The sequence below is a fragment of the Pseudomonas sp. RGM 3321 genome, from assembly GCF_022836805.1.
GTDB lineage: Bacteria > Pseudomonadota > Gammaproteobacteria > Pseudomonadales > Pseudomonadaceae > Aquipseudomonas.
Genome location: NZ_JALHBH010000115.1, coordinates 115343 through 201318 on the forward strand (window position 1 = coordinate 115343; position 85976 = coordinate 201318).

Annotated in this window: 76 protein-coding genes and 2 pseudogenes (1 of these 78 cut by a window edge); 44 read left to right on the forward strand and 34 right to left on the reverse strand. The window is 59.2% G+C overall.

Features of this window, described 5'->3' with window-relative positions:
• The 6 genes from phnG to RGM3321_RS18690 form a co-directional block, all read right to left on the reverse strand.
• Positions 1-368, reverse strand: the 5' portion of a protein-coding gene (gene phnG / locus RGM3321_RS18665; RefSeq protein ID WP_004658080.1) for a phosphonate C-P lyase system protein PhnG. The gene continues 97 nt to the left of window position 1, outside the view; 368 of the gene's 465 nt are visible here — the first part of the coding sequence; the start codon lies at positions 366-368; its stop codon lies beyond the left edge, outside the window.
• Between the two features lie 14 nt (positions 369-382).
• Positions 383-1117 (reverse strand): phosphonate metabolism transcriptional regulator PhnF, encoded by a 735-nt coding sequence (gene phnF, locus RGM3321_RS18670; RefSeq protein WP_244394326.1) that lies wholly within the window; start codon positions 1115-1117, stop codon positions 383-385.
• 36 nt (positions 1118-1153) lie between these two features.
• Positions 1154-1942 carry a phosphonate ABC transporter, permease protein PhnE gene (gene phnE, locus RGM3321_RS18675; protein WP_244394327.1) on the reverse strand — a complete coding sequence of 263 codons (789 nt, stop codon included), beginning with the start codon at positions 1940-1942 and terminating at the stop codon, positions 1154-1156.
• 28 nt (positions 1943-1970) lie between these two features.
• Positions 1971-2981: a phosphonate ABC transporter substrate-binding protein gene (phnD, locus tag RGM3321_RS18680; RefSeq protein WP_244394328.1), complete on the reverse strand. Its 1011-nt coding sequence runs from the start codon at positions 2979-2981 to the stop codon at positions 1971-1973.
• Positions 2982-3025: 44 nt separating this feature from the next.
• Positions 3026-3859, reverse strand: a complete 834-nt coding sequence (phnC, locus tag RGM3321_RS18685; protein ID WP_244394329.1) for a phosphonate ABC transporter ATP-binding protein — start codon at positions 3857-3859, stop codon at positions 3026-3028.
• Between the two features lie 265 nt (positions 3860-4124).
• Positions 4125-6014, reverse strand: a complete 1890-nt coding sequence (locus tag RGM3321_RS18690; RefSeq protein ID WP_244394330.1) for a methyl-accepting chemotaxis protein — start codon at positions 6012-6014, stop codon at positions 4125-4127.
• Positions 6015-6348: 334 nt separating this feature from the next.
• Here RGM3321_RS18690 and RGM3321_RS18695 point away from each other — a divergent pair, with 334 nt between their 5' ends.
• The 3 genes from RGM3321_RS18695 (at position 6349) to RGM3321_RS18705 (ending at position 9786) form a co-directional block, all read left to right on the forward strand.
• Complete coding sequence (locus RGM3321_RS18695) at positions 6349-7176, forward strand: HDOD domain-containing protein (protein ID WP_058400260.1); 828 nt, start codon at positions 6349-6351, stop codon at positions 7174-7176.
• Between the two features lie 160 nt (positions 7177-7336).
• Positions 7337-9310, forward strand: coding sequence for a DNA topoisomerase III (locus RGM3321_RS18700; protein ID WP_244394331.1), 1974 nt, complete (start codon positions 7337-7339; stop codon positions 9308-9310).
• Between the two features lie 77 nt (positions 9311-9387).
• Positions 9388-9786, forward strand: a complete 399-nt coding sequence (locus RGM3321_RS18705; protein ID WP_244394332.1) for a RidA family protein — start codon at positions 9388-9390, stop codon at positions 9784-9786.
• A gap of 8 nt (positions 9787-9794) precedes the next feature.
• Here the strand turns inward: RGM3321_RS18705 and RGM3321_RS18710 are convergent, their stop codons facing one another.
• The 3 genes from RGM3321_RS18710 to RGM3321_RS18720 all read right to left on the reverse strand — a co-directional run bounded on the left by RGM3321_RS18710 (position 9795) and on the right by RGM3321_RS18720 (position 13789).
• Entirely contained in the window at positions 9795-10106 is a 312-nt protein-coding gene (locus tag RGM3321_RS18710) for a DUF6482 family protein (RefSeq protein ID WP_244394333.1), read from the reverse strand.
• A 107-nt stretch (positions 10107-10213) separates the two neighbouring features.
• Complete coding sequence (locus RGM3321_RS18715) at positions 10214-12010, reverse strand: methyl-accepting chemotaxis protein (protein WP_244394334.1); 1797 nt, start codon at positions 12008-12010, stop codon at positions 10214-10216.
• Positions 12011-12175: 165 nt separating this feature from the next.
• Positions 12176-13789, reverse strand: a complete 1614-nt coding sequence (locus RGM3321_RS18720; protein WP_244394335.1) for a methyl-accepting chemotaxis protein — start codon at positions 13787-13789, stop codon at positions 12176-12178.
• A 210-nt stretch (positions 13790-13999) separates the two neighbouring features.
• On the opposite strand from RGM3321_RS18720, the gene RGM3321_RS18725 reads away from it, so the two are divergent.
• Positions 14000-14944: a DNA/RNA non-specific endonuclease gene (locus tag RGM3321_RS18725; protein WP_244394336.1), complete on the forward strand. Its 945-nt coding sequence runs from the start codon at positions 14000-14002 to the stop codon at positions 14942-14944.
• A gap of 144 nt (positions 14945-15088) precedes the next feature.
• On the opposite strand, the gene RGM3321_RS18730 is transcribed toward RGM3321_RS18725, so the two are convergent.
• The 4 genes from RGM3321_RS18730 to RGM3321_RS18745 form a co-directional block, all read right to left on the reverse strand.
• A complete protein-coding gene (locus RGM3321_RS18730) occupies positions 15089-16009 on the reverse strand; it encodes a substrate-binding domain-containing protein (RefSeq protein WP_244394337.1) in 921 nt (306 codons plus the stop codon).
• Between the two features lie 17 nt (positions 16010-16026).
• Positions 16027-18012 carry a methyl-accepting chemotaxis protein gene (locus tag RGM3321_RS18735; RefSeq protein ID WP_244394338.1) on the reverse strand — a complete coding sequence of 662 codons (1986 nt, stop codon included), beginning with the start codon at positions 18010-18012 and terminating at the stop codon, positions 16027-16029.
• Positions 18013-18211: 199 nt separating this feature from the next.
• On the reverse strand, positions 18212-19048 hold the full coding sequence (locus RGM3321_RS18740) for a DUF1206 domain-containing protein (protein ID WP_122281711.1): 837 nt from the start codon (positions 19046-19048) through the stop codon (positions 18212-18214).
• Positions 19049-19158: 110 nt separating this feature from the next.
• On the reverse strand, positions 19159-20250 hold the full coding sequence (locus RGM3321_RS18745; RefSeq protein ID WP_244394339.1) for an SMP-30/gluconolactonase/LRE family protein: 1092 nt from the start codon (positions 20248-20250) through the stop codon (positions 19159-19161).
• Positions 20251-20449: 199 nt separating this feature from the next.
• On the opposite strand from RGM3321_RS18745, the gene RGM3321_RS18750 reads away from it, so the two are divergent.
• From RGM3321_RS18750 to RGM3321_RS18760, 3 genes are all read left to right on the forward strand, one after another.
• Positions 20450-20821: a hypothetical protein gene (locus RGM3321_RS18750; RefSeq protein WP_011267529.1), complete on the forward strand. Its 372-nt coding sequence runs from the start codon at positions 20450-20452 to the stop codon at positions 20819-20821.
• 2 nt (positions 20822-20823) lie between these two features.
• Positions 20824-21006 (forward strand): DUF1289 domain-containing protein, encoded by a 183-nt coding sequence (locus RGM3321_RS18755; RefSeq protein ID WP_003315517.1) that lies wholly within the window; start codon positions 20824-20826, stop codon positions 21004-21006.
• A gap of 105 nt (positions 21007-21111) precedes the next feature.
• Positions 21112-22365 (forward strand): MFS transporter, encoded by a 1254-nt coding sequence (locus RGM3321_RS18760; protein WP_032653840.1) that lies wholly within the window; start codon positions 21112-21114, stop codon positions 22363-22365.
• Between the two features lie 6 nt (positions 22366-22371).
• On the opposite strand, the gene RGM3321_RS18765 is transcribed toward RGM3321_RS18760, so the two are convergent.
• A complete protein-coding gene (locus RGM3321_RS18765; RefSeq protein WP_244394340.1) occupies positions 22372-23121 on the reverse strand; it encodes a carbon-nitrogen hydrolase family protein in 750 nt (249 codons plus the stop codon).
• 160 nt (positions 23122-23281) lie between these two features.
• Here RGM3321_RS18765 and RGM3321_RS18770 point away from each other — a divergent pair.
• Positions 23282-24583 (forward strand): annotated as a pseudogene (locus tag RGM3321_RS18770) (Nramp family divalent metal transporter).
• A 473-nt stretch (positions 24584-25056) separates the two neighbouring features.
• The gene (locus RGM3321_RS18775) at positions 25057-25446 is read left to right on the forward strand and encodes a hypothetical protein (protein ID WP_244394341.1); all 390 of its coding nucleotides are present in this window, start codon (positions 25057-25059) and stop codon (positions 25444-25446) included.
• A 329-nt stretch (positions 25447-25775) separates the two neighbouring features.
• On the opposite strand, the pseudogene RGM3321_RS18780 reads toward RGM3321_RS18775, so the two are convergent.
• Positions 25776-26273 (reverse strand): annotated as a pseudogene (locus RGM3321_RS18780) (transposase).
• A gap of 223 nt (positions 26274-26496) precedes the next feature.
• On the opposite strand from RGM3321_RS18780, the gene RGM3321_RS18785 reads away from it, so the two are divergent.
• Both RGM3321_RS18785 and RGM3321_RS18790 read left to right on the forward strand, forming a co-directional pair.
• Positions 26497-28608, forward strand: coding sequence for a TonB-dependent siderophore receptor (locus tag RGM3321_RS18785; RefSeq protein WP_244394342.1), 2112 nt, complete (start codon positions 26497-26499; stop codon positions 28606-28608).
• A 38-nt stretch (positions 28609-28646) separates the two neighbouring features.
• Entirely contained in the window at positions 28647-29375 is a 729-nt protein-coding gene (locus tag RGM3321_RS18790; protein WP_244394343.1) for a DUF4198 domain-containing protein, read from the forward strand.
• Positions 29376-29402: 27 nt separating this feature from the next.
• Here RGM3321_RS18790 and RGM3321_RS18795 read toward each other — a convergent pair whose 3' ends face one another.
• A complete protein-coding gene (locus RGM3321_RS18795) occupies positions 29403-29822 on the reverse strand; it encodes a helix-turn-helix domain-containing protein (protein WP_244394344.1) in 420 nt (139 codons plus the stop codon).
• 340 nt (positions 29823-30162) lie between these two features.
• Here RGM3321_RS18795 and RGM3321_RS18800 point away from each other — a divergent pair, with 340 nt between their 5' ends.
• From RGM3321_RS18800 to RGM3321_RS18835, 8 genes are all read left to right on the forward strand, one after another.
• Positions 30163-30585 (forward strand): hypothetical protein, encoded by a 423-nt coding sequence (locus RGM3321_RS18800; protein ID WP_244394345.1) that lies wholly within the window; start codon positions 30163-30165, stop codon positions 30583-30585.
• Positions 30586-30890: 305 nt separating this feature from the next.
• Positions 30891-31757, forward strand: coding sequence for a formyltetrahydrofolate deformylase (purU, locus tag RGM3321_RS18805; RefSeq protein ID WP_004658059.1), 867 nt, complete (start codon positions 30891-30893; stop codon positions 31755-31757).
• Positions 31754-32656, forward strand: a complete 903-nt coding sequence (folD, locus tag RGM3321_RS18810; RefSeq protein WP_244394346.1) for a bifunctional methylenetetrahydrofolate dehydrogenase/methenyltetrahydrofolate cyclohydrolase FolD — start codon at positions 31754-31756, stop codon at positions 32654-32656. Before purU ends, folD begins: the two co-directional genes overlap by 4 nt.
• Complete coding sequence (locus RGM3321_RS18815) at positions 32638-33879, forward strand: FAD-dependent oxidoreductase (RefSeq protein ID WP_244394347.1); 1242 nt, start codon at positions 32638-32640, stop codon at positions 33877-33879. The genes folD and RGM3321_RS18815 overlap by 19 nt, the downstream gene beginning before the upstream one ends.
• Before the next feature lie 13 nt (positions 33880-33892).
• A complete protein-coding gene (locus tag RGM3321_RS18820) occupies positions 33893-34198 on the forward strand; it encodes a sarcosine oxidase subunit delta (protein WP_058400239.1) in 306 nt (101 codons plus the stop codon).
• On the forward strand, positions 34195-37101 hold the full coding sequence (locus tag RGM3321_RS18825; RefSeq protein ID WP_244394348.1) for a 2Fe-2S iron-sulfur cluster-binding protein: 2907 nt from the start codon (positions 34195-34197) through the stop codon (positions 37099-37101). The genes RGM3321_RS18820 and RGM3321_RS18825 overlap by 4 nt, the downstream gene beginning before the upstream one ends.
• 3 nt (positions 37102-37104) lie before the next feature.
• Entirely contained in the window at positions 37105-37677 is a 573-nt protein-coding gene (locus RGM3321_RS18830) for a sarcosine oxidase (RefSeq protein ID WP_244394349.1), read from the forward strand.
• 215 nt (positions 37678-37892) lie between these two features.
• Positions 37893-39833: a methyl-accepting chemotaxis protein gene (locus tag RGM3321_RS18835; protein ID WP_244394350.1), complete on the forward strand. Its 1941-nt coding sequence runs from the start codon at positions 37893-37895 to the stop codon at positions 39831-39833.
• Between the two features lie 98 nt (positions 39834-39931).
• Here the strand turns inward: RGM3321_RS18835 and RGM3321_RS18840 are convergent, their stop codons facing one another.
• Positions 39932-40822: a LysR family transcriptional regulator gene (locus RGM3321_RS18840; RefSeq protein ID WP_244394351.1), complete on the reverse strand. Its 891-nt coding sequence runs from the start codon at positions 40820-40822 to the stop codon at positions 39932-39934.
• 107 nt (positions 40823-40929) lie between these two features.
• Here RGM3321_RS18840 and RGM3321_RS18845 point away from each other — a divergent pair, with 107 nt between their 5' ends.
• Positions 40930-41805 (forward strand): MBL fold metallo-hydrolase, encoded by an 876-nt coding sequence (locus tag RGM3321_RS18845; RefSeq protein ID WP_244394352.1) that lies wholly within the window; start codon positions 40930-40932, stop codon positions 41803-41805.
• 123 nt (positions 41806-41928) lie between these two features.
• Complete coding sequence (locus tag RGM3321_RS18850) at positions 41929-42327, forward strand: hypothetical protein (protein ID WP_244394353.1); 399 nt, start codon at positions 41929-41931, stop codon at positions 42325-42327.
• Positions 42328-42414: 87 nt separating this feature from the next.
• Here RGM3321_RS18850 and RGM3321_RS28405 read toward each other — a convergent pair whose 3' ends face one another.
• The 3 genes from RGM3321_RS28405 to RGM3321_RS18860 are packed head-to-tail and all read right to left on the reverse strand — an operon-like array spanning position 42415 to position 46212.
• On the reverse strand, positions 42415-42540 hold the full coding sequence (locus RGM3321_RS28405) for a hypothetical protein (protein WP_003315538.1): 126 nt from the start codon (positions 42538-42540) through the stop codon (positions 42415-42417).
• A gap of 55 nt (positions 42541-42595) precedes the next feature.
• The gene (locus RGM3321_RS18855; protein WP_244394354.1) at positions 42596-44083 is read right to left on the reverse strand and encodes a chemotaxis protein CheW; all 1488 of its coding nucleotides are present in this window, start codon (positions 44081-44083) and stop codon (positions 42596-42598) included.
• On the reverse strand, positions 44080-46212 hold the full coding sequence (locus RGM3321_RS18860; protein ID WP_244394355.1) for a PAS domain S-box protein: 2133 nt from the start codon (positions 46210-46212) through the stop codon (positions 44080-44082). The genes RGM3321_RS18855 and RGM3321_RS18860 overlap by 4 nt, the downstream gene beginning before the upstream one ends.
• Before the next feature lie 624 nt (positions 46213-46836).
• Between RGM3321_RS18860 and RGM3321_RS18865 the strand changes: the two genes are divergently transcribed.
• The 5 genes from RGM3321_RS18865 to RGM3321_RS18885 all read left to right on the forward strand — a co-directional run bounded on the left by RGM3321_RS18865 (position 46837) and on the right by RGM3321_RS18885 (position 52269).
• A complete protein-coding gene (locus RGM3321_RS18865; protein WP_244394356.1) occupies positions 46837-47766 on the forward strand; it encodes a helix-turn-helix domain-containing protein in 930 nt (309 codons plus the stop codon).
• A gap of 109 nt (positions 47767-47875) precedes the next feature.
• Positions 47876-48778, forward strand: a complete 903-nt coding sequence (locus tag RGM3321_RS18870) for an arginase family protein (RefSeq protein WP_244394357.1) — start codon at positions 47876-47878, stop codon at positions 48776-48778.
• 180 nt (positions 48779-48958) lie between these two features.
• A complete protein-coding gene (locus RGM3321_RS18875; protein ID WP_244394358.1) occupies positions 48959-50305 on the forward strand; it encodes an LLM class flavin-dependent oxidoreductase in 1347 nt (448 codons plus the stop codon).
• Entirely contained in the window at positions 50302-51261 is a 960-nt protein-coding gene (locus RGM3321_RS18880) for a D-isomer specific 2-hydroxyacid dehydrogenase family protein (RefSeq protein WP_244394359.1), read from the forward strand. Before RGM3321_RS18875 ends, RGM3321_RS18880 begins: the two co-directional genes overlap by 4 nt.
• 33 nt (positions 51262-51294) lie before the next feature.
• A complete protein-coding gene (locus RGM3321_RS18885) occupies positions 51295-52269 on the forward strand; it encodes an aliphatic sulfonate ABC transporter substrate-binding protein (protein WP_244394360.1) in 975 nt (324 codons plus the stop codon).
• 58 nt (positions 52270-52327) lie between these two features.
• Here the strand turns inward: RGM3321_RS18885 and RGM3321_RS18890 are convergent, their stop codons facing one another.
• The 3 genes from RGM3321_RS18890 to RGM3321_RS18900 all read right to left on the reverse strand — a co-directional run bounded on the left by RGM3321_RS18890 (position 52328) and on the right by RGM3321_RS18900 (position 55864).
• A complete protein-coding gene (locus RGM3321_RS18890) occupies positions 52328-53998 on the reverse strand; it encodes an amidase (RefSeq protein ID WP_244394361.1) in 1671 nt (556 codons plus the stop codon).
• Between the two features lie 88 nt (positions 53999-54086).
• A complete protein-coding gene (locus tag RGM3321_RS18895) occupies positions 54087-54719 on the reverse strand; it encodes an ANTAR domain-containing protein (protein WP_122281693.1) in 633 nt (210 codons plus the stop codon).
• Positions 54716-55864 (reverse strand): transporter substrate-binding domain-containing protein, encoded by a 1149-nt coding sequence (locus RGM3321_RS18900; RefSeq protein WP_244394362.1) that lies wholly within the window; start codon positions 55862-55864, stop codon positions 54716-54718. The genes RGM3321_RS18895 and RGM3321_RS18900 overlap by 4 nt, the downstream gene beginning before the upstream one ends.
• 730 nt (positions 55865-56594) lie before the next feature.
• Between RGM3321_RS18900 and urtA the strand changes: the two genes are divergently transcribed.
• The 11 genes from urtA (at position 56595) to RGM3321_RS18955 (ending at position 66488) form a co-directional block, all read left to right on the forward strand.
• A complete protein-coding gene (urtA, locus tag RGM3321_RS18905; RefSeq protein ID WP_244394363.1) occupies positions 56595-57776 on the forward strand; it encodes an urea ABC transporter substrate-binding protein in 1182 nt (393 codons plus the stop codon).
• 66 nt (positions 57777-57842) lie between these two features.
• Positions 57843-58745, forward strand: coding sequence for an urea ABC transporter permease subunit UrtB (gene urtB, locus RGM3321_RS18910; protein ID WP_031595402.1), 903 nt, complete (start codon positions 57843-57845; stop codon positions 58743-58745).
• 1 nt (position 58746) lies between these two features.
• Positions 58747-59889 (forward strand): urea ABC transporter permease subunit UrtC, encoded by a 1143-nt coding sequence (gene urtC / locus RGM3321_RS18915; RefSeq protein WP_244394364.1) that lies wholly within the window; start codon positions 58747-58749, stop codon positions 59887-59889.
• Positions 59886-60623 (forward strand): urea ABC transporter ATP-binding protein UrtD, encoded by a 738-nt coding sequence (gene urtD / locus RGM3321_RS18920; protein WP_244394365.1) that lies wholly within the window; start codon positions 59886-59888, stop codon positions 60621-60623. Before urtC ends, urtD begins: the two co-directional genes overlap by 4 nt.
• Positions 60624-60625: 2 nt before the next feature.
• Positions 60626-61315 carry an urea ABC transporter ATP-binding subunit UrtE gene (gene urtE, locus RGM3321_RS18925; RefSeq protein WP_005746864.1) on the forward strand — a complete coding sequence of 230 codons (690 nt, stop codon included), beginning with the start codon at positions 60626-60628 and terminating at the stop codon, positions 61313-61315.
• Between the two features lie 22 nt (positions 61316-61337).
• Positions 61338-61778, forward strand: a complete 441-nt coding sequence (gene ureE, locus RGM3321_RS18930) for an urease accessory protein UreE (RefSeq protein WP_244394366.1) — start codon at positions 61338-61340, stop codon at positions 61776-61778.
• Complete coding sequence (locus RGM3321_RS18935) at positions 61775-62506, forward strand: urease accessory UreF family protein (protein ID WP_244394367.1); 732 nt, start codon at positions 61775-61777, stop codon at positions 62504-62506. The genes ureE and RGM3321_RS18935 overlap by 4 nt, the downstream gene beginning before the upstream one ends.
• Positions 62507-62533: 27 nt before the next feature.
• Entirely contained in the window at positions 62534-63229 is a 696-nt protein-coding gene (locus RGM3321_RS18940; protein ID WP_244394368.1) for an urease subunit beta, read from the forward strand.
• A 3-nt stretch (positions 63230-63232) separates the two neighbouring features.
• Positions 63233-64945, forward strand: a complete 1713-nt coding sequence (gene ureC / locus RGM3321_RS18945) for an urease subunit alpha (protein WP_244394369.1) — start codon at positions 63233-63235, stop codon at positions 64943-64945.
• A 26-nt stretch (positions 64946-64971) separates the two neighbouring features.
• Complete coding sequence (gene ureG, locus RGM3321_RS18950; protein WP_244394370.1) at positions 64972-65634, forward strand: urease accessory protein UreG; 663 nt, start codon at positions 64972-64974, stop codon at positions 65632-65634.
• Positions 65631-66488 carry an urease accessory protein UreD gene (locus RGM3321_RS18955; protein ID WP_244394371.1) on the forward strand — a complete coding sequence of 286 codons (858 nt, stop codon included), beginning with the start codon at positions 65631-65633 and terminating at the stop codon, positions 66486-66488. Before ureG ends, RGM3321_RS18955 begins: the two co-directional genes overlap by 4 nt.
• Positions 66489-66556: 68 nt before the next feature.
• Here the strand turns inward: RGM3321_RS18955 and RGM3321_RS18960 are convergent, their stop codons facing one another.
• On the reverse strand, positions 66557-67648 hold the full coding sequence (locus tag RGM3321_RS18960) for an NADH:flavin oxidoreductase/NADH oxidase (RefSeq protein ID WP_244394372.1): 1092 nt from the start codon (positions 67646-67648) through the stop codon (positions 66557-66559).
• Between the two features lie 59 nt (positions 67649-67707).
• Between RGM3321_RS18960 and RGM3321_RS18965 the strand changes: the two genes are divergently transcribed.
• Positions 67708-68043 (forward strand): helix-turn-helix domain-containing protein, encoded by a 336-nt coding sequence (locus tag RGM3321_RS18965; protein WP_005779766.1) that lies wholly within the window; start codon positions 67708-67710, stop codon positions 68041-68043.
• A gap of 134 nt (positions 68044-68177) precedes the next feature.
• Here RGM3321_RS18965 and RGM3321_RS18970 read toward each other — a convergent pair whose 3' ends face one another.
• From RGM3321_RS18970 to RGM3321_RS18985, 4 genes are all read right to left on the reverse strand, one after another.
• Positions 68178-69800, reverse strand: coding sequence for a methyl-accepting chemotaxis protein (locus tag RGM3321_RS18970; protein WP_244394373.1), 1623 nt, complete (start codon positions 69798-69800; stop codon positions 68178-68180).
• A gap of 393 nt (positions 69801-70193) precedes the next feature.
• Positions 70194-71669, reverse strand: a complete 1476-nt coding sequence (locus tag RGM3321_RS18975) for an FGGY-family carbohydrate kinase (RefSeq protein ID WP_244394388.1) — start codon at positions 71667-71669, stop codon at positions 70194-70196.
• A gap of 30 nt (positions 71670-71699) precedes the next feature.
• Positions 71700-72632, reverse strand: coding sequence for a transketolase C-terminal domain-containing protein (locus RGM3321_RS18980; protein WP_244394374.1), 933 nt, complete (start codon positions 72630-72632; stop codon positions 71700-71702).
• Complete coding sequence (locus RGM3321_RS18985; RefSeq protein WP_244394375.1) at positions 72622-73458, reverse strand: transketolase; 837 nt, start codon at positions 73456-73458, stop codon at positions 72622-72624. The genes RGM3321_RS18980 and RGM3321_RS18985 overlap by 11 nt, the downstream gene beginning before the upstream one ends.
• 364 nt (positions 73459-73822) lie before the next feature.
• Between RGM3321_RS18985 and RGM3321_RS18990 the strand changes: the two genes are divergently transcribed.
• The 6 genes from RGM3321_RS18990 (at position 73823) to RGM3321_RS19015 (ending at position 80030) form a co-directional block, all read left to right on the forward strand.
• Positions 73823-74827 (forward strand): ABC transporter permease, encoded by a 1005-nt coding sequence (locus RGM3321_RS18990; RefSeq protein WP_054070966.1) that lies wholly within the window; start codon positions 73823-73825, stop codon positions 74825-74827.
• Positions 74828-74890: 63 nt separating this feature from the next.
• Positions 74891-75823: a sugar ABC transporter substrate-binding protein gene (locus RGM3321_RS18995; protein WP_244394376.1), complete on the forward strand. Its 933-nt coding sequence runs from the start codon at positions 74891-74893 to the stop codon at positions 75821-75823.
• Between the two features lie 15 nt (positions 75824-75838).
• Positions 75839-77368 carry a sugar ABC transporter ATP-binding protein gene (locus RGM3321_RS19000; RefSeq protein WP_058407601.1) on the forward strand — a complete coding sequence of 510 codons (1530 nt, stop codon included), beginning with the start codon at positions 75839-75841 and terminating at the stop codon, positions 77366-77368.
• A gap of 31 nt (positions 77369-77399) precedes the next feature.
• Positions 77400-78164, forward strand: a complete 765-nt coding sequence (locus RGM3321_RS19005; RefSeq protein ID WP_244394377.1) for an SDR family oxidoreductase — start codon at positions 77400-77402, stop codon at positions 78162-78164.
• A 30-nt stretch (positions 78165-78194) separates the two neighbouring features.
• Positions 78195-78995: an SDR family oxidoreductase gene (locus tag RGM3321_RS19010; protein WP_244394378.1), complete on the forward strand. Its 801-nt coding sequence runs from the start codon at positions 78195-78197 to the stop codon at positions 78993-78995.
• A gap of 81 nt (positions 78996-79076) precedes the next feature.
• Positions 79077-80030, forward strand: a complete 954-nt coding sequence (locus RGM3321_RS19015; RefSeq protein ID WP_244394379.1) for a sugar-binding transcriptional regulator — start codon at positions 79077-79079, stop codon at positions 80028-80030.
• A 37-nt stretch (positions 80031-80067) separates the two neighbouring features.
• Here the strand turns inward: RGM3321_RS19015 and RGM3321_RS19020 are convergent, their stop codons facing one another.
• The 6 genes from RGM3321_RS19020 to RGM3321_RS19045 all read right to left on the reverse strand — a co-directional run bounded on the left by RGM3321_RS19020 (position 80068) and on the right by RGM3321_RS19045 (position 85824).
• Positions 80068-80712: a hypothetical protein gene (locus RGM3321_RS19020; protein WP_244394380.1), complete on the reverse strand. Its 645-nt coding sequence runs from the start codon at positions 80710-80712 to the stop codon at positions 80068-80070.
• Between the two features lie 257 nt (positions 80713-80969).
• Complete coding sequence (locus tag RGM3321_RS19025; RefSeq protein ID WP_244394381.1) at positions 80970-82292, reverse strand: MFS transporter; 1323 nt, start codon at positions 82290-82292, stop codon at positions 80970-80972.
• Between the two features lie 82 nt (positions 82293-82374).
• Positions 82375-83253: an SMP-30/gluconolactonase/LRE family protein gene (locus tag RGM3321_RS19030; RefSeq protein WP_244394382.1), complete on the reverse strand. Its 879-nt coding sequence runs from the start codon at positions 83251-83253 to the stop codon at positions 82375-82377.
• Positions 83254-83299: 46 nt separating this feature from the next.
• Positions 83300-84232, reverse strand: coding sequence for a 3-keto-5-aminohexanoate cleavage protein (locus tag RGM3321_RS19035; RefSeq protein WP_219171327.1), 933 nt, complete (start codon positions 84230-84232; stop codon positions 83300-83302).
• Positions 84233-84316: 84 nt separating this feature from the next.
• The gene (locus RGM3321_RS19040) at positions 84317-85105 is read right to left on the reverse strand and encodes an SDR family oxidoreductase (protein WP_244394383.1); all 789 of its coding nucleotides are present in this window, start codon (positions 85103-85105) and stop codon (positions 84317-84319) included.
• Positions 85102-85824, reverse strand: a complete 723-nt coding sequence (locus RGM3321_RS19045) for a GntR family transcriptional regulator (protein ID WP_244394384.1) — start codon at positions 85822-85824, stop codon at positions 85102-85104. Before RGM3321_RS19045 ends, RGM3321_RS19040 begins: the two co-directional genes overlap by 4 nt.
• Positions 85825-85976: the final 152 nt, after the last annotated feature.

Here is an 85976-nt window from a genome sequence, read left to right on the forward strand (position 1 = left end):
GGCTCGATCAGCTCGGACAGCCACCAGGCCTGTTGCGCGCCTTGCAAATGGGCGTCGGCCAGCGCTGCCAGTTCGGCATGGCGCTTGTCGCGTCCGGCCAGGTAGCTGTAACCCGTGCGGCCATCGGCCAGACGGACCACGCAGCGGGTAACGCTCATCTCACCAAGATTGAACGCCGAACCGGTGCCGCCCATGCGACCACGCACCAGGGTCATGCCGATTTCCGGGGCACGGATCATCTGGTAATCGGTGTCACGCAACGCCGCTTCGTGACGCTGTAATTGTTCGCGGCTCGGCTCATCGACAAGGGCGCGCGCCAGTACGCCCATCCAGTGCTGCCGTGCGGCCGTTTCAGGGGTTGCTTGCATGGAACACCTCGATGTCAGTCAGTCGTTGGGGTGACGGCGATCTGGTTGAACGCCACCTGATACTGGAAGCGGTCGCAGCGGCTGACCGAGCGGGAAAGCTCCACCGGCTGCCCCGACCGGTCACACGAAACCGTCAACACCGTCAGCGCCGGCATGTGCCGGGGCATCAGCAGCAGCCCGGCCTCTTCACGGGACGGCAGGCGGGCTCCGATCAGGCTCTGCGCGCGGCTCAGCGGCAACTCGCGCTCAGCCAGGTACTGGCGAACCGAGCCACCCTGATAGTCAGCCAGCACATCGCTGTAGCGGGCGCTGTAGCGGTGGCAGATCAGGCTCACAGGCTGGCCATCCAGCTTGCGCAGCGTCTGCATTTCGATCAGCGGCGCATGCTCGGCCAGCCCCAGATGCAGCGCATCTTCGTGACTGGCGAGGCATTCGCGGCGCAACAGCAGAATCGCCTCCACGCCGATGCCTTGTGCCGACAGTGACTGGCTGTAGGCGCTGTCGGCCTGCATCGGATAGATCAACGGACGTTCCAGCACTTGCGTGCCCTTGCCCTGGCGCCGCAGCACACTGCCCTCACGGACCAGTTCATCGACCGCTCGGCGGATCGTGTGGCGGTTGACACAGAAGCGTTCGGCTAACTGAAACTCGGCAGGCAGATAATCGCCGGGCCGATATGAGACCAGCTCATCGCGTAGGGTTTCAGCCAGTTCCAGGTACATCGGCTCAGCTTGTCTAGACAACTGCATGGTTAAAAAAAGTGTTCATTGAACACCCCTCTTCTGTCAGATGAATTGCTTGCGCAGGCGCTGCGACATGATGTCGATGACGCTTACCACAACGATGATCACCAGCAGCACGGCGCTGGTCTGGACGAACGCAAAGGCCCGGATATTCTCCCAGAGAATGACCCCGATGCCGCCAGCTCCGACCATGCCCACCACGGTCGCCGAGCGCACATTGGATTCGAACCGGTATAAAGCATAGGAGATCCACAGCGGCATGACCTGAGGAATTACACCGTAGATGACCTCCTGTAAAGCACTGGCGCCGGTCGCACGTACCCCTTCGACAGGACCGGGCTCTATGGCCTCGACGGCTTCGGCGAACAGCTTGGCGAGCACACCGGTGGTACTGATCCAGAGGGCCAGCACCCCGGCAAACGGCCCCAGCCCGACCGCGACCACAAACAACATCGCAAAAACCATCTCATTGATGGAGCGAAAGGCGTCCATGCAGCGTCGTAATGGCAGGTGAATCCACCAAGGCGTAATGTTCTCGGCACAAAGAATGCCCAGCGGTATCGAACAGACAATCGCCAGCGCCGTACCCCATAGGGCAATCTGGATGGTCACCAGCATTTCCTTGAGGTAGCTGCGCCACTCACGGAAGTCCGGCGGGAAGAAATCGGCGGCGAAGGTCGCCATGTTCGACGAGTCCCGAACCAGCGTCATCGGGTTCATTTCCGCGCCCTGCCAGGCCCAGGCCAGTGCCGCAAGCAACAGCCCCCAGCCCAGGTAACGGGACCAATTGGGCTTGCCCGCAACCTGGGCATAGGCAACTTGAGTGGTCATGGCGAACTCCTGATAGTGATCGGTTGGTTCAACCTGCGGAGCTGTCTGCAGTTTTCTGGTTCAACTCGCTGATGCGCTCCTGCAACTTGTTCAGGCTGGCGTCGATGTCCTTGAGGCGGGTCGCTTTCTCCTGAGCATCCAGCGTGGTGCTGGCAGCCACCTCAGTACGCTGTTTGAACAGTTCAAGCTGGCGAATGGGCAACAACTGGTCATCGCTGGACTTGAGGAACTTGCCCATCTGCATGTTCTTCAGGACGGTTTTTTCTTCATCGGTATTGCCATAATCGGCGAAGAACTCACGAATCTTCGCCTTGTTTTCGTCCGACAGCGCCTTGCTCCAGACAATCGGGTCGGCTGGAATCAGCGGCGACTTCCAGATCACTTTCAGTTGCTCGACCTTGTCCGGTTGAGTGACGGCCAGGCGGTCCCAGCTTTCGGTATTGAAAGTCGCGACATCCAGCTGACCCTTGGCAACACTCAGGGCATTGACCTCATGGCTGGAGTTCAAGGTGCGCTTGAAGGCGGTGGAGGCATCCACGTGGTTTTTGGCAAACACGTAATAGCCAGGCACCAGATAACCCGACGTGGAGTTCGGGTCACCGTTGCCGAAGGTCAGACTCTTGGCGTTCTTGAGCATGTCTTCGACAGAGTCGATCGGGCTGTCCTTGCGCACGATCAACAGGCTCCAGTAGCCCGCATCGCCGTTGGCGGCAGACGTCTGGGCAAAGATCTCGCCATTGGAGCGGTCTACCGCTTCCATCGCGGCCTTGTTGCCCAGCCAGGCCACATCGACCTTGTTGAAGCGCATGCCCTGAATCAGACCGGCGTAGTCCGAGGCAAAGGTGGCATTGACCTTCAGACCGGTTTTGCGGCTCATGTCATCGAGAAACGGCTGCCAGATACTTTTCAGGTTCTGCGATGACTCGGTGGACATGATGCCGAAATTGATGGCTTTTTCTTCTGCTGCCTGAACCGTGCCCAACGCGCAGGCGGTCAGCAAGGCGGCAGAGGCGAGAAGACGACCGATACGCTTGAACATGCAGGCTCTCCTGATAAATATAAATAGGGTGATGTTGAAAAGCTTCAGACTTTGGCCAGTTCCAGACTTGGTTTCTGCCGAACGCGACGGCTTCGTTCGGTGATCATCAGGCTCGCGTCCGCGTCTGCACCGTAGAGGTCATTGAGGAACTGTTTGCTGAGATCCTGCGCCAGGCCATCAAAATGTATCCGCCCGCCCTTGAGGGCCACGGCACGCGGGCAATAGCGCACCGCGTAATCCACCTGATGCAGGGTGACGACGACGGTCTTGCCGTCACTGCGATTGATGTCGGCAAGAATTTCCATGACCCTGCGGGCCGATTCGGGGTCCAGCGAGGCAATCGGTTCGTCGGCAAGGATCACTTCGGCGCGCTGGGTCAAGGCACGAGCAATCGCCACTCGTTGCTGCTGGCCGCCGGACAGGGTCGAAGCCCGCTGGGCGGCAAGATCTGCCAGCCCTACCCTGTCCAGCGCGGCCATCGCACGCTGTTTTTCCTCGCGATTGAACAGCGCCAGACTGCCGCGCCAGCGCGGCATGCGGCCCAGGCAACCAAGCAGAACGTTGTCCAGCACACTGAGGCGATTGACCAGATTGAATTGCTGGAAGATGTAGCCGATATCGGCACGCAGACGTCGCACCTGACTGTTGAGACGACCGGACGACTGAACCTCGCGACCCAGCACCTGGACCTGACCGCCATTGCTGCGATCACAACACGCAAGGCCGGCAAGATGGCGCAGCAAGGTTGACTTGCCAGAGCCGGAAGCGCCAATCAGCGCAACCATTTCACCGGGTTGTATAGACAACGCAAGGTCAACCAACGCACTCTTGTGCGAGAAGGTCTTGTTCAGGCCCTGTACATGAATGGCATCGTTCATGAGGCTTCTCGGTCTGCGCACGACCCGGGACAGGTCGTATTCGGTTGTCAACCAAACTGAACCTGTGTTGTTGCAGCCTCATGAACCGTGAGTGACGAGCTGATAACAGTTTGTCGCAGAAGGTGTTGCAGCGCAGATCCGTGAAGCAAAGCGCCAAGACGTACGGCTTGCCTCCGCGCTCACCGTTATACACGCACCCATGAGATGACTATCGTGCCAATGCTCCGCGTGGTAACGATCATAATCATAGTGGACAGCTGCCGGATCAGATCCGGAAGCTGCCGACCAGTTGCTGCAAGCGGGCCGCCTGCTCTTCCAGCGAGTTGCAGGCGTCGAGGGTCTGGCGCAGGTTGTCGACGCCCAGCTGGTTGAGGGTGTTGATATGGGTGATGTCGACATTGATCGACTCCACCACCGAGGTCTGCTCTTCCGTTGCAGCGGCCACCGACTGGTTCATGCCGTTGATCTCTTCGATGCGTCGGGTCACGCTGCTCAGGCGTTCGCCGGCGAGGTTGGCGATGCCTACGCTGTCCTCGCTCTGACGCTGGCTTTCAGTCATGTTGACCACTGCCTCACGAGCGCCGACCTGCAGCTCTTCAATCATCTTCTGCACTTGTTGCGCCGAATCCTGAGTGCGGTGCGCAAGGTTGCGCACCTCGTCAGCCACCACGGCAAACCCGCGCCCTGCTTCACCGGCACGCGCCGCTTCGATGGCTGCGTTGAGCGCCAGCAGGTTGGTCTGCTGGGAAATGCTGGTGATTACCTCGAGAATCTGTCCGATGTTGGCGGTCTTGCCATTCAGGCTTTCGATGTTCACGCACGACTCGCTGATCTTGCCGGACAGCTCGTTCATGGCCTTGATGGTCTGCTGCACGACGTTCTGGCCGTCGCTGGCCAGGCCGCTCGCATCGCTCGACTGCTGCGAGGTACGCGCGGCATTCTGGGCGATTTCCTGGGCGGCGGCACCTAATTCGTTGATTGCCGCTGCCACGCTTTCAGTTCGGTTGGCCTGCTGGTCGGAGTTACCCATGGAGGCGTTGGAGACCTTGACCACCTGTGTGGCAACCTCGCCCAATTGCGCGGCAGTCGAGGCCACTTCGCGGATCGAGGTATGGATACGTTCGACAAAATGGTTGAACGACTCGGCCAGTGCGCCGAATTCGTCCTGCGAAGTGATGGCCAGACGCTTGGTCAGATCGCCCTCGCCATCGGCAATATCACGCATCGCGCGGCCCATCTGATGCAAGGGTTGCATCAACACCCGGATCAACAGGCCCAACAGCAGGATGATCACCATCACCACAACCACCATCGCGGTGATCGCCGAAGCACGGAACTCGGCAAGCATCGAATAGGCCGAGTCCTGTTCCAGTACCAGCGCAACGTACCAGTTAGCAGTCGACACGCCTTGCACCGGCGTGAAGGAAATGATCTCGGGTTTTTTGCCAGAATCGATTTCCGTTACACCAGTGGCAATTTTCGGCGTATTGACCGGGTACGCTTCATTGATGTTCTTGAGCACCAGCTTGCTGTCCGGGTGGACCAGAATCTTGCCCTCGGCGCTGACCAGAAACGCATAGCCATGCCCGTCAAAGTTCAGCGAGTTGATGATTTTGCTGACGCTGTCCAGCGAGATATCAGCACCGGCGACACCGGCAAACTGGTTCTGGATTTTGACCGGCGTGGCGATGGTCATGACCAGCTTGCCGGACGAGGCGGCAATATAAGGTTCGGTAACAATTGTGCCCGGCGCATTCTGTGCGGCCTTGTACCAGCCGCGTGCACGTGGGTCGTAATCAGCCGGGCGATTGCCGGCCGGAACCGAAAACATCAAGCCTTCAGTGCTGCCGAAATAGCTGAGTTGAAAGTTTTCGCTGTACGTCGGCAGGCCAATGGCGCGCTGCAGTTGCGGCAGCTCCTTACCATCCACAGCGACTTGCTGAGACATCGATTGCAGCAGTTGAATGCGGCTTTCCAGCCAGGTCTGAATATTCTGCGTGGTCAATGTACCCAACTGCAGCAGCTCGGACCTGACGCTGGATTTGAGCGACTGACGTTGTCGATAGTCGTTTATGACAATAAACACACTGAACGCGACAACCACAATCAATGCGGCGGCAAGAAGAATTTTTTTGCTGAAACCCAGACTTTTCATAACGGTTACTTCCACGGCAAAAAACCAATAAGGACGATCTCTGAATCGCCAATCAAACTTCCAAATGTGCCGTCCTTTTCACGTTACAACCTACAGGCCGTTCAGCAACCGGAGTCGATACACACCTGCCTGCGGTGTCGATCAGCAGGCAGGTCCGGGTACCGAAACATTACAGAGACGCTTGTATCGCCATATCGGCCGAGATGGACGAGTCCTTGATTATTTTTTTCGAAGCGTGCTGAGACCTGTCTCCCACAATCGACGGTGAAACGTGCAGAGCCGGAAAAACTGGCTATGGTGAACTCATCCCCGCCGTGCAGAGGATGGTCTTGCCATGCTGAGTATCGAAAAACTTTTTGACGATTTGCACAGTCTCCCGAGCATTCCCAAAGTGGCTCAGGACCTGATGCTGCAATTTGACAACCCTTCCTCAAACCTGGAAAGCATTGCCCGAAACATCGAGAAAGACCCGGTGATTGCTGCCAAGGTACTGCGCCTTGCCAACTCGGCGCGGTTTCGCGGCTCGCGAGAATCCTCGAGTATCGAAGACGCGGCCATGCGTCTGGGTTTCAACACCCTGCGCACCCTGGTAATGGCCTCGGCAGTGACCGGCGCGTTCAAAGCCGGGCCGAGTTTTGACCTCAAAGGGTTCTGGCTCAAAAGCTTTCAGGTGGCAGGGATCTGCCGAATGCTGGCGAAACAGACGGGCGTCGACCCAGAAATCGCCTTTACCTGCGGGGTCATGCATAACATTGGCGAACTGCTGATCCAGACCGGCGCGCCCGACGTTGCAGAGCGCCTGAACAACGCAGCCAAGGCCGGTACGCCGGGGCGTGCAGCCAACGAAACCCTGCAACTGGGTTTCAGCTACCCGGAAGTAGGCGCAGAACTGGCCAGTCGCTGGCATTTGCCAGAGCTGATCAAACAGGCTATCGCCTATCAGGCAACGCCGCTGAAGGCTCCTGCGGACGCACCGTTGCCAAAGATTGTCGCTCAGGCCATTACCATCTCCGATGCACTGGAAGCCCACGGCGGCGCGACCCCGCAAGCGCAGCAGGCTTGCGGCGGGCCATTGATGGAAGGAGTCGATCTGGACGCACTGTTTGCCGGGCTGCCAGCGGTGCTTGAAGCCGATAAGGCGTTCTCCGACCTGCTGAGCTGAGCCGATACACTCTTCGCGGGCTGCAAAAGCGGTCATGGGGTGAGCACTTCACTCCATGACCTGCTCCATTTATCTGTATATCCATACAGATAAAACTTGCCCGCAGCGTATTCAACGTTCATCCTTGCAGCCCTTGCACCGGTAATCGACGACGGTAGTCATGCGGCTGTTTCTTTGCGAAAAACCCTCCCAGGCCAAAGACATTGCGGCTGCGCTCGGCGCGACCCGGCGTGGCGACGGCTGCTGGGTGGGTGCCAATGCCACCGTGACATGGTGCATCGGCCACTTGCTGGAAACCGCCCCTCCCGACGCTTACGATGCGCGTTACAAACGCTGGGTGCTGGAAGACCTGCCCATCATTCCGGAAAAGTGGAAGATGCTCGTCAAGCCGAGAACTGCCAGCCAGTTCAAGGCAGTCAAGCGATTGCTGGGCGAAGCTCAAGAGCTGGTGATTGCCACCGACGCCGACCGCGAAGGCGAGATGATCGCCCGCGAGCTGGTCGAACACTGTCGCTATCGCGGGCCGATTCAGCGTTTGTGGCTGTCGGCACTCGATGACGCCTCCATCCGCAAGGCGCTGGCAGCGCTCAAACCCGGTGCCGATACGTTCAGCCTGTATCACTCGGCACTGGGTCGATCCCGTGCCGACTGGCTGATCGGAATGAACATGAGCCGTCTGTTCACCCTGCTGGGTCGCCAGTCTGGTTATCAGGGCGTATTGCCAGTCGGGCGGGTACAAACCCCGACCCTGCGGCTGGTCGTGGACCGTGATCGCAGCATCGCCAACTTCGTACCGGCACCCTACTGGGCCATCGACGTCAAGCTGTTGCACGACAATCAGGCTTTCATCGCCCAATGGCGCGCACCATCAGACGCCTGCGACGATCAGGACCGCTGCCTGAATCAACCGCTGGCGCAACAGGCTGCCCAAGCGATGCGCAATGCGGCCAGCGCACGGCTGGTCAAGCTGCGCACCGAGCGGATTCGCGAAGTTGCCCCACTGCCTTTCGATCTGGGCACCCTGCAGGAAATCTGCTCGAAAAAGCTCGGGCTCGGGGCGCAGGAAACCCTTGATATAGCTCAGTCGCTGTATGAAACCCACAAGGTCATCACGTACCCGCGCAGCGATTGCGGTTACCTGCCGAACAGTCAGCATGGCGAAGCCCCGGGTATCATCGCAGCGCTGTGCAAGGTAGACCCGACGCTGGCCAGCCTATTACCGCACCTTGACCCGCAACGCCGGTCGCGGGCCTGGAATGACGGCAAAGTAACGGCCCACCACGGCATCATTCCCACTGCTGCCGTGCGCGGCGTCGAGCGTCTGACCGGCAAGCCGCGAGCGGTGTACACCCTGATCAGGGCGCGCTATCTGGCGCAGTTCCTGCCCAACCACGAATGCGACCGTACCCAGGCCGACTTCGACTGCGCAGGCCATGCGCTGCGGGCGGTCGGCAAACAAATTGTCGAGCCAGGCTGGAAACGTGCCATGCCCGAGGCACTGGCACCGGTCAGGGGTCGCGAAGCGCCTGCCCCGCAGCCGTTGCCGGCATTGTTTCAGGGCTGCGAATGCGCCGTCGCTGAGGTCCTCCTCAAGGACCTCTGGACCCAACCGCCCAAACCTTTCACCGAAGGCGACCTGATCAAGGCGATGAAAAACGTCGCCAAACTGGTGGAAGACCCACTGCTCAAGCAAAAGCTCAAGGACACGACCGGCATAGGTACCGAAGCCACCCGCGCCGGGATCATTCAAGGCCTGCTGGACCGTGGCTATCTGACCAAACAGGGCAAGGCACTCTGCGCAGCGCCCGCTGCGTTCAGCCTGATCGACGCCGTCCCCCGCGCCATCGCCGACCCGGGCACTACAGCGATCTGGGAACAGGCACTGGACATGGTACAAAGCGGCGAAATGAGTCTTGAAGAGTTCGTCGCCAAACAGGCAGCGTGGATGAGCAAACAGGTCAGCCGTTGCGTCGGCATGCGCATGAGCATCAGCGGCCCGGCCAGCCCGGCAGGCGTTGCGCCGCCCTGGAAGAAAAAACGCAAGACCGCGAAGCGCAGCGCTGCTACGCACTCTGCTACAACGGGCACTGCGACGAAAAAACCGCGACGTACAGCCAAACCGGCGGCCAGATGACTGGCCCATATACAATCCGATAAGCAATTGCATCGTCGGGTGTTACACACTCAAGCGTTACAAACAGGTGTTACAACATGTCAGACCGAGAGATCATCGTTCCGCCCACCATGCAGTCGATTATGGACCGCGCAGGGTATGCACCCGCAGTCAGAGTCGGCGACACCCTTTACTGCGCCGGGCAGGTGGGGCGCACACGGGAAATGGAAGTCATCCTCAACCCCGAAGCGCAGTTCATCGCTTGCTGGGAAAACCTGCGCACGGTGCTGGCCGAGGGCGGCTGTACGTTCGACGATATAGTAGACATGACGACTTATCACGTAGCCATGAGCGAACATATGGCAGTGTTTCGTGACGTGAAAAACCGTATCTTCCCGCGCGGCCAATGTGCATGGACCTGCATCGGTGTTGCCGAGCTGGCGCGTCCCGGGCTGCTGCTGGAAATCAAGTGCATCGCGATCAGGCGCAGCGCCTGACACCGTGATCAGTGGCTTGAGCGCAACGGGATCTCCTGGCGCGATGACTCTGCCTGGGCACTGCCCAGACCAACCATTTCGTCATGAGCCACAGCCTGGGTCAGGAACAGCTTTACATCAGATACCGAGGAAAGCACCTTGCGCGCCTCTTCCACCGATGCAACGTGCAAGGTTTTGCCAGTCGAGTCTTCCACCGGTACAGACTTGCCGTCCAGTTGCGCATGGAGCACATAGGAACCGCCCTCGATGGAGATCAGATCGAGTTCACGAACCTTTTTATCCGTCGCATGTTTTGTCAGATCTTGAATGTTCAAAGTCACACCTCCCGTGGCGTTCTGAAAATCAGCGCCTTGTAGAAGTGGAGCTTTTACCGGCGCGAACGTTCAGTTGTGTTGCAGGCCTTATCGGCGCGACAATAACGCTGACTTCATTTGCCCAGCAACAGCGCCGCGTCGAATCCCATCCGCAAGTTGCCCCAATGGCGCCCTTCAAAAAAGAACGGCACATCGATTTCGGTCATGATCTCGCCGGTATCACGCAGGTAGGTCTGCAACAGAAAACGTTGCTGGTTGCCCGCTGCACGCAAGCCTATCGGGTCGGAGAACATGCGTTTGTTGCGGCACACCGGCAAGTCGACGGCACGGTCGCCGGTCGGTTTCAGTGACACCCAGCTGTTGTTGACCGGGCAGTAACCTTTGTTATCCACGATAAAGGTGACCTTGCCACCCCGGGTGCCCTTGGTCAGCTTGTCGCACTCTTCCTGGCAGACTTGTGCGAAACGTTCTGTGTAACCGGTCATGTATTGTTTGGGGTCGGTGCCGGGAATCAGCTTGTAGCTCTGATCGAACAGATTGACGCCTTGTTTGTGCAGCTCGGCCAGCCGCACCTGCAGGATGTCCCGGCACTGACTCGCGCGGGTAATGGCAGCGTCCAGTTCGCCGCGCCCCAGCACGAAACGCCCCAGCAAGGTCTGAACCTGCTCGGCCACACCGGACAGGTCACGGGTGGCGGTGGCAGAGTGCTGCATACGCTGGTCGATAGCCTGGCTGTCGGAGTAAATTCGCGTCACCCGTTCGTTGATGCCAGTGTTGGTGGTTGCGAACTGCTGGATATGCGTAGCGATGTCGGCCAGCTTGTCATTGGTGGACTCGAAATCACCGATCATGCTCTCGAAATGGCCGGATGCGCGCTCTACGACCAGCTGGGTTTCGCGGGCGCTGTGGCTGATCTGAATGGTCTGTTCGTGGGTGGAGCTGACCTCCTGAAGCATCGCGTCGATGTTCCGGGAGATATCGTCAGTGGCTTTACTGACGTTCTGCGCCAGGGTGCGCACTTCATCCGCCACCACAGCAAACCCTCGACCGCTTTCCCCAGCCCGCGCCGCTTCGATGGCGGCATTGAGCGCGAGCAGGTTGGTCTGCGAGGATATCTGCTGGATGAGCCCGACAATCGACTTGATGCTCGAAGAACGCTCATTCAAGCCGGATACCAGCCCACCGAATTCATTGAGACTGCTGGATATCTGGCTGATGTTTCCAGTCACCTCCAGCAGTTCGGCATAAGAGTCGCGCGCCATGCTCAGGTTCTGCGCGGTGGTAGTGGAAATGCCCTGCGTCTGCTGCGAGACGTCCTCAATGCTGCCCACCGCCATGTTGCTCTGGTCCATCACCTCTCTGGCGAAACGCGCCTGATCGGTCGCGCTGTCACTGGAATCACTGATGTTTTTCAGCGAGCGTGCCGATTCGACTGCGATCTGCACCGTCAGCGCCTGAATGCTGCTGATGACCTCGCGCTGCTTGGCCAGAAAACGATTGCAGGTACTGGCCAGCACTCGAATTTCGTCATGGGTCAACAATGGCAAGTCACGGGACAGGTCGCCCTCGCCGTTGGCGATTTCTTCGAGTGCGTGTGTCATGAACACCACTGGACGCACAATCAAATGGCGGAAGTACCCGACCATGAAGCTGACCATGACCAGCGTAAACAGAGTACTCAGCAGGATCGCGTTGCTCAGGACATCCAGCTGGCCCTGGATCTTGCCCAGTTCGGCCTCGCTCAGTTGCGTGCCATGTAATTGCAGCATGATGTCAGAGCGAATGTTCAGAGCCACCCAGTACAACAGCGCGCTGACCAGGACCAGCAGAAAAAGGCTTGAGAGCTTTTTGGTCAGTGTGTCGAAAAACTGCTTTTCGACTGACTCGTATAAGGCCTTTAACGTCTGCATGTCGCTGCTCCTGGGGTGCAAAGTGATTCATCCACGAAAATTAACGCTTGTCGGTACCGAAGATTCAAGGGCTGAACCGGCCAATACAGGCCTGTGATGAGCCCTGCGCGACTCGACCGAGGGTCGAATGCGCCGGAGAGTACTGCAGGCTGAGGCTATTTGATATCAAAGACGGAAACGATCCACCGATTGTGAAAGCTGTCCGGCCATTGCCGAGAGTTCATCGGTGGTGCTGGCGGTCTGCCCGATGACCCGGCTGTTGCCCTCGGACATGCTGGCAATCATCTCCACCTGGTGAGCGATTTCGTTACTGGCCAGGCTCTGTTCACCAATGGTGCGAGTGATGTCGTTGACCAGTTGTGTGGTGCTCAACGTGGCCTCCAGTATCTCGCTGATCGAGCGTTGCACCTCGGTGGTAACGGCCATGCCCTTGTCGACCTGAGCAACGCCTGCTTCCATGCTGGTGACCGCCTCGCGGGTACTTTGCTGAATACGAGCGACCATCGCGGTTATTTCCTGAGTCGAGGTGCTGGTGCGCCCCGCCAGATTGCGAACCTCATCGGCAACCACTGCAAAACCCCGACCCTGCTCGCCAGCGCGTGCAGCTTCAATGGCTGCGTTAAGCGCCAGCAGGTTGGTCTGATCGGCAATGCCCTTGATCACCTGAATGATATTGAAAATTCCTTCCGAGTCCTTGTCCAGCGTACGGATCACCTGCGCCGACAGCTGCGCCGAGCGGGCAATGCTGTCCATGTCACTGACCACCTGATGAATCACCCGGCCACCATTTTTTGCCAGTGTCTCAGCCTGATTTGCCATCTCCAGTGCGTGCCCGGCATGCCGGGTGATTTCTTCGATGCTTGCCGTCATCTCGCTGGTCGCTGCCGACATGGTGCCCGCTGCCGAGCTCTGCTGCCGACTGCTGTCGGCCACTTCATGGCAGCCACTGCTGAGCTGGCGGCTCATACCGCTGACGCCATGCGCGTTGCTGCGTACCACTTCGATCATCCCGCGCAGGTCGCGCTGCATGACCGCCAGACTGCGAATCAGCATGCTGGCCTCGTCGCGGCCACGGGGCTCGGTGATAGGTTCACTGAGATTGCCGTGAGCAATGCTGTCGGCAATGCGGCTGGCAGAAGCAAGAGGAATCATGATGCTGCGGGTTACCCAGCGGCCCTGAACCAGAAGCAGCAGGATACTGGCCACCAGCACCACAACCAGAGCAATGTTGGCGCTGCGGATTGCCTGGCGGGCACCTTCGCCGCTTGCCTTGAAATTCCCCTCGATCAGGTCGCTGAGACCGGACATCTGCTCTTCCAGTTGTGTGAAGGCGCTGGTGAACGTGCCCAGTTCCTGTTGCGCTCGTTCCGGATTATCCAGAGCCAGACCGACAATACGCTCGCCACTGGCAATATAGGTATCGAGGCTCGGCTTGATCCTGTTCAGCTCCGCCTTGATCGCTTCGCTGATGGGAAGCTTGAGGTTATCGTTCAGCACAGCGCGAAAATGTGCAGCATGCTCATCAAGGGACTTCTGCACCTCTTCACGCGTGCTGTTGCTTTTGCCCAGGCCGACCAGCATCGCCGACAGCACATCGGCACGCAGCGCATCGTGCATCATGTCGGCTTCCAGATGATTGCTGAGCGCGGTCATGCTGACCTCGCTGTCGATCATCGCCGTCTCCGTGCGGGTATTGCCCACATAGTTGACCAGGCTGATGATCAGAACCGTCAGCACGCTGGTGCCAATCAACAACAATAGACGTAGCTTTATCGACATCCTGATGTCCCCTGCGATCAGTGAAATAACGTGAACTGCGGAGTGTTCTTATTCAGAGCTTATCGACGCGTGTTACCCGTTACTTGAACCCGTTTACAGTTTTTTACTGTGTGAATGCCTGCGGACAATCGATTACCCGGCCTGACGTCGACCTGTAACGCGGCTATGGTGAACTGTAATGAACTCACGCCCACCGCAGGAGCCAACCAAGTGCCTGACAAAAAGCCCGCTATCGATCTCACCTACCGACCACGCCTCGCTGACCTCAAGCCACTGCTCCCTTCGACCGAATTGCTTGCACCGCAACCTATTACATCGCCACGCACCACACCGGCGAGCGAATTGCAGAAACGTAAGGGGTATGTCGAGAATTTTCTCGGTGACTTCGTCGTGCCATGGCCTTCGACCGACGCGGAGCTGGCACCGGATGTCTATCCGCTGGACAACGCCGGCAATCGCCTCGATTACACCCACTTTTCAATCACCATGTCACGCAGTCGACGTCTGGCCCTGTATGTCGGTGTCAATATCGACGGTGCCAGCAGTGTCGAGGTCAAGCGTGGCAAGGATTCGTGGTCCTTTGATGGCAGGCTGCCTGCCGAGGCGCAGATCGGTGAAAGCCTGTACGCCGACAATCTGCTGGATCGCGGTCATCTGGTCAGGCGTCAGGACCCTAATTGGGGCAAGGAAGCCGAAACGGCCAACAGCGATACTTTTCACTTCACCAACTGCTCACCGCAGATGGCCGCCTTCAATCAGAAGACCTGGCTGGAACTTGAGGACTACATCCTTGAGAACACGCGTCGCTGGAAATCCCGGGTAACCGTTTTCAGCGGGCCTGTGCTGCGCGATGACGACCGCAGCTACCGCAACGTCAAGATCCCTTCGGCATTCTGGAAGGTCGTGGCGTTTCTTGGTGACGACGGCAAACCTTCGGCCAGCGCCTACATTATCGACCAGAGCCGCGAGCTGGGTAAGCTGGAGATCGTATTCGGTCCACTCAGAACCTGGCAGCGCAGCGTCCTGCAGATCGAACAGCTCACCGGCATCAGCTTCGGCGACCTGGCCAGCTACGACGGTTTCTCCAACGAAGAGCGCCTGACCGGCACGCGCATCGAAGCACAGATTCGCGGGCCGCAGGATATTCGGGTCTAGCGCGTTATAGACAAGCCCTAAGATACCCTAAACTGGGCTCGTGCCCGGAAGGCGTGACAGCTTCCGGGCTGATTGGAACATGTGTCCAACGCTGAGCGCTCCGCGTGCGGATCATTGGAACGACAGTCAGTCCACACCGCGGCCTTACTCGAACTGCTGGCGATTCTCCGGGGTGATGAGTTTGAACGGCACCCAGATGACCGGAGATGCCAGCGTTTCACCACGCGCCATGCTCAACGCTGCATCTACTGCACCGTTGGCCTGGCCGACCGCGTCCTGAAACACGCTGACGGCCATCTTGCCCTCGGCCATCAGCTTCAAACCGTCCGGGGTGCCGTCGATGCCGCCCACCAGATAATCCCTGGCATTCTTCCCGGCCTTTTCCAGCCCCATGATCGCACCGATCGCCATTTCGTCGTTGTTGGCCGCGACGATAGAGAAGTCCACACCCTGCTTGACCCAGTCAATCACGATTGTCGCTGCCTGGCTGCGCTCCCAGTTGCCGATTTTCTTCTGCACGACCTTCATGTTCGGGTACTTGGCGACCACCTTTTCCACGTCCTCGGTGCGCATGACCGACGACTTGTTACTCGGATCACCCACCAGAATCACCACGTTACCCTTGTAACCGGCACGACGGGCCAGCTCTTCCATTTGCAAAGTGCCGGACTCCAGCTCGTCAGAGCCGACAAATGCTGTCAACGCAGGCCATGTGGCAGGTTCCGGATTGCGGTTGACGAACACCAGCGGAACCTTGGCCTCATTGGCCAGGCGCATCATTTCCGCTGCGCTTTTGCCGTTCACCATCGCGACAACGATGGCGTCGACTTTCGAATTGACCAGATTGCGGAATTGACGCATCTGCAACTCCACGTCGTCCTGGCCGTTCTCCATGAAGATGTCGGCATCCAGCAGCGCCACCTGCTTTTCCACCCCGTGGCGCAGAATGGTCTGAAAATTGTCGTTGTACTTGGCCATGCCCACACCGATCAATGGCGTGGCAGCCTGTGCCAGGCCGGCGACCAGCAGGCTCGCACTCAGGGAAATCGATAACCACTGTTTCATGTTCTGACTCCCGGGCATCAAACGCTGAAATGATGGAGCAGCTCGCGCTGATCCCTGGCCATTTTCGACAGGTCCTGACTGCTGCTCGCAGACTGTTCGGCACCGTCGGCGGCCTGCTGGGCAGAGTAGTTGATGTGCGTGACCATGCGACTGGTTTCCTGCACCGTTGCGCTTTGCTGCTCGGTGGCAGCTGCGATCTGGATATTCATGTCGCGAATCGTGTCCACCGCCTCGCCCATTTCCACCAGTAACTGGTCGGCACCGAAAGCCAGCGTCACGCAGTGATTGGACTGGATCTGGCTTTCGTTCATCACCTGCACAGCCGAGTGGATCTTGCTCTGCATCTGGCCGATCATTTCCTGAATCTCGCTGGTCGAGGTCTGGGTGCGGCTGGCCAGCGAACGTACTTCATCGGCAACCACCGCAAAGCCCCTGCCCTGTTCGCCCGCGCGTGCAGCTTCGATGGCCGCGTTGAGCGCCAGCAGGTTGGTCTGCTCGGCAATGGTACGAATGGCATCGACAATACCGTCAATGTTTTGCCCGTACTTCTGCAGCTCGTCGGTGACCGCAGACGCCTTGTTGACCTGTTCAGCCTGCTGACGAATGTTGACGATGGTTTCAGCCACGCGCTTCTGCACCTTGTTGGTCAGTTCGCTGGTGCTGTCCACCGCGCCACGCGTGTCCTGAGCACGACGGGCCACTTCTTCCACGGTGCTTTCCATTTCATTCATGGCCGACGCGGCAGAATTGAGACGGTCTTTCTGCTCGTCGACCACGCGGGTGGTCTGCTCACTGATCTGCGCGTTCTGACTGGCAGTCAACGCCAGGGTGTCGGCAGAGCCGATCAACTGACGAAACGTCTGTTGCAACGACTGGGTGAATTCATTGAGGTAACCGCCCAGCTCGCCGAACTCGTCGCGACGGCTGACATCGAAACGCACCCGCATATCGCCGCTGGTGAGGGTCTTGAGCACCTCGCGAAACGCCGCCAATGGACGCCGAAGGCTGAAGGCGACCCAGGTGCCGATGACTGCCGCTGCGGTTACCGCCAGCAGACAAGCGATCAGCAGCAGGCTGAGGCCGGTGGCGATGGTCGAATCTGCACCCGCCTTGGCCTCATTGGCCACCGCCAGTGACTGATTGCCGAACTCGCCGATCTTGTCCAGTGTTGCCTGAAGACGGGTTTCCGCTGCCTGGCGCTGTTTGCCGACCTGCTCGGCGAGCGCCGCTTCCTGCCTGTAGGCCTGATAAACGCCGTCACTGCCGGTGAGGTCGTTAAGCAGGCGGTTGACCATCACACCAGCGATACGACCGCCGCGTGGATCTACTGCCGTCAGTTCGCGCGCCCGAGTGCTGATTACCTCATCCTGCAGGTTGAGCACGCGCTGCAAGGTCTGGATATCCGGCGTCGCCGCATGAGCAGCCAGACCTTCGTAGGATTTGCCAACTTCCAGCAGTAGCTTTTCACCTGCTGCCACATTATCCGCAGCCCCTGCACTGCGCGCGCGGGCAATGTAATCACGAAGATAACCGGTCAGCTGTGCGCCCTGACTGCTGCTGTAGCCCTGCAATACCCGGCTCTGGAGTGACTGCAAAACGTGCTGTCGATGACTGGCAATCAGGGTCTGCGCCTGTTCGGCATAAGCAGCGCTCAACTGCCGCTGCTGATTCAGGTTGTCGCGCAGTTCAGCGCGGTCGCCGATGTAGGCAGGCGTGCTGTCCAGCAACTGATTGAACCGGGCCATGCTGTCGTTGAAGGGCTGCTTGCCATCGTCAATCTGCTTGGGGTCATTGCTGACCAGAATCCCGAGCAGTGCCTGGTTGGCGCGCAGCACATGCACGTAAAGCTCGCTCGCCGCCCTGCTCAAGGGTGCCGACTGCCCGGTAATGATGCTGATCCGGTCGCTTATGGAATGGGTGCTTTGGTAGCTGATACCTGCCATGGCGAGCAGCAGCACAACCAGCACGGCAAACCCACCGATCACTCGCTGAAGAATGGTCATGGCTATCCTCTTTTATTTTTATTGCGCCGAATCTGATCCGGGCCTGCGCAGAGAACGTCAGTCCGGAAAATGATCGGAGCTCGAGAAATAATGTCGGCCGGGCAGAAGGCGACTTGAGGCATGGTTCACATTATCTTTATCGAAAAAAGGGCCGCCTGACCTGAACGGTCATGCAGCCCTCTGACTACCCGAATGGATATCAGCGGAAATGACGTGCTACCGCCTCCGGTGCATCAGGCACATCCATGTTGATCCTGCGCCACGCGGCCTGGGCGAAGCTGTACACCGAAAACGCAATCAGCCCCAGCGCCACGATCAGTAGCACCAGACCACCGGCAGGCAGATCCTGCAAACCATTGAGCGCATCCTTCATGCCCGGCGGGTGCATGGCCTGATAGCTGGAACCGCTTACGGCCAGTAACACTGCAATTTCGATAAACGCCACGCCGCGGGCGATCAGCCCGAAGCGCGACACCGGACGCACATATTTCATGACGTCTTCATCAGCCTCGAAATACTTCTCGAAAGACGCCTTGTAGCCCTTGATGATATGCACGATGCCCAGCGCCAATGGCACCAGTGCCACTACGTAGACCAGCAGGTTGGAATGATCCCAGGACAGAAGCGTTGCCAGCAGATCCTTGGCCTGGCCACCACCCGATGAGCCACCGGAGCTCTTGAGCCCGCTGACCAGCAGCCCCAGCGCGAAAAACGCCAATGCCCCGTAAGTAAAGCCGCCCACCAGAAGACCACCACGAATCACCAGCCCCTTGAGTTCGCGGCCATGATGATCCACGTCACGCGTAGCCTGCAGCACACGCCATGCAGCGAACGCCAGCAGGCCGACAATCACCAGCCCGACTAGCACACTGCCGAACGGCTGGCTCAACAAGGCTTCAAGACTGCTGTGGCTATCGGCAGGCTGTGAAGATCCCTGTGCCGCCAATACCGCGAACAGACCGATAATCAGATAAACCACACCACGGGCGGCATAACCGCCTCGTGCAAGTAGAACAAGGCCGCGTTGCGCCGACATAAATAACTATCCCTGAAAGTAATTACAGGAACAGACCCGGCGTGTTCACAGGGGTTCGACCCGATTGACGGCGTGCGCACATTGCACGCCGTCAGTGGGCTCATAACCCTTCAGGCAAACGTGGCACCTCGCGTATTCACGAACACCGAATAAAGCGAATGGCTGCTGGCCATGAACAGCCGATTGCCCTCTCGCCCGCCGAAGCAGACATTGGCGCAGCGCTCCGGCAAGCTGATATGGCCGATGGCCTTGCCTTGAGGGTTGAACACTCGCACGCCGTCGAGTTTCTCCATATCGGCCCTGGGATCACCGTTACCTCCCCAGCCGCACCACAAATTGCCGCTTTCGTCGCACTTGATGCCGTCGATGGCCGCGTAGTCCAGACCTTCGATGTGTTTGCGCCGCTCGCCCAGCGTGCCGTCTTCGTTGACCGCTATCGCCCAGATGAGGCCGTGGGGTTTGGCGCGCCCTTCGACCACATACAAGGTTTTCTCGTCCGGCGAGAAGCACAAACCATTCGGACCTGCCAGATCATCGATAATCCTGGAAACCTTGCCGCTCGACGGGTCTATGCGATAGACGCCGAAGGGTTGCTCCTGCTTGACCTTTTGACCTTCGTAGTTGCTTTCGGCCTGGAAGGTAGGATCGGTGAACCAGATAGACCCATCGCGTTTGCAGGCGATGTCGTTGGGCGAATTGAAAGGCTTGCCCTCGAAGCTGTCGGCCAGCACGGTGATACGCCCGTTGTACTCGGTACGCGTCACCCGCCTTCCCTCGGTAGTGGTGCTCGCCCCCTCACACACCAGCAGCCTGCCCTGGCGATCGCGGCACATGCCATTGGAAAAGTTCGAATGCTCGCGGTACACCGACAGCTGACCCGTTACCTCGTCCCAACGCATGATCCGATTGTTGGCGATATCGCTGACCAGCAAGTAGCGACCGTCACCCACCCACACCGGCCCTTCGGCCCAGCGCATGCCGCTGGCCAGTTTCTCGACGCTGGCATTGAATATTCGTATGTGGGTAAAGCTGTCGTCCAGCACACTGACCAAAGGGTCGGGATAGCGCTGGGTCAGCGGCTGAGCGCTGGAAAGACGCGGCAATGCGCCAATGGCGGCAACGGTTGCGGAAACGGCCAGCGACTGCTTGAGAAAGCCCCTGCGGCTTTGATCGGGTGTGCTGCCTGATGATGAGAATTCCATGATGAGCATCCATTATCTTTATTGTCGGAAAGGCGCGCGTCTTGCGGCCGCACGTCATCCTACAAGATACCGCTGGGCGGCTTGAATAATGGCCGTGTGCAATCAGACTTCGCCTGCAGATATACCGCCTCCCATGCTTCGACACACACTCGCGATAAGGTATCTTGCGCCACTCCTTTTCAACGACCCAAGGTCCACCATGCCCTCCAGCAAACGCGAACAGGCCCAGACAGATCGGCGTCTGGTGAGCGCATTGACGCACGCCTGCGAGACCGCCAAGGCCGAGATGCCCGGTTTCTGCTGGCTGACTCATGAAGTCGATTACGCGGCGTTCCCGGCCAGCCTGCAGGTGGTGTGGGTGTTCGATACGCTGGCCGACAAGAACGCTGCGCTGCAGCGCGGGTTGGACGAGCGGATGATCGGTCTCACGGTAGAGGCACTTGACGATGCCCAGGTCAGCCTGTCGAATGCAGCGGCGCATGTGCATGTCGACTGCGAAGAGCAGTGCCTGCGCGAGAACGCGGGCAACTGGCAGCAGCGCATCAAACGCAAATACGCCAGCCGAGGTTAAGCATGGCCAAGGACATCGAAAACCCGTGCATTTCCGTGTGCCAGCTCAGCGGCGATCTGTGCGTGAGCTGCGGGCGTACCAAGGACGATATTCGCAAGTGGAAGCGCATGAAACGGCCTGAAAAGATGGCTGCGGTGCAACGCGCGACCCAGAGGCTGAAAAGCCTGCAGAAAAAGAGCATTTGAAGCCTAAATTTCATCTTGGGTGCGGAAACTTCTTTAAAACGGCCCGAGTCAGTATTACCCGTGACTCGGTTGCCTGGGGTCGGACGAATTACAGGAATCTCACTCTTGGTCAGTCATGCAGATCGCCGCAACACCCTTTCACTGGATAGCCTGAATTTCTTCCTTGCCGATGTCCGCGATGGCCTGGGCCCGTATCTGGCGATCTATCTGCTGGCGGTGCACAAATGGGACCCGGCCAGCATCGGCGTGGTGATGACCATTGCCGGCATTGCCGGGCTGCTGACCCAGACACCTGCCGGGGCGCTGATCGACCGTACGCCCTACAAGCGCGCCATGATCGGTGTGGCGGCCTTGTTGGTGACGCTGAGTTGCCTGATTCTGCCCTTCACCTCGTCTTTTTCCGTTGTTGCCCTGACCCAGGCGTTGAGCAGCATTGCGGCCTCGGTATTTGCACCGGCTATCGCGGCCATTTCCCTGGGCATCACCGGGCCCAAAGCGTTTACCCGCCGTACCGGGCGCAACGAAACGTTCAACCACGCCGGTAATGCCTGCGCAGCCCTGCTGGCTGGTGGCTTCGCCTACCTCTTCGGACCTATTGCGGTGTTCTACCTGATGGCCGCCATGGCGCTGGCGAGTATTGTCGCAGTCAGCTTCGTTTCCGCAGACGCCATCGATCACGATGTGGCGCGGGGTTTCGATGCCAGCCACGACGTCAGTGGTCATCAACCGTCGGGCCTTTCTGCGCTGTTGAGCAACAAGCCGCTGCTGATGTTCGGTATTTGCTGCGCGCTGTTCCATCTGGCCAACGCGGCGATGCTGCCGCTGGTGAGTCAAAAGCTCTCACAGATCAACATGCAGATGGCCACACCGCTGACCTCGGCGTGCATCGTCGCGGCCCAGCTGGTGATGGTGCCGGCCGCGCTGCTGGTAGGCATGAAAGCGGATGTCTGGGGGCGCAAGCCGCTGTTGCTGGCCGGTTTTCTGTTCTTGCCGATTCGCGGTGTGCTCTACACCTTTTCCGATGATCCTTATTGGCTGGTCGCGGTGCAGATGCTCGACGGTATCGGCGCGGGCCTGTTCGGTGCCCTGTTCCCCTTGATGGTCAAGGACCTCACCCAAGGCAGCGGGCGTTTCAACGTGAGTCTGGGTGCGCTGTCCACGCTGTTCGGGCTGGGTGCAGCGCTGAGCAACAGCCTGGCGGGTTTTGTCGTGCATGCAGCAGGTTACAGCGCGGCATTTCTGACCCTCGCCGGCGTGGCAGCGGTCGCGTTCTGCCTGTTGTGGCTGGCCGTGCCGGAGACCCTTTCGCGCTCGCATAATGAGCCCGAGCTCAAAGCGGACAATGCCGTGGGCGCGTGACCACCCTTAGTCCACCGTAACCGCCCTCACCCGCCAGCCCTCGCGCTGGCGGGTTGCGATTACCAGACCACCTCCTTCACCTTGCATCCCGCCAACCCAGCGCCCTGCCTCGTCCCACAGACCACTGCGCCCCGCCGACTGCCAGCCGCCGGTCGGCCCGCCATGATTGGCTATCAACACCGGCAGCGAGTGACGGCGGGCATGCCCCGAAAGCAGTCCGGCATCGTATTCATAGCCTCCCGGCGAGATCAGCACACTGGCTGCGTACACCCAGGCTGCGCCTTGCGCCATGCGCTGCGCGTGTTCGGCGTGGGCGAAGTCGGCACACACGCACAGACCGATTCGCTGCTGATCAACTGGCAGATAGCAGTCCTCGTTGCCGGCGCTGAACACGACGTCTTCGCCGGGATGCAGATATTGCTTGGCGTAGGCGATGACATCGCCCCGAGCGGTGAAGGTCAGTGCGCCAATCAGCACGCTGTCGTCCGGCCCCCTGAGCGGCACGCCAAGGGTGGTCGTCAGTCGCAATTTTTTAGCCAGTGCCACGAGCGGCGCCAGACGCGCATCGCCTGGAAGCAAAGCCAACTCGCGAGCCAGATCCGGCTCGTAGCCTGTGAGTGACAACTCGGGAAACAGCAGATAACGGGCGCCCAGTTCAGTTGCCCGCTGCATGAACGCCAGATGCCCGGAGAGATTGCTTTCGATATCTCCCCGTGCAGAACAGAATTGAGCAGCGGCGAGTATTGGAAACGTCATGGGCTCTCCAGATAAACGGGGTTGGCAGACGCGAGCTTAGCCTGCATCACAGCCGGTTCACACATAGTTACATTTTTACCAACGACCCATGTTATACGACGTCTTATCTTGTCTGGCAGTGACTGACATCTCATTACAATAAAAAACGGAGATTCACCGCATGCCGCTTACCCCGTCTCTCAAAGAAACGGCCACGCCAGTAGCCGAACCTCGTCTCAAGAAATTTGCAAAATTATTGGGGCCCGGCATCATCGCCGTGCTGTCCTGGCTGGGCGCGGGCGATCTGATCACCTCATCGGTGGCAGGCGCCAGTTATGGTTACGCCATGATGTGGGTACTGGCGATTTCGCTGCTGCTCAGGTTTCTGATCGTCAACATCATCGCCCGCTTCCAGCTCTGCAATAACCAGGGCATGACCATCCTCCAGGGTTACGCGCAACTGCACCCGCTGTTCGCCTGGTTCATGCTTGGCTACGCATTGCTCATGGGGCATTTGATCAACGCCTACATGATCAAGGGCGCCGGCGAGGCGCTTGCCATGCTGCTGCACATCGACTAGCCACTGCTCTGCTCCGTCGCAGTGGTGATTGCCGTGTGGCTGTTGGTGGGCCGCAATATCTACGCAATGATCGAAGGCGTGATGAAGGTGCTGCTGGCGATCATGACCCTGGCGTTTCTGACCCTGGCGATCATGTCCGGGCCCGACGTCACCGGCATCATCAAGGGCACCATCGGCTTCAGCATTCCGCCTGATGAGGGCGTGCACGGCGCACTGCTGGTGGCGGTCTCGGTGATCGGTGCCGTAGCCGGGTCGATCGCTAACTTCGTCCACCCTTACGTGATGCGTGAAAAAGGCTGGACCGGCCCGGAGCACAAGCGCATCCAGCGCAACGATTTGCTGTTCGCGGTGATCGTCGGCATCGTCATCAACCTGGCCATCTGGGTGGTGGGCGTCGAAATCCTGCGGCCCAACGGTATTCAGGTCAACACCCTGGCGGACCTGGGCAAGGCCCTGGAAATCTTTTTCGGCCCATTGGGTTGGTACATCTTCTTCATCGGCGTGTTCGCCACCCTGTTTGCCAGTATTTCCGGCAAGACCACAGCCTTTCCGATGCTGATCACCGATGCTTTCCAGCACATCCAGCCCAAGCGCCGCGAACGCTACGGCAAAGTGTTCCACAACGACCCGATGCACCGGTGGTTCATGCTGTTCATTCTGGTCACCCCGCTGATCTGGTCGCTGCCCGGCATGCCGGACTTCGTGACCCTGACCCTGGGCGTCAACGCGCTGAATATCATCGGGTTGCCCGTCATCTCGCTAGGGCTGCTGATCATGTCCAATCAGAAGTCACTGTTGAGCAAGGAATACCGCAACAACTGGTTCGAAAACATCGCGCTGACCTTCGCCACCGGACTGGCGTTGTGGGTGGCGTTTCAGTTAGGGACGGAGTTGCTGGCCTGACAACGCAATCGTTTCGCTTCAAAAAATCACAGCCCCCCCGCAGCATAGGGGGGTTGATCGACATCAGACGTGGCTTAAAACTCACCACGGCAGGTATTCAGCCCTTAGGCTGTTCACGAAAAGTGGCTGCGCATCGGTGATGCTTCGTTAAAAACAGGCTCGGAATGCTCATTTACAACACGTAGACTCCGCTTCCTCGCCTGTTTTTGCCTCGCCTGACCTTCGCTCGCCGACTTTTCGTACAGAGCCTAGTGACTCAACTGAACCTGTGGTGTATCCCTGCCAACGCAATAAACATATCAAAAAAGGAATAACCTGAGCGCGTCTCATCATAAAAAAGCATCCTGATTTTTTTTGCATCCACCCCTATTACGAATGAATAAAAGTTATAAAAACTCTTTTTTCTACCGCTTCACACGGTCTACTCTCTAACAAGAGTCACCTTTACTCAACTTGAACGGAGATTTACAAGCATGGACGCAGACGACAGGACTACCGAATACAAACCAGCTCCCAGCATCGACATCAAAGGCAGGAGCGGTATCAGGACATTGAGAGCAAAACTATCATGCAAAAAAAAGGACGGATCTGGCTCCAGAGCAGGCGACAACTTTATTACTATTAGCGAACTGAAACAATATGCCGCTGTGTATCTCTCGGCAAACAGTGATGGCCCCGAGGGCCGTTTCACAATTAGAAAAGATCAGTCTGGCACTGATTGGAATTATTGGACGGACTTTCCTTTGAGCCATACTTCCTGGAACGGATTTTATACAGATGATTTAAGATACGACCAGCTTAAAGGACTTTTCCCCGCAGGCGTCTCTGACGAACTCTACTACGATGTTGGGGTTCCTGAATAGCAAAGACACTAATTAAATAACGCGATTGATATCAGGACTATCCCTTGGCTTCAAGGTTGCATGCTTTATGCATTTAGCGATCTGATCACGGCGCTGTGATTAGATCGCTTTTATATACAGGCCTTTATTGTTTACCTTTCAGGAAAGATCTGAAGCAGGCATTGATTTTTGATGCTTTCTTAGATTAATGTCCAAAAAACTTGTTCGATCAGATCATCAGACTTTTCCGTCGTTAGCTCATCGATTTCCCCTCAAACAGCACCTTTTCAAGGCGTTTTTCCGCATTACAGGCGCCTCTCTCCCATAGCCAGCAACCGCTTTCGCATCATTCAAAGGTTCGACAAGGCAAATAACGTTGCCTGTTGCGCGCTATTTTTAGCCCGCTCGCGAAACCGGACTTTCGTATAAGGCCAGCATCACCGATGACATAGGCTCCTCACCATGCAGCAACTGATCGACGATGACCTGCAAAATACCGCCGGCCAACTCATGCTCTTCCAGCAAAAGACGAAAGTTGAGGATCGTGGTTTCGTCAGGAATTCGATCCAGGTGCAGTCCTGCAAATTGCCGCAGGATCGTGGTCTAGTAGAGTGATTCTTCCATGGCTGGATCGCTGTAGCCGAACCATTTTTGCATCTGATGAATCCGCAACATTGCCATCAGCGGACAGGCCGGATGCCCACCTTGGCCCTTCGGGTAATGCGGCTCAGTCAGGCGATCAGACCTTTCCATGGTACCACCTGATCCATTTCAATCAGGAAGCGCTGTCGACGGGGCTGCTTACGTTTCCCGGAGTATTCGGCATCGGCGAAGGACAGCTTTGTCATAGGGGGGACCGTTGTGTTCATGTCAGGCAGGTATTTCAACAGAAACTCGGGGCTTTTTCAGAGTTTCCTCAGGTCTCCCGAGTACCGGAAGTTTGAATCCCTGCCATCCCTTCAACATTTTCCAGCGCTCAAAGCGCTCGAAGCGCGACTGAATGAGCTCACAATCGCAAACAATTCTCAACGGAGATGTTATATTGTATCCATTACTATTAGGAAGTCTCACATGTCGTCTCGTAGAATCGCGTCTCTGGCAGGCTTGGCAATCGGGGTATTGGGCAGCAACAGCTATGGGCAGGAACAGCCGCAGACCATTGAACTGGAAAGCGTCAACGTCACTTCCGACTATCAGTACGAGACGGCGACCAGCCCGGTCCAGGGCTATCGCGCCACCCGCTCGGCCACGGCCACCAAGACCGACACCGCCATCGCGGATATCCCGCAGTCGATCAGCGTGGTACCTGCCTCAGTGCTCAAGGACCTTGGCAGCAACAATGTCGAGCGCGCGCTGGATTTTGCCGGCGGCGTATCCAAGCAGAATAACTTCGGCGGTCTGACGCTTTACGAGTACAGCATCCGCGGCTTCACCACGTCCGAGTTCTACAAGGACGGCTTCAGCGCCAACCGCGGCTACCCTGCCACGCCGGATGCCGCAAATATCGAGCGTATCGAAGTGCTCAAAGGCCCCGCCGCCAGCCTGTACGGGCGTGGCGATCCGGGCGGCACGGTCAATATCGTTACCAAGAAACCGCAGCGTGAAGCCTTTACCACCTTGCAGACCAGCGCAGGCAGTTGGGATCGCTATCGCACCGCGCTGGACGTCAACACGCCGCTGGATGAAGAAGGCAGCCTGCTGTCGCGGGTCAATCTGGCCGTCGAAGACAACAACAGCTTTCGTGACCATGTAGAGAGCAAACGGGTGTTTGTCGCCCCATCCTTCAGTTGGCAATTGAACCCTGACACACATCTGCTGGTGGAAACCGAGTTCGTGCGCCACACATCGACGTTCGACCGAGGCGTGATCGCCCCCAACAACAAGTGGAGCGGCGTGTCGCGCTCGACCTTCCTCGGTGAGCCGGACGATGACATCGATAATGACAACAACATGGTGCAGTTCGCCCTGGACCACCAGCTCAACGATGTGTGGTCGCTGCGTCTGGCCAGCCACTACAAGCAAGGCGAAATGTCAGGTTTTGCCAGCGAGGCACGCCCCCTGAATGCCGACGGCCGCACCGTAAACCGCCGTTACCGCGAGCGCGACAACAACTGGCATGACAGCATCACCCAGCTGGAATTGCGCGGTCATTTCGACGCGATCGGTCTGGAGCACGAAGTGCTGATCGGCACCGAATACGAGAATTACCGCAAGAACGAGCGGGTGACCACCATTGCAGGCAGTCCATACGCCATCGACATCTACAACCCGGTGTATGGCCAGCCGAAACCCAATGGCGCGCGTTCCGGCACTGATTTCTACGAGCACATTGAAAGCCGTGCGCTGAACCTGCAGGACCAGATTGTCTTTACCGACAAGCTGCGCGGCATGATCGGGGCACGCTACGAGCACTTCGATCAGCAGGTCGATGACTTCACCACCAATGCCACCTCCGGGCAGCGTCACGACGCGTTCACCCAGCGCGCCGGGCTACTTTATCAGCTCACACCGCAGGTTGGCCTGTTCGCCAACGCGTCCACCTCGTTCAAGCCGAACAATGGCCTGGACGCCAGCGGCAAAACCTTCGACCCGGAAGAAGGCATCGGTTATGAGACCGGGATCAAGAGCGAACTGTTCGACGACCGCCTTAGTACCACCCTCGCCGCCTTCCACATAGAAAAGGAAAACGTTCTGGCACTGGACCCGGGCACCGACACCAATCGCGCCGTGGGAAAGGCCCGCAGCCAGGGTTTCGACCTGCAATTCACCGGACAAATCACTGACGCGGTGCGGATTATCGGAGCATTCGCCTACATTGATGCTGAAGTCACCAAGGGCGACCGGACCATCCCGGCAGGCAGTCGCATCCTTGGGGTCGCCAAACACAGTGGCAGCCTGTTGAGCGTCTATGAATTTCAGGAAGGCGTATTGCGCGGTTCGGATATTGGCGCGGCGTATACCTACGTCGGCGATCGCTCCGGCCAGTCCGGCACCGACTTCGAGCTGCCGGCTTACCAGACTGTAGACCTGCTGGCGCACTATAAAGCCAGCGAGAACGTGACAGTGGGCCTGAACCTCAACAATATTTTCGATGAAAAATACTACGAGCGCTCCTACAGCAATTACTGGGTCGCGCCAGGCGAACCGCGTAACTTTACGGTCAGCCTGACACTCGGCCTCTGACTCCTGTAACCCTCGCTTAACAACAATAAGGATGCACCATGCTGTCAACAAAACCTTTCATGGCCCTGGGCCTGCTCGGCGCATTGTTCGCCAGTCAAGTGAACGCACACGGCCTGTGGACCGAACAGCGGCGCGGCAATATCGAGGTGGTCTACGGTCATGGCGCGGAAGACAACGCGTTCAAAGCGCAAAAAGTCAGCGGCGCATGGGCTTATGACCAGCAGGGCAAAATGATCCCGGTGACGGTACAACGCCTCGAGGATCACGCGCGTCTGGTGCCGCTCAAGCCGCCTGCGGTCATGAGCGTTGCGCTGGATAACGGCATGTGGACGCGCGACGCCGAAAAGAAATGGATCAATGAGGGACGCAGCAAAGTACCCAATGGCACCGACTCCATCCACACCTTCAAATACAGCGTGGCCATTTACGCCGAAGGCGCGCACCTGCCAGCGTTCAACAAACTGAATTTCGTGATCGTGCCGCAGACCGATCCCTTGAAAGTCGGCGCAGGCAAACCACTGCCGGTGCGCGTACTGATCGACGGCAAACCCGCCGCCGGTATCAAACTGATCGGCGATTACCGCAGCGCACCGGACGTCGTCAGCGCTGAAACCGATGCACAGGGTCTGGCCAGCGTCATCGTGCGTAACGAGGGGCTGAACATCATCGCCGCCGAAGTCACGCTGCCCGTCAAGGACAACGCCGACATCGCCGAACGCGGCTTGTTTACCTCACTGACGTTTGTCGGTGAGGCGCATCACGACTGATGACGCGCAGTAGCAAATTGCTTCTATTCAGGTACGCAAAGTATCTTCGGCCGACGTTGCCGGAGAACTTTGCTGATCGAACCTTGCGCGTGCCTGCTCGATTGCCTGTCTGTTATTGCTTGCCCATGCGGACAGCATTTCCAGCTGCGGCTTCAGTGAGTGGCCGAGTTCGGTCAAGTCATAGTCAACACGGGGCGGTACGGTTGCAAATACTGTGCGAGATACCAGGCCGTCGCGCTCAAGGCCTCTCAGCGCCAGTGTCAGCATTCGGTGCGAGACACCGGCGGCGGTTCGTTGCAGTGCGTTAAAGCGCATAGGTCGGCACGATAAAATCCCGACGACCATGACCGTCCATTTGTCTCCTATTCGGTCAAGTATCTCGCCCAGAGCCCTGCAACTCTCTTCATCGTGGGGGCTGTCAGAAAATTCAGTATCCGATAAAGACATGTACCCGCCTCCTGCTGCATTACGAACACTCATGTTCCTAGCAAACAAATCTGTGCGTTCTTGTAAACCCGTATGCATTCAAACAGATTACGCAAACAAGGTCGACGCCTTGGTCAGGCAGTCGGGTTCAACCAAAGAACCCGTCCCGTAGAGGTGTACAGACCCTTTTCCAGGAGCCTGACCATGGGATGCGTGCGCGAATATACAATTTTGTACAAAATAGATACATCAAGCTAAAGACCCCGCTGTTGCGGGCCGATAGGTGTATTAAACAAGACTCCACAAATGCTCCGGGACCGGAACCTCAATGAAAATCACACCTTTCGACACCACTCCGATCATGAATATTCAGGTCGTGACCTCAACGCCAGCTTCGGTGACAGAAAGCACCGCAGTATCCAGTGTCACACCTGCCGCTGCGAAGGTTCAGATCTCGAAAGAAGGTCAGGAAAAACTCCAAAGTGAAAAGAACGCAGACATCGATCAGTCCGGCCTGCCTGAGGACGTCAAGGAAGTCTTGAAAAACATCCGCAAGCTTCAGGATCAGATCGCTGAAAAGAACCAGGAATTGATGGAACTGCTGAACGACAAGACCTTGCCGGAAGATGAGAAGAAACGGCAGAGAGAGCTTTTGACGTCCACCATCAGAAGCATGCAATCAGCGTTGTCCCAAGCCACGAGCGCGCTGAATAACGCGATGTCGTCCAATAATATGGACTCCGACAGCCGTAGCCAGGCCAAGGGCCTGATCGGGATGAAATAGGCGTCACGCATCGACCGGGCCCTGAATATTTCCAGCGGGCGCAATGCTCCGCCGGAATAGCAGCTTGCCAGTACAGTAAAATCTGACAACCCCGCGCGCGCCCCCCCCCCCCCACAAACCCGCAATATTCTCTTTAGTAAACAAAGTTTCCAGAAACCTCTGGACGCTGCTTTTCCTTTCGCCTATAAAACAGCCTTCAAGAATATTAAATTCCTGTAGAGAATTTTATTCGCCACTCAGAAAACCTCTATATCTGACTTTTTGCCCCCTTTGCCGAGCTGCCGCCCTATTCCAGAGGACAAGCCATGCAACACGAGAAGAACCATTTCATCCTGAAGATCAGCTGCCCGGCGACCTCCGGCATTGTCGCGGCAGTGGCTTCCTGCCTGGCTGGCAACGGCTGCTACATCGGTGAAATGGCCCAGTTCGACGACGAGTACAGCGGTACCTTTTTCATGCGTGCAGTGTTTCGTTTCAACGATGGTCACGACGGCGACATCCAGCAGTTGAAAACCGGTTTCGATGTGGTGGCCAAAGACTTCGCCATGCAGTGGGAACTGCATGACACGCGTCGCCCGATGCGGGTTTTGTTGATGGTCAGCAAGTTCGATCACTGCCTGACGGACCTGCTGTACCGCTACCACAAGGGGGAGATGGACATGACCATCACCGCCATTGTGTCCAACCATCTGGACTTGCGGCCGATGGCCGAGCGGGAAGGCATTCGTTTCATTTACCTGCCTGTGAGTAAAGAAACCAAGGCGGCGCAGGAAGCTGCGCTGATGAAGGTGGTCGACGAAACCGGCACCGAACTGGTGGTGCTGGCGCGCTACATGCAGATTCTCTCCGACGACCTGTGCAAGCAACTGGCGGGGCGGGCCATCAACATTCATCACTCCTTTCTGCCGGGTTTCAAGGGTGCAAAGCCGTATCACCAGGCTTATGAGCGCGGCGTGAAACTGATCGGCGCCACTGCGCATTACGTCACCAGCGACCTGGACGAAGGACCGATCATCGAGCAGGAAGTGCAGCGTGTCGATCACGTCTACCTGCCTGAAGACCTGGTCGCAGCAGGCCGTAACAACGAAACCATCGCGCTGTCTCGGGCAGTCAAGTACCACCTTGAGCATCGGGTGTTTCTCAACACTGACCGAACGGTGATCTTCCGATGAGCGCGCGCATCATCGATGGTAAGGCAGCTGCCGCTCGTGTTCTGGAACAGGTCAGAACCGACGTAAAAACCTTGAAAGCCGACGGCATCGAACCGGCACTGGCGGTCATTCTGGTCGGTAACGACCCGGCCAGTGAGGTGTATGTGCGCAACAAGATCCTGCGCGCAGAGGAAGCAGGCATTCGTTCGTTGGAGCACCGCCTGCCTGCCAAGAGTAGCCAGCAACAGGTGCTGGCGCTGATTACCGAACTGAACGCCGACGACTCGGTAAACGGCATCCTGCTGCAACTGCCACTGCCGCCGCACATTGAAGAAGCCCGAGCCTTGCAGGCCATTGCCCCAGACAAGGACGTCGATGGCTTCCACAGTGAAAACGTGGGCGGCCTCAGCCAGGGACGCAGCGTACTGACGCCCTGCACGCCCAGCGGCTGCCTGCACTTGCTTGAAGAGACCTGCGGCGATCTGGGCGGCAAGCATGCAGTGGTTATCGGTCGCTCCAATATCGTCGGCAAACCGATGGCCGCCCTGCTGTTGCAAGCGCATTGCTCGGTGACAGTGGTGCATTCGCGCAGTATCGATGCCAAGGCCTTGTGCCAGCTGGCAGACATCGTCGTCGCAGCGGTGGGTCGCCCGCGCATGATCGACGCCAGTTGGCTCAAGCCCGGCGCAGTGGTGATCGACGTCGGCATCAACCGCATCGAGGACCACGGCCGCAGTCGCCTGGTAGGCGATGTGGATTTCGCCAGCGCCATCGAAGTCGCCTCTGCCATCACTCCCGTTCCCGGCGGAGTCGGCCCGATGACTATCGCCTTTCTGATGAAAAACACAGTGACTGCTGCCAGGCAGCAAGCCCTCGCACAACGCAGCCAATCGGAGGCCGTATGCCTTTCAACCTATTGAAATACGGGCTCAGCCCGGAGTACCCGGTCGAGGTGGATCTGCCTGCGCCCAAGGAACTGAAGTCCTCCTACGACGTGGTGATCATCGGCGGCGGCGGGCATGGCCTGGCCACCGCCTACTACCTGTCGAAATACCACGGCATCACCAATATCGCCGTACTGGAAAAAGGCTATCTGGGCGGCGGCAATACCGCGCGCAACACGGCGGTTATCCGCTCCAACTACCTGACCAGTGAAGGCGTGAAGTTCTATGCCGAGTCGGTAAAAATGTTTCAGGGCCTGTCCAACGAGTTCGACTTCAACATCATGTATTCGGAGCGCGGCCAGCTGACCCTTGCGCATACCGACGCCACCGTCCGCTCGTTCCGTCAGCGCGCCGAGGTCAACAAGCATTTCGGCGGCCGCACCGAAATGATCGACCGCCAGCAGATCCGCGAACTGGTGCCGAGCCTTAATCTGGACCCCGGCCATCTGCCGGTGCTCGCGGGCCTGTGGCATATCGACGGTGGCACCGCACGCCACGACGCGGTCGCCTGGGGCTATGCCAAACAGGCGGCCAAGCGCGGCGTCGAGATTCATCAACTGACCGAGGTGCAGGAACTGGTGATCGAGAATGGCGCCATCACCGCAGTGAAAACCAATCGCGGCACCATCCAGTGCGGTTGCGCCGTGCAGGCAGTCGCGGGCATGAGTTCGCAGATGATGAAAAAGGCCGGAATTCGCTCACCGATCCAGACTTTCCCGCTGCAAGCGATGGTCACTCAACCTTTCAAGCCGTTCCTCGACCCGTTGGTGAGTTCGTCCGCCCTGCACTGTTATGTCCAGCAGACCAGCCGTGGCGAGGTGGTGTTTGGCGGCGGCTCGGACCCGTATCCACTGTTCAATACTCGCTCGACGCTGGACCTCAAGGAAAGCCTGCTGGCCCACGCCATCGAGATGTTTCCGTTTCTGGCCAACGCCAAATTGATGCGCCAGTGGGCCGGAATCACCGACATGACACCCGACTACAGCCCGATCATGGGCCTCTCGCCGGTCAGGAATTATTACCTGGACGCAGGCTGGGGCACCTGGGGCTTCAAGGCAACGCCAATCTGCGGCAAGACCATGGCCGAACTGGTGGCCAGTGGCGGCAAGGTGCCCGAGTTGATCAGGCCATTCGCGCTGGAACGCTTCTCGACCTTCCAGCAAGTCAACGAAATGGGCGCGACAGCGGCCAGCCACTGACGGAGAGCGACACATGAAAATCATGACCTGCCCGCTCAACGGACCGCGCAACATCAGCGAATTCACCTACGGCGGCGAATTCAAGCACATGCCTGACCCGCAGACCTGCAGCGATGCCGAATGGGCCGACTACGTGTTCAACAGCGAGGACACCCTGGGCGTGGTGCGCGAGTGGTGGATGCACAACCCGTCCAGCTACTGGTTTCTGGCCGAGCGCCATACCGGCAGCGACGAGATCATTCGCACCTTCGACCCGAGGGAAATATTTACCGCACGTATCGACTTCGCTCCCCTCCCATCCAAGGAGATCGCAGGATGACCACCCCAGCCCGCCTGCCCGCGCCCATGGGCCTGCTGATCAACCGCAACCAGCCGCTCACGTTCAGCTTCGATGGCAAAACCTATCAGGGCCTGCAAGGCGACAGCATTGCCAGCGCACTGCTGGCCAATGGTCGCTTTCTGCTCTCGCGCTCGTTCAAATACCATCGCCCGCGCGGACCGTTGAGCATGGCCGGACAGGACGCCAACAGCCTGATCCAGTTGCCACACGAGCCTAACGTGCTGGCCGACACCTTTGTCTTGCAGGATGGGTTGCAGGCAACCGGACAGAATTTTAGCGGCTCGCTGGACCACGACAGGGATGCCTGGCTGGGCAAGTTCTCGAAGTTCATGCCGGTGGGTTTCTACTACCGCTCGTTCTACAAGCCCAAGGGCATGTGGAAAATCTGGGAGCCAGTCATTCGCAAGAAAGCCGGCCTCGGCGTGCTGGATCTGGACTTTCAGCCTGAATACTACGACAAGGCCTACCTGTTCACTGATCTGGCGGTGATCGGCGCAGGACCTGCCGGTTTGCAGGCGGCGCTGACTGCAGCTAACGCTGGCGTCAGGGTGCTGTTGATCGAACAGCAGCCGATACTCGGTGGTTCGCTGACCTACGCGCGCTTCGATATTGACGGTCAGCGTGCCGGGCGACTGCGGCGCGAACTGGTCGAAGCCGTGCAGGCGCACGCCAATATTCAGGTCCTCACACAGGCCACTTGCAATGCCTGGTTCACCGACAACTACCTGCCAGTGATTCAGGGCAAGCGTCTGTACAAGGTACGCGCTACGCAATGCCTGGTGTGCAGCGGCTCGTTCGACCAGCCGGTTATTTTTCGCAACAATGATTTGCCCGGTGTGATGCTGACCAGCGCCGCGCAACGTCTGATCAGGCTGTACGCAGTCAAGCCCGGCAAGCGCGCGGTGGTGCTGACCGGCAATGATGACGGTTACCTCGCTGCACTGGATTTGCACGATCAGGGTGTCGAAGTGGTCGCGGTCGCCGACATGCGCGCCAATCCGTCGGATCGGGCATTGCAGGTTGCGCTGGAGCAACGCGGCATCGTCTGCCACATGAGCACCACCGTGTATGAAGCGCTGCACGAGAAAGGCATGCGTCACGTGAGCGGGGCCGAGCTGCGCAAGATCACCGGCCAGGGGCAGGTGGCGAACAGCGGTTCGCGTGTCGACTGCGACCTGCTGTGCATGTCCGGCGGCTACATGCCGGTCTACCAGTTGCTGTGCCAGGCGGGCGGCAAGCTGGCCTATGACGATCAGCAGGCCGAGTTCGCGATCAGCAGCCTGCCGCAGAACCTGGGCATCGCCGGTTCGGTCAACGGTTATCACGCGCTGGATAACGTGCTGGCCGATGCGGAGAATGCCGCAGCCGGGGTGCTCTCGGCGCTAGGCCTGGAATCGGCAGTCAACCCGGTCACGCTGCGCAGCGAAGCGCAGGTCAACTTCCCCTGGCCGATCTTTCCGCATCCCGAGGGCAAGGATTTTGTCGATTTCGACGAAGACTTGCAGGTACGCGATATCGTCAATGCCACCCGCATCGGCTATCGCGAAATCCAGTTGGTAAAGCGTTATTCCACCGTCGGGATGGGGCCGTCGCAAGGTCGTCACTCGGCGTTGCCAACCGCACGGCTGGTGGCTGCGTCGACCCAGCGCAGCATCAGCGAAACCGGTGTGACCACTGCCCGGCCGCCCTTCGAGGCAGAGAAACTGGCACACGTGGCGGGCCGGGCCTTCGACCCCTACCGCCAGACGCCCATGCATCAACGGCATGTGCAGGCAGGCGCGAAGATGATGCCGGCCGGGATCTGGCAGCGCCCAGCGTTCTATGGCAAGCCATCGCAACGCGATGCCTGCATGCAGCAAGAAGCTCTGCATGTGCGCAATAAGGTCGGGATTATCGATGTGTCGACACTCGGCGGGCTGGACGTACGCGGGCCCGATGCCGCCGAGCTGCTCAACCGCATGTACACCTTTGCGTTCCTCAAGCAGCCGGTCGGGCGGTCACGCTACGCGCTGATGACCAACGAGCAAGGCGTGGTCATCGACGACGGCGTTTGTGCACGCTTTGCCGACCAGCACTTCTACGTCACCGCCACCACCAGCGGTGTGGATCGCATCTACCAACAGATGCTCAAGTGGAATGCCCAGTGGCGTCTGAATGTGGACATCACCAACGTTACAGCGGCCATTGCTGCGGTCAACGTGGCGGGCCCGGATTCGCGCAAGGTGCTGGAGCAAGTGTGTACCGACCTTGATCTGTCCGCCGCAGGCTTCCCCTATCTGGGCGTGCGCCTGGGCACCGTTGCCGGTATCAAGGCGCGGCTGTTGCGGGTCGGCTTCGTCGGCGAACTGGGCTACGAGATCCACGTTCCGGCCAGGCATGCCCTGACACTGTGGGACGCGCTGACCGAGGCTGGCAAGGCCTTCGACATGCGTCCGTTCGGCGTCGAGACGCAACGTCTGTTACGTCTGGAAAAAGGCCACGTCATCATCAGCCAGGACACCGATGGCATGACCCATCCGGCCGAAATCGACATGGGCTGGGCGGTCAGCCGAAGCAAGCCGTTCTTCGTCGGCCGCCGCTCGGTGGATATCCTCGAAGCCCGGCCGCAGAAACGCAAGCTGGTGGGCTTCACCCTGCCCAAGGCCAGTCCGCTGCCGCTTGAAGGTCATCTGGTGCTCAAAGGCCCGCACATCAGTGGCAACGTGACCTCCTGCGAATACTCTTCAAGCCTGGGCATGATTATCGGCATGGCTTATGCCGCGTTCGACCAAAGCACACCCGGCCAGCAGATTCCGATTCGCGTCGAAGACGGCGTGGTGGTTCAGGCGACTGTCGTGAAACTGCCCTTCTTTGATCCTGAAAACCAGCGCCAGGAGCTCTGAACCATGAATAGCCTTATCCAGGACCGCCCGGTCAGAGCCGACGCGCCCTCACTGTGCACACTGCAAGACCTGACCGACCTGCCGCGCGTGGGGTTTCGCGGTACACAAAGCGCCGAATACCTGACAGCACGTGGTTTCAGTCTGCCCGACACGCCGAACCGCGCGGTTACTCAGGCCGACGGCAGCCATGTTGCACGTCTTTCGCAGACCGAATACCTGCTGCTCGGCAGCCCGTTTGATAAAGGCCAGCGCATAGCCGATGAAGAAGCCCGCTGGGAACTGGACCATAACGCCAATTACCTGCTGCCTCGTGAAGACAGCCATGCGTGGCTGCAACTGAGCGGCCCGTGCATCCCCGAGGTGATGGCCAAATTGTGCGGCGTGGACCTGAGTCCGGCAGCATTCGCAGTCGGCTCGGTGGCGCAGACCTCGGCAGCGCGAATCAATGTGATCGTGATCAATATTGGCGCACAGAGCGAACCCTGTTTTCAGATTCTCTGTGACCGGGCTTCACTGGCTTATTTCAAGGACGCAATGCTGGATGCCATGACAGAGTTCGGTGGGCGCGTCTTGTAAGGGTCGAGGCTGGCCTGTCGTCGAAAGTGACTGGGTCATCTGGCCCAGAAACGACACGCATGCCCATTACCGCCACACCTCCTAAAGAACGCTGACGGCGAGCCGACCTGCTCTTGGTAGACCATAAGACATAGCTTCGGGTCATCACCCGGTGCAACAGACTGCAGGTATGCAGCGCCAACATTTGCGGTAGTAATGGACACTCCGGAGCTCAAATGAATATCAAACAGAAACTGACCTGGGCGTTCGCAGTCATTGCGTGCTTGCCCATACTTGTCGTGGCCGCCATCGTGATCGTGAATCTGCGTGACAAGGCCACCAGTGATTTCGTGGACAGCAGCGGACGTGAAATTCGTCAGGTCGACAATGCCATGCAGCTGTTTTTCGACGGCATCACGCAGAACGTCAATTACATCGCGGCGCACCCGCTGATCGCCGGGGCGGGCGACGATTTCCGCAACTACATGGGCGCAGCCGCCACCGCACAGTCGGAAAACGACAAACAGGCGACCGAGCTGTTCGCCAGTATCGCCAAGGCCCACCCGGCCTACTCCTACGTCTCTTACGGGCTGATCAACGGCAGCTACATCATGACGCCGGAAGACCCGAAAATGAGCAACTACGACCCGCGTGTTCGCCCGTGGTACAAGACCGCAATGGCCAATGCTGGCAAAACCGTGCGCAGCGACGCCTATTACTGGGCCAACGATGACGCAGTACTGGTCAGCACCATTCGGGCGATCCCCAATAAACTGGGCAACCCTGGCGGCGTGGTCAACATCGACGTATCACTCAAGCAACTGACCAACATCGTCAAGCAGATCAAGCTGGGTGACAGCGGCTACCTGATGCTGATGGAAAAGAGCGGCACCGTGCTGGTCGATCCCAAACAGCCGGAGCACAACTTCAAAAAACTGGGTGAGCTGGGCGACGGCTTCAGCGAGCTGGCCAAAACCCCCAGTGGTCTGGTCGAGGTGACACTCAACGGTGAGCGCTACATGGCCAACGTGTACCCGTCCGAGCAACTGGGCTGGAACTTCATCGGCCTGATCAAACAGGACGAAGTGATGGCCTCCGCCACCCGCCTGACCTGGCTGATCGGTATTATCGCTGCGGTATTGGCGGTGGTCTTTGCGATTGTCGGTGCCAGTTTTGCCAGCGTCATCGTGCGTCCGATTCACAGCGTGTCCAGCGGCCTGGAAGGCATTGCGGGCGGCGAAGGCGACCTGACCCAGAACCTCGCTGTACGCGGCAAGGATGAAACTGCGCAACTGGCAGGCTGGTTCAATAAATTCCTCACCGCGATTCGCAACCTGATCCAGCACATCGGCCAGGCTGCCGGGAAGATTCTTGAAGCCTCACACAGCTCCACCCGTGTCTCCAACGACATGGCCGAAGCCGCTGGACGTCAGCGCGAGGCGGTGGACATGGTCTCCACGGCCTTCCATGAAATGGTCGCCACCTCCAACGAAGTCGCCCGCTCCTGCAGCCAGGCCGCCGATTCGGCCGACAGCGGTCAGCAGCAGGCGCGTGAAGGTCAGCGGCAGATCGATGATGCAGTGCGCAGCGTGGACCGGCTCAGCGAAGAACTCACCCGCTCGGCCAAGGACATGACGCAACTGGAAAAGGACAGCGCAGGCATTCAGTCGATCCTCAACACCATCCGTTCGATTGCCGAGCAGACCAACCTGCTGGCCCTCAACGCTGCCATCGAAGCAGCCCGCGCAGGCGAACAAGGTCGCGGCTTTGCCGTAGTAGCCGACGAAGTCCGCGCGCTGGCCAAACGTACTTCGGACTCGACCGCCGAAATCGACAACCTGCTGGGCAATCTGGCCAAACGCACCGCCTCTGTGGCGCAACAGATGCACGCCAGCCTCGACGTGTCGCAGCAATCGGTGACCAAGATCGGACAGGCACGCAGCAGCTTCGGGCAGATCCGTGAGTCGGTGGATGTGATTCGCGACATGAATACCCAGATCGCAACCGCCGCCGAAGAGCAGCATCAGGTGGCCGAGGACATCAACCGTCACATCAGCCAGATCCATGGCGACGCCCAGTTGATCGCCGACCTTTCGGACTCCGCCCGTGCGGATTCCAGAAGTCTGGAACTACTGTCCAGCGAACTCGACGGCCTGATGCGCAAGTTCAAGACCTGATCCTGCACAGTCGGAGCGTGAGAAACGATAGGTGTCTGTGTGGCCCCTATCGTGCCTATGCTCCGCGTTGGCATGCCGTTCTGGACGCAGCAGGTGATCTAATCTCCGTCCCTCTCAAACCATTCAGTCAGAAAATCCAGAAAAGTGCGCAGCGTTGCCGACTGGTGGTGCCGCGAAGTGTAGATCGCGTGTATCCCCAGTGCCCGTGGCTGGTACTCCGGCATCAGGGCGATCAGCTTGCCGCTCGCAATCAGCGGCGTTGCCGAATGCACAGGCTGCAGACTGATACCGGCGCCCGCGACTGCGGCCTCCAGCAGCACCACTGAATCGTTGGCACTCAGGTTGCCGCCGACCGGCACACTGAGCGGCATCTGCTGGCGGGTAAATTCCCAGAGGCTCTTGCCGAAGTACGTATAGGTCAGGCAGTTATGGGCAGTCAGTTCCTGCGGCCTGGACGGCGTGCCGTGCACGGCAAGATAGGCTGGAGCAGCGCACACCACCGAAGCGCATTGCCCCAGCGGACGGGCAATTACATTGGGGTCCAATTGATTAGTGATGCGGATCGCCAGATCGATTCGCTCGCTGACCAGATCCACGGCCTCGTTACCGATAAGCAGGTCTGCCGAGGTGCCGGGATAGCGTTGCAGGTAAGCCGTCACCGCGGGTGCCAGAACGGCCAGGGCCAGTGACTGCGAACAGGCGATGCGCAGCATGCCGCGCGGCTCGTCGACTTGCGTATCGGCCGCCAGCGGCACCGCGTCGGCAAGCTCGACCAGTTGCTGACACCGCAACAACGTCACCTGTCCGGGGGCGGTCAAGCCGAGCTTGCGCGTGGTCCGGTGCAGCAATCGTGCTCCGGCCCAGCGCTCCATCTGCGCCAGATACCGCGTGACCATTGCCCGAGACATGTCCAACGCCTCGGCGGCGGCAATGAGGCTGCCCCTGTCGTTGATGGCGATGAATACCCGCGCCGCTATGATCCGATCCACGATTCGTCCGATATAAGCAATCAATAGTTGCCAATACTGAGGCTTTTGTTTCACCTGAGGCAACCTAAGATGACCACCTCAGTCCTGCCCGAACCAAGGTCGTACCCATGTTGCGCAAATCCCTGCTTGCCCTGTCCTTCGCTGCTCTGTTCCCTCTCGCAGCCCAGGCCGCCGCCCCCTTGGCCATCGAGGTGTACAACCCGGCTGAAAAAGCCGTCTTCCCGGTGTCATCCGAACTGATCACCGGCAAGCATGACGCGGTTCTCATCGATGCGCAGTTCCAGCGCAACGACGCCGAGGCCCTGGTGCAGAAGATCAAGGCCAGCGGCAAGCAACTCACCACGGTCTACATCAGCCACAGTGACCCGGACTACTACTTCGGTCTGGACGTCATCAAAGCCGCGTTCCCCAAAGCAAAGATCGTCGCCAGCGCGCCTACCGTGAAGGCGATCAAGGCGTCGATGCAGGGCAAACTCGCCTACTGGGGCCCGATTCTCAAGGACAATGCGCCAGCCAGCCTGGTCCTGCCAGAGGTGCTCAAGGGCGATCATCTGACCCTTGAAGGCCAACCGTTGCAGATCAAAGGCCTTGACGGTCCGGCACCCGAGCGCAGCTACGTATGGATTCCATCGCTCAAGGCGGTGGTCGGCGGCGTTGTGGTGTCCAGCGGCATTCATGTCTGGATTGCTGACACCCAAAGCCCGAAATCGCGTCAGGACTGGCTCGCGACCCTCAAGGGCATTGAGGCGCTGAAGCCGGTCACGGTTATTCCGGGCCATTATCTGGGCGAGGTTCCAGCGGGCACCCAGGCTGTGACGTTCACCGCCGACTACCTGAAGTCCTTCGAAGAACAGGCCGCCAAGGCCAAGGATTCCGCCGCCCTGATCGACGCCATGCAGAAAGCCTGGCCGCAACTGGCCGAGCCGGCTTCGCTGGAGATGAGCGCAAAAGTCATCAAGGGCGAGATGAAGTGGCCGAATTGATCCGGCACCTGTAAGGCCCCGGCGGAGCGCTGCGAATATCGGCAGGGTCCAGGCTTTTTAACTGCGCGGCGCACATGCACTCAGCTATGGTCAGACGCCCATATCAGTCGCTATGCTGCGCCCATGAACGCCCCTTTGAAAATCCGTACCCCCTGCCCGCCCGGCGCTTGCGACTGCAAGCGCGAGCTGCTGGACGCGGAAGATGCAGACCTGCGGATTCTGCTGCTGTCCCGCGACGCAGAGAAAAGCCTGCTGGATCGCCTGGAGCGTATCGACAGTCTGGAAGACCTGGAGCACATGCAGCGCAAGATTTTCCAGCAACTGGGCGTGCGTGTCGACGTCGCGCCGGGCTTCAATGAAGTGCGCACCATGCGCGGCATCAGCATTGTCGTCGAGGAAAAGGTCGGGCTGTGCCGCAAGACGCGCCAATCGATACCCGCCGCCATCCGCCGCGCCCTGGAAGCACGTCCACAGATCGCCTATCAGTTGCTCAACGCCAACGACCTGCTGCGCGACGCGTGAGTCTAGACAAAGCCCAGTCAGGCTTTCAGAAACGACAACGCCCGGCCTGAACAGACCGGGCGTCACGTGAACACTATCGCAGGCTGATCAGCAAACCCCAGGCGGGATGCCGTCCTTGTTGAAGTCTTTCAGGCGTTCCTTTTCTTCGGGCGTCGAATGCGCGGGCACATCGCTTTGCGGTTCCGGTTTTTTCTCGTCTTTCTTGTCAGTCATGGTCGTTGACTCCGCTGGTGGACACTCAAATAAGGCCACGCGCGGCGCATTCGGTTCAGACTGATTGCACCGCGCGGCGCTGATTGACGTTGCATTCCAGTTGTCTGGCCAGGCCCTGCAGATCGAGCAGGGTCGCGCGCCAGCTGCGCTCCTGACTGCCGACGCTGACCAGCGAACGGACCCGGTCATTGACCGAAATGCCCTTGCCGGTACTGGCTTGCCAGCCTTGTTCCAGCATGGCCGGATCGAACTGATTGAAGGCGTCGATCGCATCGACGCGGTTCACGGCAAAACCGAAGCACAGCCGCTCGCCACGCACGATCAATACACGCGACGCGTCGCCCTGGACCTGGGCCCCTTCGCCCAACAGGCTGCTCAGGCAAATCAGCGGCACCTGTTCGCCGCGCAGATTGAACTGCCCCAGCAAATGCGTTTCCGGCTGCGACAGGCCGATCAGTTGCTGCGGCATGCTCATGATTTCCACGATCTGGCTCAACGGTGCGACGAAGCGGGTCGGCGCATCGAACAGCAGGCAGGCGTGGCGCAGCATGGCCTTGGTCACATCGTGCGAGGCCTGGGCAGGTTTGACGTCGTGTTGGTAAACCTGGGTGTAGCTTTTGACTTCCGGACGCTGCAACAGCATCGGATGATCAAGCAACAAGGCTTGCTGCCCCTCCTCCAGGTTCATTACCCCGGCCAGCAGCTCTGGATGCGGCAGGCCATAGCCCGGCGCCGCCAACAGACTGTCCGGATTCTGACGCTGAATGGCGACCATGCGGTCGTAGCCGAACCCGCAGACCCGCCCGTCCGGGGCAGTCAACAGCAGCAACTGCGGCTTGGACGTCTGACGCTGGTGGTCCAGGCCAAGCACTTCGGACAGGTTGAGCGCCGGGACCTTGGTGCCACGCACCGAGGTGACGCCAAAGCAGCAGTCACTGGCAAAATCCGACGCCGTGATCTCGGGTTCGTCCACCAACTCGGTCACAACGCTGGCATCGATACAGAAGTTACGGCCGTCGCACTCGAACACCAGGTAATGCAGCAAACGGTTCTTGGCGGCCAGCGCCTCGTCCTTGAGCACTTGCGCGTTGGGATCGGCAGCGAACAGTACGCCTGGCAAACCACTCATGAAGGCAAGATCAAGCTTGTAGATCATCCGCGACTCTTCAGCGCCGAGCAGCAGAGAGGGCAGCAGCCCGACACCACTGCCCGCAGGTCCCAGCGGACTGAACTGAGAATCACGGGCCTTGAGAATGTCGCACACCGCATCGATCGCCAGCCCGAGGTAACCACCGCCGTACTTGAGAATCGCGACCAGCGGCGTCGGCGAAGACATATCGCCGCCCTCCGCCAGTTGAGCACGCAGGTCGACCAATGGCACCGGTTTGCCACGCAAGGTAAACACCCCGCGCAGCGCTCCCCGGGTCAACGGATGGGGATTCAGATCAGCGGGCCAGTGCACGGCCTCCATCAACGCATCGGCAACCACCGCCAGATACACGCCATTGATCTGCACCACGCCATAGGCATTCAGGCTGCTCATGCAGGTTGTCCGATGGATGCCTTGTTCAGCGTTTCGGTATAGCCAGTCAGGTTGGCTTTATGCAGCTCGACAATCAGGGTCTCGACTTCCTGCGCCGACAGGCGTTGCTTCTCGGTGGCAGTATTGATCCCGTCGATCGCCTGGGTGGTCTGCATCACGCCTTCCACGATGTGTTCGAAGGCTTCGCCGGCACAGCGCGAAATCTCGTTGCCCGACTCGATCCGGCTGACCGTTTCCAGAATCAGCTTGTTGATTTCCTTGGTCGCACGCGAGGACTTCTCGGCCAGCTTACGCACCTCGTCGGCGACTACCGAAAAGCCCAGGCCATGCTCACCGGCCCTGGCCGCTTCGATGGCCGCGTTGAAGGCCAGCATGTTGGTCTGACTGGCGATCTCGCTGATCACCTGAATGATGTCCTGAATGCCCTCGGCGGACTTGGCAATCATGCCCATCGCGTCGGACGCCTTGACCAGCGTCTGCGAACCGGAACTGGCCTGCTCACGCGTCATTCTGGCCAGATCGGTGGCTGTCTCGGTGCTTTGTGCGACGTAGGAAATGGCATTCATCAGTGCTTTCACCGACTCGCCCATGGCGCGGGTCTTGGCCTCTATCGCCTGCTCCATCTCGACTTGACGGGTAATGTCAGTGGCGAATTTCACCACTTTGAACGGCAAGCCGTCGTGGTCGAAAATCGGGCTGTACGTCGCCTGAATCCAGATTTTCTGCCCGTATTTGCTGACACGCATGAAGCGCCCGGAGTAGAACTCGCCCTGCCCCAGCCCGTGCCAGAACTCACGGTACTCGGTGCCGCGCACATACTCTTCCTCACAGAAGATACGGTGATGCTTGCCTTTGATTTCCAGCAGGCCATAACCCAGCGCTTTGAGGAAGTTGGCATTGGCGGTGATGATGTTGCCGGCCATGTCGAATTCGATGACGGCCTGGGCGCGGTCGATGGCATTCACCTTGCCCTGGTCCTCGACGCTGGTTTCCTTGGCCACAGTCACGTCGAGCGCGAACTTGACGATCTTGTAGGGTTTGCCCTGTGCATCGAAAATCGGGTTGTAGGTGGCCTGAATCCAGATCTCCTTACCGTCCTTGCGCTTGCGCTTGTATTCGTTGGCGTCGTACTCGCCGCGCCCCAGCTTCTCCCAGAGCTCACGATACTGCAGGCTGCTGACGAATTCCTCGGAGCAGAACATACGGTGGTGTTCACCGACGATTTCATCGAGCTCGTAGCCGAATACCGCCAGAAAATTGCGGTTGGCGTGCAGCACCTTGCCTGTCAGATCGAATTCGATCACCGCCTGAGAACGTTCGATGGCCGTCACCTTGCCTGCGGACTCAGCCTGACGAATGCGGCTCTCGGTCACATCGTTGGCGAACTTCACGACCTTGTAAGGACGACCATCCGGGTCGAATATCGGGTTGTAAGTGGCGCTGATCCACAGCTCGCGACCATTCTTGCCGATGCGCTTGTATTCCCCGGAGTCATACTCGCCACGTTCGAGCTTGGCCCAGAAGGCACGGTAGGCCGGGCTGTTAAGGTAGTCGTCTTCGCAAAACATGCGATGGTGCTGGCCTTGAATCTCATCCAGACGATAGCCCAGGACCTTGAGAAAGTTTTCGTTGGCGTTGAGCACGCGACCGTTCAGGTCGAACTCGATGATGCCCTGCGAGCGATCGATGGCCGCGACCTTGCCTTCGTACTCGGCATTGGACTTGCGTTGCGCAGTGACGTCTGTGGCGAACTTCACCACCTTGAACGGGTTGCCCTGCTCGTCGAACACCGGGTTATAAGTCGCCTGCAACCAGATCTCGCGCCCGTTCTTGCCCAGGCGCTTGTACTGCCCTTCGTCGAAAGCGCCCTTGCCGAGTTTTTCCCAAAACGTCGCATATTCGACGCTGGATGCATGTTCCGGCGTGCAGAACATGCGGTGATGCCGACCCTGGACCTCATCCAGCCGATAACCGACGCAATCCAGAAAATTGGTATTGGCCCGCAGGATATTGCCCTCAAGATCGAACTCGATCATCGCCTGGGAGCGGTCAATGGCCGTCATCAGCGAGTGAAGATCAAGTTCCAGCCCGGCCTTGTCCCTGTGGGTGGTTTCAATTGTGGTCGACATGTGGAAATACTCTGCGAGTAAGCATCTATGGAAGTATTGTTATAAAGCGCCGGTTTCCGCGAGCCCTGTCAGACACACCGATGTGTGGACTATGGAGGCTGCCGATCAAGCCGGTTAATCGTCTTTCTCAATGCCGTCCATAGCGCAAACTGCAGTTCATCAGCGTCGGATGGAATGACCGACTCCACTTGGCAGGTAGCTGTAGCATTAACATCGGCATCAAACGGAACAGCTTTAGGGCAACTGGTTCGCCACCACACACACAGACACCCCTTGGCCTGGCCGGTAGTCGGCTAAGCGCGCCTGGTACACCGTTCCTTTACCTGCTTTGAACAACTCGCCGTCATCAGTAATAGAACCAGATGACAAGAATGACTGCGCCAGTCCAGCCCAGGGTCAGCAAGAAGGAAAGTCCAGCAAGACGCGGATCCATGGAACTCCTGTTCTGGAAGGCTTGGGTAAGCAGAGCGCTGCATACGTAGGGATATAACGGCTGGATCACAGATATATAAACTATTTTCATCACCTTGAAACACTGCCAGCACAGGGGTCTTGCTCTGGATCAACGTCTGATAACCTTGCCGCCGATCACTTGGTAAAAAGACGCTCGTCGCAGAGGCAGACATGGCCATGATTTTCCCAGCCGAACCACTACGACCCGAGGATCGTTTCGACGCCTGGCAGGAGGTTGTGAGCTCGACGTATGGCCTGGTCACCAGCCAGCCTCTGAACAAAGCGCCGTTTGACGGCAGGCTGAATGTCAGGGATCAGAGTAGCATTACCTTCACCCGTATCCAGTCTTCCCCCCTCCATTACCGGCGGTTGCCGCAAGACAGGGAGAGCGATCACTTCCTCCTCACGCTCTCTTTGTGTTCCGACGCGATCGTCGTGCAGAACGACAGGGAGTCCCGGCAAGGCGCTGGCGATATCGTCCTTTACGATAGCGCACAGCCTTACGCGTGCAGTTACCCCGAAGGTGACGATCAGATTGTGTTGGCGGTGCCCCGCAGGCTGTTGCTGCAACACATCCCCAGTGCCGAACGACTGGTGTGCCGCACGCTCGATGGCCGTTCGACGCTGGGCCGTGTTGCCGCAACCTTGTTGAATGAAGCCTGGAACACAGAAGGCTTATCGGACCCGCTGAGCGAGCGACTCAATGCATCACTGCTGGACGTACTGTCTACAGCCTTGGACTCGGTGTTCGGCGACACCGATATCCGGCAGCATTCTCGTCAAATGCAACAACTGCAGCGCATCAAGCGATTCCTGCTGAATAATCTGCCCGACACAGGGCTGACGGCCGAAAGCATTGCTTTGGCGACTCATGTTTCGCCACGCACGCTCAATCGCCTGTTCGCACAGGAAGGCACCACGGCCATTCGCTGGCTCTGGCAGCAAAGGCTCTCGGCGTGCCACGACGCATTGCGCAAAGGCCACGTTCGCCGGGTCAGTGACGCTGCGCTGAATTTCGGCTTCAGCAACCTCTCGCATTTCAGTCGAGCCTTCAAAAACGTTTATGGCATCTCTCCTCAGCAGTTGCTTGGGCCACGATAAGACGATTGGCATCTTCGGCACAGCGATTGACCGTTCAGGCAAAGCACGCCGCATCCGGGTCGAGCAGTATCACCGCCATGCCAATGAACGGTGACGAAGGAAAACCTCGATGACTACCCACCCCGATAAAACCCTGCGCCTGATCTTTCCCCAGTGGCAAGGTGGCAACAACGCGCCTTATCATTTTGGTGCACAGCTGCTGGCGTGGCTGGCACCGGACGCGTCAGGGGCCGTCGAGCACGTGGCCGTAACCGATCCGGATGACCAACCACTTGAACTGGAAAAAGGCATCATCGCCCGCCATGCGCTGCTGGCGCAGCTTGGCCTTGCACGGCAGTTGATCGACCGGCATCAGCCGGATCGTCTGGTGGTTCTGGGTGGCGACTGCCTGGTCGACCTCGCGCCATTCGCCTACCTGAACGAACGTTACGACGGTGACCTTGCGGTGCTGTGGGTCGACGCTCATCCGGACGTCATGACACCCAGAGACTTCCAGCATGCACACGCGATGGTCATGGGCAATCTGCTGGGCGAAGGTGACAAGGATTTCGTCGATGCCGTGAAACGCCCGATCAAGCCGGCCAATGTGATGTACGCGGGCCTGCAGGAAACCCTTGAGGCCGAAAGCGCATTCATCAAGCGTCTCGGGCTGCGCAGCGCCGATGTACAGGCGCTGGCAGACTCCAGCGAGCCGGTGCTGCAGTGGCTTGAGGAAACCGGTGCAAGACACTTGGCGGTCCATCTGGACCTGGACGTGCTGGACCCGGCACTGTTTCGTTCTGTGCTGTTTGCCCAACCCGGTGTCCCTGCCAGTAAATTTGAAGGCGTTGCTCAGGGCAAGATGACTATCGAGCAGGTCGTCCGCTTGCTGACAGACGTTGCCAGCGCCGTGGACGTGGTCGGGCTTGGCATTGCCGAGCACCTGCCGTGGGATGCTCTGGCGCTGAAGAACATGCTGACGAAACTGCCGCTGCTTGGCGACCGGCTGCCAAGCCACGGGAATGAATTCTGAACCAGCGAGTAAAATTCAATTTATGCATATTTAAATACTAGTTAATTATTTAATTTAATAATTAACATATAACAAAATAGAATTTCACTGTGGGTTTTTATAGGCATATCGTCATCCTATACCGACCCCTTTCTCCAGGCGGAGGTGCATCCACCTTTCTGAACCGTCCGGAGCAAAACCATGAGCAGACAACGACACCTTAAACTTGGCGCGATGGTCCACGGGGTCGGCCATGGCTGGGGCGAATGGCGCCACCCGCAGGCGCTGGCCAACGCCAGTGTGAATTTCGGCTTTTATCAGCAGCAGACCCAGTTGGCCGAAGCGGCGCGCTTCGATTTTGTGTTCATCGCCGACAGCCTGCACATTCATGAGAAATCCAGCCCGCACTACCTGAATCGTTTCGAACCGCTGACCATCCTGTCCGCACTGGCGGCAACCACCCGGCATATCGGTCTGGTGGCAACGGTGACTGTCAGCTACACCGAACCCTTTCAGGTAGCTCGCCAGTTTGCTTCGCTGGACCACATCAGCGGCGGTCGGGCTGGCTGGAATGTGGTGACTTCCTGGCTCAGTGGCACCGCCGACAACTTCAGCAAGGGAGAACACCCACCGCACGCCGTACGCTACCGCATCGCCAAAGAGCATATCGAGGTGGTCAAGGGCCTGTGGGATTCGTGGGAAGACGACGCCTTCGCCTACGACAAGCAGAAAGGCGAGTTTTTCACGCCCGGCAAACTGCACCCGTTGAACCACAAGGGCGAATTCTTCTCGGTGAAAGGCCCGCTCAACATCGCCCGGTCGAATCAGGGTCAGCCGGTGATTTTTCAGGCAGGCACCTCCGAGGCCGGGCGTAACTTCGCCGCTCAGAACTCTGACGCGATCTTTGTCCACGCCGAGAGTTTCGATGAAGCGCGCGCCTATTATCAGGACCTGAAACAAAGGGCTGGCAGCTTTGGTCGCGCCCCTCACGCGCTGTCGATTCTGCCAGGCATTCGCCCGATTGTCGGGCGCGATGAGGCTGAGGTGGAAAGCCGCTATCGCCAGGCCGTGGATCTGGTGACGATCGAAGACGCCATTGTCGCCCTTGGCCGACCGTTCAATGACCATGACTTCAGCCAGTACCCACTGGACGAACCCTTCCCGGAACTGGGCGATCTGGGCTCCAACAGCCAGAAAGGCGGTTCGGACCGGATCAAGCAACAGGCCAGAGACGAAGGCCTGAGCCTGCGTGAAGTCGCCCTGCGCTTCTCCCTGCCCCGCCGTGACTTTGTCGGCACGCCGCAACAGGTCGCCGACGCGATACAAACATGGTTCGAAGCAGGCGCAGCCGATGGCTTCATCATCAACAGCGTTCTGCCGGACGGCCTGCAGTTTTTCACCGAATGGGTGGTGCCGGTACTGCAACAACGGGGACTGTTTCGCACCGAATACAGCGGCAATACGCTGCGTGAAAACCTCGGCCTTGAGGTGCCGGTCAATCGTCATGCGAAGGCTGTCGCCCATCAATCTGACGAGGCGGTGGCATGACCCGACTCGTGATTGCCAGCCAGCTGGATGATGATTTCAATCAGGTGATCCGCGAGCGGCTTGCAGTGACCCACCCGGAAGCCAAGGTCATCAGCGTACCTGCCGGAGTGCCGAGCGACTTGCCCGGCGAGGTCAGCATTCTGCTGGCGCGCCCTATCAATGTGCGTGGTTATGAAGCCCCGGCCTCGCCGCCGCCCGGCTGGCCCTATGGCCTGAAATGGATTCAGGTGGTGTCTTCGGGTATCGACTTCTATCCGGGCTGGCTGTTCGACGGGCCGCCGGTAAGTACCTCGCGGGGCAGCGCGGCTGAAAACATTGCCGAGTTCTCGCTAGCCGCCATTTTTGCTGCTGCCAAGCACCTGCCGGATATCTGGGTGCATGACTCGCAATGGAATTTCACCGCACTGACGCCGCTCAAGGGCACCACGCTCGGGATTCTCGGCTTTGGTGCCATCGGTCGCAGCCTGGCCAGCAAGGCCCAGGCGCTGGGTATCAACGTGATCGCATTGCGGCAAAGTTTGGCTCCTTTCGAGGTTGACGGTGTCGAGGCTGCACGCGACATTCATGACCTGTTCGCGCGCGCAGACCATCTGGTACTGGCCGCGCCGTTGACACCGGCTACCCGGCATATCGTCAACGCCGACGTGCTGAACAGTGCCAAACCCGGCCTGCACTTGATCAACATCGCCCGTGGGGGTTTGCTTGATCATGAGGCGCTGCTCACGGCACTGGATCAAGGCGGCATCGGCCTCGCCTCGCTGGACGTCACCGAACCCGAACCGCTGCCGGATGGGCATCCACTGTACTCAAACCCTCGCGTACGCCTGTCACCTCACACCTCGGCGATCTCCAGCAACAGCCGTCACGAGATAGCCGACAGTTTTCTGGCCAACCTTGAGCGTTTTCTCAATGGGCAGGCCTTGCAGAATCAGGCTGATCGCCAGCGCGGCTACTGACACTCAGCGTCACCTTTAAATACCGAGCGTGCCATGCCCAACCCGATAAAACACACACAACCTGGCTACCGCCGTCCGCTGCTGGCAGTCCTGCTCGCGGCGTTGGCGTTATGCATCGCCCTGCCCGTCGAAGCACAGCAAACGTTGCGGATCGGTTACCAGAAGTCTTCCACGCTGATCACCCTGCTGAAAACACGCGGCACGCTGGAAAAAGCCCTTGCGCCACAGGACGTCACCGTCACCTGGCATGAGTTTCCGAATGGCCTGCCGCTGCTGGAGGCGCTGAACGTCGGCAACGTCGATATCAGCGCGGATGTGGCGGACACCGTACCGATCTTCGCCCAGGCAGCGGAGGCCAGGCTGACCTACTTCGCCCAGGAAGCGGCATCGCCCTCAGCCCAGGCAATCATCGTGCACAAAGGCTCGCCCTTGCAGCAGTTGTCAGACCTGAAAGGCAAAAAGGTCGCCGTTACCAAGGCGGCGGGTTCCCACTACCTGCTGATTGCTGCGTTGAAAAAGGCCGGTCTGGCATTTTCGGATATTCAGGCCGCCTACCTGTCGCCCGCCGACGGCCGAGCGGCCTTCGAAAACAACAAGGTGGACGCCTGGGTCACCTGGGAACCCTTCCTGACCAGCGCCCAACGGCAATTGCCGACCCGCACCCTGGCTGACGGCAAGGGGCTGTCGAGCTACAAACGCTATTACCTGACCGGCACCAACTACGCCAAGGACCATCCGCAAGTACTCAGCGTGGTTTACGAGCTGCTGCACAGCGCCGGTATCTGGCTAAAGGCCAACCCGCGAGAAGCCGCGCAGGTACTGAGCCCTTTATGGGGCAATCTGGATATCGAAACGGTCGAAATCGCCAACAGCCACCGCACCTATCAGATACAGCCGGTCACGCATGAGCAACTGGACGAGCAGCAGCATATCGCCGATGCCTTCTTGGCAGCGGGCCTGCTGCCCAAGGCGGTGGATGCTCAGGATGTGGAGGTATGGAAGCCTTGAGAGAGGGGGCGATGTGCTCTTACATCAAGCACGCACGCCCCTCGGTCAGCGTGCGGATTCAAGCACGCGGCGGCTTGGGAAACGCTCCGCGGGCGGTTTCATAAGCCTGCGCGACACGCAACGCCAAGGCATCCTTGAAGCGCGGCGCGACAATCATCATAGCAACCGGCAGGCCCTCGGCCAGGCCTGCCGGGATTGACGTGGCCGGGTGGCCGGTCAGGTCGAACGGCGCGGTATTGGCGAGCATGTTCAGGGCGCTGTGCACGTACTCCTCAATCGGCGCATCGGCGGCGGTCAGCATGGTGGCCACAAACGGCATGGTCGGCATCACCAGCACGTCAAAATCCTTGAATGCTTCATCGTATTGACGGGTGAGTTCCGGCACCAGCATCCGCGCCTTGGCGTAGTAGGCACCGTGCAGGTTTTTCAGGCTGTAATGCCCGGTAAGTGCCACGGCACGCACGCTGCTGGACAATGCGTTGGCATGCTCACGACGCCTGGAACCGAAGTAGCTCATGATGTCGGGGTCGTAATAGCCGTCGACATTCATGCCATAGCCGTTGCCTTGCAACATCTGGTACGCCGCACCATCGGTGGCGATGACATTCCACATGTCCAGCGCCACACCGCGGTGCCACGGAGCGCTTGCCTCTCCGACCGTCGCACCAAGGCTTTCCAGCTGTGCCACTGCGGCGCGAACCAGCGCGTCGACCTGCGGTTCGGACATGCCGGGAATCGCAAAACCTTCGCGCAGCAGGCCGATTTTCAAGCCGGCAACGCCCTGATCGAGGGTCGCGACACAACTGACCGTCGGCGGTTTTTTCTGCCTTGAATCAAGCCCGTCGGCCCCGGCGATTACGTCGAGCATGACCGCGCAGTCGCGCACGTTATTGGCCATCGGACCGACATGGTCGATGGTCCGCTCGATCGGAAAAGCCCCGGTATAAGGCACAAGACTGTAGGTCGGCTTGTGCCCAACGATGCCGCTCCAGGCCGACGGCATGCGGATCGACCCGCCTTGGTCGCCGCCGATGGCCATGTCCACTTCCTGCAAGGCGACCAGCACGGCGCTGCCGCTGGAGGAGCCGCCTGCGTTGCGGGTCAGGTCCCACGGGTTTTTTACCGCACCGGTGGCCGAGGTAAAACTGGCTCCGGAGAAACACAGGTCTTCACAGACTGATTTGCCAACCACCGTCGCGCCTGCGGCCAACAGGCGTTTGACCACCGTGGCATCTTCGCAAGGCACGTAACCATCAAGGCTCAGCGAACCGTTGGCCATCGGTACGCCGGCCACTGAGACGTTGTCCTTGATGACCACCGTTCTGCCCGCCAACGGGCCGCTCGCCGCACCGGCAATGTGCGTCTTCACGTACCAGGCGCCATGCAGGTTTTCGGCCTCTGTCGGTTTGCTGTGTTCGCGCAGCGGCGTGGGCTGCGCAACGTGAGCGGCGTACAACGCATCAATGGCTTCGTAGGAGCCCAGGGTTTCGTCAGCAAGACTCAGGAACGATGCCATCTGGCTGTCTGACAGGTCGTACCCGTGATCCTGGGCGGCAATCAGAAAGTCGGCTTTGTCGGGGCGTTTTACGGACATGGTGTTCTCCAGATAACGGTAAGAGCCGCCCGGGATCGGGCAGGCACTGACTGGAGCCGCCTGCACAGGATGCGCAGGTATGGGCTCGATCCGGAGGACGCCGTTGTCCATGCCGGTCGCCACGCGGTGTTCCATACCTGCCGGTTCAGGGCGTATGGCAAGCGTCCGCGCAGAAGAGGATCAGACCGATGAGGCCCGACGCTCGAAGCGAGTCTGCAGCCTGTCAGGAACAGGCTTGTTGGAACAGTTCGTGGGCCTTTACCAGCGCCTCGGCGATTTTCTCCACGGGCTCACGCTTGGCCATCGCCTGATCCCGCAGCGCGTTGTAAGCGTCTATTTCAGACATGCCCTTGGTTTCCATCAGAATGATTTTTGCCTGCTGCACGGTACGCATCACCGCCATGCGCCCTTCCAGGCGCTTGACGTGTTTTTCCCGTTCCCGTGTTTTGCGTGCCTGGCTGAGGGTGATGGCCAGCGCCGTCAGCAAGCCGAAAGACCTGACCGGCGAGGGAATCACCGAGCAGGCATTGAGCTGCACCAGCGCCTCGACAATGATCGGGTTTTCATAGGCGATCACCGGAATGATCGGCGGCGTCGAGTTGTGCAGCAGCCAGGGCGTGTTGGTCGACAGGCTTTCCGGCGACACCGCCAGCACGATCACGTCAGCCTCACTCTGCAACCGCTCGGGAATCGGCCACTGCACGCGTACCTGGCAACCAATACGCTGCAACTGAGCGATCAGGTTGCGACCGTCTTCATCATCGGGGTGCATCACCAGCACGCTGATGTCGCGCAGGTCCTTGATGCCGCCTGCGCTGTCGTTGCGCAAACGTTTCTTGGCGGCACGCAGGGTCATGGACGCCTCCCGGTCAGGCTGGACCAGCCGTTGAAGTCAGGCGCAACGGCATAAGGATCGGGCTTCAGCGCTTTCTGACTTTCGTAAAGGATGTCGAACTGCCCGTCGCCATTGGCACGGCCGATCCGCGAGTACAGGTAGGTATGGTGATTGTGCTCATCGATGCGCACCCGTCCCTGAGGCGCGTCGTATTCCAGACCGCGCATGGTTTGCAAAACGTCCTCTACCTCCGTGCTGCCTGCGCGGGCTATCGCCTTGGCCAGCAGATGGACCTGAAAATAAGCGGCTTCCCAGCAGCGGTCGGTCACCTGATGCTGGCCGAACATCTCCCGATATTGCGCAATGCACTGTCGATTGAGCGGCGTGTCGATCGACTGGAAGTAAGTGGCTGCCGAAATGTGCCCGGTGCCCAGATGAACGCCCATCTGCTGAATGTCGGTTTCGCTGGTGGTGACACTGGCAATCGGCATGACCGCCGGGTCGAAACCGGCGTCGGCGTAGGCCTGGTACAGGTGCGCCATGGTGTCACCGACCACCGTGGAAAAGATGAACGACGGTTTCAGCTCCCGGGCTTTGACCATGAGCCTGGCGAAGTCTTCTGGCCTGGCGTTTTTCAATGGCAAGTAGTACTCGCCCAGCTTGCTGCCACCGCGCTCGTAGAGCAGGTCGCTCATCAGCCGATTGGTTTCATACGGGTAGACGTACTCGGAGCCGATCATCAGCACGCGACTGCCAAAGTGGTCGAACATGTAATTGCCCAATGGCACGGCGTTATGGTTCGGCGTGGCACCGGTGTAAATGATGTTGCGCGAATACTCGAAGCCCTCGTAGTAAACCGGATAGAGCAGCACCGCGTTGTAGCGTTCGACGACGGGCAATACCGCCTTGCGCGCCGCCGAGGTGTAGCAACCGAAGAAAAACCGCAGGTTCTCTTCACGAATCAGCGATTCAACGTGCATGGCAAACAACGCAGGCGTTGAATCCGGGTTACGGGTAATCAGTTCCAGAGGACGGCCATTCACGCCTCCTGCCGCGTTGATCTGATGGATTGCAAACTGTGCGCCGCGCATTGTTGAACACTCACCGGCAGCGGTAACGCCGGTATTGGAAAACAGACCTCCTATGCGGATCGACGGGTCAACCATGTCTATAAACCTTGTTCAACGTGAGGTGAGACGCCCGAACCTGGCCGGGAGCCTGAAAGAAGACTGAGCGAATAACCGCGGATTCAACGGTGGCTCTCAGGCGGTTGTGCCTGGGGCTGGCGTGACGGCAGTGTCAGGACCAGTCGTGCGAGGGACCTTCCACACCTGCCGAGAGTGGGCGTGTGGCAAGAGACCCTGCGAGGGTGTCGGGCAGGCTCATGCAGGGAGCGGGCCATGCGTGACGAGGCGCGTCAGGGAGAAGCGAATTCGTTGGCGAAGAAGGCCGTGCATTCGTGAGGTTTAGGTCGCCTCGAACATAGCCTTCGCGAACAAGTTCGCTCCTGCAAAAGCACAATATCTCAGTCTATGCATGAGTACATATCGCGAGAAAAAAGGGTCTTCTGCATCACGCTTTTGGTGCGTAGGAGCCCTGTTCGCGCCAAAGCGGCGCATGTCGATTTGTGCGTGCAATTAATGCAGGGGGGCTCTGCCTGAGGGTTTCGAAACGCGCGCCAAGAGCCGTTTCGCCAGTTGGCATTGCCCTTGCTAAGTTCACCCTGAGACATCGCGCCAGCTGTCTGCCCTACGCCCCATTGGCAAGTAGGGAGACACCTAGCGTACGACTGGATCGGACACAGTTTGTCCCGCCAGATTCGGCACAGAAGCCTGACATCCCGCCCATTGATTTGGCCGGGATGTCGGGCTTTTTTTATTCCTGGGAGAAAAGTGAATGCACAACGACAAACGCCGTTTGATCAAGCATGCTCTGTTGCTGGGTGCGATCAGCCTGCTGCCGTTTTCCCTGATCGGTCAGGCGCAAGCGGACGAGACTGTGAAAGTCGGCATCATCCACTCGCTGACCGGCACCATGGCCATCAGTGAGGCCTCGGTGGTCGACGCCGAAAAGCTCGCCATCGAAGAGATCAACGCCAGTGGCGGCGTGATGGGCAAAACCATCGAACCGATCGTTGAAGATGGTGCCAGCGACTGGCCAACCTTTGCCGAGAAAGCCCGCAAGCTGCTGGAAAACGACCACGTCGCGGTCACCTTTGGCGCGTTCACCTCGGCGTCGCGCAAAGCGGTGCTGCCGGTCTTCGAGCGCAATAAGGGCCTGCTCTACTACCCGACCTTCTATGAAGGGCTGGAAAAATCCCCGGCCATTATCTACACTGGCGCCGAGGCCTCGCAGCAGACCCTGGCAGCCGTCACCTGGCTGATGGCCAACAAGGGCAAAAGCGTCTATCTGGTCGGCTCCGACTACATCTGGCCACGTACTACCAACAAGCTGGCGCGGGCATCGGTCACCAAACAGGGCGGCTCCATCGTCGGCGAAGACTACCTGCCGCTAGGCGCTATCGAATTTTCCTCGGTGATCAACAAGATCAAGGTGGCCAAGCCGGACATCGTGCTGTCGACCATCGTCGGCGGCTCAAACGTGGCGTTCTACAAACAGCTCAAGGCTGCCGGTATCGACAGTACCAACCAGACGCTGATGGGCCTTGCGATCACTGAAGAGGAAGTCACCGGCATCGGTGCGGAAAATCTCGTCGGTTTTCTGACCTGCATGAGCTACTTCCAAAGCCTGAAAAACCCGGTCAACGAGAAGTTCGTCCAGGCGTTCAAAACACGCTATGGGCAGCAGCGCGTCGTCGGTGACCCGATGGCAGCGGCGTACACCGCGGTATACCTGTGGAAAAAGGCCGTCGAGAAAGCAGGCAGTTTCGAGGTGCCGAAAGTGATCGCCGCATCCTCGGAAATGACCCTCGATGCGCCTGAAGGCGAGATTAAGGTGCACAAGGACAACCACCACCTGTGGAAACGTGCACGCATCGGCACGCTCAATGCGCAGGGCCAGGTCGATGTGATCTACGAGTCGGCACCGATCGAGCCCAACCCGTTTCCGAAACTCTGATACCGGGCCGGGCGCGATCCGCTTCGCGCGCCCTTTCGTCAATGTGCAGCAACAGGTAGCGACGGCATGACTCTCGATACGCTGGTAATGCAAGTCTTCAGCGGGTTCTCGCTGTTTTCCGTGCTGGTGCTGATGGCACTCGGGCTGACCATCGTGTTCGGCCTGATGGGCGTGATCAACATGGCCCACGGTGAACTGATGGCGATGGGCTCATACATGACCTACGTCACCTCCGTGGTGTTTCAGCGCTACTTCCCCGAGCTCATGGGCTGGTATTTCATCATCGGCATCGGGATGGCCTTTGTGGTGACCTTCGCCTTCGGTCTGCTGCTGGAACGCTGCTTCATCCGCTTCATGTACAACCGGCCACTGGACACATTGCTGGCAACGTGGGGGCTGTCGCTGGTACTGCAGCAACTGTTCCGCCAGGTATTCGGCCCCAAGGAAGTCAGCGTGCCTACCGTGCAATGGCTGCAGGGTGCGTGGAAAATCAGCGAAGGGCTGGAGCTGCCCCTCAACCGGATATTCATCATCGGTCTGACCTTCGTGATTGCCGCTGCGGTGTTCCTGTTTCTCTACCGCAGTCGCTGGGGCCTGCGCATTCGTGCAGTGACCCAGAACCGCGCAATGGCCGGAGCGGCCGGGATCAACACTGCGCGGGTCGATTCGGTGACGTTTGCGCTGGGCTGCGGCCTGGCGGGTATTGCCGGCAGTTCATTCACCATGCTCGCCTCCACCGGCCCGGTGAGTGGCCAGCAGTATCTGGTGGATACCTTCATTGTGGTGGTGTTCGGCGGCGTCGAAAGCCTGCTCGGCACCTTTCTCTCGGCGTTCGCCATCGGCCAGACGCAGATCTCGCTGGAATACCTCACCACCGGCTCCATGGCCAAGGCGATCACCCTGCTGGTGGTCATCGTGCTGCTGTTTTTCCGCCCCAACGGCCTGTTCGCCACGAAAGTGAGACGTTGAGATGAACAACATGACTGAAAAGCCACTGGCCGGGACGCCGGTCAAAGCAGCCCGACCAGACTGGCTGAGTGGTGGTTGGTTGTCGCTGATCGAGCGTTACAGCCTGATCTGGCTATCGCTGCTGTTGTTGGTGGTATTGCCGCTACTGCTGGGCGATTTTCGTCTGGGGCTGGCGGGTAAATACCTGAGTCTGGCGTTCTGCGCCGTGGGCATGGTGATGATCTGGGGCTACGGCGGCATTCTCAGCCTCGGCCAAGGGATCTTCTTCGGCCTGGGCAGTTACATGATGGCGATGTACCTGAAACTGGAAGCCACTGCCACGGACGAAGCCGCCAGCGCCCTCGCCGCTTTCTACGGCTCGGCGCTGCCGGACTTCATGATCTGGAACAGCGTCGAAGCCCTGCCCTGGTGGTGGAAACCGTTCGAATCGGCCACCTTCACCCTCGCAGCGATCCTGATCCTGCCTGCGCTGCTGGCGTTTCTATTCAGCTATGCCTATTTCAAGAAGCGCGTCGGTGGCGTGTACTTCTCGATCATTACCCTGTCACTGGCCTCGATCATGTCGATCATGATCATCGGCCAGCAGGGCTACACCGGCGGAGTAAACGGTCTGACCGACTTCAAGACCGCCTTCGGCCTGAGCTTGCAGGCGCCCCAGACACCCTGGATTCTCTACCTGATCACCACACTGTTACTGCTGGCCAGCGTCGCGATGTGCGGTTTCATTCTGCGCAGCCGCCTGGGCAAGGTCGTCGTGGCGATCCGTGACCGCGAAGACCGGGTGCGTTTTTCCGGCTACAACACTGCGTTGTTCAAGGCCTTCATCTTTGCCGTGGCGGCCCTTATTTCAGCGCTGGGCGGCGTGATGTTCACCCTGCAGGTTGGTCTGGCGTCGCCATCGCTGGTGGGCATCATTCCGTCCACGGAAATAGTGATCTATGCCGCGCTGGGCGGTCGCCTTTCACTGGTCGGCGCGGTATACGGCACGCTGCTGATCGGTGCAGCCAAGACTTACCTGTCGGAGAACTTCGTCAGCTTCTGGCAATACTTCATCGGCTTTCTGTTCATGGCGGTGGTGCTGTTCCTGCCGACCGGCCTGGCCGGGCTGTTGCAACGCCTGAGCAACAAGGAGGCGCAGTCATGAGCGCAATGTTACTGAGTGTCGAAGACCTGACCGTGTCATTCGATGGCTTCAAGGCGGTCGATAACCTCAACTTCTATGTCGAGGAAAATCAGGTGCATGTGGTGATCGGCCCCAACGGCGCGGGCAAGACCACCCTGCTCGACATGATCTGCGGCAAAACCCGCCCGAGCGCGGGCAGCATCCGCTTCAAGGACCTGCAGCTGGCGAACATGATCGAGTACCAGATCACTCGCGCAGGCGTGGGCCGCAAGTTTCAGAACCCGTCGGTGTACGAAGACCTCACCGTGCGCGAAAACCTCGACATTTCCTCACCGGACAAGCGCGGCATCTTCAACTGCCTGTTCGCCGGGAAGAACGCAGCACTGAGCGACGAAATCGAACAGACCGCCGAGATGATCTTTCTCAAGGACCAACTGGGGCGCAAGGCCGGGCTGTTGTCTCACGGCCAGAAGCAGTGGCTGGAGATCGGCATGTTGTTGATGCAGCGTCCGGAACTGCTCCTGCTCGATGAGCCCGTGGCCGGCATGAGCGCTGGCGAGCGGGAGAAAACCGCTGGCCTGCTCAAGCTCATCGCCAAGGGCCGGGCAATGGTCATCATCGAGCACGACATGGAGTTCGTGAAATCGGTGGCCGACAAGGTCACCGTCCTGCATCAGGGCAAGACCCTGGCCTACGGCTCGATGGATCAGGTGCAGAACGATCCTCGCGTCATCGACGTCTACCTGGGGCACTGAACATGCTGAATGTCTCTCACCTCAATGTGTATTACGGCGACAGCCATGTGCTGCGCGACCTTAGCCTGGAGCTTGCACCGAGCGAGTCGCTGGCGATCATGGGCCGTAACGGCATGGGCAAGACCACGCTGCTGAGAAGCCTGGTGGGCATGCTGCCGACCCGCAGCGGCAGCATCACACTGGCCGGGCAGGAACTGACTGGCAGCAAGAGCTATGAGCGTGTTGCAGCCGGGGTCGGTTTCGTACCGCAGGGGCGGATGATCTTCCCCTACCTGAGCGTCGAGGAAAATATCCTCACCGGCATGCAGGGCGCACCCGCTGCGCCGATTCCCGACTACGTCTACGAATACTTTCCGGTGCTGTTCGAAATGCGTCGGCGCAAGGGCGGCAACCTCTCCGGCGGCCAGCAGCAACAACTGGCCATCGCGCGGGCGCTGGTCTCCAACCCCAAGGTGTTGATCCTCGATGAACCCACCGAAGGCATCCAGCCCTCGATCATCAAGGACATCGCCAAGGCCCTCAATCTGCTGAAAAAGGAGCGCGGATTTTCGCTGATTGTTTCCGAGCAGGTGCTGTCGTTCGCGATGGCCGTGGCTGACCGCTATCTGATCATCGAGAAAGGCGAATTCGTCCATAGCGAAGTCCGCGAAACCGTCGACCGTGAGCGCATCCTGCGCTACCTGACCATCTGAACAGAGCACAGGAGCCATCGCCATGCTGATACTCGACCGCATTCTGGGCCAGGCCAGCGACCCTGCCCTCGCCGACCGCCTGCATGACCTGAGCCACGCCGGTCAGGTCGAAACCCTGAGTCTGTCCGGCAGTGACATTCAGCGCCATCGCCTGCGCCTGGCCAGCGACCGGGGCACCGACTGCGCCATTCGCCTTGAGCGTCACCAGCAGTTGCGCAACGGCTCGGTGCTGATGCTCGACAGTCAACGCGCCATCGTCGTACAGATGCAGGATCAGGAATACCTCGACCTGTTGCCAAGGGACGCAGCGGCGGCGCTGGAGCTGGGTTATTTCGCTGGCAACATGCATTGGGCGGTGCGCTTTGCCGGTGACATCCTGCAAATCCCGCTCAATGGCCCGCAAGCCGATTACCTTGAACGTCTGGCCCCCATGCTTGCGGACGGCCGGGTGCGATGCGTATGAACGCCATGAGCAGCCTGCTGCTGGCCCTGCAACAGGCCGACAGTTTCTTTCCCGGTGGCGCAGTGGCATGGTCGTGGGGCCTGGAAACCCTGCTGGCTGACGGGTATCTCGGCAATGGCGAAGTTGTCGCGCCGCGCCGCCGACAGCGAACCGTTCGCTTTAACCGCAGTGCCGAGGTGCACGGCTTTGTCGAAGGGCAGTTGCGCCACCGCTGGAACAGTTTTGACCGGGTATTTCTACTTGCTGCATGGCGCACGGCCGATGACCAGCCTGCGTTGATGGCCATGGACGCGCAGATCGAAGCCTTGACCCTCGCCGAGGAACTGCGTCAGGGCTCACGGCGTGTAGGCCAGGCATTGCTGGCCGTGCACGTCGCGTTGGGTACGCAGGATGCGGCGGCTTATCAGCAGCAGGTTCTGGCGGGTAACGCGCATGGGCATTTGCCGGTTGTGCAGGGCTTGCTCTGGAACCGTCTGGGCATGCAGCGCGATCACTGCCAGCTGGCAGCGGCGCACGTTTTGTGTACCGGGCTGGTCAGCGCCGCCGTGCGCCTGGGGGTCATTGGCCATATCGATGGGCAACGGGTACTGACCGATATCCAGCCGCTGATCACCGAGCTGCTCGCAATGGAGCCGCCCGCCCCGGACGACGCCTGTGGTTTCACGCCCATGGCCGAAATCGCCGTGATGCGCCACGAAACCCAGGACCTGCGCCTGTTTGCCAATTGAGCCAGCCACCCTACCGGGAGCCCTGTCATGCTGCTGACGCCTACCGAACTTGAACGACTGACGCTATACACCGCCGCGGAACTGTCACGCAAACGCCGCAGCAAGGGCCTGCGCCTGAACTTCCCGGAAGCCTCGGCCCTGATTGCCGACGAGATTCTTGAAGGCGCACGCGAAGGCCGAAGTGTTGCCGAGCTGATCGGGTTCGGCTCGACCATTCTCAATACCGATGATGTGATGCCAGGCGTTGCCGACCTGCTGCCCGTGCTGCAAGTGGAAGGCACCTTCCCGGACGGCACCAAGCTGGTCACCGTGCACCAGCCCATCAGGCCGGGCAAACTGCCGCTTACGCTCATGCCGACACCTGGCGAGGTACTCTCGCCGGACAGCGACATCCAGCTCAATAGCGGCCGGCCGACCGCGACCCTGCGTGCGATCAATACGGGTGACAGGCCGGTGCAGATCGGCAGCCACTACCATTTCTTCGAGGTTAACAAGGCGCTGGATTTTCCGCGCGAAACGGCCTTCGGCATGCACCTGGACATTCCCGCAGGCACGGCGGTGCGTTTCGAACCGGGCGAGTTGCGCGAAGTGCAACTGGTGCAGTTCGGCGGTACTGGTGACATTCACGGCTTCAGCGGCCTGACCAATGGCAACCTGCACGACCCGGCCTGCAAACAGGCAGCGCTGGAGCGTGCCCGCGCCCAACATTTCAAGGGAGCCTGAAGCATGGCGACGATGACCCGCAAGGAATACGCGGCCATGTACGGCCCCACCAAAGGCGATGCAGTGCGCCTGGGCGACACCTCGTTGCTGGCCGAAGTCGAATTCGACTACTCGGTGCCCGGCGACGAGTGCCTGCACGGCGGCGGCAAAACCCTGCGCGACGGCATGGGCCTGATGCCCGGTCATGACAGCGCCGACGGTGCCCTGGATATGCTGATCTGCAACGCGCTGATCATCGACCCGGTGATCGGTATCGTCAAAGGCGACATCGGTATCAAGGACGGCAAGATCGTCGCGATTGGCAAGGCAGGCAATCCGCAGATCATGGACGGCGTACACCCACAACTGATTTGCGGCGTGGCCACCACGGTACGCGATGCCGAGGGCCTGATCGTCACCCCCGGCGGCATCGACGTGCATGTGCATTTTGATTCGGCGCAACTGTGCGACCACGCGCTGGCGGCGGGCCTGACTACCCTGATCGGCGGTTCACTGGGACCGATCACGGTCGGCATCGACTGCGGCGGGGAATGGAATGTCGGCAAGATGCTACAGGCCGCCGAAGCATGGCCGATCAACTTCGGCTTTCTCGGGCGCGGTAATTCAAGCAAGCCCGAATCGCTGCTCGGGCAATTGCGCGGTGGCTGTCTGGGGTTGAAGATCCATGAAGACTGGGGCGCCATGCCGGCAGTGATAGACACCTGCCTGAAGGTCGCCGACGAATACGACTTTCAGGTCCAGTTGCACACTGACACGCTGAATGAATCCGGGTTTCTTGAAGACACACTGGCAGCCATCGGCGACCGCACCATCCACATGTACCACACAGAAGGTGCAGGCGGCGGACACGCCCCGGACATCATCAGTGTGGCGGGTAAAAGCAACTGCATCCCCTCCTCGACCAACCCGACCAACCCTTACACGGTGAACACGTTCGACGAGCATCTGGACATGATAATGGTCTGCCACCACCTCAATCCGGACGTACCGGAAGACGTGGCGTTCGCCGAGTCGCGGGTGCGGCCACAGACCATCGCCGCTGAAGACATTCTTCACGACACCGGGGCCATTTCGATTCTCGGCTCCGACAGTCAGGGCATGGGCCGCATCAACGAGGTGATCTGCCGCACCTGGCAACTGGCCTCGAAAATGAAAGACCAACGCGGCCGCCTGCCGGAAGAAACCACAGCACTGGGCGACAACGAGCGGATCAAGCGCTACATCGCCAAATACACCATCAACGCTGCGCGGGTGTTCGGCATCGACAGCTACATCGGCTCGCTGGAGCCCGGCAAACTGGCCGATCTGGTGCTGTGGCGACCGGCGTTCTTTGGCATCAAGCCGGAACTGGTGGTCAAGGGCGGCTTTATTGTGCAGGGCGTGATGGGCGATTCCGCCGCCTCGCTGTACACGTGCGAACCCTTGGTGATGCGCCCGCAATGGGGGGCGTTTGGCGAGGCGAAACAGGCGCTGTCGGTCAACTTCGTCAACCGCCTCGCCGTCGAGGCCGACACCGCCACGCGCCTGGGGCTCAAGAAGCAACTACTGCCTGCGTTCGGCACCCGCACCCTGCGCAAGTCCGACATGTTGCACAACGATGCCTGCCCGGACATCCGCGTCGACCCGCAGACCTTCGACGTGTATGCCGACGGCGAGCGTCTTTACTGCGAACCGGTCAGCGAAGTGCCCCTCGCACAGCGTTACATGCTGCGCTGAACCTCCATCACACAGGAAGCCCGACGATGAGCCTGCCCTTGAATGCACCCGCCACGCACACCAATGTCCAGCCTCACCCCGGCGCAGCGCGCGTCGGAATCGGCGGCCCGGTAGGCTCGGGCAAAACCCGTTTGCTGGAACAACTGATTCCACGCTTTATCACGCGTGGAATCGAGCTTGCGATCATCACCAATGACCTGGCCACTCGCGAGGATGCCGAGCGCGTGCAGCGCAGCGGCCTTATCGACCCGCAACGGGTGCGCGCGGTGGAAACCGGTGCCTGTCCGCACACCGCCATTCGCGAAGACCCAACCCTCAACCTGCAAATGGCTGACGAGCTGGAAGCACATTTCGGCAATCTCGACCTGGTGCTGATCGAGTCCGGCGGCGACAACCTGGCCTCGACCTTTTCGCTGGACCTGGTGGACTACTGGATCTTCGTCATCGACGTCGCGGGCGGTGACGACATACCGCGCAAACGTGGCCCAGGCGTATTGAGCTGTGACCTGCTGGTGGTCAATAAATATGACCTGGCGCCTTATGTAGGCGTTGATCTGCCACGCATGCGCCGCGAATCGGCGGAAGCGCGAAACGGCCGACCCGTCCTGTTTACCAACTGCGGCACCGGTGAAGGTGTCGACGCAGTGGTTGACGCGATAAGCCGCGCCGTATTGTTCGACCGCCCATGAACGCCCATCAAACGTTACTGCCCGTCCAGACCAAAACCACGGCGCATATCGCCTTCAGCAAAGCGCCTTCGGGGGCCAGTTATGTGTCCCGTCAGGAAGTCGGCTACCCCTTCCACCTGGGCCGCACGCTGAAACTGCCACAGGACCCGCCCGGCATGGCGGCGATTTATCTGCAGTCCTGCTCGGGCGGCCTGTTTGCCGGGGAAACGCTGCACCTGCAACTGCACGCCGGGCCGCACACGCAGGTGCACGTCAGCACGGGCGCGGCGACGGTCGCCCACAGCATGCTTGAAAAGCCCGCGCGGCAGAACGTCATCCTGACCGCCGAAACCGGCGCACTGCTGGAATACCTGCCGATGGCGACCATTCTGTTCCCGCAGGCACGCCTGCACAGTGTGGTGAACGTCACGCTGCACCCGAACGCAAGGGTGATGCTTTGCGATGCATTCTGCTTGCACGTCCCGCAAGGCAGCGCAGGATTACCCGGTTCTTATCGCGCCGATCTGCACATACAGTGCCCCGACGGAAAGTTGCTGGCGGGGGATCGGCTGGCGTTGACCGGCGAAGACCTGCAACGGCGTTTGCCAGGCGTCAGCGCTGAGCTACAGGCTTTGGCGACCTTCATGCTGGTAGGACAGGGTTTACCTGTGGAGGATGTGAAACGGGCCTTGCGCGACGCATTGCGCGTCGTCCCCGAGAGCTATCTGGGCGTCAGCGCCCTGCCGAACGATTGCGGCGTGTCTGTGCGCATCATGACCGCCGATGCGGTGGCGTTGCGAAACGCCCAGCACTTGGCCTGGGCGTGCGCTCGCCAGCAACTGACCGGCATTGCGCCGCGGGTGCGGCGCAAGTGAAACAGCGCGGGTTTGATCGTGGCACCGAGGCTGATGCAGAGTGATGCAGCCCCGGTCGTCACACTGGCTCAGCGATAACGTTCAAGCCAGTGAGCGTAAGGCGCTGGCAGGGTCCAGGCCGATTTTTCGACACCCAGTTCTTTCGCTGCGAAGTACGCCCAATGCGGGTCGGCCAGATGCGCACGGCCTATCGAAACCAGGTCGAGCTGGCCGGATTTAACCGCTTCTTCCGCCAGTTTCGGCTCGCCAAAACCCCACGCGCTGGTCACCGGAATGTCCGCTTCACGGCGCACACGCTCGGCAATCGGCCCCATGAACGCAGGCCCCCACGGAATGTTGGCGTCTGGCGTGCTGAAACCGACGCTGACACTCAACAGGTCCAGACCACCGGCCTTGAAGCGACGCGCCAGTTCGATCGATTCGGTGAGGGTCTGTTCGTCACGACCGTCGTACTCAAGTACGCCAAAGCGTGCTGTCAATGGCAGGTTTTCCGGCCAGACTTCACGCACCGCTGCCAGCGTTTCAAGCAGGAAACGGCTGCGGTTATCGAAGCTGCCGCCGTATTCATCGGTACGCTGGTTGGAGTGCTCGGAGAAAAAGCTCTGCCCCAGATAACCGTGGGCAAAGTGCAGTTCGATCCACTCAAAGCCCGCATCACGAGCACGACGGGCGGCATCGACGAAGTTCTGACGAACGCGGGCGATATCTTCCAGGGTCATGGCGCGCGGGACTTTCGGCAGGTTGGCACCGAACGCAATAGCGGAAGGCGCAATAGTGTCCCAACCGCGCGAATCGGAAGCGACAATGTGGTCGTCGCCTGCCCATGGACGATTGGCGCTGGCCTTGCGTCCTGCGTGGGCGATCTGGATGCCCGGCACGCAACCTGCGTCCTTGATGGCTTTGACAATCGGCACGAACGCCTGCGCCTGCTCATCGTTCCAGATACCGGTGCAACCGGGGGTGATGCGCCCTTCCGGTGCAACCGCGGTGGCCTCAACCACCAGCAAACCTGCACCGCCACGCGCCATACTGGCAAGGTGAACATGGTGCCAGTCATTGACTACCCCGTCGATTGCCGAGTATTGGCACATCGGAGGAATGGCGATTCGGTTACGCAGCGTCACGTCTTTCAGTTTGAAGGGTTCGAACAATGCAGACATTGAAAAGCTCCCGTAAGCCAGATGACTTTTGATTTCAGTTGTTCGATGGTAATCGAACTATGGCAATCAACGGAAGCCTTGATATCATTCGCACCATGCGAACCTTCCAACACCCCGATCCAGAAGACCTCACCCTTGAACGCGTGCTCTACGCCTTGAGCGACCCGGTGCGCATGGAAATTGTGCGCTACCTTGCGGGTGTCGCCGAAGCCACCTGCGGTGAGCTGGACGGTGGCCGGCCGAAATCCAGCATGTCCCACCACTTTCGCGTTTTACGGGATGCAGGGCTTGTGCAGACGCGAAACATCGGCACCACGCATATGAATTCGTTGCGCACGCAGGTGCTGGAGAGCCGGTTTCCCGGGTTGCTGGGGAGTATTCTGGCGCAGCGGTAAAGCAGCAAGGCGCAAGTCCTGTGCTGCCACTTCCATTACATGAATGCGAAAACGCCCGGTATCAGCCAATTGCCTGATACCGGGCGTTTCTTTGCTGCTGCGAATCTATTTACCGACGCGCTTGTCAGGCTGCATTACAGCTTAAATTTCCCCACTTCCATCTGCAGACTGGTGGCCAGTTTTTTCAGCCCGCCGCTGGTCTTGAGCAGTTCCTGAACCGACATGTTGTTCTGTTCGGCCATTTGCGCAGAACGCTCGACATTACGTGCCACATCCTGGCTGGCTGCGGTTTGCTCACGCAGTGCAAAGGATATCTGGTCGACCACTTGCAGAACCTTGCCCGAACTGTCGCGAATCTCGATGATGGCCTGACCGGCCGTGCCAGCCATCTCCACACCCTGATTCACTTCCTGAACACCGCTGCGCATGCTCTCGACCGTTTCGCGTACGCCTGCCTGAATTTTCTCGATCATTCCGGCAATTTCCTTGGTGGACTTGCCAGTGTTCTGCGCCAGCAGGCGCACTTCGTCGGCAACCACTGCGAAGCCGCGACCCTGCTCACCGGCACGAGCCGCTTCGATCGCCGCGTTGAGCGCCAGCAGGTTGGTCTGGTCGGCAATGCCTTGAATCACGCTGATGATCGATGAAATGTGCTCGGAGTGCTGACCCAGGCCTGCGACCTGTGTTGACGAAAGCTGCACGGTTTTGGCAATGCCGTTCATGCTGGACAGCGTATTTTCGATGACCTGCGCACCATCCTTTGACTGCTGACCCGAACGACTGGCGAGTTGATGCGCCTCATCGGCATTTTCGGAAACGTGGTGAATGCTGACGGTCAGCTCTTCAATGGTGGCCGCCATCATAGACGCAGACGTCGACTGTTCCTGAATTGCACCGGAAAGTTGCTCGGATGCACCGGAAATCTGTTGCACGGCAAGTACCAGTTGATTGGCTGCCTGGCTGATCTGTTGAATCATCTCACGCAGGCGGTTTTGCATGCGATCAAACGCTTTCGGCAGTTCGTCGTGGCTGCTGGTGTCGATTACCGTGTCCAGCTTGCCATTGGCAATTGCCGTTGCAGCATCGATGGCCAGTTGCAGGCGTGCTGTAGTGCTGCGTCCCAATGCGGTGGCCAGGATAGCCGAGAGTAGCGCTGCCGCAAGGCCGCCACACATCAGAATCATGATAGCGAAATGCTTGGCGTCCAGCATACTCTGGGTTCTTTGCACCAGAAGCTTGTTCTCGGTGGCGCTGATTTCAGCCAACAAAGCACGCATGCTGTCCATCTTGGCCTTATCGGCACCGGAGGTAATGCGACTATCCAGCTCGTCATCGGACATGTTACGGGCGGTCAGGTCGCGGCGCAGGGCGATGATCGGATGGATATCTTCATCGAGCCAGCGCTTCTGAGTTTCACCCAGCGAGGCCAGGCGACGCTGTTGCTCCGGGTTATCGGCGGTCAGGCGCTTGAGCGAATCGAGCTCTTCGGTGAAGCGCTTTTCACCTGCTACCAGCGGCTCGAGGAACGCATCTTTCGAGGCGATGACGAAGCCTCGCATACCCGTTTCGATGTTAATCAGTTGCTCAAGAGCCAGTTGTGCATCACTGAGTACCTGATAGGTATGGACGTTGCTGTTGGTAGCGTCTTCAACCTGCTCAAAGCCTCTGTAGGCGCTGAACACCAGCACGGCGATTAGAACGACTATAGCAACGAAACTGAAATACAGTTTTTGCGAGATGCTGAGTTTGCTGAACATGATGTCAATCCTGAGCCGTGCCTGTCCGTGGCAGGGTGATGAACTAGCTAGTCGGCAGAGGAGTATTGGAACTATTCTGCGCGAGTAATGTCATTTCGACACCCCTATTGTCGTCCGTACTTTCTGTAACTTTAGGGCCCGACTTCAGGCACGCCGCATGAATAGCATTTTTCTTAGTCAACCCTATGATAAGGCTGAATAAAACAATTTAAATGACGACTAACATTCAAATTATACGCAACTAAATTCGCTAAAATATTGACGTTATAAAAGCGTCATTAATCTGCTATATAAGTTTGGACATGCGCGATGCAATGACTCTTTTGCGCCTTTTGAGCGGAGAATATCGGTGAGGTACGTGCACCGTTAGTTGGGAAAAGTCATACTAATCGTTCAACATATTACCCGCCGCAGTGCCTCCCTCCATCCCAGATACAAACCCTGCAGATTCCTGCCGGGAACGGGGTCGAAGCGTTCGCGCTGTCTTTCCAGCGCTTGCAGGTCGGCGGCGTTATTCCAGAGGCCGAGGGCCTTGCCCGCCAGGTGCGCAGCACCCAGCGCCGAGACCTCAGGCGACAGGCTGCGGATCACCGGGCATTGCAAAAGATCTGCCAGAAACTGCATGAGCCAGCGATTGCGGGTTGCCCCACCATCCACCCAAAGCTCTTTGAGCGGCGTGCCGATGTCAGCCTGCATCGCATCGAATACATCGCGAATCTGATAACCGATGGACTCCAGCGCAGCGCGCATGATGTGGGCGCCGGAAGCCCCTTCGGTCAAGCCGCAGATCAGCCCGCGGGCGTCAGCCTGCCAGTGTGGCGCGCCCAGTCCGGACAGCGCCGGTACAAAGTACACGCCGCCATTGTCGGCCAGTTGCGCGGCCTGTTCGCTCAGGGCATCCATGGACTCTCCGACCACCAGTCGCGCGGCCCATTGCACCGCTGCTCCGGTGTGCACGATGTTGCCTTCCATTGCATAAGTCGATGCTGCGCCATCATGCCAGGCCAGTGTCGTCGAGAGACCGTGGCTGGAGGCGATAGGCCCGGCCATTGGCGTCATCAGCGAAGAGCCGGTGCCCAGGGTCGCCTTGACCAGTCCGGGGGCAAAACCGCCCTGCCCGTAAAGCGCAGCATGCGAATCGCCGATCATCGACAGAATCGGAATACCGGCGTCCAGCCCGCCGACCGCTACGGTATGAGCAAACAGGCCGGCACTGGGCTGAATGCTGGCCAGTGCAGCAGCAGGGATCGAAAACAGCTCAAGCAATTGCGGGTCCCAGTCGCAGGTCTGCAGGTTGAACAACTGGGTGCGTGCCGCGTTGGAATAGTCAGTCGCGAAAGCTTGCCCTGCGCTGAGTTTCCAGAGCAACCAGCTGTCGATAGTCCCCAGGCAGATTTCCCCTGCTGCTGCGCGAGCGTGACCGTCGTCCAGGTGATCGAGAATCCAGCGCATTTTGCCAGCAGAGAACATCGGGTCGAGGGCCAACCCGGTTTTGCTCAGAATCATGGCTTCGTGACCCTGGGCATGCAGCTCGGTGCACAGCGGCAAGGAACGACGGCATTGCCAACTGATGCAAGGCGACAAGGGTGCCCCGCTCGCCCGGTCCCACGCCACCACCGACTCGCGCTGATTGCTGATGGCCAGTGCGCTGATCGGGCGCCGCAGACCAGTCATGCAGTCTGCAATCGCCTCAAGCGTAGCTTGCCAGATCAGCAATGGGTCCTGCTCTGAATAACCGGCTTGCGGGTGGCTGATGTTCAAGGGCCGTGAACCACGGGCGACGACTTGCCCCTGTTCATTGACCAGCACGGCCTTGGCATTGCTGGTGCCTTCATCAATGGCCAGAATCAGCGGGGAGTTTTCATTCATGGTCTGGTTACTCGACATGCAGAAATGCCCCTAACGCAAACGTGCGGCGGCCGCGACAATGCCGTCTGCATCAATGCCATGCAAGGCACGCGTCGGCTCACGGGCACCGGCTGCTGCATACTCACCATCGCCGATGCCCAGGCGAATCAGGGTGATGCCCAGCGCGTTCTCGGCGAGCAATTCGGCCACCAGGCTGCCGAGCCCACCATTGATGTTATGTTCTTCGACAGTAATCACCCCGCGACTGCCGCTCAAGGCGTTGAGCAGCGCATCACGTTGCAGTGGACGAATCGAAGAAAGGTTGATGACCTGCGCGTCGAGCCCCTGCTCCGCCAGCTGCGCCGCAGCGTCTACCGCCTCATGCACCACCGAACCCAGTGCGACGATGGTCAGGTCTGAACCACGACGCAGAATATCGACTTTTCCGGGTACGAAGCGGTAGCTGGGGTCATGCAGTTCACGCAGCGGCTTGCCATCAAGGCGGATGTACACCGGGCCGTGATAACGCAGGGCGTAATAAATGATCTGCCGACACTCCAGCGGGTCGGACGGCGCGAAAATCTGTACGTTGCCAAAGCCGCGCATGACCGAGATGTCGTCCAGGCAATGATGGGTGCTGGCCAGCGGCCCATAGCTGGTGCCCGCATTGAGCCCGAACATTTTCACGTTGGCCTGGTTGTAGCAGACGTCAACCTTGACCTGCTCGCAGGCCCTGGAAATCAAGAACGGCGCAGCGTTGCAGGTGGCGGCGATCTTGCCCCCCAGCGCCAGGCCCGCTGCCACACTGACCAGCGACTGCTCGGCAATGCCGACATTGATTACCCGCTCCGGAAAACGCTGCATGAAGGGGGCGATCTTGGCGGTGGAAGTCGAGTCGCTGACCACTGGCACCAGGTCCAGGCCTTCGTCGACGGCCGCGATAAACGCGTCCACCATCACGCTGGCAAAATGCTCACTCGACATGATTCAACTCCTCCAGTGCTGCGCTGACTTCATCACCTTTCGGCACCCGGTGGTGCCATTCGGACCGCCCTTCGATAAACGACACGCCCTTGCCTTTGATGGTGTGGGCGATCAGCACCTGAGGCGCGCCTTTGCGCAGTTGCATCTGCTCCAGCGCCGTCACCAGTTGCCCGACATCGTTGCCATCACATTCGCTGACCGTGAAGCCAAACGCCGCCCATTTCGCATCCAGCGGGTCCAGCGGCATGATCTCTGCCGTGAGGCCAGCCAGTTGCAGTTTGTTCTTGTCGACGATCACAAACAGGTTGTCCAGGCCGTACTTGGCGGCTGCCATTGCCGCCTCCCAGTTCGAGCCTTCCGCCAGTTCGCCGTCGCCGGTCAGCACGTAGATTCGTTTGGTGCTCCCGGACATCTTCGCCGCCAGCGCCAGGCCTACCGCAACCGGCAGGCCGTGGCCCAACGCACCGGTATTGAGCTCGATGCCCGGCGTTTTCTGCCGCACCGGGTGGCCCGGCAGACGCGAATTGAAATGCTGATACTCGGGCAGCCACGCTTCGGGGATATAACCGGCCTGGGCCAGACAGCAATACAGACCACCGACGCCATGGCCTTTGCTCTGGATGTAGATATCACGCGCCGGGTCTTCTATGCGCTCGGGGCTGATGTCGAGAATACGGAAATACAGGGTCGCAAGAATGTCGGTTTCCGAAAGGTCGGCCCCCGTATGCCCTCCCGCAGGCGATCCGGCATTCAGGGTGATGACATTACGCCTGATCAGGCGTGCCTGTTCTTTGATCTGCTGGGCATCGTAGCGGAAGGCATTCATGGAGCGGCTCCTGTAGGGCTGGCCACGCGGCGATTCATTTGTTGTTCTGAAAAACGCTTGAATATTTATTCAGTACTGAAAATATATTTATATTTAGACGCCGATCGCCCAACAGGTCAAGCAGGCGCGCACCTGAAAAATCAAAAAACGTCGGATACATTTTTTGCCGACGACATTTGAAGCAGCTGCGCGAGGCTCTGCCTTGAGGCTCACAGGGATGTTTGAGGTGTATTCGCAAGGAATGAAGAAAATTAAACCGCTTGACTTTGCTCAGCCGGAGACGGAATCTGAATTAACAGTCAGGCATGCATATATATTCAGGCAGCCAGAACGAACTCCAACAACAATAAATCCGGAGACCCCCATGGACGCTAAAGCCCCTGCTCATCAGGCCGCCGCAAAACCGTCAGGCCGGGCGTGGTTGCTCAAGCTGCTGCCTGACAACATAGGTGGGCCGTTGATTGGCCTGGCCCTGCTGCTGGTGGTCTTTTCCTTCAGCTCCGAATTCTTCTTCACCCTGCGCAACGGTCTGAACATCCTTGACCAGGTGACAGTGCTGGGCATTCTCGCCATCGGCATGACGGCGGTGATCGTCATCGGCGGCATCGACCTGTCTGTCGGTTCGGTGCTGGCGTTTTCGATGATGATGCTGGGCTGGCTGTATCAGGACCAAGGCCTGGCGCTGGGCCTGGCGATCCCGGTAGCCATAGCGACCGGCATGCTCGCCGGGCTGGTTTCCGGATTGCTGATTACCTACGCCAGACTGCCTGCCTTTATCGCCACACTGACCATGATGTCGGTCGCCCGAGGTCTGGCAAACATTCTTACCGAAGGTCGGCAGATAGTCGGTTATCCGGAGTGGTTCACCAGCCTGGCTACCGTGCGCCATTTCGGCTTTCTGTCGGCCACAGTCGGGTTGTTCCTGGTCATGCTGGGCGTGGCCTGGGTGTTCCTGCGCTTTCGGGCCGGTGGGCGCAACCTGTACGCCATTGGCGGCAGCCCTGAAGTGGCAAGGCTTTCAGGGATCAAGGTGCGAGCCATCACTTTATGGGTGTACGCCATCAGCGGCGCGCTTGCCGGTATCGCCGCGGTGACGATGGCCGCCCGCCTCGACTCCTCGCAACCCAGCGCCGGGCTGACGCTGGAACTGGACGCCATCGCCGCAGTGGTCATCGGCGGTGCCAGCCTCAGCGGCGGTGTCGGCAGCGTCGGTGGCACGCTGGTCGGTGTACTGATCATCGGCGTGCTGCGCAACGGCCTCAACCTGCTTGGCGTTTCGCCCTTCATTCAACAGGTCGTCATCGGCGTGGTAATTGCCCTCGCCGTGACCATCGATACCTTGCGTCGCCGCTCCAACAGTGCTCACTAAGCGTTGTCGTTTTGTGCTTGACCGATGTTGACATCCCCAACAATAAAATCAGGAGTCACCGCCATGTTCATGACCAAAAAACTGCTGCTCGCCACGGCTCTGGCCGCCGCCACCCTCACCACAGCAGGCTCGACCTGGGCCAAAGAGCTGACCATCGGCCTGGCCGTAGCCAATCTGCAGGCTGACTTCTTCAACCAGATCAAACAGTCGGTCGAAGCCGAAGGCAAAGCCCGCGGGGTGAAGATCATTACCGTCGATGCGCAGGGCAATTCATCGACTCAGGTCAGTCAGATCGAGGACCTGATCACCCGCCAGATTGACGCGTTGATCTACATTCCCGCAGGTGCCACTGCCGCTGGCGTGCCGGTCAAGGCCGCCAAGGCTGCCGGGATTCCGGTAATCGCAGTGGACCGCAATGCGCCTGACGCGCCCGGCGACACGTTTATTGCCAGCGACAGCGTGGCCGGTGCGCGCACGCTTGCCGAATACGTTGGCAAGGTGACTGGCGGCAAAGGCCGCATCGCCATCCTTCAAGGGCAGTTGGGCACAACCCCGGAAAACGACCGGGCGAAAGGTTTCCAGGAAGGTTTGAAAGGCTTTCCCGGCCTCAAGGTCGTTGCCGAACAGCCTGCCGAATGGGCGCAGGACAAAGGCTTTGCAGTCGCTCAGGACCTGTTGCAGCGTGACCCGAACATCAGCGTCTTTTTCGGCCGCGCTGACGCGATGGCCCTCGGTGCTGCCCAGGCGGTAAAAGTCGCCAACCTCGGGCAACCGGTGGTCATAGTCGGTTTTGACGGCGACGTGGCAGGCCTCAAGGCGGTGGCAAGCGGCGTGCTGCAAGCAACCATGACCCAGCAGACACAAAAGATGGGGCGCATGGCCGTTGCCTCCGCACTTGACCTCAAGGCTGGCAAAGCCGTGCCCAAGGAACAGCTGCTGGAAACTGTGCTGACCACCAAAGACAACGTCACGCCTTTCCTGCAACAGCACCCTTGAGCCACGGAGTCCGCCATGCAAGCTGCTCTGGATAACCCGACGCTCCATAACCCTGAGGTCACCCCTGCAGCAGTGCTGTGCCTGCGCAACATCGGCAAGACCTACGGCCCGGTGCAGGTGCTTTCGCAGATCAATGTCGACGTGCGGCCAGGTGAAGTGCTCGCCCTGCTCGGTGAAAACGGCGCAGGCAAATCGACCTTGTCGTCGATTATCGCGGGCCTGGTGCAGCCTGAAGCGGGAGGCTCCATGAGCTGGCTCGGCGAGGATTACGCGCCAGCCTCTCCGGGGGCGGCGCTGGGCGCTGGCATCGGCCTGATTCATCAGGAGATTCGCCTGCTGGCGCAGTTGTCGATTGCCGAAAACATCTTTGTCGGGCGGCTGCCCATGCGCCACGGCAAGGTCGATCGGGACTACATGCAAGCGCAGGCACAGAAGCAGTTGGAACGCCTCGGTCTTGATGTGTCCGCTTCGCGCAAGGTCGAGGGTTTAAGCGTCGCGGCACAGCAACTGGTCGAGATCGCCAAAGCCCTGACCCTGAACGCACGCCTGCTGATTCTCGACGAGCCCACCGCCGCTCTTGGCGGTGAAGAAACCGAGCTGCTGTTTCAGCAGGTCGAGCGCCTCAAGGCTGAAGGCGTTTCGTTCATCTATATCAGCCATCGCCTGGAAGAAATCGCGCGAATCGCCGACCGTATTCTGGTACTGCGCGATGGCCGACAGATCGCGCTCCATGCCACCGCACAGGTGCCGGTGCGCGAACTGGTCGAACAAATGGTCGGGCGCAGCCTGGAACGTATCTTCCCCGTCCTGCAAGCGCCGCAGGACAAGGTGATGCTGCAGGTCAAGGACCTCGCCTGCCGCGAGTTTGCCTTGCATGGTATCGACTTCAGTGTACGCGCCGGTGAAGTGTTCGGCATCGCTGGTGTGGTTGGTGCAGGCAGAACCGAACTGATTCGGGTGATTGCAGGCGCAGCCAGGGATATTCAGGGCCACATGCAACTGGATGGCGAAACCGTTCAACTGCACTCCCCCTCGCAAGCAATTCAGGCGGGCGTGGTGCTGGTGCCTGAAGACCGCAAGCAACAAGGCGTGGTGGTCGAGCACCGTATCGAAGACAACCTGGTCTACGGCAACACCGATCTGTTGCACAGCGGCAACTGGGTATCGCCCAAAAGCCTGCACGCGTTTGCCCGAAACGCCATTTCGCGCCTCGGCGTAAAAGGCGCGCCCGAGCAGCGAATCGACAGCCTGTCCGGTGGCAATCAGCAGAAAGTCATCATCGCCAAATGGCTGGCCCGTAACCCCAAGGTGTTCATTCTCGACGAGCCGACCCGAGGCATCGACGTCGGTGCGCGGGCGGCGATCTACGAGGTGATCGCCGAGCTGGCGGCAACCGGCATGGCCGTGATCGTGGTCAGTTCCGACCTCGACGAAGTGCTGGGTTTGTCACACCGGGTCATGGTCATGAGCCGTGGCCGGCAGATGGGCATCCTTGAACGTGGCGAAGCGACACCGGTGTCAGTCATGGAAATGGCCACCGCCTGAGAGCCAACACACTGATTACGTGGAGAACGACATGCAACTTTTTCGTCTGGATGGCCAGGTGGCCTTTGTGACCGGAGCCGGCAGCGGCATTGGCCAGGCCATTGCAGTCGGCCTTGCCGAGGCCGGCGCTGACGTGGCGTGCTTTGACTTGCCAGGCAGCGCGGGCATCGGCGGCACCGTAGAACGCATCAACGCACTGGGCCGACGCGCGCTTGCCCTGCAAGGTACTGTCACCGACCGCGCGACGCTGGATGCAGCCATCGCGCGTACCGAAACTGAACTGGGCGCGCTCAGCGTGGCCGTCAACTGTGCCGGGATCGCCAACGCGCAGGCCGCCGAAGACCTGGAACTGCAACGCTGGCAAACCATGCTCGACATCAACCTCACCGGCATCTTTCTCAGTTGCCAGGCCCAGGCGGCGGTCATGCTGCCACGCGGAAAAGGCGCCATCGTCAATATCGCCTCGATGTCCGGCAGTATCGTCAATCGTGGGTTGCTGCAAGCCCACTACAACGCCTCGAAAGCGGGCGTCATTCACCTCAGCAAAAGCCTGGCGATGGAATGGGCAGACAAGGGTTTACGGGTCAACTGCATCAGCCCCGGCTACACCGCCACGCCCATGAATTCAAGGCCGGAAGTGGCCGAGCAAGTGAAGATATTCGAACAGACCACGCCCATGGGGCGTATGGCCAGCGTGGACGAGATGGTCGGCCCGGCGGTCTTTCTGGTCAGTCAGGCGTCATCATTCTGTACCGGCGTCGATCTGCTGGTGGACGGCGGATTTGTCTGCTGGTGAGCCAGTCCTGTCAATCACTGGAGCACGCACATGTATCAACGTTTCAGCGGAAAAACCGTGGTCATCACCGGCGCTTGCCGAGGCATCGGTGCAGGCATCGCCGAGCGCTTCGCTCAGGAAGGTGCCAATCTGGTGCTGGCCTCCAACGACCTTGAGCGAGTGACGTTCACCTCTGAACAACTGGCCAGCGAATACTCGGTCAACAGCCTGGCGCTGCGCATCGACGTTACCGATGAGGCCGACATACAGCGCCTCTACCAGACCGCCAACGAGCGCTTCGGCAGCATTGATGTGTCGGTGCAAAACGCCGGCATCATCACCATCGACCATTGCGAAAGCATGCCCCGCGCAGACTTCGACAAGGTCCTGCAGGTCAACACCACCGGCGTCTGGCTCGGCTGTCGGGAAGCCGCCCGCTACATGGTCAGACAAGGCAGCGGGAGGCTGATCAACACATCTTCAGGCCAGGGCCGTCAGGGCTTCATCTACACTCCACATTACGCAGCGAGCAAAATGGGCGTGATCGGCATCACGCAAAGCTTGGCGCTGGAACTGGCGCGGCACAACATCACAGTGAATGCCTTCTGCCCAGGCATCATCGAAAGCGAAATGTGGGACTACAACGACCGCGTCTGGGGTGAAATCCTCGGCACCGAAGAAAAACGCTATGCCAAGGGCGAACTGATGGCCGAGTGGGTCCGCAACATCCCCATGCGTCGCGCCGGCAAACCCTCGGACGTCGCCGGGCTGGTCGCATTCCTGGCCTCGGATGACGCCGCCTACCTGACCGGCCAGGCGATCAACATCGATGGCGGGCTGATCATGTCCTGAGCGCTGTGGCAGGCACGACCCGCTGCCAGTTTGATATCCTCGCCGCCACTTTGGATATCGCTATCATTTTTTGGGGCCTGCATGAGCCAGATCGAAGAACAACGGCTGATGAGCAAGATCGCCAGCCTCTATTATGAAGAAGGACTCAAACAGTCCGAGATTTCCACCCGCCTCGACCTGTCCCAATCCTTCATCAGCCGCGCCCTGCGCCGTGCGTTGCAGGAAGGCGTGGTAAAAATCACCGTCATGCGCCCGCAAGGCCTGCACCTGGAGCTGGAAAGCCGCTTGCAGACCCTGTACGGCATACGCCAGGTGATCGTCGTCGAAGCCACCGAGCCGGACAACGAAGAAAGCATCAAGCAAGCCATCGGCTCGGCCGCCGCGCATTACCTGGAAACCAGCCTTAGCGCTCAGGACCACATAGGTATCTCCTCCTGGAGCAGCACGATCCGCGCGATGGTCAGCCACATGCACCCCCAGCCGGGCAAACAAAGTGCCCAGGAAGTCGTGCAACTGCTCGGTGGCGTCGGCAACAAAGGTGCCTTTGAAGCCACCCTGCTCACCCAGCGCCTGGCCACCCTCCTCAACTGCCCCGCCTTCCTGCTGCCTTCGCAGAGCATCGAGCAATCGGTAGAAAGCAAACAGCGCATCGTCGAAATGGAAGAAGTCAAAGAAGTCCTCCAGCGCTTCGACAGCATCACCCTCGCCATCGTGGGTATTGGCGAACTCGAACCGTCACAACTGCTGCGCAACAGCGGCAACTACTACACCGAAGACATGCTGCGCGTGCTCGCTGAACGGGGTGCGGTGGGTGATATCTGCCTGCGGTATTTTGATGCCCAGGGCAAACCGGTGCTGGAAGAGGATGAAGAGTTTGTGGTGTCGATGGGCTTGCCGAAGTTGCGCTCGATCAATCGCGTGCTGGGGTTGGCTGGGGGGGCGAGGAAGGTGCAGGCGATCAAGGGTGCGCTGTTGGGGGGGTATCTGGATGTGTTGATTACCGATTTGGTGACTGCGCGGGGGTTGGCGGATTGAGCCCCTTATCCCGCATGTTATTGCAGGGCTACGCTTGTTAGCCCTTACACACATCCTGCGAAGCGGTAATAGGCATAACCCTCCTCGGAACCAAAACCTCCGTACCAGGGAGTGAGACAAGCTCAATGACGCCCATAATGCACATGAGTGACTGAACGCCATTTTTGTCAGGCGCACCACCGACACCTACTAAAGCTTCGTAGTCTTTTCCGGGCTCTAGCTTGAACACCAGAGCTTGCTCAGGGCAGGAAGAATAAGTGCTACCAAAATTACCGACACCCGCTCCTGATGTCGCTATCTGGAAGGGTGCATCCGTTCTGACGCGATACTCTGTTACGACCTCTTTGTAAAATCCTTCAGCCATCTGCCTTATACCCATGTACTGAATAAGTTCAGGCGCGGCTCTTTTCGGCATGCCGAGAATAGCGGGTTCGAGGGGATACTGAGGGGTGTTGAGACTCGGCCTTCCCTCTGAAGTGAAACGGCCAGCTTCAGCCATCTTGTGTCGACTGGCGGGGCGGCAATTGCCGACTATGGTGTCTCCGAAGGCATTCGAGTTTGTGATCACTCGCAAGCGTGCGGAGTTTTCTGACTGAGCGGGCTCGACGTAAGGCGCTGAAGGTATTCCGGAACAACCAAAAAGCGATACAGCGACCAACGATGCAATAGCGACAAACCGCATACCATGTCCTTAAGCTTTAAAAACTCACAAAACCCCGGACACATGGCCGGGATTTCGTAATCAATACTCTGATAGCGTTAAGTTGATGCACACAATCACTGGATACCGCTCGCCAACGACGTATGCAATCAAAATGCCTTCACTTAACAAATAGGCTGCACCTCGGTAAACGCGAAGTCAAGCAAACGCTCCAGAACTTTTAAGCATCTCTTCCCTAGCCTGCGTCTTAGGTTCGGTGTGAAAAGTCGGCGCCAGCCTCACACTCCGCGCTGCGCCGCCAACACTTCCGGCCGATGAGAAAACAGTTGTAGAAACGCCCCGCCCAGCGCGCAGCCCGCCATCACGAAGAAGCACACTGTATAGCCACTGAGGCTGGTCCAGCCGCCGCCCATGGAAATCAGTGTGCCCATGAGTACCGGTGCAATACCGCCGCCGATGAACATCGCCGTGGTGATGATGCCGTTGGCGGTCGACGTTGCAGAGGGTTGTGCAGAGTCGGACGCAACCGCGTAGTAGATGGGCCAGACGGCATTGGCGACCAGGCCGAAAAGCAGTTGCACGGCGATGACGATCAGGATGGTGTTGGCGAAGTAAAAGGCACCAACACTGACCGCCATCCATAGGCCGCAAATGATCAGGGTTATGCGCCGACCAATGATGTCCGACAACGAAGGCCAGATCAGTTGCCCGAGGATACCCGTCAGCGTGAACACGACGCTCATTCCTGCCGATTCGGCCAACGACAGGTTGAGGATGTTGTACAGATAGGCTGGCAGGACAATGTTGACGCCCATGTAAACCACTTGCGTGAGCATGGTGTTACCGGCTGTCAGGGCGATATTACGGTTACTCAGCGTGGCCTTCACTGACTTCCAGACCTGGCCTTTGACGTTGGTCGACGGCGTGCTGTCCGGCGGGGTCATGCCTTTGGCGTCAATGTCCACATACAGTTTGGTGATGCGCTCGGCCGTCGAGTAGCGCGCCCAGAAGATCATCAGCGGCAGAGCCACCACGAAGGCAAAGAAGAACACATAACGCCAGTTTTCCTCACCGAAGGTGCTGATCACGAAGCTCGCGACAATGCCACTGAGCATCGCGCCGATGGGGTAACCGGTGTGGTGTGCGCCCAGAGCAAAACCGCGGCGCTCCACCGGCCACCATTCAGCCGTGTTACTGACCCCGACCGGCTCGCCCCAGCCAGCACCCAGGTTCACACCCACCCGCAAGGCGATGAAACTCGCAAGGCTGCCACTCAACGCCTTGAAGCCTGAGAGAAAGGACAATGCGGTGTAGCCCAGTACCAATGGCACCTGAAAGCGTGCCCGCTTCCAGCCGCCGCCGTAACGATCACTCCAGATGGAGCCTGGAATATCGAGAACGGCCAAAGCCAGCATGACGACGGTGGCCACCGTACCCCACTGGTCCGCAGACAATTCGAAATGCTTGGAAATCGTCGGCCCCAGGCGCAATACAATCTCGCGGTCATAGGCATTCAGAATCCAGATCATCCAGCAGACCAACAACGACACCCACGAAAACCGGTGAATCTTGCCCAGCGATGCATTCTTGTTATTTGGCATGGGAACTCTCCAGGCGTGCCAGGCACGCCCAAGCGAGAAAGGGTCAGTCGTCCTTAACGTTCAGGTTGAGTCTGTTGACGGGTTAACTGGCAAAGCGCCTCTCAGCGATGCCTTGCACGCCAAGCCCGGTGATCGCAAACAAGGCACCGCGTTGCTGGCCATCTTCCGGAAAGCGTGGCAACGGCGGCTTGGCCATGGAGGTGACATACAGCGTGTCCAGGTTCGGTCCGCCGAAGGTCAGGCTCGTCACTTTCTTCACGGGCATGTCGATGATGCGATCCACCTGCCCGTCCGGGGTGTAACGCACCAGTTTTCCGGCGTAGACCAGCGCTTGCCACAGGCAGCCTTCGGCATCGACGGTGCAGCCATCCGCCGCGCCTCCTGCTGAGGTTTCGACCTTGGCGAAGGTTCGTCTGTTGGCAACTGCGCCGCTGGCGTTGTCGTAGTCATAGGCCCAGATATCCCCGGACCAGGTGTCAGCGAAATAAAAGGTTTCACCGCCCGGGCTCCAGCACGGGCCATTGGACACGATAATGCCCTCATCCAGCGTGTGCAGGCTCAGGTCCGGGTCGAGGCGATACAGCTTCGCGCTGGCCTGATCCTCCCGAGTGTCCATTGAACCCACGATAAACCGGCCCTGCCGATCCACCTTGCCATCGTTGAGGCGATTGTCGGGCAGCCCCGGTTCGGGGTCGACTATCAGCTCGAGATCACCGGTCGGCAGATCAAGGTTGTAAATACCCGTCTGCAACGCAACGAGCGCCGCGTCGCCATTCCTGCGCAGGGCCATGGAACCGATTTTCTGGCCGACATCCCAGGCTCGCAACTCGCGCCCGTCATCCGTACAGCGCAGAACACGACCGTCAAAACTGTCGATCCAGTACAGACGCTGTTGCTCGACATCCCAGACCGGGCCTTCGCCCAGCGTGGTCTTCACGTCGACAACGATTTCGATACGCATTTTTCACCTCTGTCTTGTTGTTATTGAGATGACACGTTTTGCGAGACTAGAAATTAACCTTGTCCTGCCCCTTCAGATCAAGCATTTCACGGGCTTCATCAGGCGTTGCCACCTGCCCGCCCAGCGCTTCTATAACTGTGCGGATACGCTTGACCTGATCGGCATTGGACGCCGCCAGTTTGCCCGGTCCATCCCACAGCGAATCTTCAAGACCGACCCGCACATGACTGCCCATCGACAGGCCCATGGTGCCCAGCGGAATCTGATTGCGACCGGCCCCCAGAATCGACCATTGGTAAGCGTCACCAAACAGACGGTCGGCCGTGCGACGCATGTGCGCCAGGTCCTCGGGGTGCCCGCCGATACCTCCGCGCAAACCAAACACCGACTGAATGAAAATCGGCGCCTTGAGCAGCCCGCGCTGCAGAAAATGCGCGGCGGTATACAGGTGGCCGATGTCATAGCATTCGATTTCAAAGCGCGTGCGGTTCTCGGCACAGGTATTGAGGATGTGCGCGATGTCGCGGAAGGTGTTGCGAAAGATCCGGTCATCACTCTCGGCCAGGTACGGCCGTTCCCAGTCGTGCTTGAATTCGCTGTAGCGATCGAGCATTTCGTACAGCCCGAAGTTCATTGATCCCATGTTCAACGAGGCGAGTTCCGGCTTGAGTTGCGCCACTGGTTGCAAACGCTCTTCCACGCCCATGGTCGGCGCACCGCCGGTGGTGATATTGATCACCACATCGCTCCTGGCCTTGATGTGCGGCAGGAATTGCCGAAACAGATCGACATCCTGACTGGGCCGCCCGTCAACCGGGTCGCGGGCATGCAAGTGGACAATAGAGGCCCCCGCTTCGGCGGCACCGATGGCTGCATCGGCGATTTCCTGCGGCGTGATCGGCAAATGAGGCGACATCGAGGGCGTATGAATGGCACCCGTGACGGCACAGGTAATAATGATCGGACGTTTCTTGGGCATGAGCATTCTCCGTTCTTGTTCTTGGCGAGAAAGTCTGGTGTGGAACACGACTCGGACGCTGTCCGGTCCTATCGAGCCTGATACTTAGAGGTATTCGACGTTGCCATCCACACTGATGGCCTGGCCCGTGACATTGCGTGCGGCGGGCGAGCACAAGAAAAGCGCCATCGCGGCAACGTCCTCGGCAGTGACCATGCGCTTGAGCGAAATCTTTTTCAGGTACTCCTCGCGCATCTCCTCCTCAGGCACATTCATCTGTTGCGCACGGGCACGAATCACGCCGTCCATACGCGGGCCTTCGACGATGCCGGGCAGCAAGGCATTGACGCGGATGTCGCTCTCACCCAACTCGGACGCCAGGGATTTCATCAGGCCGACAATCGCCCACTTGGTCGCCGCGTATGGTGTACGCCAGGCGTAGCCCAGACGACCGGCGACAGACGCGATATGGATCAGATGAGCGTTGGGCGACGCCTTTAGCAGCGGCACCGCGTGATGAGCAAAGCGGTATTGCCCGGTGAGATTGATGTCGATGGTGCGCTGCCACTCCTCTTCACTAATGGCATCAATGCCTGCCGTAGGGCCAGCGATTCCGGCGTTATTGATCAGCACATCAAGACCGCCGAACTGTTCACGCTGCACCCTGAACACCGCTTCGATCTGCACCGGATCAGCAACGTCTGCGCACGTGGCAACGCTGCCTGGATGGCGATCAAGGAATGCCGCAATGGCCGCCTCGCTGACATCACACACATGTACCTTTGCCCCCGCTTCCATATAAGCCGCCGCCAACACCTCACCGATCCCGGCGGCACCACCGGAAATCAGCACGCGCAGCCCTGTGTAGGGAACCAGCCGATTGAGAACACTCATGCTTTTTTCACTCCCGAGACCCGCGACCTGGAGCGGTCGCTCTTTGCGATCAGGCGCGTCAGAGAATCAGCCGCCTGCATGATGTCGTCGGTGACCGCTGCACGAGCGGCCGCCCCATCACGCGCCGCCAGCGCCTCGACGATACGGTTGTGTGCCTCCATCGAACGCTGAAGGTGCGCCCTGTCAGGCGCGACCAGCGCGAAACAAGGGCCTATGTGCAGCCAGAAATTCTCTACTGCCGCAACGATCAACTCGGCCTTGGCGACCGCATAAATGCGTCGGTGAAAGGCAAAGTTGGTCCACAGGTAAAGGGCCACATCAACGCTGTCTGCAGCCTTCTGCATCTGCTCGCAGAGCTGGCTGATGTCTGCAAGATCGGCGTCATTGGTCAGAATGACCGCCTTCTCGGCCAACAGACCTTCCAGCGCGACCCTGGCATCACGAATTTCGCGCAGCCGCTCCGGGGTCATCATAGGTACGCGTAGACGAGCGGTTTCGGTGACTTCGAAGGCGTTCTCTGCACTGAGACGATTCAATGCCTCGCGCACCGGCATCGGACTGGAGCCCAGCGCCTCGGCAAGACCACGGATCGTCAGCTTCTGACCCGGCTGAAAGCGCCCGCTCATCAGCGCTTCACGGATCTGTCGGTAAACCTGGTCCTGGAGGGTATCGCGGGAAACCTGGCGCATGGCGGGCAGGAGGATCGGACGGTCTGTCATGGGGAGTGACTCATATTGGCGTTCTCCCCCGGTGTCAGGGTAGTTGTCGTGTCCCCCGCTTTTTAAAAAGTATTCCGGGGGCGGCAAGAGTATGGTCATGCCTTTCTACTCAGAAGAACGTAAAGCTGCACTGCTGAAAATGATGCTGCCAC

What these genes read in the sequence shown, in the direction of transcription:
- phnF (WP_244394326.1), bottom strand. Translation starts at nt 1,117, where the DNA reads ATGCAGTTGTCTAGACAAGCTGAGCCGATGTACCTGGAACTGGCTGAA.
- phnE (WP_244394327.1), bottom strand. Translation starts at nt 1,942, where the DNA reads ATGACCACTCAAGTTGCCTATGCCCAGGTTGCGGGCAAGCCCAATTGG.
- phnD (WP_244394328.1), bottom strand. Translation starts at nt 2,981, where the DNA reads ATGTTCAAGCGTATCGGTCGTCTTCTCGCCTCTGCCGCCTTGCTGACC.
- phnC (WP_244394329.1), bottom strand. Translation starts at nt 3,859, where the DNA reads ATGAACGATGCCATTCATGTACAGGGCCTGAACAAGACCTTCTCGCAC.
- RGM3321_RS18690 (WP_244394330.1), bottom strand. Translation starts at nt 6,014, where the DNA reads ATGAAAAGTCTGGGTTTCAGCAAAAAAATTCTTCTTGCCGCCGCATTG.
- RGM3321_RS18695 (WP_058400260.1), top strand. Translation starts at nt 6,349, where the DNA reads ATGCTGAGTATCGAAAAACTTTTTGACGATTTGCACAGTCTCCCGAGC.
- RGM3321_RS18700 (WP_244394331.1), top strand. Translation starts at nt 7,337, where the DNA reads ATGCGGCTGTTTCTTTGCGAAAAACCCTCCCAGGCCAAAGACATTGCG.
- RGM3321_RS18705 (WP_244394332.1), top strand. Translation starts at nt 9,388, where the DNA reads ATGTCAGACCGAGAGATCATCGTTCCGCCCACCATGCAGTCGATTATG.
- RGM3321_RS18715 (WP_244394334.1), bottom strand. Translation starts at nt 12,010, where the DNA reads ATGCAGACGTTAAAGGCCTTATACGAGTCAGTCGAAAAGCAGTTTTTC.
- RGM3321_RS18720 (WP_244394335.1), bottom strand. Translation starts at nt 13,789, where the DNA reads ATGTCGATAAAGCTACGTCTATTGTTGTTGATTGGCACCAGCGTGCTG.
- RGM3321_RS18730 (WP_244394337.1), bottom strand. Translation starts at nt 16,009, where the DNA reads ATGAAACAGTGGTTATCGATTTCCCTGAGTGCGAGCCTGCTGGTCGCC.
- RGM3321_RS18735 (WP_244394338.1), bottom strand. Translation starts at nt 18,012, where the DNA reads ATGACCATTCTTCAGCGAGTGATCGGTGGGTTTGCCGTGCTGGTTGTG.
- RGM3321_RS18740 (WP_122281711.1), bottom strand. Translation starts at nt 19,048, where the DNA reads ATGTCGGCGCAACGCGGCCTTGTTCTACTTGCACGAGGCGGTTATGCC.
- RGM3321_RS18745 (WP_244394339.1), bottom strand. Translation starts at nt 20,250, where the DNA reads ATGGAATTCTCATCATCAGGCAGCACACCCGATCAAAGCCGCAGGGGC.
- RGM3321_RS18750 (WP_011267529.1), top strand. Translation starts at nt 20,450, where the DNA reads ATGCCCTCCAGCAAACGCGAACAGGCCCAGACAGATCGGCGTCTGGTG.
- RGM3321_RS18755 (WP_003315517.1), top strand. Translation starts at nt 20,824, where the DNA reads ATGGCCAAGGACATCGAAAACCCGTGCATTTCCGTGTGCCAGCTCAGC.
- RGM3321_RS18765 (WP_244394340.1), bottom strand. Translation starts at nt 23,121, where the DNA reads ATGACGTTTCCAATACTCGCCGCTGCTCAATTCTGTTCTGCACGGGGA.
- RGM3321_RS18775 (WP_244394341.1), top strand. Translation starts at nt 25,057, where the DNA reads ATGGACGCAGACGACAGGACTACCGAATACAAACCAGCTCCCAGCATC.
- RGM3321_RS18785 (WP_244394342.1), top strand. Translation starts at nt 26,497, where the DNA reads ATGTCGTCTCGTAGAATCGCGTCTCTGGCAGGCTTGGCAATCGGGGTA.
- RGM3321_RS18790 (WP_244394343.1), top strand. Translation starts at nt 28,647, where the DNA reads ATGCTGTCAACAAAACCTTTCATGGCCCTGGGCCTGCTCGGCGCATTG.
- RGM3321_RS18795 (WP_244394344.1), bottom strand. Translation starts at nt 29,822, where the DNA reads ATGTCTTTATCGGATACTGAATTTTCTGACAGCCCCCACGATGAAGAG.
- RGM3321_RS18800 (WP_244394345.1), top strand. Translation starts at nt 30,163, where the DNA reads ATGAATATTCAGGTCGTGACCTCAACGCCAGCTTCGGTGACAGAAAGC.
- purU (WP_004658059.1), top strand. Translation starts at nt 30,891, where the DNA reads ATGCAACACGAGAAGAACCATTTCATCCTGAAGATCAGCTGCCCGGCG.
- folD (WP_244394346.1), top strand. Translation starts at nt 31,754, where the DNA reads ATGAGCGCGCGCATCATCGATGGTAAGGCAGCTGCCGCTCGTGTTCTG.
- RGM3321_RS18815 (WP_244394347.1), top strand. Translation starts at nt 32,638, where the DNA reads ATGCCTTTCAACCTATTGAAATACGGGCTCAGCCCGGAGTACCCGGTC.
- RGM3321_RS18820 (WP_058400239.1), top strand. Translation starts at nt 33,893, where the DNA reads ATGAAAATCATGACCTGCCCGCTCAACGGACCGCGCAACATCAGCGAA.
- RGM3321_RS18825 (WP_244394348.1), top strand. Translation starts at nt 34,195, where the DNA reads ATGACCACCCCAGCCCGCCTGCCCGCGCCCATGGGCCTGCTGATCAAC.
- RGM3321_RS18830 (WP_244394349.1), top strand. Translation starts at nt 37,105, where the DNA reads ATGAATAGCCTTATCCAGGACCGCCCGGTCAGAGCCGACGCGCCCTCA.
- RGM3321_RS18835 (WP_244394350.1), top strand. Translation starts at nt 37,893, where the DNA reads ATGAATATCAAACAGAAACTGACCTGGGCGTTCGCAGTCATTGCGTGC.
- RGM3321_RS18845 (WP_244394352.1), top strand. Translation starts at nt 40,930, where the DNA reads ATGTTGCGCAAATCCCTGCTTGCCCTGTCCTTCGCTGCTCTGTTCCCT.
- RGM3321_RS18850 (WP_244394353.1), top strand. Translation starts at nt 41,929, where the DNA reads ATGAACGCCCCTTTGAAAATCCGTACCCCCTGCCCGCCCGGCGCTTGC.
- RGM3321_RS28405 (WP_003315538.1), bottom strand. Translation starts at nt 42,540, where the DNA reads ATGACTGACAAGAAAGACGAGAAAAAACCGGAACCGCAAAGCGATGTG.
- RGM3321_RS18855 (WP_244394354.1), bottom strand. Translation starts at nt 44,083, where the DNA reads ATGAGCAGCCTGAATGCCTATGGCGTGGTGCAGATCAATGGCGTGTAT.
- RGM3321_RS18860 (WP_244394355.1), bottom strand. Translation starts at nt 46,212, where the DNA reads ATGTCGACCACAATTGAAACCACCCACAGGGACAAGGCCGGGCTGGAA.
- RGM3321_RS18865 (WP_244394356.1), top strand. Translation starts at nt 46,837, where the DNA reads ATGGCCATGATTTTCCCAGCCGAACCACTACGACCCGAGGATCGTTTC.
- RGM3321_RS18870 (WP_244394357.1), top strand. Translation starts at nt 47,876, where the DNA reads ATGACTACCCACCCCGATAAAACCCTGCGCCTGATCTTTCCCCAGTGG.
- RGM3321_RS18875 (WP_244394358.1), top strand. Translation starts at nt 48,959, where the DNA reads ATGAGCAGACAACGACACCTTAAACTTGGCGCGATGGTCCACGGGGTC.
- RGM3321_RS18880 (WP_244394359.1), top strand. Translation starts at nt 50,302, where the DNA reads ATGACCCGACTCGTGATTGCCAGCCAGCTGGATGATGATTTCAATCAG.
- RGM3321_RS18885 (WP_244394360.1), top strand. Translation starts at nt 51,295, where the DNA reads ATGCCCAACCCGATAAAACACACACAACCTGGCTACCGCCGTCCGCTG.
- RGM3321_RS18890 (WP_244394361.1), bottom strand. Translation starts at nt 53,998, where the DNA reads ATGGAACACCGCGTGGCGACCGGCATGGACAACGGCGTCCTCCGGATC.
- RGM3321_RS18895 (WP_122281693.1), bottom strand. Translation starts at nt 54,719, where the DNA reads ATGACCCTGCGTGCCGCCAAGAAACGTTTGCGCAACGACAGCGCAGGC.
- RGM3321_RS18900 (WP_244394362.1), bottom strand. Translation starts at nt 55,864, where the DNA reads ATGGTTGACCCGTCGATCCGCATAGGAGGTCTGTTTTCCAATACCGGC.
- urtA (WP_244394363.1), top strand. Translation starts at nt 56,595, where the DNA reads ATGCACAACGACAAACGCCGTTTGATCAAGCATGCTCTGTTGCTGGGT.
- urtB (WP_031595402.1), top strand. Translation starts at nt 57,843, where the DNA reads ATGACTCTCGATACGCTGGTAATGCAAGTCTTCAGCGGGTTCTCGCTG.
- urtC (WP_244394364.1), top strand. Translation starts at nt 58,747, where the DNA reads ATGAACAACATGACTGAAAAGCCACTGGCCGGGACGCCGGTCAAAGCA.
- urtD (WP_244394365.1), top strand. Translation starts at nt 59,886, where the DNA reads ATGAGCGCAATGTTACTGAGTGTCGAAGACCTGACCGTGTCATTCGAT.
- urtE (WP_005746864.1), top strand. Translation starts at nt 60,626, where the DNA reads ATGCTGAATGTCTCTCACCTCAATGTGTATTACGGCGACAGCCATGTG.
- ureE (WP_244394366.1), top strand. Translation starts at nt 61,338, where the DNA reads ATGCTGATACTCGACCGCATTCTGGGCCAGGCCAGCGACCCTGCCCTC.
- RGM3321_RS18935 (WP_244394367.1), top strand. Translation starts at nt 61,775, where the DNA reads ATGAACGCCATGAGCAGCCTGCTGCTGGCCCTGCAACAGGCCGACAGT.
- RGM3321_RS18940 (WP_244394368.1), top strand. Translation starts at nt 62,534, where the DNA reads ATGCTGCTGACGCCTACCGAACTTGAACGACTGACGCTATACACCGCC.
- ureC (WP_244394369.1), top strand. Translation starts at nt 63,233, where the DNA reads ATGGCGACGATGACCCGCAAGGAATACGCGGCCATGTACGGCCCCACC.
- ureG (WP_244394370.1), top strand. Translation starts at nt 64,972, where the DNA reads ATGAGCCTGCCCTTGAATGCACCCGCCACGCACACCAATGTCCAGCCT.
- RGM3321_RS18955 (WP_244394371.1), top strand. Translation starts at nt 65,631, where the DNA reads ATGAACGCCCATCAAACGTTACTGCCCGTCCAGACCAAAACCACGGCG.
- RGM3321_RS18960 (WP_244394372.1), bottom strand. Translation starts at nt 67,648, where the DNA reads ATGTCTGCATTGTTCGAACCCTTCAAACTGAAAGACGTGACGCTGCGT.
- RGM3321_RS18965 (WP_005779766.1), top strand. Translation starts at nt 67,708, where the DNA reads ATGGCAATCAACGGAAGCCTTGATATCATTCGCACCATGCGAACCTTC.
- RGM3321_RS18970 (WP_244394373.1), bottom strand. Translation starts at nt 69,800, where the DNA reads ATGTTCAGCAAACTCAGCATCTCGCAAAAACTGTATTTCAGTTTCGTT.
- RGM3321_RS18975 (WP_244394388.1), bottom strand. Translation starts at nt 71,669, where the DNA reads ATGAATGAAAACTCCCCGCTGATTCTGGCCATTGATGAAGGCACCAGC.
- RGM3321_RS18980 (WP_244394374.1), bottom strand. Translation starts at nt 72,632, where the DNA reads ATGTCGAGTGAGCATTTTGCCAGCGTGATGGTGGACGCGTTTATCGCG.
- RGM3321_RS18985 (WP_244394375.1), bottom strand. Translation starts at nt 73,458, where the DNA reads ATGAATGCCTTCCGCTACGATGCCCAGCAGATCAAAGAACAGGCACGC.
- RGM3321_RS18990 (WP_054070966.1), top strand. Translation starts at nt 73,823, where the DNA reads ATGGACGCTAAAGCCCCTGCTCATCAGGCCGCCGCAAAACCGTCAGGC.
- RGM3321_RS18995 (WP_244394376.1), top strand. Translation starts at nt 74,891, where the DNA reads ATGTTCATGACCAAAAAACTGCTGCTCGCCACGGCTCTGGCCGCCGCC.
- RGM3321_RS19000 (WP_058407601.1), top strand. Translation starts at nt 75,839, where the DNA reads ATGCAAGCTGCTCTGGATAACCCGACGCTCCATAACCCTGAGGTCACC.
- RGM3321_RS19005 (WP_244394377.1), top strand. Translation starts at nt 77,400, where the DNA reads ATGCAACTTTTTCGTCTGGATGGCCAGGTGGCCTTTGTGACCGGAGCC.
- RGM3321_RS19010 (WP_244394378.1), top strand. Translation starts at nt 78,195, where the DNA reads ATGTATCAACGTTTCAGCGGAAAAACCGTGGTCATCACCGGCGCTTGC.
- RGM3321_RS19015 (WP_244394379.1), top strand. Translation starts at nt 79,077, where the DNA reads ATGAGCCAGATCGAAGAACAACGGCTGATGAGCAAGATCGCCAGCCTC.
- RGM3321_RS19020 (WP_244394380.1), bottom strand. Translation starts at nt 80,712, where the DNA reads ATGCGGTTTGTCGCTATTGCATCGTTGGTCGCTGTATCGCTTTTTGGT.
- RGM3321_RS19025 (WP_244394381.1), bottom strand. Translation starts at nt 82,292, where the DNA reads ATGCCAAATAACAAGAATGCATCGCTGGGCAAGATTCACCGGTTTTCG.
- RGM3321_RS19030 (WP_244394382.1), bottom strand. Translation starts at nt 83,253, where the DNA reads ATGCGTATCGAAATCGTTGTCGACGTGAAGACCACGCTGGGCGAAGGC.
- RGM3321_RS19035 (WP_219171327.1), bottom strand. Translation starts at nt 84,232, where the DNA reads ATGCCCAAGAAACGTCCGATCATTATTACCTGTGCCGTCACGGGTGCC.
- RGM3321_RS19040 (WP_244394383.1), bottom strand. Translation starts at nt 85,105, where the DNA reads ATGAGTGTTCTCAATCGGCTGGTTCCCTACACAGGGCTGCGCGTGCTG.
- RGM3321_RS19045 (WP_244394384.1), bottom strand. Translation starts at nt 85,824, where the DNA reads ATGACAGACCGTCCGATCCTCCTGCCCGCCATGCGCCAGGTTTCCCGC.